This is a genomic window from Hymenobacter aquaticus (assembly GCF_004765605.1).
Taxonomy (GTDB): domain Bacteria; phylum Bacteroidota; class Bacteroidia; order Cytophagales; family Hymenobacteraceae; genus Hymenobacter; species Hymenobacter aquaticus.
Map to the genome: position 1 here is coordinate 1,087,542 of NZ_SRLC01000001.1, position 114,335 is coordinate 1,201,876.

At 63.8% G+C, this 114,335-nt stretch carries 101 protein-coding genes (2 of these 101 cut by a window edge); 62 read left to right on the top strand and 39 right to left on the bottom strand.

The features are described from left to right. Positions 1-1,498 carry the 5' portion of a hypothetical protein gene (locus E5K00_RS04380; protein WP_135462043.1) on the bottom strand. Its footprint begins 110 nt before the window's first position, so 1,498 of the gene's 1,608 nt are visible here — the first part of the coding sequence; the start codon lies at positions 1,496-1,498; the stop codon falls past the left edge of the window. Between the two features lie 151 nt (positions 1,499-1,649). Here E5K00_RS04380 and E5K00_RS04385 point away from each other — a divergent pair, with 151 nt between their 5' ends. Beyond that, entirely contained in the window at positions 1,650-3,236 is a 1,587-nt protein-coding gene (locus E5K00_RS04385) for a hypothetical protein (RefSeq protein WP_135462044.1), read from the top strand. Positions 3,237-3,451: 215 nt separating this feature from the next. Here the strand turns inward: E5K00_RS04385 and E5K00_RS04390 are convergent, their stop codons facing one another. Continuing rightward, positions 3,452-4,573, bottom strand: a complete 1,122-nt coding sequence (locus tag E5K00_RS04390) for a DNA topoisomerase IB (protein ID WP_135462045.1) — start codon at positions 4,571-4,573, stop codon at positions 3,452-3,454. 340 nt (positions 4,574-4,913) lie between these two features. Between E5K00_RS04390 and E5K00_RS04395 the strand changes: the two genes are divergently transcribed. Both E5K00_RS04395 and E5K00_RS04400 read left to right on the top strand, forming a co-directional pair. Next, positions 4,914-5,732, top strand: a complete 819-nt coding sequence (locus tag E5K00_RS04395; protein WP_135462046.1) for a M48 family metalloprotease — start codon at positions 4,914-4,916, stop codon at positions 5,730-5,732. A gap of 142 nt (positions 5,733-5,874) precedes the next feature. Continuing rightward, positions 5,875-7,011: an App1 family protein gene (locus tag E5K00_RS04400; RefSeq protein ID WP_135462047.1), complete on the top strand. Its 1,137-nt coding sequence runs from the start codon at positions 5,875-5,877 to the stop codon at positions 7,009-7,011. Positions 7,012-7,323: 312 nt separating this feature from the next. Here the strand turns inward: E5K00_RS04400 and E5K00_RS04405 are convergent, their stop codons facing one another. Both E5K00_RS04405 and mtgA read right to left on the bottom strand, forming a co-directional pair. Further along, entirely contained in the window at positions 7,324-7,758 is a 435-nt protein-coding gene (locus tag E5K00_RS04405) for a YybH family protein (protein WP_135462048.1), read from the bottom strand. A 13-nt stretch (positions 7,759-7,771) separates the two neighbouring features. Further along, positions 7,772-8,512, bottom strand: coding sequence for a monofunctional biosynthetic peptidoglycan transglycosylase (mtgA, locus tag E5K00_RS04410; protein WP_135462049.1), 741 nt, complete (start codon positions 8,510-8,512; stop codon positions 7,772-7,774). Between the two features lie 125 nt (positions 8,513-8,637). Here mtgA and E5K00_RS04415 point away from each other — a divergent pair, with 125 nt between their 5' ends. Both E5K00_RS04415 and E5K00_RS04420 read left to right on the top strand, forming a co-directional pair. Next, the gene (locus E5K00_RS04415) at positions 8,638-9,273 is read left to right on the top strand and encodes an LON peptidase substrate-binding domain-containing protein (RefSeq protein ID WP_135462050.1); all 636 of its coding nucleotides are present in this window, start codon (positions 8,638-8,640) and stop codon (positions 9,271-9,273) included. A 96-nt stretch (positions 9,274-9,369) separates the two neighbouring features. Further along, positions 9,370-10,635, top strand: coding sequence for a metallophosphoesterase (locus tag E5K00_RS04420; RefSeq protein WP_245328204.1), 1,266 nt, complete (start codon positions 9,370-9,372; stop codon positions 10,633-10,635). Here the strand turns inward: E5K00_RS04420 and E5K00_RS04425 are convergent. From E5K00_RS04425 to E5K00_RS22765, 3 genes are all read right to left on the bottom strand, one after another. Further along, positions 10,592-11,479: a diacylglycerol/lipid kinase family protein gene (locus tag E5K00_RS04425; protein ID WP_135462051.1), complete on the bottom strand. Its 888-nt coding sequence runs from the start codon at positions 11,477-11,479 to the stop codon at positions 10,592-10,594. The two genes, E5K00_RS04420 and E5K00_RS04425, sit on opposite strands and share 44 nt — an antisense overlap. A gap of 114 nt (positions 11,480-11,593) precedes the next feature. Continuing rightward, a complete protein-coding gene (locus tag E5K00_RS04430) occupies positions 11,594-12,403 on the bottom strand; it encodes a M48 family metallopeptidase (RefSeq protein ID WP_135462052.1) in 810 nt (269 codons plus the stop codon). 227 nt (positions 12,404-12,630) lie between these two features. Beyond that, positions 12,631-12,783 (bottom strand): hypothetical protein, encoded by a 153-nt coding sequence (locus E5K00_RS22765; RefSeq protein WP_167856748.1) that lies wholly within the window; start codon positions 12,781-12,783, stop codon positions 12,631-12,633. Between the two features lie 315 nt (positions 12,784-13,098). On the opposite strand from E5K00_RS22765, the gene E5K00_RS04435 reads away from it, so the two are divergent. Then, the gene (locus E5K00_RS04435; RefSeq protein ID WP_167856749.1) at positions 13,099-16,095 is read left to right on the top strand and encodes a sensor histidine kinase; all 2,997 of its coding nucleotides are present in this window, start codon (positions 13,099-13,101) and stop codon (positions 16,093-16,095) included. Positions 16,096-16,150: 55 nt separating this feature from the next. Here E5K00_RS04435 and E5K00_RS04440 read toward each other — a convergent pair whose 3' ends face one another. After that, positions 16,151-16,798, bottom strand: a complete 648-nt coding sequence (locus E5K00_RS04440; protein WP_135462054.1) for a response regulator transcription factor — start codon at positions 16,796-16,798, stop codon at positions 16,151-16,153. Between the two features lie 198 nt (positions 16,799-16,996). Here E5K00_RS04440 and E5K00_RS04445 point away from each other — a divergent pair, with 198 nt between their 5' ends. From E5K00_RS04445 to E5K00_RS04455, 3 genes are all read left to right on the top strand, one after another. Further along, the gene (locus E5K00_RS04445; RefSeq protein ID WP_135462055.1) at positions 16,997-19,102 is read left to right on the top strand and encodes a jacalin family lectin; all 2,106 of its coding nucleotides are present in this window, start codon (positions 16,997-16,999) and stop codon (positions 19,100-19,102) included. Positions 19,103-19,354: 252 nt separating this feature from the next. After that, positions 19,355-25,777 carry an IPT/TIG domain-containing protein gene (locus tag E5K00_RS04450; RefSeq protein WP_135462056.1) on the top strand — a complete coding sequence of 2,141 codons (6,423 nt, stop codon included), beginning with the start codon at positions 19,355-19,357 and terminating at the stop codon, positions 25,775-25,777. A gap of 408 nt (positions 25,778-26,185) precedes the next feature. After that, positions 26,186-26,332, top strand: a complete 147-nt coding sequence (locus E5K00_RS04455; RefSeq protein ID WP_245328205.1) for a hypothetical protein — start codon at positions 26,186-26,188, stop codon at positions 26,330-26,332. A 98-nt stretch (positions 26,333-26,430) separates the two neighbouring features. Here the strand turns inward: E5K00_RS04455 and E5K00_RS04460 are convergent, their stop codons facing one another. After that, positions 26,431-27,243, bottom strand: a complete 813-nt coding sequence (locus E5K00_RS04460) for a murein L,D-transpeptidase catalytic domain family protein (RefSeq protein WP_135462057.1) — start codon at positions 27,241-27,243, stop codon at positions 26,431-26,433. A 141-nt stretch (positions 27,244-27,384) separates the two neighbouring features. Between E5K00_RS04460 and E5K00_RS04465 the strand changes: the two genes are divergently transcribed. Then, complete coding sequence (locus E5K00_RS04465) at positions 27,385-27,780, top strand: hypothetical protein (RefSeq protein ID WP_135462058.1); 396 nt, start codon at positions 27,385-27,387, stop codon at positions 27,778-27,780. 78 nt (positions 27,781-27,858) lie between these two features. Here E5K00_RS04465 and E5K00_RS04470 read toward each other — a convergent pair whose 3' ends face one another. Next, entirely contained in the window at positions 27,859-28,263 is a 405-nt protein-coding gene (locus E5K00_RS04470) for a hypothetical protein (protein WP_135462059.1), read from the bottom strand. 242 nt (positions 28,264-28,505) lie between these two features. After that, complete coding sequence (locus E5K00_RS04475; RefSeq protein ID WP_262710055.1) at positions 28,506-28,976, bottom strand: DUF4199 domain-containing protein; 471 nt, start codon at positions 28,974-28,976, stop codon at positions 28,506-28,508. Between the two features lie 333 nt (positions 28,977-29,309). Here E5K00_RS04475 and E5K00_RS04480 point away from each other — a divergent pair, with 333 nt between their 5' ends. Beyond that, positions 29,310-30,932, top strand: coding sequence for an ABC-F family ATP-binding cassette domain-containing protein (locus tag E5K00_RS04480; RefSeq protein WP_135462061.1), 1,623 nt, complete (start codon positions 29,310-29,312; stop codon positions 30,930-30,932). Between the two features lie 17 nt (positions 30,933-30,949). Further along, positions 30,950-31,777 carry a hypothetical protein gene (locus tag E5K00_RS04485; protein WP_135462062.1) on the top strand — a complete coding sequence of 276 codons (828 nt, stop codon included), beginning with the start codon at positions 30,950-30,952 and terminating at the stop codon, positions 31,775-31,777. An 87-nt stretch (positions 31,778-31,864) separates the two neighbouring features. On the opposite strand, the gene E5K00_RS04490 is transcribed toward E5K00_RS04485, so the two are convergent. Continuing rightward, a complete protein-coding gene (locus E5K00_RS04490) occupies positions 31,865-32,035 on the bottom strand; it encodes a lmo0937 family membrane protein (RefSeq protein ID WP_135462063.1) in 171 nt (56 codons plus the stop codon). Between the two features lie 11 nt (positions 32,036-32,046). Between E5K00_RS04490 and E5K00_RS04495 the strand changes: the two genes are divergently transcribed. From E5K00_RS04495 to msrA, 3 genes are all read left to right on the top strand, one after another. After that, positions 32,047-32,325: a hypothetical protein gene (locus tag E5K00_RS04495; RefSeq protein WP_135462064.1), complete on the top strand. Its 279-nt coding sequence runs from the start codon at positions 32,047-32,049 to the stop codon at positions 32,323-32,325. Between the two features lie 79 nt (positions 32,326-32,404). Then, entirely contained in the window at positions 32,405-33,295 is an 891-nt protein-coding gene (locus E5K00_RS04500; protein ID WP_135462065.1) for a 3-hydroxyacyl-CoA dehydrogenase family protein, read from the top strand. 443 nt (positions 33,296-33,738) lie between these two features. Next, positions 33,739-34,278 (top strand): peptide-methionine (S)-S-oxide reductase MsrA, encoded by a 540-nt coding sequence (msrA, locus tag E5K00_RS04505; protein ID WP_135463662.1) that lies wholly within the window; start codon positions 33,739-33,741, stop codon positions 34,276-34,278. Positions 34,279-34,399: 121 nt separating this feature from the next. Here the strand turns inward: msrA and E5K00_RS04510 are convergent, their stop codons facing one another. Beyond that, entirely contained in the window at positions 34,400-35,218 is an 819-nt protein-coding gene (locus E5K00_RS04510; protein WP_135462066.1) for a 2,3,4,5-tetrahydropyridine-2,6-dicarboxylate N-succinyltransferase, read from the bottom strand. A gap of 84 nt (positions 35,219-35,302) precedes the next feature. Here E5K00_RS04510 and E5K00_RS04515 point away from each other — a divergent pair, with 84 nt between their 5' ends. Then, positions 35,303-36,421: a glycosyltransferase family protein gene (locus E5K00_RS04515; protein ID WP_135462067.1), complete on the top strand. Its 1,119-nt coding sequence runs from the start codon at positions 35,303-35,305 to the stop codon at positions 36,419-36,421. Between the two features lie 103 nt (positions 36,422-36,524). Then, complete coding sequence (locus E5K00_RS04520) at positions 36,525-37,535, top strand: 3-oxoacyl-ACP synthase III family protein (RefSeq protein ID WP_210114275.1); 1,011 nt, start codon at positions 36,525-36,527, stop codon at positions 37,533-37,535. Between the two features lie 86 nt (positions 37,536-37,621). Here E5K00_RS04520 and E5K00_RS04525 read toward each other — a convergent pair whose 3' ends face one another. Then, a complete protein-coding gene (locus E5K00_RS04525) occupies positions 37,622-38,662 on the bottom strand; it encodes an NAD(P)-dependent alcohol dehydrogenase (protein ID WP_135462068.1) in 1,041 nt (346 codons plus the stop codon). A gap of 382 nt (positions 38,663-39,044) precedes the next feature. Here E5K00_RS04525 and E5K00_RS04530 point away from each other — a divergent pair, with 382 nt between their 5' ends. Both E5K00_RS04530 and mnmE read left to right on the top strand, forming a co-directional pair. Next, on the top strand, positions 39,045-39,704 hold the full coding sequence (locus E5K00_RS04530; RefSeq protein WP_135462069.1) for a metal-dependent transcriptional regulator: 660 nt from the start codon (positions 39,045-39,047) through the stop codon (positions 39,702-39,704). 169 nt (positions 39,705-39,873) lie between these two features. Continuing rightward, positions 39,874-41,265: a tRNA uridine-5-carboxymethylaminomethyl(34) synthesis GTPase MnmE gene (gene mnmE / locus E5K00_RS04535; protein WP_135462070.1), complete on the top strand. Its 1,392-nt coding sequence runs from the start codon at positions 39,874-39,876 to the stop codon at positions 41,263-41,265. An 8-nt stretch (positions 41,266-41,273) separates the two neighbouring features. On the opposite strand, the gene E5K00_RS04540 is transcribed toward mnmE, so the two are convergent. Then, positions 41,274-42,170, bottom strand: a complete 897-nt coding sequence (locus E5K00_RS04540) for an aldo/keto reductase (protein ID WP_135462071.1) — start codon at positions 42,168-42,170, stop codon at positions 41,274-41,276. A gap of 302 nt (positions 42,171-42,472) precedes the next feature. Here E5K00_RS04540 and E5K00_RS04545 point away from each other — a divergent pair, with 302 nt between their 5' ends. Beyond that, the gene (locus tag E5K00_RS04545; RefSeq protein WP_135462072.1) at positions 42,473-43,762 is read left to right on the top strand and encodes a citrate synthase; all 1,290 of its coding nucleotides are present in this window, start codon (positions 42,473-42,475) and stop codon (positions 43,760-43,762) included. Between the two features lie 95 nt (positions 43,763-43,857). On the opposite strand, the gene E5K00_RS04550 is transcribed toward E5K00_RS04545, so the two are convergent. The 7 genes from E5K00_RS04550 to lepA all read right to left on the bottom strand — a co-directional run bounded on the left by E5K00_RS04550 (position 43,858) and on the right by lepA (position 50,951). Beyond that, positions 43,858-44,214 carry a hypothetical protein gene (locus tag E5K00_RS04550; protein ID WP_135462073.1) on the bottom strand — a complete coding sequence of 119 codons (357 nt, stop codon included), beginning with the start codon at positions 44,212-44,214 and terminating at the stop codon, positions 43,858-43,860. 290 nt (positions 44,215-44,504) lie between these two features. Next, entirely contained in the window at positions 44,505-44,867 is a 363-nt protein-coding gene (locus E5K00_RS04555) for a hypothetical protein (protein WP_135462074.1), read from the bottom strand. 310 nt (positions 44,868-45,177) lie between these two features. Then, a complete protein-coding gene (locus E5K00_RS04560; protein ID WP_245328206.1) occupies positions 45,178-47,100 on the bottom strand; it encodes an OmpA family protein in 1,923 nt (640 codons plus the stop codon). 38 nt (positions 47,101-47,138) lie between these two features. After that, positions 47,139-47,789, bottom strand: a complete 651-nt coding sequence (locus E5K00_RS04565) for a 7-carboxy-7-deazaguanine synthase QueE (protein ID WP_394346314.1) — start codon at positions 47,787-47,789, stop codon at positions 47,139-47,141. Positions 47,790-47,918: 129 nt separating this feature from the next. Further along, the gene (locus E5K00_RS04570) at positions 47,919-48,842 is read right to left on the bottom strand and encodes a bifunctional 5,10-methylenetetrahydrofolate dehydrogenase/5,10-methenyltetrahydrofolate cyclohydrolase (RefSeq protein WP_135462076.1); all 924 of its coding nucleotides are present in this window, start codon (positions 48,840-48,842) and stop codon (positions 47,919-47,921) included. 17 nt (positions 48,843-48,859) lie between these two features. Continuing rightward, positions 48,860-49,057 (bottom strand): hypothetical protein, encoded by a 198-nt coding sequence (locus E5K00_RS04575; protein WP_135462077.1) that lies wholly within the window; start codon positions 49,055-49,057, stop codon positions 48,860-48,862. Positions 49,058-49,163: 106 nt separating this feature from the next. After that, a complete protein-coding gene (gene lepA, locus E5K00_RS04580; protein WP_135462078.1) occupies positions 49,164-50,951 on the bottom strand; it encodes a translation elongation factor 4 in 1,788 nt (595 codons plus the stop codon). Between the two features lie 133 nt (positions 50,952-51,084). On the opposite strand from lepA, the gene E5K00_RS04585 reads away from it, so the two are divergent. The 13 genes from E5K00_RS04585 (at position 51,085) to E5K00_RS04645 (ending at position 66,898) form a co-directional block, all read left to right on the top strand. Continuing rightward, entirely contained in the window at positions 51,085-51,924 is an 840-nt protein-coding gene (locus E5K00_RS04585; protein WP_135462079.1) for a hypothetical protein, read from the top strand. Positions 51,925-51,985: 61 nt separating this feature from the next. Further along, positions 51,986-52,396: a GlcG/HbpS family heme-binding protein gene (locus E5K00_RS04590; RefSeq protein WP_135462080.1), complete on the top strand. Its 411-nt coding sequence runs from the start codon at positions 51,986-51,988 to the stop codon at positions 52,394-52,396. Between the two features lie 171 nt (positions 52,397-52,567). Further along, the gene (locus E5K00_RS04595; protein WP_135462081.1) at positions 52,568-52,921 is read left to right on the top strand and encodes a hypothetical protein; all 354 of its coding nucleotides are present in this window, start codon (positions 52,568-52,570) and stop codon (positions 52,919-52,921) included. Positions 52,922-53,050: 129 nt separating this feature from the next. Then, positions 53,051-55,234, top strand: coding sequence for a catalase (locus tag E5K00_RS04600; protein ID WP_135462082.1), 2,184 nt, complete (start codon positions 53,051-53,053; stop codon positions 55,232-55,234). Positions 55,235-55,353: 119 nt separating this feature from the next. After that, positions 55,354-55,956 carry a Uma2 family endonuclease gene (locus E5K00_RS04605; RefSeq protein ID WP_245328207.1) on the top strand — a complete coding sequence of 201 codons (603 nt, stop codon included), beginning with the start codon at positions 55,354-55,356 and terminating at the stop codon, positions 55,954-55,956. Positions 55,957-55,976: 20 nt separating this feature from the next. Continuing rightward, on the top strand, positions 55,977-56,582 hold the full coding sequence (locus E5K00_RS04610; protein ID WP_135462083.1) for a Uma2 family endonuclease: 606 nt from the start codon (positions 55,977-55,979) through the stop codon (positions 56,580-56,582). Between the two features lie 115 nt (positions 56,583-56,697). Further along, positions 56,698-57,567: a carboxypeptidase-like regulatory domain-containing protein gene (locus E5K00_RS04615; RefSeq protein WP_135462084.1), complete on the top strand. Its 870-nt coding sequence runs from the start codon at positions 56,698-56,700 to the stop codon at positions 57,565-57,567. 805 nt (positions 57,568-58,372) lie between these two features. Further along, positions 58,373-58,657: a hypothetical protein gene (locus E5K00_RS04620; protein ID WP_135462085.1), complete on the top strand. Its 285-nt coding sequence runs from the start codon at positions 58,373-58,375 to the stop codon at positions 58,655-58,657. 87 nt (positions 58,658-58,744) lie between these two features. Next, a complete protein-coding gene (locus tag E5K00_RS04625) occupies positions 58,745-62,227 on the top strand; it encodes a methylmalonyl-CoA mutase family protein (RefSeq protein ID WP_135462086.1) in 3,483 nt (1,160 codons plus the stop codon). A gap of 107 nt (positions 62,228-62,334) precedes the next feature. Next, a complete protein-coding gene (locus E5K00_RS04630; protein WP_135462087.1) occupies positions 62,335-63,372 on the top strand; it encodes a GTP pyrophosphokinase in 1,038 nt (345 codons plus the stop codon). Between the two features lie 198 nt (positions 63,373-63,570). Then, entirely contained in the window at positions 63,571-64,350 is a 780-nt protein-coding gene (locus E5K00_RS04635; protein ID WP_135462088.1) for an MBL fold metallo-hydrolase, read from the top strand. 245 nt (positions 64,351-64,595) lie between these two features. Beyond that, on the top strand, positions 64,596-64,937 hold the full coding sequence (locus tag E5K00_RS04640) for a cupin domain-containing protein (protein WP_135462089.1): 342 nt from the start codon (positions 64,596-64,598) through the stop codon (positions 64,935-64,937). 137 nt (positions 64,938-65,074) lie between these two features. Then, complete coding sequence (locus E5K00_RS04645; protein ID WP_135462090.1) at positions 65,075-66,898, top strand: peptidoglycan D,D-transpeptidase FtsI family protein; 1,824 nt, start codon at positions 65,075-65,077, stop codon at positions 66,896-66,898. Between the two features lie 44 nt (positions 66,899-66,942). Here E5K00_RS04645 and E5K00_RS04650 read toward each other — a convergent pair whose 3' ends face one another. Both E5K00_RS04650 and E5K00_RS04655 read right to left on the bottom strand, forming a co-directional pair. Continuing rightward, positions 66,943-67,311, bottom strand: a complete 369-nt coding sequence (locus tag E5K00_RS04650) for a hypothetical protein (RefSeq protein WP_135462091.1) — start codon at positions 67,309-67,311, stop codon at positions 66,943-66,945. Further along, on the bottom strand, positions 67,298-67,795 hold the full coding sequence (locus tag E5K00_RS04655) for a DoxX family protein (protein ID WP_135462092.1): 498 nt from the start codon (positions 67,793-67,795) through the stop codon (positions 67,298-67,300). The genes E5K00_RS04650 and E5K00_RS04655 overlap by 14 nt, the downstream gene beginning before the upstream one ends. Before the next feature lie 292 nt (positions 67,796-68,087). Here E5K00_RS04655 and E5K00_RS04660 point away from each other — a divergent pair, with 292 nt between their 5' ends. The 13 genes from E5K00_RS04660 to E5K00_RS04710 all read left to right on the top strand — a co-directional run bounded on the left by E5K00_RS04660 (position 68,088) and on the right by E5K00_RS04710 (position 80,683). Beyond that, positions 68,088-69,032: a hypothetical protein gene (locus E5K00_RS04660; protein ID WP_135462093.1), complete on the top strand. Its 945-nt coding sequence runs from the start codon at positions 68,088-68,090 to the stop codon at positions 69,030-69,032. A gap of 160 nt (positions 69,033-69,192) precedes the next feature. Next, on the top strand, positions 69,193-69,972 hold the full coding sequence (locus E5K00_RS04665; RefSeq protein WP_135462094.1) for an isocitrate lyase/PEP mutase family protein: 780 nt from the start codon (positions 69,193-69,195) through the stop codon (positions 69,970-69,972). Then, on the top strand, positions 69,972-71,045 hold the full coding sequence (locus tag E5K00_RS04670) for a bifunctional transcriptional activator/DNA repair enzyme AdaA (RefSeq protein WP_135462095.1): 1,074 nt from the start codon (positions 69,972-69,974) through the stop codon (positions 71,043-71,045). The genes E5K00_RS04665 and E5K00_RS04670 overlap by 1 nt, the downstream gene beginning before the upstream one ends. Before the next feature lie 88 nt (positions 71,046-71,133). Continuing rightward, on the top strand, positions 71,134-72,003 hold the full coding sequence (locus E5K00_RS04675; protein WP_135462096.1) for an aldo/keto reductase: 870 nt from the start codon (positions 71,134-71,136) through the stop codon (positions 72,001-72,003). A 130-nt stretch (positions 72,004-72,133) separates the two neighbouring features. Then, positions 72,134-72,580, top strand: coding sequence for a DUF1572 family protein (locus E5K00_RS04680; protein WP_135462097.1), 447 nt, complete (start codon positions 72,134-72,136; stop codon positions 72,578-72,580). 56 nt (positions 72,581-72,636) lie between these two features. Continuing rightward, entirely contained in the window at positions 72,637-73,728 is a 1,092-nt protein-coding gene (locus E5K00_RS04685; protein WP_135462098.1) for an OmpA family protein, read from the top strand. A gap of 179 nt (positions 73,729-73,907) precedes the next feature. Then, complete coding sequence (locus E5K00_RS04690) at positions 73,908-74,738, top strand: polysaccharide deacetylase family protein (protein WP_135462099.1); 831 nt, start codon at positions 73,908-73,910, stop codon at positions 74,736-74,738. 146 nt (positions 74,739-74,884) lie between these two features. Continuing rightward, complete coding sequence (locus tag E5K00_RS23180; protein WP_262710057.1) at positions 74,885-75,019, top strand: hypothetical protein; 135 nt, start codon at positions 74,885-74,887, stop codon at positions 75,017-75,019. Positions 75,020-75,183: 164 nt separating this feature from the next. Beyond that, complete coding sequence (locus E5K00_RS23185; RefSeq protein ID WP_262710058.1) at positions 75,184-75,318, top strand: hypothetical protein; 135 nt, start codon at positions 75,184-75,186, stop codon at positions 75,316-75,318. A gap of 258 nt (positions 75,319-75,576) precedes the next feature. Next, on the top strand, positions 75,577-76,206 hold the full coding sequence (locus tag E5K00_RS04695) for an FKBP-type peptidyl-prolyl cis-trans isomerase (protein WP_135462100.1): 630 nt from the start codon (positions 75,577-75,579) through the stop codon (positions 76,204-76,206). A 99-nt stretch (positions 76,207-76,305) separates the two neighbouring features. Continuing rightward, positions 76,306-76,857 (top strand): hypothetical protein, encoded by a 552-nt coding sequence (locus E5K00_RS04700; RefSeq protein ID WP_135462101.1) that lies wholly within the window; start codon positions 76,306-76,308, stop codon positions 76,855-76,857. A gap of 111 nt (positions 76,858-76,968) precedes the next feature. After that, the gene (locus E5K00_RS04705) at positions 76,969-78,912 is read left to right on the top strand and encodes a KUP/HAK/KT family potassium transporter (RefSeq protein ID WP_135462102.1); all 1,944 of its coding nucleotides are present in this window, start codon (positions 76,969-76,971) and stop codon (positions 78,910-78,912) included. A 202-nt stretch (positions 78,913-79,114) separates the two neighbouring features. Continuing rightward, a complete protein-coding gene (locus E5K00_RS04710) occupies positions 79,115-80,683 on the top strand; it encodes a S8 family peptidase (protein ID WP_135462103.1) in 1,569 nt (522 codons plus the stop codon). Positions 80,684-80,798: 115 nt separating this feature from the next. Here E5K00_RS04710 and E5K00_RS04715 read toward each other — a convergent pair whose 3' ends face one another. Then, the gene (locus tag E5K00_RS04715; protein WP_245328208.1) at positions 80,799-82,598 is read right to left on the bottom strand and encodes a M61 family metallopeptidase; all 1,800 of its coding nucleotides are present in this window, start codon (positions 82,596-82,598) and stop codon (positions 80,799-80,801) included. A gap of 201 nt (positions 82,599-82,799) precedes the next feature. Between E5K00_RS04715 and E5K00_RS04720 the strand changes: the two genes are divergently transcribed. The 3 genes from E5K00_RS04720 (at position 82,800) to E5K00_RS04730 (ending at position 85,223) form a co-directional block, all read left to right on the top strand. Next, complete coding sequence (locus tag E5K00_RS04720) at positions 82,800-83,522, top strand: C40 family peptidase (protein ID WP_135462104.1); 723 nt, start codon at positions 82,800-82,802, stop codon at positions 83,520-83,522. 690 nt (positions 83,523-84,212) lie between these two features. Then, on the top strand, positions 84,213-84,653 hold the full coding sequence (locus tag E5K00_RS04725; RefSeq protein ID WP_135462105.1) for a DUF2147 domain-containing protein: 441 nt from the start codon (positions 84,213-84,215) through the stop codon (positions 84,651-84,653). 129 nt (positions 84,654-84,782) lie between these two features. After that, the gene (locus E5K00_RS04730; protein WP_135462106.1) at positions 84,783-85,223 is read left to right on the top strand and encodes a DUF2147 domain-containing protein; all 441 of its coding nucleotides are present in this window, start codon (positions 84,783-84,785) and stop codon (positions 85,221-85,223) included. Between the two features lie 7 nt (positions 85,224-85,230). Here the strand turns inward: E5K00_RS04730 and E5K00_RS04735 are convergent, their stop codons facing one another. After that, a complete protein-coding gene (locus tag E5K00_RS04735) occupies positions 85,231-85,698 on the bottom strand; it encodes a hypothetical protein (protein WP_135462107.1) in 468 nt (155 codons plus the stop codon). 119 nt (positions 85,699-85,817) lie between these two features. Here E5K00_RS04735 and E5K00_RS04740 point away from each other — a divergent pair, with 119 nt between their 5' ends. Next, positions 85,818-86,450, top strand: a complete 633-nt coding sequence (locus tag E5K00_RS04740) for a hypothetical protein (protein ID WP_135462108.1) — start codon at positions 85,818-85,820, stop codon at positions 86,448-86,450. Positions 86,451-86,522: 72 nt separating this feature from the next. Here the strand turns inward: E5K00_RS04740 and E5K00_RS04745 are convergent, their stop codons facing one another. Next, positions 86,523-88,529, bottom strand: a complete 2,007-nt coding sequence (locus E5K00_RS04745; protein WP_135462109.1) for a M1 family aminopeptidase — start codon at positions 88,527-88,529, stop codon at positions 86,523-86,525. A gap of 152 nt (positions 88,530-88,681) precedes the next feature. Between E5K00_RS04745 and E5K00_RS04750 the strand changes: the two genes are divergently transcribed. Then, complete coding sequence (locus tag E5K00_RS04750) at positions 88,682-90,892, top strand: gliding motility-associated C-terminal domain-containing protein (protein ID WP_135462110.1); 2,211 nt, start codon at positions 88,682-88,684, stop codon at positions 90,890-90,892. A gap of 83 nt (positions 90,893-90,975) precedes the next feature. Here E5K00_RS04750 and E5K00_RS04755 read toward each other — a convergent pair whose 3' ends face one another. The 3 genes from E5K00_RS04755 to E5K00_RS04765 form a co-directional block, all read right to left on the bottom strand. Beyond that, entirely contained in the window at positions 90,976-91,623 is a 648-nt protein-coding gene (locus E5K00_RS04755) for a cytochrome c oxidase subunit 3 (protein WP_245328209.1), read from the bottom strand. Between the two features lie 141 nt (positions 91,624-91,764). Beyond that, complete coding sequence (locus tag E5K00_RS04760) at positions 91,765-92,094, bottom strand: hypothetical protein (RefSeq protein WP_135462111.1); 330 nt, start codon at positions 92,092-92,094, stop codon at positions 91,765-91,767. Next, the gene (locus E5K00_RS04765; protein ID WP_135462112.1) at positions 92,087-92,341 is read right to left on the bottom strand and encodes a hypothetical protein; all 255 of its coding nucleotides are present in this window, start codon (positions 92,339-92,341) and stop codon (positions 92,087-92,089) included. Before E5K00_RS04765 ends, E5K00_RS04760 begins: the two co-directional genes overlap by 8 nt. 182 nt (positions 92,342-92,523) lie before the next feature. Between E5K00_RS04765 and E5K00_RS04770 the strand changes: the two genes are divergently transcribed. The 4 genes from E5K00_RS04770 to E5K00_RS04785 all read left to right on the top strand — a co-directional run bounded on the left by E5K00_RS04770 (position 92,524) and on the right by E5K00_RS04785 (position 97,183). Continuing rightward, positions 92,524-93,330 carry a TapB family protein gene (locus E5K00_RS04770; RefSeq protein WP_135462113.1) on the top strand — a complete coding sequence of 269 codons (807 nt, stop codon included), beginning with the start codon at positions 92,524-92,526 and terminating at the stop codon, positions 93,328-93,330. Between the two features lie 69 nt (positions 93,331-93,399). Next, on the top strand, positions 93,400-93,918 hold the full coding sequence (locus tag E5K00_RS04775) for a DUF4920 domain-containing protein (RefSeq protein ID WP_135462114.1): 519 nt from the start codon (positions 93,400-93,402) through the stop codon (positions 93,916-93,918). 504 nt (positions 93,919-94,422) lie between these two features. Beyond that, a complete protein-coding gene (gene ligA / locus E5K00_RS04780; RefSeq protein WP_135462115.1) occupies positions 94,423-96,585 on the top strand; it encodes an NAD-dependent DNA ligase LigA in 2,163 nt (720 codons plus the stop codon). Positions 96,586-96,754: 169 nt separating this feature from the next. After that, on the top strand, positions 96,755-97,183 hold the full coding sequence (locus E5K00_RS04785; RefSeq protein ID WP_135462116.1) for a rhodanese-like domain-containing protein: 429 nt from the start codon (positions 96,755-96,757) through the stop codon (positions 97,181-97,183). Between the two features lie 284 nt (positions 97,184-97,467). Here the strand turns inward: E5K00_RS04785 and E5K00_RS04790 are convergent, their stop codons facing one another. After that, positions 97,468-98,409 carry a polysaccharide deacetylase family protein gene (locus E5K00_RS04790; RefSeq protein WP_135462117.1) on the bottom strand — a complete coding sequence of 314 codons (942 nt, stop codon included), beginning with the start codon at positions 98,407-98,409 and terminating at the stop codon, positions 97,468-97,470. Positions 98,410-98,541: 132 nt separating this feature from the next. Here E5K00_RS04790 and dapA point away from each other — a divergent pair, with 132 nt between their 5' ends. Further along, a complete protein-coding gene (gene dapA / locus E5K00_RS04795) occupies positions 98,542-99,411 on the top strand; it encodes a 4-hydroxy-tetrahydrodipicolinate synthase (protein WP_135462118.1) in 870 nt (289 codons plus the stop codon). 214 nt (positions 99,412-99,625) lie between these two features. Here dapA and E5K00_RS04800 read toward each other — a convergent pair whose 3' ends face one another. Both E5K00_RS04800 and E5K00_RS04805 read right to left on the bottom strand, forming a co-directional pair. Beyond that, entirely contained in the window at positions 99,626-100,360 is a 735-nt protein-coding gene (locus E5K00_RS04800; protein WP_135462119.1) for a (Fe-S)-binding protein, read from the bottom strand. A 362-nt stretch (positions 100,361-100,722) separates the two neighbouring features. Next, positions 100,723-101,571 carry a hydroxymethylglutaryl-CoA lyase gene (locus E5K00_RS04805; protein ID WP_135462120.1) on the bottom strand — a complete coding sequence of 283 codons (849 nt, stop codon included), beginning with the start codon at positions 101,569-101,571 and terminating at the stop codon, positions 100,723-100,725. Positions 101,572-102,218: 647 nt separating this feature from the next. Here E5K00_RS04805 and E5K00_RS04810 point away from each other — a divergent pair. The 5 genes from E5K00_RS04810 (at position 102,219) to E5K00_RS04830 (ending at position 106,845) form a co-directional block, all read left to right on the top strand. Beyond that, the gene (locus tag E5K00_RS04810) at positions 102,219-103,568 is read left to right on the top strand and encodes a M23 family metallopeptidase (protein WP_135462121.1); all 1,350 of its coding nucleotides are present in this window, start codon (positions 102,219-102,221) and stop codon (positions 103,566-103,568) included. Positions 103,569-103,752: 184 nt separating this feature from the next. Further along, complete coding sequence (locus E5K00_RS04815) at positions 103,753-104,238, top strand: thioredoxin family protein (RefSeq protein ID WP_135462122.1); 486 nt, start codon at positions 103,753-103,755, stop codon at positions 104,236-104,238. Between the two features lie 12 nt (positions 104,239-104,250). Then, a complete protein-coding gene (locus E5K00_RS04820) occupies positions 104,251-105,300 on the top strand; it encodes an FAD:protein FMN transferase (protein ID WP_135462123.1) in 1,050 nt (349 codons plus the stop codon). Continuing rightward, positions 105,297-105,542, top strand: a complete 246-nt coding sequence (locus E5K00_RS04825; protein WP_135462124.1) for a DUF4266 domain-containing protein — start codon at positions 105,297-105,299, stop codon at positions 105,540-105,542. The genes E5K00_RS04820 and E5K00_RS04825 overlap by 4 nt, the downstream gene beginning before the upstream one ends. 49 nt (positions 105,543-105,591) lie before the next feature. Beyond that, entirely contained in the window at positions 105,592-106,845 is a 1,254-nt protein-coding gene (locus tag E5K00_RS04830; protein ID WP_135462125.1) for a DUF3570 domain-containing protein, read from the top strand. A gap of 88 nt (positions 106,846-106,933) precedes the next feature. Here E5K00_RS04830 and E5K00_RS04835 read toward each other — a convergent pair whose 3' ends face one another. From E5K00_RS04835 to E5K00_RS04845, 3 genes are all read right to left on the bottom strand, one after another. After that, positions 106,934-107,530 (bottom strand): hypothetical protein, encoded by a 597-nt coding sequence (locus tag E5K00_RS04835; RefSeq protein ID WP_135462126.1) that lies wholly within the window; start codon positions 107,528-107,530, stop codon positions 106,934-106,936. Positions 107,531-107,702: 172 nt separating this feature from the next. Then, positions 107,703-108,416, bottom strand: coding sequence for a hypothetical protein (locus tag E5K00_RS04840; protein ID WP_135462127.1), 714 nt, complete (start codon positions 108,414-108,416; stop codon positions 107,703-107,705). Beyond that, on the bottom strand, positions 108,413-110,215 hold the full coding sequence (locus E5K00_RS04845; RefSeq protein WP_167856750.1) for a S8 family serine peptidase: 1,803 nt from the start codon (positions 110,213-110,215) through the stop codon (positions 108,413-108,415). The genes E5K00_RS04840 and E5K00_RS04845 overlap by 4 nt, the downstream gene beginning before the upstream one ends. 205 nt (positions 110,216-110,420) lie before the next feature. Here E5K00_RS04845 and E5K00_RS04850 point away from each other — a divergent pair, with 205 nt between their 5' ends. Beyond that, positions 110,421-111,254 carry an OmpA/MotB family protein gene (locus E5K00_RS04850; protein ID WP_135462129.1) on the top strand — a complete coding sequence of 278 codons (834 nt, stop codon included), beginning with the start codon at positions 110,421-110,423 and terminating at the stop codon, positions 111,252-111,254. 108 nt (positions 111,255-111,362) lie between these two features. Here the strand turns inward: E5K00_RS04850 and E5K00_RS04855 are convergent, their stop codons facing one another. The 3 genes from E5K00_RS04855 to E5K00_RS04865 form a co-directional block, all read right to left on the bottom strand. Continuing rightward, positions 111,363-111,893 carry a 2'-5' RNA ligase family protein gene (locus E5K00_RS04855; RefSeq protein WP_135462130.1) on the bottom strand — a complete coding sequence of 177 codons (531 nt, stop codon included), beginning with the start codon at positions 111,891-111,893 and terminating at the stop codon, positions 111,363-111,365. Between the two features lie 305 nt (positions 111,894-112,198). After that, positions 112,199-113,593, bottom strand: coding sequence for a M20/M25/M40 family metallo-hydrolase (locus E5K00_RS04860; RefSeq protein ID WP_135462131.1), 1,395 nt, complete (start codon positions 113,591-113,593; stop codon positions 112,199-112,201). A gap of 114 nt (positions 113,594-113,707) precedes the next feature. Continuing rightward, positions 113,708-114,335: the 3' portion of a hypothetical protein gene (locus E5K00_RS04865; protein WP_135462132.1), read on the bottom strand. 563 nt of this gene lie beyond the right edge of the window; 628 of the gene's 1,191 nt are visible here — the last part of the coding sequence; the start codon falls outside the window, past its right edge; it ends in the stop codon at positions 113,708-113,710.

The window sequence follows — 114,335 nt, forward strand, 5'->3', positions numbered from 1 at the left end:
CACTGTCGTACACCATCACGTTGGCGGGCTTGTCGGCGGCGGCGTTTTGCAGCACCACTTTATCCTGGCCGGCCCCGTCGTAGATGCCGATGGCGAAGCGGTGGTCGGGCAGGCCCCGCAGCTCGAACACGTCGTTACCGCCCAGACCGAAGATCTTGATGGAGCGGGTTTGCTGGTAAGAAAACGTGCGCTGGCCGACCAGGCTGTCGGGGCGGCCGGCGTGCAGGCTGTACTGGCTCACGCGTAGCTGCCCCGCGCCGGCCGGCTCCAGCACGAACCGCTCGGGCTGGTCGGTGCCCGGAATTTCAACTTCGCGGGCCAGCAGCTCATAAAAACGGGCGGCTACGGCCTTGAGCTGGTCGCGGCGGCCGCGCAGGTTTTCCGTGAATTCGCCGCCGGCCTGGGCATACACTTCCTTGGGCCAGAGGGCCAGGGCATCGGCAATAACCGGGTCGGACAGGCTACGCTGCATCGAGTCGGCGACCTGCTCGAAATCCTGGGCCGTGAGATACACCAGCAGCGACTTGTCCATGGGCCGGGCGGCGCGGTTGAGGCCTTCCACGTCGCTGAGGCGGATTTTCTGGTGGAAGCTCTGGTAGTTAGACTTCACCCAGCCGATAATGTGGGTAAAAAAACCGTCGTCGAACTTGAAAAAGGCGTGGTCCCGGTCGCGCGGGATGGCGCGGTAGACGGTAGCGCCGCCGGCCGCCGGAAAGCTGGCCCAGCGCCACTGGTCTTCGCGCCGGCTCCAGTCGCCGAGCCACATATCGAACAGGCGGGCCCGCAGGTACCAGCGGGCGTCGATGCGGTGCCGGGGGTTGTAGGCCAGGTTGGTAAACACCTTGCGGGAGCTTTCCACCTTGGCCGAGCGGCCGAAGCTGCTCACGCCGCGCTGGTCGCCCTCGGGCCGCTCCTCGAACAGGTAGAGGGCATTGGCAAAGCTCTTGCGGAACTCGCCCAGGGCCGGGTCGTCGGCCACGTACACCAGCCGCGGGTTGGTATGGTACACGCCCGCCGCCGCCGCCAGCGGGGCCACGATATAAGCGCCGTAGGGGTTGATAACGCTGGTTTGATCCTTCATCAGCCGCCCGATGGGGCCGTCGCGCAGGCCTTCGGGCAGGGCCTTGGTAGCATCCTTATCCACGGAGCGCAGCACGTACTCGGTGCCGTTGCGGTCGAGCAGGCGCAGGTTTTTGGTTTGGAAGCTGCCGCCCTCCCGCACCGGGGTCAGGCCGCCGGGCACGGCCGTGCGCAGGTTGAACACGGGCGCTTCTACGGGCGTGGCCCAGATCCGGCGGTAGTGCTTGCCCCAGAAAAAGCGGTGCACCGGTCCGCGCAGGTACTGGGCTCCGGCGGCCACGCGCACGGTGGAGTCGGGGCTGATAACGGGAGGGGCCGCCGCCGGCGCGGCTGGCGCGGAGCAGGAGGCAAACAGCAGCCCGCAGCCCAGGGCGGTACTCAGCACGGCGGGATTCCAGACACGGTAGGAAAAGGACACGAAGCAGGTGAACAAGGGCGGAAAAATGACGGGCCGCGGCCCATCCCGCCCTTATAGCGCAAACCAAAGCCCAGCGGTTGTGCTTGCTTTAGCGCCCACCTTTACCGCGCAGCTTCGTTGAAGGACTCAAGCCGCGCTTTTCCCCGCTTCAATGACGACTCGTTTATCCCCGGTTTTCTTCCTGCTTTTGTTTTCCAGCTGCGTCCGGCAGCACTATTTTCAGCCCGACGCCCGCCTGCCCGGCGGGCCCCAGCCGGCCAGCCCCGACAGTGCCCGCGTGACGGTGGGCCGCCACTACCTGCGCGGCCCGATTCACCACTTTTTTATGGGCAAGCACTACCGCCAGGTGTGGGCCACGCCCGTGGTAGTCCCGGTGTTCGACCTCAGCAAAACGGTGCCGGGCGGGCTGACGGCGGGCAAGATGGGCGGGGGCTTCCAGAGTACGAGCATCACGCTGGAAGGCCCCAAGGGCCGGGAATACGCCCTGCGCACCCTCGATAAGGACCCGTATAAAACCCTACCCAAGGTGATGCGCAAATCGTTTGTGCTGAACGTGGTGCGCGACGCCACTTCGGCCGCCAACCCCTTTGCCGCCTTCGTAGTGCCGCCCCTGGCCGAGGCGGCGGGCGTGCTGCACACCAACCCGCGGCCCTACTACGTGCCCCCGACCGAAACCCGGCTGGGCCCTTCCTCCAACCTGTTTCAGGGCAAAGTGGTGATGCTGGAAGAGAAATACGACGGGAAGGAAAACCTGACGCCCGCCTTCGGGGCCGCCCGCGACTTGCAGGACAGTGACGACGTGCTGGCCGCCCGCTACGCTGACCCCGCCCACCAGCTCGACCAGCTGGCTTTTGCCCGGGCGCGGCTGCTGGATATCTGGCTCGGCGACTGGGACCGGCACGAGGGCCAGTGGCAGTGGGCCGTGTACGAGCAGAACGGCCGCACCCTGTACCGGGCCGTGCCCAAAGACCGGGACCAGGTGTTCTACCGCTTCAGCGACGGGCTGATTCCGTGGCTGGCCAGCCGGCGCTGGGCCGTGCGCAAGTTCCGCACCTTCAAGCCCCAGTACGAAGACATCGAAGGGCTGGTAAAAAACGCCCGCTTCATCGATGAGCGGGCCTTGTCGGAAGTAACGCGGGAGCAGTTCCAGCAGCTGGCCCACGAGTTGCAGCAGCGGCTCACCGACGCCGTCATCGACCAGGCCCTGCACCAGTTTCCGGCGCCGGTTTACGCCCTGGAAGGCGCGCGTACGGCGGCGGCGCTGCGGGCCCGCCGGGCGGCCCTGCCCAAGGCCGCCGATACGTTTTACCGCCTGCTGGCCCGCCGCGTGACCGTGGCCGGCACCGACCAGGCCGAGCGGTTCGTCGTGACGCGGGCTTCCGACACGGCTACAGTAGTGAGCGTCTACCGGATTGCGGACAAGGGCGCGTCGGCCACCGATACGCCCCTGTACCAGCGCAGCTTCCGCCCCGGTGAAACCCGCCGCATCGTGCTGCACGGACTGGGCGGCGAAGACCGGTTCGAGGTGAGCGGCGAGGTGAAGCGCAGCATCCGGGTCGACATCTACGGCGGGCCCAACGCCGACGCGGTAGTCAATACCTCCCGCGTGCGCCGGGGCGGCAAGATGACCTACTACTACGACACCAAGCGGGGCAACACCATCGAGCCGGGCCACGACTTCAAGGACCAGACCCGCTCGGGCGTGCAAATGCACGCCTACGACCGGGAAGGGTATTAACTTCCGTTTTGAGCATACGAAAAGAGGCTGCCAGGTATCTGGCAGCCTCTTTCTCGTTTAGCAGTAGCTGAGGGTGTAGAAAACAATCCGCAGTTCATCAGAATATTCTACAAGAACTGTAGAAAACAATCCGCACTTCACCGGAATATTCTACAAAAGCTGTAGAAAACAACCCGCAGTTCGCCAGAATATTCTACACCCTGGGTACAGCCTGGCTACTTGGCCCGCTCGACTTCGGCCAGCATATCCAGCACCATGTGCTCAGTGGGCGTGAGCAGGTCGTGTTCCTGGGGGTCGGCGTTGTGGCGGCGCAGGTACTCGATGAGCTTATCCGAGTTGAAGAGCTCCACCACCTGCGGGTGAATGTAGTACTTGCTGCACACGGTGGGCGTGTTGCCCAGGCCCGAGGCCACGTCTTTCACGGCCCGCTTCAGCACTTTTTCCTTGGGCAGATCGGGCTCCTGCTCCAGCACGGCCTCCAGGCATTCCACCATTTTCACGGTGCCGCCCCAGGTGCGAAAGTCCTTGGCCGAGAGGTTCAGCCCCGTGACGGTGCGCAGGTACTCGTTCACGTCGCCCGACTCCAGCTCCTGGCGGTGCCCATCGGCCGCATAGTACTGAAACAGGTGCTGGCCGGGTATTTCCTTGCACTTCTGCACCAGGCGGGCCAGCTTGCGGTTGTGCAGGCTCACGTCGTGGGCCACGCCCTTCTTGCCCACGAAGGAGAAGTTCACTTCGTCGCCGGCGACCTGCACGTGCCGGTCGCGCAGGGTGGTCAGGCCGTAGCTCTTGTTTTTCTTGGCGTATTCCTTGTTGCCGACCCGGATAAAGGACTGGTCCATCAGGGTCAGCACCAGGGCCACGACTTTTTCCCGGTCCAGCTGGGGGCGTTTCAGATCCTGAGCCATGTGCTGACGCAGCTCGGCCAGCTTTTCGCCGAAGGCGCGCAGGCGACTGAACTTGGTCAGGCTGCGGGCCTGGTCCCAGGCGGGGTGGTAGATGTACTGCTTGCGGCCCTTGGCGTCGCGGCCCGTTACCTGCAAATGGGCATTGGCCGAGGGCGCAATCCAGACGTCGGTCCAGGCCGGCGGAATCACGAAGCCGTGGAGGCGGGCCAGCACTTTGGCATCGGTCACCTTTTCGCCCTTGGCGTCGAAGTAGCTGAAGGCGCCGGTGCGGCCGGCCTTGCGCGTGAGGCCCGGCTTGGTATCGGAGAGGTAGCGCAGGCCGGCCAGCTCGGCCTGCCGGGCGGGGTCTTTGTAGAGGATGTGGGCTTCATCCTGGGGTGCCAGGTGCTTTTTCTTGGTTTTGGGGCGGGGAGCGGCGGAGGTGGGCATAGAGAAGATACGAGTGGCCCGCAGACGTTGACGGGCCCGGGGTTCTCTACGCAGAAACGCCGGCCGGGGTCAGCCCCACCCGTGGGCAGCAGCCCGACCGGGGCCGGCACCGTATTTTTTGGGTGGCCCCCCGCCGGCCGCACCGGGCCCGCAGCGGCGGCTTTCGGGCTTTTTAAGCGCCCTCTGCGTCAGGGGAAAACGCCCGCCGAAGCGGGCTGCGGCCGCCGCGGCAGCAACACGGGGGGCCGTTGGGGCGTATCGAAGCCGGGCCTTTCTGGCATTGTTTTTTCTTTTGCCGGTTGCACTCCGCTTCTTTTTCCCTGTTTAACCTTTCCTTTCCATGCAGCGCGCATTCCTCAAATCTCTCTTCCTCTTCTCCCTGGTGGCCGGGCTGGGCTTTACCAGCTCCTGCTCCAAAGACGGCGACAATATCCTGCTCTTCTCGGTGGAGGACGACAAAGCCCTCGGCGACAAAGTAGCGGCCCAGACCGACTCGATGTTCCGGGCCGACCCGGCCAAAAACGGCCGCCTGCTGGAGCGCGCCAGCAACCCCCAGGCCTACGCCGCCCTACAGGTGGTCGTCGACCGGGTGCTGAACTCGGGCAAGCTGGCCCACCGCGACGACTTCACTTGGGACGTGAAAATCGTGCAGAAGGACGACATCCAGAACGCCTTTGCCACCCCCGGCGGCCACATCTACGTGTACACGGGCCTGATTAAGTACCTCGACCACGAAGCCGAGCTGGCCGGCGTGCTGGGCCACGAAATTGCCCACGCCGACCGGCGGCACACCTCCCAGCTGCTGCAGAAGCAGTACGGCATCGACATTCTGCTGAGCCTGCTGCTGGGCGACAACCCCAGCCAGCTGGCGCAGATAGCCACCGGCCTGGGCTCGTTGCAGTTCAGCCGCGACTATGAGCGCGACGCCGACGACTACTCGGTGGTCTACCTCAACGGCACCCAGTATTCCTGCGACGGCGCGGCCGGCTTCTTTATCAAGTCGCAGCAGGAAGGCGCGGGCGGCACGCCCGAGTTTTTGAGCACCCACCCCAACCCCGAAAACCGGGTAGCCGCCATTCAGAACAAAGCCAAGGAGCTGAACTGCCAGGGCAAAGCCACGAACGACGCCAACCTGAACGCACTGAAAAGCGTGCTGTAAGGCCCCAGGGCCCTGCCCCTCTCCTTTCGAAAGCCAGCTGCCCCGGTAGCTGGCTTTTTTGTTTTTGGGCCCGCCGGGTATAACTCTGGGGGTGGGGCCCTGCGTAAGCACTACCCCGGCATTTGCTTTCTTTACGCTTCCTATGGCTCCTTTTCTCAACAAACTCGGCGACTGGGCCGAAAAAGCCGACGACCTGATTCTGCGGGCCCGTACCCGGCTGGGTTTGCTCGACCCGCTCCAGATCGTTCCCTACCGCAGCTACGGCACGCCCACGCGCCTCTACGTGAAAGGCCGCCTGCTCACCGACAAAGGCATTGGCGAGCCCGACCCCAGCGACTCGCGCTGGCACAACCTGCTTGACATGTACCGTCGCTTCGAAAGCAACGAAATTGCCGGCGCCCAGCTGCTGGTGCGCCCAGCCGATGCGTCCGAGCACTTGGTCGTGACCGACGAGGAAGGGTATTTCAGCCTCAACCTGGAGCCCCGGCAGCTGCCCGAGCCCATCGACTTTATGTGGTACCCGGTCGAAGTGCTGCTCAAGGCCGTGCCCAGTCCGCTGGCCCTGCCCGCCGGCCTGGCCGCCCACGCCCCGGTGCTGATACCGCCGGCCGATGCCGAATATGGCATTATCAGCGACCTGGACGACACCGTTATCCAGACCTCGGCCACCGACATGCTGCGGATGGCCCGCACGGTGCTGCTGCGCAATGCCCGCTCCCGCCTGCCCTTCAAGGGCGTGGCCGAGTTTTACCGGGCCCTGCAGCTGGGCCGCAACGGCAAGCGCAACAACCCGTTTTTCTACGTCAGCAGCAGCCCCTGGAACCTCTACGACCTGCTCGAGGACTTCCTCAACCTCAACGACATTCCGCCCGGCCCGCTGCTGCTGCGCGACTTCGCCGTGGTGCGCAAGTCGGCCCAGGACACCTCGGAGCACCACGGGCACAAGCTCAAGGAAATCGACAACATCCTGCTGACCTACCCCAAGCTACAATTCGTGCTCATCGGCGACAGTGGGCAGGAAGACGCCAACATCTACCGCGAAGTGGTGCGCCGCCATCCGGGCCGCGTGCTGGCCATCTACATCCGCGACGTGCTGCGCCCCGACCGGGCCGCGCTGGTGGAGCGCGTCTCGGAAGAGCTGCGCGGCGACAAGGTGGAAATGCTGCTGGTGCAGGACACGGTGCAGGCCGCCGAGCACGCCGCCAAGGCCGGCCTGATTTACACCGAAGCCATTCCGGCCGTAGTCGAGGACAAGCACAAAGACGAAACCACTGAATAATGTGCTCAGGTGCTAATGTGAGGAATGTGCTACTGCTCAGGCAAGCCCTGATACTTGAGCACGTAGCGCGAAGTTCTACTTCGCGAGACGTCCGCGCCGTTACAACGATAGTCCTAGCACGCCGTGCGAAGTAGAACTTCGTGCTACACGCAAAAGCCCTTTCTCGTCGCAACGGGAAAGGGCTTTCTGGTAAAAATAAATTTGTCATCAGCAGCGGGCGGATTGACGCCGCTTGAGGAGCGGAATGTCGTGCCTCCTCGCCATGACACGAGGTTGGCCTTAGCACATTCCCCACATTAGCACCTGAGCACATTAACTGGAGTGGTCGGCGACGATGACCCACTGGCCCTGGAGGCGGCGGAAGACGAGCAGAAAATGGCCTTCCAGGTCGCCGGCGGCGGGGCGGGCCAGGTGCCAGCGGCCCACGACGTGCGCCGTTTCGGGGCCGTCGGGCGTAATGCGCAGGTTAGAAAACGTGAGCTGGCCCATGGCGGCGGCATCGGGGTAGCTGCGGCGGTAGTTGTCCAGGGTGGGCTGCCAGCCGTAGGTCAGGCCCCGCTTGCCGATGAACACCAGCGAGTCGGACTGCCAGTAGCCCTGCATGAAGCCGGCCACGTCGCCGCGGTTCCAGGCGGCCGTTTGGGTGGCCAGCACCTGCTGAATGGTAGCACGGGTAGCCGCGGGGCGCACGGTAGCGCAGGCACTGAGCAGCAGACTACAGCTGGTGGCAACAAGAACGTTTTTCATAAGAGCAGGCTGGTTAATCTTCAATCAATTCCCGCACGTAGGTGGTGCCACCCAGGCGGCGCATGTTGCGCATCACGCGTCGCTGCTTGGCGCGGGCCGCGGGGCCGGGGTTGCTGGCCCGAAACCGGAGCGGGTTGGGCAGCACGCCGGCCAGCAAAGCCGCTTCGGCCGGCGTTACCTGGCTGGCCGGCTTGTGAAAGTAGCGCTGGGAAGCCGCCTCCACCCCGAAAGTGCAGTCGCCCATTTCGGCCACGCTCAAGTACATTTCCATGATGCGGCGCTTGTTCCAGAGCAGTTCGATGAGCATGGTGAAGTAGGCTTCGGCGGCCTTGCGCACGTAGCTGCGGCCGTGCCAGAGAAACACGTTTTTGGCGACCTGCTGCGAAATCGTGCTGCCGCCCACCAGCTTCTTGCCGTCCCAGTTCACTTTCACGGCGCGCTGCATGGCGTTGAAGTCGAAGCCGTGGTGCTTGAGAAACAGCTGGTCTTCGGCCGCAATCAACGCCAGCGGCACGTGGGGCGACACCTCGTCGAGGCCCTTGAAGTCGTAGCTGACCTGGCGCTCCTGCTCCCGGATGCCGTAGTAGCCCTTGCCCACCGGGGCGTGGGCGCGGCGCTCCAGCATCAGCCAGGTAGCGGGCGGGGCCACCCAGCGGTACACCAGCACCCAGGCAATGGAGGCCAGAAATAAGGCGGCGGCCACCTGCAAGGCGACCCGCCAGGCCTGCTGCCAATACCGTTGATATGTTGTCACGCGCTGCGGAAAAGGTTCAGCGCCCAATAGGGGCACCCGCCGCAAAAATAGCGGAAATATGGCCGCCGCGCCGTACCCCGGCGGCTTTTGCCCGTACCTTTTGTACCTCCGCTTGTTGTACCTGTATGTCGCGCCTATTAGCCCTGTTTCCGCTGAACCTCGTGGTTTTTCCCGGTGAAAAACTCAACCTCCACATCTTTGAGCCCCGCTACCGCCAGTTGGTGCAGGACTGCGTGGCCTCGGATATCACCTTTGGTATTCCGCCCTACCTGAACGAGGGCGTCAGTGATTTGGGCACCGAAATGCGCCTGCTCGGCATCGACAAGCAGTACGACAACGGGGAACTGGACATTCGCACCAAAGCCGTGGGCGTGTTTCGGATCCGGGAATTTTACCGGCAGGCCCCCGGCAAGCTCTACGCCGCGGGCACCATCGACGACGTGGCCGACGACCCCGAGCAGGATCCGGAGCTGAAGGCGCGCATTACGGAATACGTGCAGCAGCTTTACACGGCCCTGGGGCTGCGCAAGCTGTTCGTGGATTTGCCCGCGGCCTACCGCGTCTACGACATTGCCCACAACCTGGGCCTCTCGACCGAGCAGGAATACCAGCTGCTGGAGGCTACCAGCGAGCTGGAGCGCCAGCAGCTGGTGCTGGAGCATCTGGAGCGGATTCTGCCCGTCATCATCGAGGCCGAGCGGCTCAAAGACCGCGCCCGGCTCAACGGGCACTTCAAGAACCTGACGCCGCCCAACTTTTAGCGGCTGCTTCCATTCTGAATCCAGTGGTGGCGGGCTGTTATCAGCCTGAACCTGCCGCCGTTCCGTATAACGCATGGTTACCTACTCCGCCGCCGCTTGCTGACTTTCACCACTCTTTTGTACCTACTGGCCGCGCTGGCGGCGGGCGTATCCGTCTGGCTGCTGTGGCGCTACCGGCAGGAGCGGCAGTACCGGCGGCAGCCCTACGTGGCAGCCTCGGAAACGGGCTGGGCCGCACAGCAGCCGGCCCCCGACAGCCCGCTGCGCCACCGCATGGCCCTGGTCGGCGACCTGGGCGCGGTGGCCACCGACGGCTCCGACCCGGTGCTGAGCCTGCTGCAAAGCTGGCTCCGGGCGGCCGGCGAGGCCAGCAGCGTCGTGGTGCTCGGCGACAACGTCTACCCCACCGGTATTCCGGCGCCCACCCACCCGGGCCGGGCCGCCGCCGAGCAGCGGCTCGACGTGCAGCTGGACGCTTTCCGGACCTACGCCGGCCGGGTGATTTTCCTCAGCGGCAACCACGACTGGAACAAGGGCCGCCCGGACGGCTACCAATATTTGCTGCGGCAGGAAGCCTACGTGCTCGACCACCTGCCCGGGGCCCTGTACCTGCCGGCCAAAGGCTGCCCCGGCCCCGTAACGCTGCAATTAGCCGAAGGCCTGCTGCTGGTGGTGCTCAATACGCAGTGGTGGGTGCAAAACGGCCCCCGACCGCTGGGCCCCGAGTTTGGCTGCACGGCCACGTCGGCCAAGGAGCCTTTTCAGCAGCTGCAGGAAATTCTGGAGCTCAACCGGCACCAGCAGGTGGTGGTGGCCGGGCACCACCCGCTGTATTCCAACGCCATGCACGGGGGCAAGTTCACGACCAAGCAGCACCTGTTTCCGCTGACGGCCGCCCACAAAAAGGCCTACCTGCCCCTGCCCCTGCTGGGCTCCCTGTTTCCGGTGTACCGCCAGCTGGTGGGTGCCGAAGAAGACATGGCCCACCCACCCTACCGCAAGATGCGCCGCCGCCTGCTGCGCGTGCTGCACCAGTTTCCGGGCGTCATCTACGCCGCCGGCCACGACCACAACCTGCAGTATTTTCACTACCGTCAGGGGCATTACCTGGTCAGCGGGTCGGGCAGCAAAACGGCTTTCGTGCAGCACGGCGGCAAAGCGACTTTCGTGCACGAGCACAAGGGCTTTTTCGGGCTGGAGTTTTACCAGAACGGCGACGTCTGGCTGCGCACCTTCGAGGCCGGGGCCACGGCCGAAGCCGGGCCGGGCGCGGAGGTGTTCCGCAAGCAGCTGGTCGGTAGCCCCGGCGGCCGTGCGGCTACGCCGACGGCAGCAGCACCCGCAAGCTCCGCGGCCGAATAGTGACTTCCACCGGCACATCCATTTCCTGGGGCTCCCCATCAACCTGCACCAGCACCCGCGCCTGACCGGGCACTTCTACCCGGGCCTGCCGGCAGCGCAGCCGCCGGGTATACACCGATTCGTCGAAATTCTCGGTGTAGAGCTGGTAGAGAATACCCAGGGCGGCCGTGCCGGGAAAGGGCTCAATCAGGCAGATTTCAAACTCCCCGTCGTCGAGCTGGCTGTCCGGGTTGATAACGACGTTGCTGCCGAAGGTCTTGGCGTTGGCCACCGTCACCATAAACGCGGGCCCCTCGAAGGTTTCCCGGTCGGTGACGATGCGGTAGGTGGCGGGCTCGTAGTTGAGGTATTCCTGCATGGCAATGCGCACGTAGGCCCCGGGCCCGCGCGTGTCGCCGTTGCAAAACCGCTCCACCACCAGGGCATTAAACCCCAAATCGGCCAAATGGGCGCAGAACGCCTCGCTCACCCGCAGCGTGTCGATGGCCTGCACCTGGTGGTCCCAGATCAGGCGCAAAGCCGCCGCCTGCTCCTGCGGAATGCCCAGGTCCTTGGAAAGGCCGTTGCCCGAGCCCAGCGGCACAATCCCCAGCGGCACTTCCGTACCGGCCAGGGCCGTGGCCACCAGGCTCACGGTGCCGTCGCCGCCGGCCGCGAATACGGCCTCGTACGGCTCCCCTGCCAGCCGCTGGCGGAGCTTTGCCAGGTCATCCTCGCCCGTGGTGTGGAAAAACGCGGCGTGGCGGCCCCGCTCCGAGCAGTACGCCGCAATATCCGCTTCCAAAGACGACTTGTCGATGTCGCCGGAAATCGGGTTTAGCACAAACAGCAAATGATGTAACATGGGGAGGTTGGGTGGATGCGGAGCAGATGCGGTAGAATTTGCTTTTCCTACGGCAATAAACGCACTGTGGCCGAGCTTGCGCCCGGCCACAGGATAAAAAGTAGGTTGGGTAGCTTATTGCTTCAGCCCGGAAGGCAAGCCCTGGGGAAAGTCGGCGGCAATGTCTTTTTCCAGCTCCCCGATGCGGTTGCCGGGGTTGGGGTGGGTGCTCATGAACTCCGGCGTGCGGCTCCCGCCCCCCGCCTGCTCCAGGATCTGCATCACCTGAATCATGGCGCGGGGGTCGTAACCGGCCTGGGGCGTGAAGTCCACAGCCAGGCGGTCGGCTTCGAGCTCATCCTGGCGGCCGAAGCGCATGGTAATCAGCTTGGAAACCATGGCCGTGGCGGCCGCGGCGGCGGCCGTGCTGGGCCGGTCGGGGTCGTACACGGCAATGGCGGCGGCGCCGGTCAGGCCCTGGGTCAGGCTCGATTTGGCCACCTGCTCGGCCGAGTGCCGCGCTACTACGTGCCCGATTTCGTGGGCCAGCACGCCGGCTACCTGGCCTTCGGAGCGCAGGTTTTTCAGCAGGCCCGCCGTAATGAAAATCTGGCCACCGGGCAGGGCAAAGGCGTTAATCGTGTTTTCGTCGGCCAGCAAGTGAAACTGAAACTTGTAGGGCGTCTGGCCGGCTTTGGTGCTGCGCACGATCTGCTGGCCGATTTCCTCGACCCGGGCCGCGGCCTGGCGGTCGGGGTGCAGGCCGCCGTACTGCTGGGCCATTTCGGGCGCGGCCTGCAGGCCCAGGGCAATTTCCTGTTCCGTCGTCATATCGACGTGCTGCACTTCGCCCGTCACTTCGTTGGTCGAGCGTTTGCAGTAGTAGGTTATCAGTGAAAACCCGGCAATCAGCAGGGCAATCAGGTAGCGGAGTCCTCCTCTCATGGTGGTGTGGTGGTAGAAAATGGGCGGATGAAAAGCAGCTTAGCTGTGCTGTTTCGCTTGTAACGCGTAGCCCGAAGTAGGGTTGTGCCCGCCACTACCCCCGAATGCCAGGTATCTGCGGATCAGGGGTAGCGCAAGAGCAAGAACAGAAATTCCCGTCGGCGTGGTCCTGACCGTACCGAGCAGCTTGCTCGTCACGGAGAAATCCGACGGGCATACGCGGGCGCTTACTGGTTGGCCGGGCTGCCGCCCGTCGGAACGCCCCGGTGCGCGAGGCAACGGTAGATAGTGGCCCAGCCCACGCTGAGCAACTGGCCGATTTCGGCCACCATCTTGTCTTGCTGCAGGTAAAGAGTCTTCGCGGCCTGTACTTTCGACAAGGCTTCTTTGGAAAGCCTTGAGGGAGCGGCCTAGCCGGTCGAGTTTTCAGACCACGAGCGTATTGCCGGGCCGCTGTCAAGCCCCGCTCAAACGTGCGAGGTCACCGGGCCGAAAAAACGCCCGTTTCCTAAGCCACCTTACCACCACCGAAATTTGACTAACTGGCCTTAGCGTTGTTTTCCGTTCTTACTCCAGTATCCCCCTTATTGTGCTATTTATTTCCGTTTTTCTGAAAGTCCCCTATAATGTAACCTATTTCGACAACTGTTCTGAATCCGCAACTAATTTCCGAGTCGTACTTTCCCCCGATGAGAGTGTGGTGCTTATTGCTGGTAATATTCGCGCTGCTGCCGGCCCAAGCCCCGGCCCAAACCATGCCCGCCGCCGGTTGGCAGGCCGAGCCCGCCCTGAGCCGCCTGATGTTGCGCCGCCTGGCCCAGGCACCTGACGGCCTGCTCTGGGCCGGCACCGACGACGGCGCGTACCGCTTCGACGGCACCCAGGCCGTGCCCCTCAACGCGCTACGGCGCGCCGGCCCGGCCCTGCCCCCCGTGCCCTGCAACGCCCTGCTGGCCACGCCCGACGGCAGCCTCTGGCTGGGCACCGACAACGGCCTCTACCATTTCTCGCCCGCCGGCACGCTGCGGCGGCTGCCGCTGCCCGCGCCCGCCAGCGGCAACCAGAAAGTGCCGGCCCTGGCCCTGGCCGCCGATGGCCGCCGGGTGTGGGTGAGCCAGGACAACACCACGCTGCAGGCCTATACTCTGGCCGGGCAGCCCACCGGGCCGGTGCTGCCCAGCCTGGCCGGCCTCAGCAGCGTGGTGCCCGCCCCCGATGGCAGCCTGTGGCTGAGCGGCGACGGTACCCGCCACCTGGCCGCCACCGGGCAGGTGCTGGGCGCCTGGGCGCACCCCGGCCGCGTGCTGCGCCCCGCCCTCGACCCCACCGGCCGGCCCTGGCTGCTCAGCGACCGGGCGGCTTACCGGCCCGGCCCCGGCGGCCAGCTCACGGAAGCGGTGCGCTGGGAGCAGCCCGGCACCGGGCAGCCCGTGGAGGTGCTGCCCACGGCCAGCGGCCCCACCTTGCTCAGCCGGGAGGCGGTGCGCCAGCTGAGCTGGACGCCCGGCCCCGACCCGCGTCCCCGCGTGCGCTTTGCCCTGGCCCTGCCGCCCTGGCCCACCGCCAACTGGAGCGGCCGCCTCTGGGCCGACCGCACCGGCCGCTGGTGGGTGTTCGACACGGGCACGCGCGGGTGCTGGCAGCGCGAGGCCGCGCCGGTGTTCATCCGGGCGCTGGCCGGGCCGGGCGGGCAGCCCTACAGCGTGCGGGCCAGCGTGCGCCTGCCCGACGGCCGCCTGCTGGTGAGCAGCTACGAAACCGGCCTGCTCACCCAGGCCCCCGACTCGCCCCTGGCCCCGCTGCGGCGCTGGGCGGCGGCCACCCTGCCCACCGGCAACGCGCCCGTGCTGCTGGCCGTGCTGCCCGGTGCCCGCGGCCCGGGCGGCGACTGGCTGGCGGCCGGGGCGTTTCCTTTTCTGCGCTTCAACCCCCGCACCGGCCGCTTTCTGAAGCTGCCCGTGGCCGGCCAGTTGGCCACCGATATTGGCCTGCGCACACTGGTGCTCGACAGCGCCAGCGGGCGCGTGTGGGCCGGCACCCAGCAGGGCCTTTATTATTACGACCCAGCCACCCAGGTCTACCGGCCCTACGAGGTGCCGGGCCACGCGCCCGGCGCGCCGCCGCCGCTAGCCGGCCGCGTCATCGAGGACGTGCGGCCCGATGCGCGCGGGCACCTGTGGCTGGCCACGCCCGAGGGCGTGGAGCGCCTCACGCTGGCTACCGGGGCGCGGGGCGTGTACGGGCCCGCCGCGCCCGCGCCGCGCCGCGCGGCCGTGGAGGGCGCCCGCTGCCTCTACCTGGCTCCCGATGGCCGGTTGTGGGTGGGTACGCGCACTCACGGCCTGGCGGTGGTGGCGGCTGATGGCCGCATCCGGGAAGTCCTCACGCCCAGCCAGGGGCTGCCCAGCCCATCCATTGCCAGCATCCTGCCGGGGCCGGGCGGCATGCTGTGGCTGGGTACTTATCAGGGGCTGGTGCGCTACCAGCCGGCCACGGGGCAGCTGTCGATATACACCACGGCCCAGGGTCTGGTATCGGACGAGTTCAACGCCGCCGCTGCCGCCGTAGACCCGCGCGACGGCTCGCTGCTGCTGGGCGGGGTGGCGGGGCTGCACCGCATCGTGCCCGGCGAGGTGCCCGTGCCGCCGGCCGTTCGGCCCCGCCTGTTGCTCACGGCCCTCACGGCCCTCAGCGCTTCGGCCGAAGCCAGCCGTACCCGCTACCTGCTGGCCCCCGATGCGCTGCCCGCCTTGCGCCTGGCTCCCGAGCAGCCCCTCATCGACCTGCACCTGGCCCTGACCAACAGCCTGGACGCTAGCCGCGCCCGCTACGCCTACCGGGTGCGCGGCTGGCTCGCCGACCGCTGGCTGGGTTTGGGCACTACGCCGCGCCTTCGTCTGCAAGGGCTGCCCCCGGGCAAGTACACCGTCGAAATTCGGGCGGCTACCAGCCAGGGCGTGGCCGCTGCCAACGTGCTGCGTATGCCTCTGACCGTGACGGCCGAGTGGTGGAACCGGCCGCTCACGTGGCTGCTGGCCGCCGTGGCCACGGCGCTGGTCGTGTACCTTTGGCAGCGCAACCGCCTGCGCCAGGTGCAGCGCGAAAACGCCCTACGCGCCCGCCTGGCCGCCGATTTGCACGACGAAGTAGGCTCTTTGCTGACCCGCGTGACGATGCAGGCCGAGCTGCTGCGCGAGTTTGAGGCTGGCCCCACCCGCCGCCTCGACACGCTGGTGGAAGACAGCCGGGCCGCGGCCAGTACCGTGCGCGACATCATTTGGAGCGTGGATGCCCACGCCGATACGCTGGCCGCCCTGGTCGACCGAATCCGGGACCACCTCGACGCTACAAGCCGCGCCACCGGCCGCGACCTGCTCCTCGACGACACCCACTTACCGGCTTTGCTCGACCAGGCGCTGCCGCCTACCGTGCGCCAGCACACCTACCTTATTTTCAAGGAGGCGCTTACCAACGCCCTCAAGTATTCGCAGCCGGGCAGCCCCATCCGCATTGGGCTGCGCTACGGCTCGCCGCTGGAGCTTACCATTAGCAGTGAGGGCCCGGTGGCGGCTATTTCGCGGGCCGGGCAAGGGCTGCGCAGCATGCGCCACCGCGCGGCCCTGCTGCGGGCCGACCTCACGGCCGGGCCGGTGCCGGGCGGCTGGCAAGTGCGCCTGAAAGTGCCGGAATAGGGCCCAAGTGCCGCAAAAAGGGCGAGCTACTCAGTGGCTCGCCCTTTTTGCGTGGTTACAAGTCACCCTTCAGGGCCCGGCTCAGCAGCTCACTGCGCGAGCGGACCCGCAGCTTGTCGTAGAGGCGCTTCACGTACGTATGCACCGTGTCGGGGGACAGGGCCAGGCGGGCGGCAATCTGCTTTTCGGCCAGGCCATCGACGAGCAGGTGCAGCACTTCCTGCTCGCGGGCCGACAGCAGGGCGGGCTGCTGACTAGGGGCCGGCTGAAAGTGCTGCAGGGCCTTGCGGGCCACGGAGGGGGAAAGGGCCGCCCCGCCGCCGAGCACATCCAGGATGGCCTGCTTGTACTGGGGCAGGCTGGTGGCGTTTTTGATGACGTAGCCCGTGGCCCCGGCCCGCAGCGCCTGATAAATCCGGTCGGGGTCGTCGTGCATGGTTTGCAGAATGATGTCGGCCTCGGGCAGGCGCTTTTTCAGGGCCGGCAGCGCCTCAATGCCCGACTGCCCGGGCAAGCTCACGTCGAGCAGCAGCACGCGCGGGGGGAGGCTCAGGTCCAGCTCGGTCCACAGCGCCTCCACCGAATCGACCACGATAGAGCAGGTAAACTCGGCCTGGTGGCCCAGGTACTCGTGCAGCAGGTCGCGCACGCGGGCATCGTCTTCCACGATGGCCAGGGCAATAGGAAAAGCGGTGGTCGTCATAAGCTGCTACAAAGATGGGCGGCGGGCCGGGAAAAGCGCACCCGAAGATTGTCACCTGAATAGGGTACAGCGCCAAAGCCCAGGCCTGGGGCCAATTGCTCAGCTTTGCTTTCGATACGCCGCCGGAGCGCGCCCGATAGTGCTATCAGTATTGCCCAGTTCTATCCTTTTCTCTCTTCTTACATTACCACAATCATCATGAGCACAACGAACGCCAACTGCTGGGTGCAGTTCTGGGAAAACAACGACTACGAATCCGGCGGTACCCGCAAGTTCGAGTACAATGAAGTGGACGGCCTGCCGATGTACGTGAACAACCTGTCCGAATACTACTGGGATGGCTACGACCAGAAGGCAAAAAACCAGATGGACGACAGCATCAACTCCCTCAAAACCGGCTCGTCGAGTTGGCTCTGCCTCTACACTGAGCCCTTTTTTCAGGGCAAGGTGATGATGGTGGGCTACAGCCAGGCCATTGAGGAGCTGCCGCACGATTTTCTCAACGAGGTGGCTTCCTTCATCCTGTACCCCAGCATCCCTATCTTCTGGAACGCCAGCAGCATCGGCGACACGTTTCAGGCCGGCACCTGCTGGCTCAAGCTCTACCTCTACGAAAACTACGACAGCACCCGCTGTGCGCTCTACGGGGCCGGCGAAATTGCAAATACCAACTGCCTGGGAAGCACCGCCGATTTCAGGTCGCTCATGACTGGCCCCGCCACCTGGGTGAGGCTCTACAAAGACGTCAAGTTCGACGGGGAGCCGGTGGCGCAGATCGGCCCCAACAGCCTGATCAGCGCCCTGAGCCAGCTCACCGATGAGGACATCGTCAGCATTCGGGTGTACGACTATCAGCCGTCCGGCTTCGTGCCTACGCCCATGATGCCGGGCTGGGTGCTGTCCATTCAGCGCTACCAGACCTCGAAGAAGCTGCGCAATGCCCTGGCCATCGGCCTGGGCAAAATCCCGTACGGCGGCTCTCTGCTCTCGGTACTGGTGAAGGCGCTGTGGCCCTCCGGACCCGGCACCCAGGAAATCTGGAACGACCTGAACCAGTACATCAACAGCCTGATTAAGGGTTATATCAACCAGGCTAAGATCGACAACCTGAATAGCATTCTGGCGAACCTGCACACGCTGCTGCTCGCGTACATGGACAAAAGTCCCGGCCCGGGCAAGGTTGCTGAGCTGTGGTATATTATCAACCAGCTGAAAAGCTGCCAGGCTGATTTCCTGAACAAAGGGGCCGCCAGGGAGGAGCACGGCAAGACGCTCACGTACCTGGTGGCCTTTGGGACCATCAGCGTGGTGATGGGCGCGGAGTGGACGTACAACTATGCCAGCGTTAGCGGCGGAGAATCCAACCCTGACCCCGAAGGCTCCATCCGGCAGCTCGACGCGGTTATTGAGGAGCTGATCCAGGCCGTCGACCTGGCCGTTGCTGATTCCGTGGCCTGGCGCCTGGCGCAGATCAAGACCACCGGCACCTATACCGTGACGGATGCCTACACGGGCTACACCCAGGACTACTCAACCCAGCAGGAGGCCCGCGAGGGCGAAGATGCGCTCCGCCTGTACATCAGCCAGAAGTACCACGCGCTGCTGGAAGCCTATACCAGCCCGGCCAACCTGTGGTCGTACCTGCTTTCGGCCAACGTCGTGCCGGGGGCCGGCAGCAACCCTAACTTCCCGGCAGTAACCTTCGTGCAGACGCCGGTGCGGAAGATGGTGGCCGTGCCAGCCACCACCGGGCTGGTCCCGAAGAGCGACTCCGTGCCTTTCCAGGAATCCACCAACGGTTCGCGGGTCACCCAGGTCATGCTGTCGAGCCTGAGCAGCAACGGTCCTAACAACAGCATCAACGCGCTGCAGTTTTTCTACGGCAACGCCGCGTCAGCTGTGCACGGCACCATTTCTTCTTACCGTACCACCGTTGCGCTCAACTCGGCCGAAGCGGTGACTGATGAAGCGGCGGCGCTGCCGGACCACGAGCCCGCCGTGGAGCCCGCCGAAAGCATCGTAGCCATGCACGGCAACCGCAGCAATACCACGTTGTACCAGCTGTTTTTCCGCACCGACCAGGGGCGCGACTTCGGCCTGGGCGGCGGCGGTGCCGACCCCTTCATAGCCATTGGGCCGCAGGGCGTGGGCGCCCGTCTGGCCACGGTGACCGGCTCGTGCTACAAAACCAACCAGGTCACGAGCCTGACCCTGACGTGGGAATACCTGAGCTACGAGCGGTGCACCACGCCGTCGGCCGTTTTGGCCGCTGACGCCAGAGTCGCCGGGCAAGTATCGGCGTAGGCTGATTGGCAGGGCCGGTGCTGTGGGCAGGCTCTGCCCGCTGGTACCGGCCTGACCGAGCCGCCCGGCTGCCCCGTCGTTCAGGCGGTGCTGGCCGGGCGGCTTTTGCGTTGGCGGCGGCCCGTTCGGTAGTTGCCCGCTACGGCGGAGAAGACGCGCGGTGTTCGGGTTGTACCCTGTTTAGGGTACAACCCGAACACCGTAATCGGAGTTGGGCAGTGGGAAATTTGCCCGCAAACCTTGTCCCTTGTTATGCATCTGATTGCTACGCTTTTTGCTGATTCATACCGGACCGCCGGCCGCCTTGCCGGCCGGCGTTACCTTGCCGGGCTCTTATTCCTGCTGCTAACCAGTTCGGCGGCGCTGGCGCAGCCCACCATCAGCGGCTTCTCGCCCAGCAGCGGCGCCGCGGGCAGCAGCGTCGTCATCACCGGCAGCGGCTTCACGGGCGCTACCAGCGTCCGCTTCGGGGAGCTGTCGGCGGTATTCACCGTCAACTCGGCTACCCAGCTGACGGCGACGGTGCCCCGGGCGGCCTCCACGCAGCGCCTCAACGTGACGACCAGCGCCGGCTACGTCTTCTCCGCCTCCGCCTTTACGGTGACGCGCAGCAACAGCGTCAGCTACGGGCAGGTGAGCAGCAGCTTTGCTGGAGTGAGCGGCGGCACCAACAGCGCCCCCGCCGTGGCCGACCTCGACGGCGACGGCCGCCTCGATCTGCTGGTGGGCCTGGCCGACGGCACCATCGCGCGCTACGAGCAAAATACCGTCAACGGCACGGCCTTCACGGCGCTGGGCAGCCTGCGCACCAGCGGCAACACCGTCATCGACATGGGCACCGAGGCCACGGTGGCCATCGTGGACCTGGAGGGCAACGGCCGCTACAACCTGGTGCTGGGGCGCGGCGACGGCACCGTGAGCGAATACGAGCAGACGAGCGGGGGCGCCGGCACCTTCGACCTGGTGCAGGACAACCTGTCGGGCATCTTTACCCCCAGCAACACGGCCCCCAACATGACCGACCTCGACGGCGACGGCCGGCTGGAGCTGCTGGTGGGCAAGGGCGACGGCATCACCAGCCACTCTGAGCAGTTCGACCCCAACACCGACGGCTTTATCCGCATCGACACCAACTTCAACGGCCTGCAACTGTCGGGCAACGCCGCGCCGTTCTGCGTGGACCTGGACGGCAACGGGCGCCTCGACATCCTGTTCGGCACCAACACGGGCGGGGTGCTGCGCTACGAGCAAAACTCGGCGGGCGGCTTTACCGTCAGCCAAGTATCGAGCAGCTTCAACGCGCTGGCGGTGGGCACCAATGCCAAGCCCTGCGTGACGGACATCGACGGCGACGGGCTGCTGGATTTGCTTATCGGCTGCGGCAACGGCACCATCTACCGCTACGAGCAGAGCGGCACCGTGCCCGCGCCCACCATCACGGGCTTCACGCCCAGCAGCGGGCCGGTGGGCACCACCGTCACGGTGACGGGCACCAACCTGGGCGGCGTGACGGCCGCCTCGGTAAACGGCACGGCGGGCACCATCACCGGCACGCCTACGACTACCAGCTTCACCTTTACGGTGGGCGCGGGCAGCAGCACCGGCGTTATCGGCGTGACCACGCCTGGCGGCTCGGCCAGCAGCAGCGGCAGCTTCACGGTGGGCACGGTAACGCTGGCTACCGTGACTACGGCCACGCCCGGCACCATCACCGGCAGCAGCGCGGTGCTGGGCGGCAATGTAACCAGCGCCGGCGGCGGCACCGTGACGGAGCGCGGCGTGGTGTACGTGCCGGGCAGCGGCACGCCCACTACCAGTGATACGAAGGTTGCCATCGGCAGCGGCACGGGTACGTTCAGCCAGGCGGTGAGCGGGCTGGCGGGCAACACGCTGTACTCGGTGCGGGCCTACGCCATCAACGGCGCGGGCCCCGGCTACGGCAGCACCCAGACCTTCACGACCGGCAACAACCCGCCCACGGCCGTTGACGACAGCTATACCGTGACCGAGGACAGCAGCCCTACCGGTTTCAGCGTGCTCGGCAACGACACCGACCCCGACGCGGGCACCAACCTCATTGTTACGGGCGTAACGCAGCCGGCGGGCGGCGTGGTGATATTTACCGGCGCCGGCGTCAGCTTCACGCCGAACCCGAACTTTGACGGTACGACTACCTTCACCTACACCATTTCGGACAGAAACGGCGGCACCGACGCCGGCACCGTGACCGTGACGGTAACGGCCGTGAACGACGCGCCGGTGGTGAGGATGCCGGCCCCCCAGGCCACGGCCGAGGACGTGCCCTTCGCCTTCAGCAGCGGCGCCGGCAATGCCATCAGCGTGGGCGACGTGGACGCCGGCAGCGGGCAGGTGGAGATGTATCTGCAGGCTACCCAGGGCACCATTTCGCTGAGCACCACCTCGGGCCTGACCTTCACGGCCGGCGACGGCACGGCCGATGCGAGCGTGACCTTCCGGGGCACCATCAGCAGCATCAACACGGCCCTCAACAACATGAGCTTCGCGCCCAATGCCAACTACACGGGGGCGGCGGCCTTGCAGGTACAGGCCAACGACCTGGGCAACACCGGCAGCGGCGGGGCCCTGTCGGACTCGGAAACCGTCACCATCACCGTGACGGCCGTGAACGACGCGCCGGTGCTCACGACCAGCGGCAGCAGCACCGGCTTCACGGCGGGCGGCGGCGCGGTGGCCGTGGATGTCTTCCTCACGATCAGCGACATCGACAACGCCACCCTGGCCTCGGGCACGGTGAGCATCACCACCGGCCTGGCCAGCGGGCAGGACGTGCTGGCCTTCAGCAACACCAGCAGCACCAGCTTCGGCAACATCGTGGGTAGCTACGCCGGCGGTTCGGGCGTCCTCTCGCTGAGCAGCGCCGGGGCCACGGCCACGGTGGCCCAGTGGCAGGCCGCCCTGCGGGCCGTGACCTACAACAACACCGCGGCCCCGCCCACCGGCAGCAGCCGCACGGTGAGCTTCCGGGTAAACGACGGCGCGGCCAACAGCAACGTCGCCACCAAAACCATTGGCCTGACCACGCCCACGCCCGCTATTACCGGCCTCACGCCCAGCAGCGGGCCGGTGGGCACGACCGTGGTCATTGCGGGCAGCAACTTCACAGGCGCCACCGCCGTGCGCTTCAACGGCACGGCGGCCGACAGCTACGTGGTCAACTCCAGTACCCAGATTACGGCCGTGGTGGCGGCGGGCACCACCAGCGGGGCAGCCACCGTGGTTACCCCCTACGGCACCAGCAACGGCGTGACGTTCAGCATTACCAGCGCCACCACCAGCACCACGCTTGTCAGCTCGGTTAATCCCTCAATCACCGGGCAGAGCGTGACCTTTACGGCTACGGTAGCCAACGTCAACGGCAGCGCCACGCCCAACGGCACCGTCAGCTTCCGCGACGGCGGGGCTATCCTGGGCTCGGGGACGCTCGACGGCAGCGGCGTGGCCACCTTCAGCACCAGCGCCCTGACGCAGGGCAGCCACAGCATTCTAGCCATCTACCTGGGCCGCACCGGCTTCGTTTCCAGCACCTCCGCCACGCTGACGCAGCAGGTCGGCGCGCCGCCCCTGCCCGCTCTCACCAGCCTCTCGCCCACCAGCGGACCGGTGGGCACCAGCGTCACCATCACGGGCACCGACCTGGGCGGGGCCAGCAGCGTGAGCTTCAACGGCGTGGTGCAGACCACCATCACCGGCAACACCGCCACCGGCCTGACGGTGAACGTGCCGGCCGGGGCCAGCACCGGCGACGTGGAAGTAACCACCGCCGCCGGCACCAGCAACGGGCTGCCCTTCACCGTGACGCCGCCCGCGCCGAGAGTCACCAGCGTGAGCGGCCCGGCCAACGGCACCTACCGCCTCGGCCAGTTCGTGACCTTCCTGGTCAGCTTCGACCAGCCCGTGACGGTAAGCACCGCCGGCGGCACGCCCGTCATCCTCATGACGGTGGGCAGCACGCCCCGGGGCGTGACCTACTTCAGCGGCAGCACCACCAGCACGCTCACCTTCCGCTACCTCGTGCAGGCCGGCGACCTGGACGCCAACGGCGTGACGCTGGGCGCCAGCATTGCCCCCAACAACGGCACCCTGCGTAACGCCACCGGTACCGACGCGGTGCTCACGCTCAACAACGTGGCCCCGCTGACCGGCGTGCTGGTCGACGGCGTGGTGCCCACCCCCACGGTCAGCACCACGGCCGCCAGCCCCACCAGCAGCAGCGCCATTCCCGTTACCATCACCTTCACGGAAGCGGTGACGGGGCTGACCGCCGCCGGCCTCACGGTGACCAACGGCACCCGGGGCGTGCTGAGCGGCAGCGGCACCACCTACACCATCACCGTCACGGCCACGGCCGCCGGGGCCGTCACGGTGCAGGTGCCCGCGGGCGCGGCCCAGGACCTGGCCGGCAACCCCAGCGCGGCCAGCAATACGCTGAGCGTGACCTACTCCCCGCCGCCCGTGGCCATCAGCAGCTTCACACCCACCAGCGGGGCAGCCGGCACGGTGGTCGTCATCACCGGCAACGGCTTTACCGGGGCCACGGCCGTGACCATCAACAACGGCGCCGTGGCCAGCTACACCGTCGACTCCAACACCCAGATTACGGCCACCGTGGCGGCCAGCAACAGCACCGGGCTGATCCGGGTGACCTCCCCGGCGGGCACGGGCGTGAGCAGCACCAACTTCGTGGTGGGGCCGTCCGTGAATAGCGTGAACATCATTACGGCCAACGGCACCTACCGCCCCGGCCAGCAGCTGCAGTTCAACGTCGTGTTCAGCCAGCCCGTTACCGTGAATACCACCAACGGCACGCCCTCCCTGGACGTGACGGTGGGCGGCACGGTGCGGCAGGCCACATACACCGGCACCGCCAGCAACACGGCCGCCTTCCGCTACACCATCGTGGCCGGCGACTTGGACATGGACGGTGTGACGCTGGGCGGCAGCATTGACCTGAACGGCGGCATCATCCGCAACAGCGGCGGGGCCGATGCCGACCTGGACCTCAACAACGTGGGCGCCACCACCGGCCTGCTCGTGGACGGCGTAGCCCCCACGGTGGTCGTCAGCTCCACGGCCGGCGCCTCGGGCGGCAGCACCGCCGTTTCGCCCATTCCCCTTACTATTACCTTCTGCGAGTCGGTGACCGGCTTCACCGCCGCCGATGTGGTGGTGACGGGCGGCACCAAGGGCACCTTTACCGGCAGCGGCAGCGCCTACACCCTGAGCGTGACGCCCACCGGCGGCACCGTAACGGTGAACATAGCCGCCGGCGTGGCGCGCGACGCGGCCCTTAACGACAACGAGGCCGCCCCGCAATTCACTATCACCTACGTTACGCCTCCCTCTATCAGTAGCCTCAGCGCCGGGGCCGAGCTGCCCGGGATGCCCGTCACTATTACGGGCACCAACTTCACCAGCGGCAGCACCGTCACGTTCGGGGGCGTGGCGGCTGGCAGCGTGGTGTTCAACTCCGCTACGTCGCTCACGGCCACGGTGCCGGCGGGGGCCAGCGTGGGCAGCAGCGCCGTGGTGGTCACCACCAACGGGGTGAGCAACACCAGCAGCCCGGCCTTTGCCGTGCTGAAAGTGTACGACGCCGTGGCCAGCTGCCTGAGTACCGTTTCCTACACCACGGTTGGCGACGGTAACTGGCACTACCTGCTGGCCGGCAACGGCCAGGTGGTAGCCGCTTTGCAGGATACCCGCTCAGGGCTGGGTACGGTAAGCGTGCAGTTCCTCATTACCGGCCCGGCCAGCGCGGTGCGCCAGGATGCGCGCGCCCGCAAGTACCTCGACCGTAACTTCCGCCTGACCGCTACCAACCCCACGTTCACCGGCAGCGCGGTCAACGTGCGTTTCTACGGCCTCGTGAGTGAATTCACCCGCCTGCAGGCCGCCGACCCGGCCGTGACCTACGCCAATCTGAAGGCCTCGCAGTACAGCGGCCCCAGCGAAGATTGCCAGCTGGACAACAACGGTCCCGGCGAAAGCCGCGTGCTGCCCCTGGCCGCCAGTACCCCCGGCAACGGCGTGGCTTGGTTTGTGGCCCAGGCCACCGTGGCCGACCACTTCTCCGAGTTCTACCTCACTAGCAGCAGTACCCCGCTGCCGGTGCAACTGGTGCGCTTCACGGCCGAGCCATTGGGCAAAGATGCTCTGCTGAAATGGGCCACGGCCTCGGAGAAAAACAACGACCATTTCGACGTGGAAACCTCGGCCGACGGCCGCACCTTCCGCCGCATCGAGCAAGTGGCCGGCCACGGCAGCAGTTCTCAGCCCCACGACTACCAATTCCTAGACCCGGGCATTGCCCGCTACGCGGCCAGCCTCGTGTACTACCGCTTACGCCAAGTCGATGCCGACGGCACGGCCAGTTACTCATCCGTGCGAACGGTGGCTGTGACGGGTGCGAATTCCAGCCTGGCCTTGTTTCCCAACCCGGCCACCACCGCCACCACGCTCATCGGTGCCCGGCCCGGCACGGCCATTGCCGTATTCGACGCCGTGGGCCGCCAGGTTGCGGCGGCCACGGCCGATGCCGATGGCACGGCCGCGCTGCGCCTCCCACCGGGGCTGGCGACGGGCATGTATGTGGTACGAACCGGCACCACCGCCCTGCGCTTGGTCGTGGAGTAGAAGCAAACCCGCCCCACGGCCAGGTTTGCCGGGAGGCCCGTTGCCGCGGGCAATTCCAGCCTTTCCAAGTGGTTCGGTGCATATGCCACGGCTTACCAGCCTAGCCAGGAGCAGCGGCTGGAGCTACCAGGAATCCCTTGGTAGCTCCAGCCGCTGCTCGTGTAAAATTTGTACCCACCTTTTAACCAGGCCCTTCGGTCACGTGCGGTCTTTACCGGATTGAAAAAAACGCCCGTTTCCCGAGATACCCCGACCCGCTCCCGATTCCGCCGCCCTATCGGGGATTTCTGTTCTTACTCTTGCGCTACCCCTAGCAGGCCAAGACGGCTCCGACCTGGGAAGCTTTTTCATCCTGAAGCCTTTTTACCTCTCCTCATACTAAATCAGAAACGCACATTCGGTTCCATTTTGGGCATTATCATTGGTGCCCTGGGATTTCTGCAGCTTGGCGGCATCAGCCTGAACAAGATGAACTCGCTGGTGCCCTTCACCGTGGGTCTGATTTTCTTCATGGCCGGCAGCAACCTGGTAAAAGCCGCCGTCGTCCGGGCCTAGCACCGGGTATCCATACTACCCCCATAAAAGCGAAAAACCCAGCCATCCAGCTGGGTTTTTTATTAAGTAAACAGTCCCTAAATAGCCCCAAACAACTCTTACAGGCTGGCCAGCCCCTGGGTGCGGGCAAAAGCCGTCAGGGCCGGGTCGAGCTGCAGAAACGACGAGGTGTAGTTAATCCGGGCCGGGGCGTGGGCGTAAATCACCGAGCCGCCCTTGATAGCGCGAATGATGGCGCTGGCTTGGTCGGTGGGCAGGGCCGGGCAGCCCTGGCTGCGGCCCAGGCGGCCGTGCTGGCGCACAAACTCCTCACACACGTACTCGGCCCCGTGCACTACCACGGCGCGGCTGGCGGCGTTGCTGTTGTAGCGCGTTTCCAGACCCTGCAGCTTCAGCGAAAGGCCGTGCTTGCCGGTGTAGGTGTTGCCGGTCAGGTAGAAGCCGATGCTGCTTTGCTCCGAGCCGTTCACGTTGGAAAACGCGGTGGCAAACTCCTCGCCGGTGTTCTTACCGTGGGCTACCAGGGTATGAAACAGCACTTTCTGCTTTTTCACGTCGAGCACCCACAGGCGCTTGAGGCGGCTGGAGCGGCTGAAGTCGATGACGGTGAGCAGGGACTTGCCGGCCGACGCCAGGCCGCGCTGCTGCAGGTTGTAGTAGCCCACCAGCGCTTCGCGGAAAACCGGAAACGACAGGCCGCTGGTCGTCAGGCCGCTTTGCGTGTAGGTTAGCAGAGCGTGCTGCTCGAAGGCAGCGGTATAAAAAGCTTTGCGGGCGGCGGCATTGGCAGCCAACGTAAGCTTGGCGGGGTTGCCGGGATTATCAGCGGCCGTACTCGGGCCGGTAAAAGAGAGCAGCAGCGTAAGAGTAGTCAGCAGTAAGCCCGTGAAGGCAGTCCGGGTTGTAAACATGGGCTGAAAGAGGCCTAGAATGACGAATATTGCGGGATGACACGAGCGTGGCTGTACAAATCTAGTACTTTAGCGCTGTAGTACCACCTTCTGTTGTCGCCCCTAACGCGCTTTTTTTGCCGGCAGTTCCCGGCACGGCCTATGTCAGCACTCCGCACCGCCTCCGTCATATTTTGCACTTTTCTATTATTTAGTTGTGGCCACTCCCTCCCGGAGCTCCCCGGCTTCGCGGCCGAAACCTGGCGTCGTGACCCGTACGCCTGCAAAAATGAGCGGGCCGGGCAGCTGAAAGCGCTGCTCCAGCACCGTGAACTGCTCTACGGCACCCGCGCCGACGACATCGACGCGCTGTTCGGCCGCCCCGATGAGGAAGAGCTCAGCGAGCAAACCGAAAAAATCTACCTGTACTACCTCGAGCCCGGCTTGCAGTGCGACCCAGGCCACCAACGCTCGGCGGCCAACAAGCTGATTTTGCGCTTTGGCCCCCTCGGCACCGTCACGGAGGTGCTCTACGAGCGTCCGCCGAAGGGCCTGTAAGCCGACCGGCCGGCTAGCCACGAAAAAGGCGCCCCAGTAAGGGCGCCTTTTTCGTGGGGGCACGGTGGCGGAGCTGGCTTAACCCAGGCCGCCTTCGTTGTTAGCCGGCTGCCGGGGCACGTCGTCGTGCTGCTGCTGGTTGCGGAACATACTCAGCTGGGAAGGCGTCAGAATGCGGCTGCATTCGGCTTCGTACTGGGCCTCCAGCTCCGCCAGCTTGGCGTGCTGCTGCGCGGCGTTGTCCTTGTACTGCCACTGAATCTCGTCGAGGCGGGCCAGCTTGATGCGGTTGGCGGCCCGCAGCCGGATGTACTGCGCCTCGTTCAGATGCAGCTGGTTGCACATCTGCCGGGTCAGGTCGGCTACCCGGGCTTCGGATACCTCCTCCGAACCGGGCATTTCAGCGTATTTGTCTTTCTTCTGGGCTAGCGCGGAAAACGCGACGCAAAAGAATAAGGTCAGGGTGAGCAATAGGTATTTCATGGGAGCGGTGGTAAAGTATTCACATGAAAGAATGACTGCATGAACGTAAATCAAGCCGGAATTCTCTGTGAGGCCCGAATCGACTTATATATTTTATCCAAATATATATTCATTTAGTCAAACTTCCAACTCTCCTACCAACATATTCTTCGGCTAGCTAAGTTCCTTGAGCCGCTGGTTTGCGGGCATAAAAAAAGCCGGCTCTGGGTACAGAACCGGCTTTTTAAGGCTAATACCCGAGCTTATTCAATGCCTTCGAGCGGCTTGTGGTCGGGGCTTTTGAAGTACTGCATGGCAACCAGGGAGATAATCACGCCCGACATCACGCTTTGCAGCAGAATAGCCAGAAAGGCAATGGTAACGGACAGATCGAACCCGAACAGGTCGCGGGCCCGCAGCTGGTCCATGATGGTGGGATTGAGCACGGTGTAAATCACGAAAAACAGCCCAAACGCTACCGACGCCACGATGGACGTGATAATGCCCGTGCCGAAGCCGTGCAGGTAGGGCATCCGGTCGTGGCGCACGTGCTTGTAGTGCGAAATGGCCATGCAGATGCCGATGGCCAGCACCACGCCGTTGAGGAAGCTGAACTCGACCCGGTCGGTGAGGTGCAGCAGCGAGGCCAGCAGGAAGTACAGAATCATTCCGCCAGCGGTGAAAAGACCATAGCGGAAACCGTTTCTTTCGGGGGTGAGCGTGACGCTATTCATATACAGGAAAGGGTAAAAGTGTATGATGAAGACCGCAAATGCTTCGGAACTGCAACCGCGCCGCCACTGTTCAACAAGCCCGGCAGCCGGCGCTCTGAAGCACCCGCATTGAATATACTTGTTTCTGTGTAAGGATGTTGTGCGTCGATTCGTTTTTTCCGGCTCCTGCCCGCTTTTTCCGGCCGCGGGGGACGGGCCCGGCGGCCGGGGAAGCTGCCTCTCTGCCCGCAGAATATTATGCCCCGCGCATTTTGTCTATTTTTGCTCTCCGATTGTCTTTTTCACCGGCCTTCCGGGCGGGTGTAGTTCTCGTTTCCTCGCTTTTTTCCGCATATGATCAGTACCTCCAACGTTAGCCTGCGCTACGGTAAGCGCATCCTGTTCGAAGACGTAACCATTAAATTCCTGCCCGGCAACGTGTACGGCCTGATCGGGGCCAACGGGGCCGGCAAGTCGACCTTCCTGAAGATTCTCTCGGGCGAGATTGAGCCCAACACCGGCTCGGTCGACATGCCCGCCGGGGCCCGCCTCTCGGTGCTGCGCCAGGATCAGTTTGCCTACGACCAGTACCCCGTGCTCCAGACCGTAATTATGGGCCACACCAAGCTCTGGAAGGTGATGGAGGAGAAAGATGCCCTCTACGCCAAGCCGGACTTCTCCGACGCCGACGGCGAGCGGGCCGCCCAGCTCGAGGGCGAGTTTGCCGACCTCGAAGGCTGGAACGCTGACTACGAGGCCGCCGAGCTGCTCTCCGGCCTGGGCATCGGCGAAGACAAGCACTTCACGCTGATGGGCGACCTGGGCGGCTCCGACAAAGTGCGGGTGCTGCTGGCCCAGGCCCTGTTCGGCAACCCCGACGTGCTGCTGCTCGACGAACCCACCAACGGTCTCGACGCCGAAACCGTGCTCTGGCTGGAAAACTTCCTCGACTCGTTCCAGAACACGGTCATCGTGGTCAGCCACGACCGGCACTTCCTCGACGCGGTGTGTAACTACATGGCCGACCTGGACTTCTCCAAGATTACCATGTACCCCGGCAACTACTCGTTCTGGTACGAGAGCAGCCAGCTGGCCCTCAAGCAGCGCCAGGAAGTAAACAAGAAGACCGAGGACAAGCGCAAGGAGTTGGAAGAGTTCGTGCGCCGCTTCTCGGCCAACGCCTCCAAATCGAAGCAGGCTACTTCGCGCCAGAAGCTGCTGCAAAAGCTGACCCTGGAGGAAATCAAGCCCAGCTCGCGCAAGTACCCCTACATTGCCTTCAAGCCCGAGCGCGAAGCCGGCAACCAGCTGCTCACGGTCGAGAACCTGAGCAAGGCGGTGGAAGGCCAGGTGGTGTTCCGCAACGTGTCTTTCTCGCTCGATAAGAAGGACAAGGTGGCTATCATCAGCCGCGACGACCGGGCCGCTTCCCTCCTGTTCGACATCCTGTTTGAGCAGATCAAGGCCGACTCCGGCGACTTCAAGTGGGGCACGACCATCACGCCCTCGTACTTCCCCCGCGAAAACGCCGAGTTCTTCGATACCGACCTGAACCTGGTGGACTGGCTGCGGCAGTACTCGACCGAAAAGGACGAAAGCTTCATCCGCGGCTTCCTGGGCCGCATGCTGTTCTCGGGCGAGGAGTCGCAGAAGAAAAGCAACGTGCTGAGCGGGGGCGAGAAAGTGCGCTGCATGCTCTCCAAGATGATGATGGAAAGCGGCAACGTGCTGGTGCTCGACGACCCGACGAATCACCTCGACCTGGAAAGCATTACGGCCCTGAACAACTCCCTGCGCGACTTCCAGGGCACGCTGCTCTTCTCGTCGCACGACTTGCAGTTCGTGGAAACCGTGGCCAACCGCATTATCGAGCTCACGCCCGACGGCATCATCGACCGGCGCATGACCTACGAGGAATACCTGGCCGACGACCAGATCAAAACCCTGCGCCAGCGCAAATACCAACTTGTGTCCTAACTGCGTTATCTTCTTCTATGAAAAGACTCCTGATTGTGGTGGCCCTGGGGGGCGCGGTGCTGGGACTAACGCCCGCCGCGCACGCCCAGACGGATACTACCCGTACCACCGCGAAGCCGCAGCTGAACACGGCCCCGCCCGGCGCCAAGCCCCAGCTGAACACGGCCCCGCCCGGCACCACCGCGCCCCGCCCGACGCAGCAGCCCACCGAGCGGCCGGCCGTGCCGGTGCCGGCTCCGCCGCCCGTGAACGAGCCCCTGCCCCCGGCCCGGCCCAGCACCAGCTCGCCCTCGGGCCTGGAGTTTCCGGCCGGTAGCCGGGCCTCGGAGCAGCCTAAGCCAATTCGCAAGTTTTTCCTGTACTCCAACTTCGGCCTGGGCTACAACTCCAACGGCGACGTGAGTCAGTTCAACCTGAGCCTGGCCCCGGCCATCGGCTACCGCGTCACCGACCGGTTTTCCATCGGGCCCGGCATTTCGTACTCCTACACCAACTACGGGTTTTCGCAGTACTTGCAGCAGCGGGGCTACCCCAAGAACATCACGTCCAATAACCTGGGTGGGAAGGTGTTTGCCCAGTACATGCTGCTCCAGGACATTGGCATTTTCCTGCACGCCGAGTACGAAGTAACCCGCGCCGAGTACCCCGACGTGGACGCCTCCGGCACCCAGCTCATTACGCGCAGCACCATCGTGCAGACGCCCTTGGCCGGGGCCGGCTACCGGCAGCAGCTCGGCGAGCGGGCCGCGGCCGACATCAGCCTGCTCTACAACTTCAACGACGGCATCAACGACATCTACGGGCAGCCCGTGATTCGCTTCAGCTTCCTGTTCGATTTGAAGTAAAAGGCACCGCTCAGCGCATAAAAAAGCGGCTCTCCCGTTGGGGAGAGCCGCTTTTTTGTTTTTCAGACTAAAGAAAGAGGCGGGGAGTTAGACTACCCGGCCGCCCCGGATAACACGCAGCAGGATGGCAATGATGGCAATTACCAGCAGAACGTGAATCAGGTTGTTGCCCGCCATGCCTGCGCCGAGTACGCCGAAAAAGCCCAGGGCCCAGATGATGATCAGAATGACGGCGATGATATACAGCAGATTTCCCATGGTGGTGGTGGTTGGAATGGAAGGAAGTGGAAAGAAGAAGGAAGAAAACAAATCAGCGGCGTGGCGGTTTTACAAAGTTGCAAATTGCCAGTAGGGTGATTTGCGGATTTGTACGCGGGGCCTTGCAAAAGGATATATTGGGTTTAAAAAATTTAATTATCCGTGGTTTAGCTCAACGATTAAAACCGCTTTTCCAGCCAACTGGCGCACTATTTATCTGGTGCAGTTTTTTTAGCAATTGCTCCCCGCGCGGCACTTCCGGGCTTGGGCTGGCCGGTATTTCAGGTTAGCTTTGCGGGCCGTACGCGGGGTTTGGCCGCCGCCACCGGCACGCGCTTTTTCTCTCCCACCCTCCTTTTCCGCTTTCGCATGATGAATGTCGCCGTTATTGGCTCGGGCACCATGGGCAATGGTATTGCCCACGTATTTGCCCAGCATGGTTTCCCGGTTTCGTTAATTGATATCAGCCAGCCGGCCCTGGACAAGGCGCTGGGCACGATTGGCAAAAACCTGGACCGGCAGGTGGCCAAGGGCAGCCTGAGCGAAGACGACAAAGCGGCCACCCTGGGCCGCATTACCACCTTCACCAGCATTGCCGAGGGCGTGCGCGGCGTGGAGCTGGTAGTGGAAGCCGCCACCGAAAACGTGGACCTCAAGCTGCAGATCTTCCGCGACCTGGACCAGCACGCGCCCGAGGGTGCCATTCTGGCCTCCAATACGTCCTCGATTTCCATTACTAAGATTGCGGCCGTCACCAAGCGGGCCGACAAGGTCATTGGCATGCACTTCATGAACCCGGTGCCGGTGATGAAGCTCGTGGAGGTGATTCGGGGCTACGCTACCTCCGATGAGGTGACGAGCCGCATCATGGAGATTTCGCGGCAGCTGGGCAAAACCCCGACCGAGGTAAACGACTACCCCGGCTTCGTGGCCAACCGCATCCTGATGCCGATGATCAACGAGGCCATCATCACCCTGTTTGAGGGCGTGGCCGGCGTGGAGGAAATCGACACGGTAATGAAGCTGGGCATGGCCCACCCGATGGGTCCGCTGCAACTGGCCGACTTTATCGGCCTGGACGTGTGCCTGGCCATCCTCCGGGTGCTGCACGAGGGCCTGGGCAACCCCAAATACGCCCCCTGCCCGCTGCTGGTGAACATGGTAATGGCCGGCCGCCTGGGCGTGAAGTCGGGCGAAGGATTCTATAGCTGGGGCCACGGCACCAAGGACCTGATTGTGGCCGACCGGTTCAAGAAGTAAGCCCGTAGCGCGAACGGTGTAGTCCGCGCTACGAGCAAACAAAGCCCTTCCCGCCAACTCGGGGAGGGCTTTTGCTTTGCAGGTTAGGCTCCGCTTCGAGAAGCGGTAGGCTGCACCACCGCCAAAACCCCTTCGCTTCGAGAAGCGGCAGGCTGCGTATAGTTAGGAATGCTCCCGCTTCGAGAAGCGGGCACCTGCGCATGTTCCAAAATGCCCCCGCTTCGAGAAGCGGGGCGCTGCACGTATTTCGAAAATCCTCCGCTTCTCGAAGCAGGGGGCTTTCACAGGTAGTGGAGCCCGCCGCTTCTCGAAGCGGGCCGTTTCCGGCCCTGTTTCCCCCCTGCGCTTCGAGCAGTGCGCAATAGTGCCGGGCGTGAAACCTTCGGGGCTGAAATTCGCTTATAGAGTATTGCGTATTTGATTTGGACTTTAGACATAGTATGATGGAACAAGCCACATTTGGCGGCGGCTGCTTTTGGTGCACCGAGGCCGTATTTCAGAACTTGAACGGGGTGCAGAAAGTGGTGTCGGGCTACACGGGCGGGCGCATTGCCAACCCGACGTATAAGGAAGTATGCAGCGGCCTGACCGGCCACAACGAGGTTATTCAGGTTACCTACGACCCGCAGGTTATCAGCTACGAGGAGCTGCTGGAGGTATTCTGGAAAACCCACGACCCGACCACCCTCAACCAGCAGGGCAACGACGTGGGCACCCAGTACCGCTCGGGCATTTATTTCCACAACGAGGAGCAGCAGCGCCTGGCCGAGCAGTACAAGCAGAAGCTGACCGAGGCCAACGCCTTCGACCGGCCCATCACGACGGAAATCGTGCCTCTGAAAGTGTTCTACCCCGCCGAGGATTACCACCAGAACTACTACAACCTGAACGGCTCGCAGCCCTACTGCCAGTTCGTGGTCAAGAGCAAGGTCGACAAGGTGAAAGCCGTGTTTGGCGACAAGCTGAAGAAGTCGGTAGCGTAGCGCTACCCGGCACTCAGAAACAGAAAAAGCACGGCCTGCGCCGTGCTTTTTCTGTTTCTGAGTAGCTCCCGGTTGCCGCGCGGGGCCCGATTGTGCCCGAGCGGCAGCCGGAACGTAGCCGCTACACGGCCACGTTATGCTCGCGCAGCGTGTCGTTGAGCGAGGTTTTGAGGTCGGTGCTGGCTTTGCGCTGGCCGATAATCAGGGCGCAGGGCACGTGGTACTCGCCGGCGGCAAACTGCTTGGCGTAGGAGCCGGGAATGACCACCGAGCGGGCCGGCACGTAGCCTTTGTACTCCTTGGGCTCGGGGCCCGTCACGTCGATGATCTTGGTGCTGCCGGTGATGGTTACGCCGGCCCCGATAACGGCTTCCTTGCCGATGTGGCAGCCTTCGACCAGAATGCTGCGCGAGCCAATGAAGGCCCCGTCCTCGACGATAACCGGCGCGGCCTGCACCGGCTCCAGCACGCCGCCGATGCCCACGCCCCCGCTCAGGTGCACACCGGCCCCGATCTGGGCGCAGGAGCCCACCGTGGCCCAGGTATCCACCATCGTGCCCTCGCCGACCCAGGCGCCGATGTTCACGTAGCTGGGCATCATGATAACGCCCGCGGCCAGATAGGCCCCGTAGCGGGCCACGGCCGGCGGCACCACCCGCACGCCCTGGCCGGCGTAGTCGGTTTTGAGGCGCATTTTGTCGCGGAACTCAAACGGGCCCACCTCGATGGTTTCCATCTGCTGGACGGGGAAATACAGAATAACGGCCTTTTTCACCCAGTCATTCACCTGCCACTGGCCGTCGGCGGTGGGCTCGGCCACGCGCAGGCGGCCTTTGTCCAGCTCTTCGATGATGTGGTGAATAGCGTCGGTGGTAGCGGTTTGCTGCAACAGGGAACGGTCGTCCCAGGCGGCTTCTATCAGGGTGCGGAGCTCAGTCATGCGAATTGGTTGTAAAAATTGATTGGTGCAAAACTAGCATCTTTGGCCGCAACGATGCAGCCGACTATTTTTCTCTTAGCGTCCGTGCTGAAGCCGCTGGACGACACGCGCATGTACGGCAAGTTTGGCCGCACGCTGGCGGGCCGCCCCGGCCACGTGGTGCACATTGCCGGCCGCCGGGCCGCCGCGCCCACCGATGCGCCGGCCAATCTGCGGTTTCACGCCCTGCTGCACGGCTCGCGCCTGAGCTGGCAGCGGCTGGCGGCCCAGTGGCGCTACTGGCGCCTGCTGCGGCGGCTGCGGCCCCACGTGGTGCTGGTACACGCCCCCGAGCTGCTGCCCCTCACCCTGCTCTGGAAGCTGCTGGGCGGCGGGCGGCAGCGGCAGTTTCTCTACGACGTGCGCGAAAACTACGCGCTGAACATCCGCACCCAGCACGTGTACCCGGCCTGGCTGCGGGGGCTGCTGGCCCGGCTGGTGCGCGGCCTCGAAAGCCGGGCCGCCGGGCAGGCGGCCGGTCTTATTCTGGCGGAGCGCAGCTACGCCGAGGAGCTACCCTTCGTGCTGCCGGCCCGCACGGTGGTGCTGGAGAACAAGTTTCAGCCCCCGGCCGGCGCAGCGGCCCCGCCCCGGCCCCGCGGGCTGCCGGCCCCGGATGAGCCCCTGCGGCTGCTGTATTCCGGCACGTTGTCGGAGCTTAATGGCGTGTTCGACGCGCTGGACTTTACGGCCCGGCTGCGGCAGCACTGGCCCCGGGTGCACCTCACCCTCATCGGGTTCTGCCAGCGCCCCGAGCAGCTGAGCCTACTGCGGGCGGCCGTGGCCGCGGCCCGGGGCAGCGTCACGCTCATCGGCGGCGACACGCTGGTGCCCCACGCCCGCATCGTGGCCGAAATCGAGCGGAGCCACCTGGGCCTGCTGCCCTACCGCTCCCACGAAAGCACCTGGCGCTGCGTGCCCACCAAGCTGTTTGAGTACCTGGCCAACGGCCTGCCCGTGCTGATTCCGGCCAATGCCTACTGGCAGCCCATCGTGGCCCGGCACGGGGCCGGGCTGGTGGTGGCCTTCGATGCAACGTTTGATCCGGCGGCGTTTGTTGGGCAGCTCCGGGCCAGCTGCTTTTACCCCGGGGGCATTCCGTCCGACGCCTTTTGGCAGTCGGAGGCCGTAAAATTGTGGCAGCTGCTGGATAGTATCCGGTAACTGCCGACCTTTGCCGGCCGTTAACGGCAATGAGCGCCTGATTTCCCTATCTTCGCCTCCCTTTTTCTGCCCCCTTTTCCTCTGCGTATTCCCACTTCTTGATATGAGCACACTGCGTCATTCTGAAATTGCCGGCGTCGGCCACTACGTCCCCGCCCGCGTCGTCACCAATGCCGACCTCACCGAACTGATGGAAACCACCGACGAGTGGATTCAGGAGCGCACCGGCATCCGGGAGCGGCGCTGGTTTGAGGAAGGCAAAGACACCACGGCCAACATGGGCGCCAACGCGGCCCGCAAGGCCCTGGAAATGGCCGGCCTCCAGCCCGACGACGTGCAGATGATTGTGTTTGCCACGCTCTCCCCCGACTACTTCTTCCCCGGCTCGGGCGTGCTGCTGCAGCGGGAGCTGGGCATCAAGGACCCAATTCCGGCCTTCGACGTGCGCAACCAGTGCTCGGGCTTCGTGTATGCCCTGAGCATGGCCGACCAGTTCGTGAAAACCGGCATGTATGATACCGTGCTGGTGGTGGGCTCCGAAATCCACTCGTCCGGCCTCGACATCAGCACCCGCGGCCGGGGCGTCTCGGTTATCTTCGGCGACGGCGCCGGCGCGGTGGTCCTGCGCCCCAGCACCCGCGAAGGCCACGGCATTCTGAGCACCCACCTGCACTCCCAGGGCGAGCATGCCGAGGAGCTGATTGTGAAGGAGCCCGGCTCGAACCGCAACAACCGCGTGCAGTACGTGGTGGACAACGAGCTGGACATGTACCCCTACATGAACGGGCAAAACGTGTTTAAGCACGCCGTGGTCCGCTTCCCGCAGGTTATCAAGGAGGCCCTCGACCAGAACGGCTACCAGCCCCAGGACATCGACATGCTGATTCCGCACCAGGCCAACCTGCGCATCACCCAGTTTGTGCAGCAGAAAATGGGGCTCACCGACGACAAGATCTACAGCAACATTCAGCGCTACGGCAACACCACCGCCGCCTCCGTGCCGATTGCCCTGAGCGAAGCCGTGGGCGAAGGCAAAATCAAGCGCGGCGACCTGGTGTGCTTGGCCGCCTTCGGCTCGGGCTTCACCTGGGCCTCCGCCCTGATTAAGTGGTAAAACTGCTTATAGCCGCAGCCTGAACAAACAAAAACCGCGGAGCCACTTGGTGGCTCCGCGGTTTTTTTGTGGGTCGACCCGAGAGTCTACAGCGTGGCAATATCAATGACGAACCGGTAGCGGACGTCGCCTTTCAGCATCCGCTCATACGCCCCGGTGATGTCCTTAATGTCGATCAGCTCGATGTCGGACACGATGCCGTGCTCGGCGCAGAAGTCGAGCATTTCCTGGGTTTCGGCAATGCCGCCGATGGTGGAGCCGGCCACGCTCTTACGGCCGGGAATCAGCGAGAAGGCCGGCACTTCCAGCGGCTTGGACGGGGCGCCTACCAGAATGTGGGTGCCGCTGGTTTTGAGCAGCGAGAGGTACATATTCACGTCGTGGTCGGCCGCGACGGTGTCCAGGATGAAGTCGAAGCTCCCCTGCACGGCCTTGAGCTGCTCGGCGTCGGAGGTTACCACGAAGTTGTGGGCGCCCAGGGCGCGGGCATCCTGCTCCTTGGAGGGCGAGGTGCTGAGCACGGTGACTTCGGCTCCGAAGGCCACGCCGAACTTCACGCCCATGTGGCCCAGGCCACCCAGGCCCACCACGGCCAGCTTGTGGCCCTTGCCTACTTTCCAGTAGCGCAGCGGCGAGTAGGTGGTGATGCCGGCGCACAACAGCGGGGCCACGGCGGCCAGGTCGAGCTTGGCCGAGATGCCCACCACGAACTCCTCGCGCACCACGATGGTGTTGGAGTAGCCGCCGTAGGTGGGCTGTCCGTCGCGGCCGAGGTTGTTGTAGGTCTGGGTGTTGCCTTCCACGCAGTACTGCTCCAGGCCGTCCTGGCAGTTGTAGCACACCTGGCAGGAGTCGACCATGCAGCCCACGCCGGCCAGGTCGTCTACTTTGAATTTCTTGACATGGTCGCCGACCTTGGTGATGCGGCCCACGATTTCGTGGCCGGGCACCATGGGAAAGATGCCGGGAAACCACTCGTTGCGGATCTGGTGCAGGTCGGAATGGCACACGCCGCAGTAGTGAATATCAATCTGCACGTCGTGGGAACCCACTTCCCGGCGCTCGAAGTTCCAGGGAGCAAGGTCGGTGGTGGGGCTTTGGGCGGCGTAGGCTTTGGTTTGGATCATGGGGTTGGGTTTGGCAAAGATGAATCAGAGGGGTACAAACTATAGGGCGGCGCTCAGGAGCGGCCAGTAGCTTGGTGGTATTAACTCCGAAGCCGAGCAGATGGTTGAAAATTCGTTGTTATACCTCGCCCCGAACCATGCCCCCGGCCGGCACTCCTGCCTGTTCAGCTTTTCCTGGCTGGTGGTGCCGCCCGGCAGTGGCACGGCAAAGGCCGGCAGCGCAGTGGCCTGGGGGCAAGACGAATAAGCTACCATCCCGGCGGTTCCGACCGGAGCGGCTGCCTTACCCGGCCTTAGTCGTCGGTGGGGAAACTTCCGGTTTGGCCGGCATGCGCCAACTTGCGCCCATAATTCCTAATTTTGGGCCCTAACCCCGCCCGTCTTGCCCAGCTACACCGAGGAAAACTACCTGAAGGCCATTTTCAAGCTGTCCGAAGCCGAACCCGGCCAGGAAGTGAGTACCAACCGCATTGCCGAGGTGCTGCAAACCCGGGCCGCCTCCGTGACGGATATGCTGCGCCGCCTGGGCGAGAAGGGCCTGCTCAACTACACCCGCTACCGGGGCGTGTCGCTCACGCCCGAGGGCCGGCGCCTGGCCCTGCTCACCATCCGCAAGCACCGGCTCTGGGAAGTATTTCTGGTGCAGAAGCTGGGCTTCAACTGGGATGAGGTGCACGAGGTGGCCGAGGAAATGGAGCACATTCAGTCCCCGCTGCTGGTGCGCCGCCTCGACGAGTTTCTGGGCTTCCCGCAAACCGACCCCCACGGCGACCCTATCCCGACGGAGGAAGGCGCCATCCTGCGGCCCCAGAACCGCCTCGTGGCCGACCTCACCCCCGGCGACTTCGGCACCGTGGTAGCCGTCAAAAATACCTCGGCCTCCTTTCTGCAGTACCTGGATAAAGTCGGGCTGTGCCTGGGTGCCCACCTTGAAGTTCTGGACAAAGTCAGCTTTGACAATTCTCTGGAAATCAAAGTCAACAAAAACAAAACCACCTTGATTTCGGCCGAAGTCAGCCGCAACCTGTTCGTTACGGGCTAGGCCGGAGCGCGAACGGTGTAGTTCGCCTGCCCCGCGCCGCAGCAACGGTGGTCGTTCTGGCCCGCGAACTACAACCGAAGGTCAGCGCAGCTAAAGTTCACCCTACTGACTTGCGCCTCGCAACCCTGCCGGGTTGCGTACCTTTGCAGCTTCACTTCTTTGCTTGCCCGTGGCTCTTCCGCTTCCTCCCGCGCTTTCCGATACCATCGTTGCCCTTTCCACGCCACCCGGCTCCGGGGCCATTGCCATGCTCCGCCTCTCCGGTCCCGAGGCCATTGCCCTAACCGACGCCGTGTTTGTCGGCAAAAAACTCCAAACCCAGCCCAGCCACACCCTGCACTTCGGCACCATTCGCGACGGGGCCCGCATTCTGGACGAAGTCGTCGTGTCGCTCTTCAAAGGGCCCAACTCCTACACGCGGGAAGACGTGGTCGAAATCAGCTGCCACGGCTCCGACTACATCGTCGAGCAGATTCTGACGTTGCTCACCCGCCGCGGCGCCCGCCTGGCCGAAGCCGGCGAGTTCACGAAGCGCGCCTTTTTGCACGGGGCCTTCGACCTGGCCCAGGCCGAAGCCGTAGCCGACCTGATTGCCGCCGACTCGGCCCTGTCGCACCAAGTGGCGTTGCAGCAGATGCGCGGGGGCTTCTCGCAGGAGCTGCGCGAGCTGCGCGGCCGGCTGGTGCAGTTTGCCGCGTTATTGGAGCTGGAGCTCGACTTTGGCGAAGAAGACGTGGAGTTTGCCGACCGCACCGGCCTGGTCAAGCTCCTGAATGAGGTGCAGACCCTGGTTCGTCGCCTGCTGCGCTCCTTCGAGCTGGGCAACGTTATCAAGAACGGCGTCACCACCGTTATTGCCGGCCGGCCCAACGCGGGCAAGTCGACCCTGCTCAACGCCCTGCTCAACGAGGAGCGCGCCATCGTCTCGGCCGTGGCCGGCACCACCCGCGACCTGATTGAGGACGAGGTCAGCATCGAGGGTATCCGCTTCCGCTTCGTGGATACGGCCGGCCTGCGCGACACCGCCGACGTGGTCGAATCCATCGGGGTGGAGCGCACCAGGAAGCGCGTTACCCAGGCGGCCTTGCTGATTTATCTGTTTGATATTACGAGTACAACGCCCCCGGAGCTTGAAGCCGAGATTGAAGCCCTGAACCCCGGCCGCCGCATTCCGGTGCTGGCCGTCGGCAACAAGCTCGACGTAGCTTCCGACCCCGAAATCGAAGCCTTCCAGAATCAGCCCGACGTGCTGCTCATCGCCGCCGCCCGCGGCGACGGCCTCGACGAGCTGCGCGAAGCCCTGCTGCTGAAAGTGCGCGGCGAAGGCCTCGACCGCACCGGCCAGATCACCATCGTGACCAACCTGCGCCACGCCCGCAGCCTGGAGCAAACCAACCAGGCCCTCGACGCGGTGCTCGTGGGCATTGAGGCCGGCACCGGCACCGAGCTGCTGGCCGCCGACCTGCGCCAGGCCCTGGCTTCCCTGGGCGAAATCACCGGCGAAATTTCCTCCGACGACCTTCTGACCAGCATCTTTACGCAGTTCTGCATCGGCAAGTAGGCGGTGCCTCAGCGGTGCTGCTCGTACCGGTTGGCCGGCAACGCCTGCCGTAGCGTTTGGAGCTGCTCGGTGGATAGCGGGGAGCGTTGGGCCGCCCTAATGGCATCAGCAAGCTGCTCGCCGGTGCGGATTCCCAACACGGCGGAAGCCACGACGGGCTGGGCCAGCACGAAACCCACGGCTACTTCGGCCGTTGAGCCAACTCTTTCCGCGACCTGCCGCACGACGGCGGCGGCGCGCGCCACTTCCTCAGCGGAGTAATTCAGGTAAGGCTTACCTGGCTTACCCGCCAATAAGCCCTGCCCGTAGCTGCCCCGCGCCAGCACGCTGATCTGGTGCTCACGCAGCAGTTCCAGGCAGCTTTCCTCCGGCCGCCGGTCCAGCACGCTGTACTGCATCATCACGCTGGCAATGTTGGACTTGCGCACGTACTCGCGAATCACGTTGGGCCGAATCGAGGAAATGCCGTACGCCCGGATTTTGCCCTGCGCCTGAAGCAGCTCAAAGGCTTCAATGGTCTCGTCTATCGGGTCCTCCAGGGTGCCACCATGGAGCTGGTAGAGGTCGATGTAGTCGGTTTGCAGCCGGCGCAGGCTCTGCTCCACGGCCTGCAGGATGTAGGCTTTCGTGGGGTTCCAGTCCCAGCCGCTGCCGTCGGGCCGCCACTGGTTGCCGACTTTGGTCGCCAGAATCACGTCCTGCCGCCGGCCCTGGAAGGCCTTGCCCACGGTTATTTCATTCTCGCCCCGGTCGTAGAGGTCGGCCGTGTCGAAGAGGGTGATGCCCGCGTCCAGGGCGCGGTGCAGCAGCGCGGCGTTGGCCGCGTGCTCGGGCCCCAAAGACATACAGCCGAAGCTGACGGCGCTGACCTGAATTGAGGATTTACCCAACTGATTGTAGTTCATACCGTATAGGTTGCAGCCCGGCTACCGGGATTGTGCTGATGGGCTATCCAACCGTTTTGGGGTACTTAGGGTTGGGCCACGCCGGCTTTTTCTCCGAAAACCCCGCCCCGCAGGCTGGTTCGTAAGTAACTTTTCCCGAATAGTAGAATCTAACCCTTCTAGGGCGTAATTTGCGCGGCGGCCCGCACTGAGCCGTTTTGTATCCAAACAACACCCTGGGGCAAGCTGTAGTACTAGTGTTTCTCTCCCGCACTTTCTTATTCTTTAGTTTCGCCCCGCAACCACCTCTCTAACCCAGTCCTATGGCAGAGTCTGCTGAACTGATCCTCGACGGGAAGTCCTACTCCTTCCCCGTCACCGAGGGCACCGAACACGAAAAGGCAATTGACATTGCCAAGCTGCGTGACCAGACCGGTTACATCACTATCGATTCGGGCTACAAAAACACGGGAGCTACCAAAAGCGCCATTACGTTCCTCGACGGCGAGGAAGGCATCCTGCGCTACCGCGGCTACCCGATTGAGCAGCTGGCCGAGCAGTCCAGCTTTATCGAAGTAGCATACCTGCTGATCTACGGCAAGCTGCCCACCCAGGCCGAGCTCGACGACTTCAGCCACCAGATTACCAAGCACACCCTCGTGCACGAAGACGTGCGCAAGATTTTCGACGGCTTCCCCTCGGCGGCCCACCCCATGGCCATCCTGAGCAGCCTGATCTGCTCGCTGACCGCCTTCTACCCCGAAAGCGTGTCGCCGGATCTGAGCAAGGAAGAAATTGACCTGAACGTAATCCGTCTCATGGCCAAGATTTCGACCATTGCCGCCTGGACCTACAAGAACAACATGGGCCATCCGCTGAACTATCCGCGGAACGACCTCGACTACTGCGCCAACTTCCTGTACATGATGTTCAGCTTCCCCACGGAGAAGTATGAAATCGACCCGCGCATCGTGTCGGCCCTCAACAAGCTGCTCATCCTGCACGCCGACCACGAGCAGAACTGCTCTACCTCGACCGTGCGCCTGGTGGGCTCGGCCAACGCCTCGCTCTACGGCTCGGTTTCGGCCGGTATCAACGCCCTGTGGGGCCCGCTGCACGGCGGTGCCAACCAGGAAGTGCTGGAAATGCTGCAGGCTATTCAGAAGGACGGCGGCGACACGAGCAAGTTCATTGCCAAGGCCAAAGACAAAAACGACTCGTTCCGTCTGATGGGCTTCGGGCACCGCGTCTACAAGAACTTCGACCCCCGCGCCAAGATCATCAAGAAGGCCGCCGACGAAGTGCTGTCCGCGCTGGGCATCAACGACCCGCTGCTGAAGATTGCCCAGGAGCTGGAGCAGGCGGCCCTCACCGACGAGTATTTCATTGAGCGTAAGCTGTATCCGAACGTTGACTTCTACTCCGGCATCATCTACCGCGCCATCGGCATCCCGACCGAGATGTTCACGGTGATGTTTGCCCTGGGCCGCCTGCCCGGCTGGATTGCCCAGTGGAAAGAGATGCGCGAAAACAAGGAGCCCATCGGCCGTCCCCGGCAGGTGTACACCGGCGAGCTGGAGCGCGACTACGTCGGCATCGAGCAACGCTCGTAAGCTGCGTAACGTGCCAATACAAGAAAGGACCCGCTGCAAGGCGGGTCCTTTTCTTTGTGCCCTACCCAGGCAGGGCCAGCAGCATGCACTGCTGGTTAGCGGCCGTTGAAGGCCGTCACGCTCAGCTTCGACTGGGTGTAAGCGGCCATTTGCCGGGGCCACAGAATGGAAGCCAAATCCCACTCGTAGCGCATCTGCACTTCGGCCATGCGCTCATCCAGGGCCGGGCTGCCGCTGAAACGGGCTTTCACCTCGGCGACTTCGCTGAGCATCCGCAGGTTGAGCTGCTTCACTTTTAAGTACTGGCCTTCATCCAGCTTGGCCGTTTCCGACATGCGCTTCGTAAGTGCTGCGGCGCGCCCTTTCAGGGCCGTTTCGTCGCCGCTGCCGGCCTGCGCCAACGTGGGCAGGGCAAGCCCCGCCAGCAGGGCAAAAAGGTAAATCTTTTTCATGATGGTGAACGTGGTTGAGATGGTGGGATGCGGAGAACAGGCAGGCGTTGGTGGTATCGTAGGCACTTGCTAGTCAGCACCTTCAATACTTACAATATCTATATGAATATAGACATTTCAATTGAATAAACCCAAAAAAATACCTGTTTTGCAATAAATATAAAAACACAAGTTATGGCCTGATTGCAATGGAATACCGGGCTGCACCCGCAGTATGGGCACTGCACCCGAGTGGTAAGCCACATAAAAAAGCCTGCTAGTCGCAGGCTTTTTTATGTGGTAGGCAGTTCCTAGCGGCCTCCCAGTGCCGTCATGCTGGTGCGTGACTGCTGGTACACGGCAAACTGAGCGGGGCGCAGCACGGATGCCAGCTCGGCTTCGTAGCGCGACTGAGCAGTGGCCAGCTGCTGGTCCAGAATGGCCGGATCGGCAGCGAAGCGGACTTTCAGGTCGTCTACTTCCGTCAGCATCCGTAGGTTGAGCTGCTTCACCTTCAGGTACTGGCCTTCGTCGAGGCGGGCCTTTTCCGCCATAGCGCGCGTCAGGGAAGTAGCGCGGGCCTGCAGGGCGGCGGGGCCATCCGTGTCGTTGGAAGCAACAGCTCCACTTTGCACGCCCAGGGCCAGCAAAGCGAAAAGATAGATTTTTTTCATAACGGTGAAAGAGTGTGATAAGAAGTGAAGTGAATGAGCGGCGAAAACGACCAGTAAGATTTGACCGATAAGAATGGGCCGATTTCTGATTTGCCCGTTCCGGTCTATCCCCTGGAAGTATAGCCAAACATAAATTATATTATTTAATAATACAAAGATTATTTATGATTATTTTATTCAAGTACTTTCATGATAATTCACTAATAGACTCATGATGAGGCAAGTAATAATCCTACGACAAAGACATACTCCAATAAAAAAACCTGGCAGCAGCGCTACCAGGTTCAGTCGGTTTCTTAGCCGTCGAGCCTTATAGGATCTTCAGCTCAATCCGCCGGTTTTGCTGGCGGTGGGCTTCCGAATCGTTGGGGGCCAGGGGTTTGGTTTCGCCGTACCCCTTGTAGCGCAGGCGGGTGGCTTTCACCCCGTGCTCAATCAGGTAGTTATAGACGGCACGGGCCCGGTTCTGCGACAGGGTGATGTTGTCCGCGTCGGCGCCCACGTCATCGGTGTGGCCCGATACCTCGACCTGCACGTCCTGGTATTGCCGCATAAACTGAATCAGGCGGTTTAGCTCGGTGCGCGAAGTAGGCTTAAGATCAAACTGATTGGTATCGAAAAACAGGTTGTTGAGCACGATGCTGCGCCCGGCCCGCAGCGGTTCCAGGTAGATGTCCAGGGTCAGCGGGTCGAAGGCGCGCTTGTCGGAATAGTCGAAGCTCAGGCTCTTCATCAGGTACTTGTCGGCCACGGCGTACATGGCGTACTGCCGGCCCTCGTTGAGGACCACGGTATAGTCGCCGTCTTCGGAGTCGGAAGTCACGTACTGGGTCAGCTCATCGGTCAGCAGGTCGAACAGCTGCACATCGGCCTTGATGGGCTTTTTGGTAATGGCATCGAAGACCCGGCCCTGGGTGTAGGTGCTGGTTTCGCGGGCTTTCACGGGCTGGGGCACCTCGAAGGCAAACAGCTCCACGGGCCGGTCCCGCTCGGCCTTCACGCCCACTTCCGGGGCCCGGGAGCGGGAACAGAAGCCGCGGCGGTTGTCGGAGGAAATAAACAGGGAGGCTTCGTTTTCGAACGTGTTGAGCGGGTAGCCCAGGTTCTGCGGGTCGCTCCACTTATTGCCGGCCTGCAGCTCGCACCGGAACACGTCCAGCCCACCCATGCCCACCAGCCCATCGGTGACGTAGTAGAGCGTGGTGCCGCTGGCGTGGATGAAGGGGGCCATGTCCTTGCCGGGCGTGTTGACCGGCTCGCCCAGGTTGCGGGCCAGACTCCAGGTGCCGTCGTCCTGCAGGGTCGTCACGTAGAGGTCTTCCTGGCCCTTGCCGCCCCGGCGGGTGGAGGTGAAATACAGGGTGCGGCCGTCGGCCGACAGCGTGGGCTGGGAGTCCCACTCCACCGAGTTGACGTTGCGGCCCAGGTTCTGGGGCTTGCTCCAAGCATTGCCGGTCCGACGCGAAATGTACAGGTCACAGTTGCCCACGGCGTTGGGCCGGTCGCAGGAAGCGAATACCAGCGTCTTGCCGTCCCCCGAAATCGAGCCCGCGCCTTCGTTGTAGCTGGTGTTGATGGCCGGCGAAATCGACACGGGGTTGCCCAGGGAGCCATCCTTGTTTTGCTTGGCAATGAACAGATCCTCGTTGCTTTGCACCGTGGGCCGGGCCGTGTACACCAGAAACCGGTTGTCGGCCGTCAGGGCCGGGAAGTACTGGTAGCGGAAGGTGTTCATCGGCTCCGTGAGGCGCGTGGGCTCAATACCGACGGGGCTGGCCATGGCCTTCACGGCAAACTCGCAGTTGAGCAGCTGCCGCTGGGCCCGGAATACGAAGCGCTGGCCTTTCGGAGCCGTTTTGATAAAGCGCTTGTAGTTGTCGCCGGCCGTGGGGTAGTCGCCGAAGCTCATGGCCAGGTCGGCCAGCGTGTAGTAGTCCAGGGACCGGGCCGGGTCGAGCGGCAGCTTGGTGAGTCCGTCGCGGTAGGCCTCAAACGCCCCCCGGTTTTCGCCCATGGCCTTCAGCAGGGAGCCTTTCATCACGTAGGGCTCACCCAGGGACGGGAACTTCTGGTTGAGGACGGTCAGCGTTTCAATAGCCTTCTCGAACTGCCGGTCACGGGCCTGGCTCTGGGCCTTATCGTACAGGCTTTTGGCTTTGGTGTTGGTGCTCGACAGCTTGTTCTGGGCAGTGGCTGCCGTGGGCGGTAGAATACCCAGACCAAATAGAAGCAAAAGGGGAAGTTGTAGCAAGGGGCGCATAGGGCCGGAAGCTACGGAATATCAAGGTATTTATGCGTCTGCAAGGACACCTGCCAGCGCGGATTTTCTTTCACGTAATCCACTATCAGCGGCATCATTTGCGGGGCTTTGCTCCACTCGGGCTGTAAGTACAGGCGGGTATGCTCGCCCACCAGGGCGGCGTGCTGCTCGGCCCAGGCAAAGTCGCTTTTGTTGAAGATGATGATTTTCAGCTCGTGGGCCTGCCGCACCACCTCGGGCAGCGGGGCCTTGAACTTCTTGGGCGACACGCAAATCCAGTCCCACTGGCCCGACAGCGGGTAGGCGCCGGAGGTTTCAATCCAGTTCTGGCAGCCGGCGGCGTGCAACGCGGCCGTCAGCTCGGTCAAATCGTGCATCAGCGGCTCGCCGCCGGTAATTACCACGTTGCGGCCGGGGTGCGCCGTAACGGCGGCCACCATGTCGGCAATGGCCACGCGCGGGTGGGCATCAGCATCCCACGACTCTTTCACGTCGCACCACACGCAGCCGACGTCGCAGCCGCCCAGGCGCAGGAAGTAGGCCGCGCGGCCCGTGTTGTAGCCCTCGCCCTGAATGGTGTAAAACTGCTCCATCAGGGGCAGGGTGGCCACCGCCGGCCCAGCGGCCGGGGGCGTCGACGTTATTGGAAGTACGTGCAGCAAAACGAAGGAAAAACGGGTAAGTCCGGCCGCGGCCCAAGGTACCCAGGCGCGTTGCCGCGCCGGCCCTGGGCCGCAACCGGACCTCAAAAGTACGATAACCGCCTGTATTTCGAAAGGTTGCGGCTTGAATTAGCCGGCCTTGCGCGGGTACACCTCCCCTTTGGCCGCCCGCAACGTGTTCAGCAGCAGCATGGCAATGGTCATGGGACCTACGCCGCCGGGCACGGGCGTGATGTAGCTGGCCTTGGGCGCCACCTCGTCGAAGTTCACGTCGCCGCGCAGGGCCCAGCCGGCTTTCTTGGTGGCATCCTCCACCCGGGTCGTGCCCACGTCGATAACCACCGCGCCGGGGCTGACCATGTCGGCCGTGACGAAGCCCGGCCGGCCCAGCGCCGCCACCAGAATGTCGGCGGTGCGGGTAATTTCGGCCAGGTTCTGGGTACGGGAGTGGCATAAAGTCACGGTGCAGTTGCCCGGCTCCAAGTTCTTGGCCAGCAAGATGCTAACCGGCGTACCCACAATGTTGCTCCGTCCGATTACCACGCAGTGCTTGCCATCCGTCACCAGCTCGTAACGGCGCAGCAGCTCCACGATGCCCGAGGGCGTAGCGGGCAGCAGCGCCGGCAAGCCAGCCACCATCCGCCCGATGTTCATGGGGTGAAAACCGTCCACGTCCTTTTCGGGGCGGATGGCTTCGATGACCTTGTTGGGGTCGATGTGCTTGGGCAGGGGCAGCTGCACGATGAAGCCGTCAATCTGCTCGTCCCGGTTCAGCTCCTGCACCTTGGCCAATAGCTCGGCCTCGGTGATGTCGTCTTCGTAGCGCAGCAGGGTGCTTTCGAAGCCGACCCGCTCGCAGGCCAGCACCTTGTTGCGGACGTAGGTTTCGGAGCCGCCGTCGTGGCCGACGAGGATGGCGGCCAGGTGGGGCACTTTCAGGCCGGCGGCCTTGCGCTGGGCAACTTCGGCGGCAATTTCCACTTTGATGTCTTCGGCGGTCTGCTTGCCGTCGATAAGGCGGTAGGTGGCGGGGGCTTCAGGAGCAGTGGTCATGCGGGGTCGGGGTTGGGTTATACTAATCCTTGGTCGGGGTTGGGGGTCGTGGGGTGGGTTAGCTGGTGGCGGGCAATGGCGGCCGCGCCTTCGGTCAGGATGGCTTGCTCCATCTGGGGCCAGTCGTCGCGCCAGCGGAACTTGCGCTCCTGGCCTTTAACGATTTTCTCCAGCTGCGCCTGGCTCGTGCAATTCTTGGTGAGGGAAGTAGACATAAGGTAAGGGGAAAGTCATACGACGCCTTTGCAAGAATGGTATGAGGTGAAAAATGAGGGAAGTCACGCGCAAAAAAAACGCGGCTCGGGGGCCGCGTTCTGGTACTCAATCCAATTTGAGGACGGCCAAAAAGGCCTCCTGGGGTATTTCGACGGAACCGACCGAGCGCATGCGCTTCTTGCCTTCCTTCTGCTTTTCGAGCAGCTTGCGCTTGCGGCTGATGTCGCCGCCGTAGCACTTGGCAATTACGTTTTTGCGCAGGGCTTTCACAGTCTCGCGGGCAATGATTTTCTGCCCGATCGAGGCCTGAATGGCAATGTCGAACATCTGGCGGGGCAGCAGCTCGCGCAGCTTTTCGCAGATGCGCTTGCCCCACTCGTAGCTCTTGGAGCGGTGCACGATGGCCGACAAGGCATCGACCTTCTCGCCGTTGAGCATGATGTCGAGCTTGACCATGTCCGACTCGCGGAAGCCGATCAGCTCGTAGTCGAGCGAGGCGTAGCCGCGCGAAATGGTCTTGAGCTTGTCGAAGAAGTCGAACACGATTTCGGACAGGGGCAGCTCGAAGTTCATTTCCACCCGCTCACTGGTCAGGTAGCTCTGGCCCTTAATCACGCCGCGCTTTTCCATGCACAGCGTAATGATGGCCCCGACGTACTCGGCCGCCGTGATGATCTGGGCCTTGATGAAGGGCTCCTCAATGTGCTTAATCAGGTTCGGCTCCGGCATTTCGGAGGGCGCGTTGATGGTCAGCAGCTGGTCTTTGGTGCCGGTGGCGTGAAACTGCACGCTGGGCACGGTGGTAATGACCGTCATGTTGAACTCGCGCTCCAGGCGCTCCTGCACGATTTCCATGTGCAGCATGCCCAAAAAGCCGCAGCGGAAGCCGAAGCCCAGGGCCGCCGAGGTTTCGGGCTCCCACACCAGGGAGGCGTCGTTGAGCTGAAGCTTTTCCATCGAGGAGCGCAGCTCCTCGTACTCGGTGGTGTCCACCGGGTAGATGCCGGCAAATACCATCGGCTTCACGTCCTCGAAGCCCACAATGGCTTCCTCGGTAGGGCGGGCCGTGTGCGTAATCGTGTCGCCGACCTTTACTTCCCGGGCTTCTTTGATGCCCGAAATCAGGTAGCCCACGTTGCCGGCGCTCATTTCCTGGCGGGGTTCCTGGTTGAGGCCCAGAATCCCGATTTCGTCGGCGCCGTATTCCTTGCCGGTGGCCATGAAGCGGAGCTTGTCGCCCTTGCGCATGGTGCCGTTCTTGATGCGGAACAGGACCTCGATACCGCGGTAGGAGTTGAAGACCGAGTCGAAAATCAGGGCTTGCAGCGGGGCTTCCGGGTCGCCTTTCGGCGCCGGGATACGGTCGCAGATGGCGTTCAGGATGTTCTCGATGCCGATACCAGTTTTGCCGGAGGCGTGGATGATATCCTCGATGTCGCAGCCGATCAGGTCCACGATTTCGTCGGATACTTCCTCGGGCATGGCGTGCGGCAGGTCAATCTTGTTGAGCACCGGAATGATTTCCAGGTCCGAGCCGATGGCCAGGTACAGGTTGGAAATCGTCTGGGCCTCAATGCCCTGCGAGGCGTCCACGATCAGCAAAGCGCCTTCGCAGGCGGCAATGGAGCGGCTTACTTCGTAGCTGAAGTCGACGTGCCCGGGCGTGTCAATCAGGTTGAGCGTGTACATTTCCCCCTTGTAGGGGTACTGCATCTGGATGGCGTGGCTCTTGATGGTAATGCCCCGCTCCCGCTCCAGATCCATGTTATCGAGCAGCTGGGCCTGCATGTCGCGCTTCGACACGGTGCTGGTAAATTCCAGGAGCCGGTCGGCCAGCGTGCTTTTGCCGTGGTCGATGTGGGCGATGATGCAGAAATTGCGAATGTTCTTCACTAGTGGCGTATTTTCAAAGACGAAGGTAGGCAAAACCGCCCGCAAATGCTATTCGGGGCCGCGACCCGTCGGCTTGTAGTCAACCCCAGACTCGCTATTTTTAGTCCGCCCAAGTCCTTTTTATTTCGAATCTATGTCCGCTCCGGCCCCCGCTGTCAGTTACAGCGCCTCCACCAAAACCACCATTACGGCCCTCAACAGCACCTTTATCTACCTGCTGGCCTACATGCTCACGCAGGGCCTCTACCAGGCTGCCACCGTGGCCATGGCCCGCCGCCTGAGCATTCCCGGCGTGTGGCGGCCCAGCAGCATCCGCTTCAGCATCAGCGACCCGGAGTGGTGGCGCACGGCGGTGCTGGCCGTGTACGGCGTGGGCCCGGCGGTGTGCGCCGCGCTGGGCGTAGTGGCGGGCCTGTGGTTCTGGCACCGGGCCCGCCACCGCAAGGGCTTGCTGAAGCTGTTTCTGCTCTGGCTTACCCTGCACTGCTGCAACCTGGTGCTGGGGGCCCTGGTAGCCGATACGTTCGTGGAAAACTGGGCCTGGTACATTCCCAGCTGGCTGTTTATGGCCGGCAATATTCCCAACGTCATCGTGGCGGTTCTCAGCGGGCTGGTTCAGCTGGGCTTTGGCTACCTGGCGGCCATCGGCTTTCTGCAAAGCCACGACTCGATTACCCTGATGCAGTACCCCAACCGCCGCCAGCTGATTGTAGCGGGCATTCTGGTGCCCTGGGTGGCGGGCAGCCTGGTGCTGGCCGCGCTGAAATGGCCCGACCTGAGCCGCAACGAAGTGCTGCATTTCGTGAGCATGGGCCTGCTGCTGCTGCCTATGGCCCTGAAAAGCACCCAGGATCTGTTTGAGTTTACCGTGCCCAAGTCCCGCAAAACCCAGCTGGCCTGGGGGCTCGTGCTGCTGACGAGCCTGGTATGCCTGAGCTGGCGGCTGGTGCTGCAGGCCGGCGTGGCTTTTTAGCCGGCCCGCCCAACCTTAGTGCCCGGGCCGGGGTTACTAGCGCACAACCAACCTCCCCTTCATGAGCATTCTTCTCGAACAAGCCCAGGCCGCCGTGCGCGCCGCCCAGCAAAAAGCCCTCGAAATGGGCGTAAAGATGAACATTGCCGTGGTCGATGCCGGGGCCAACCTCACGGCCTTCGCCCGCATGGACGGCGCCTGGCTCGGCTCCCTGGACATCTCCATCAAGAAGGCCAAAACCGCCCGCTTCTTCGACATGCCTACCGGCGAGCTGGGCAAGATTTCCCAGCCCGGCGGCCCGCTCTTCAACATTGAGCACTCCAACGGCGGCCTGATTACCTTCCCCGGCGGCATTCCCATCCTCGACAGCAACGGCCGCGTCATCGGGGCCATCGGCGTGTCGGGCAGCACCGTGGAAGACGACCACGCCGTGGCCCAGGCCGGGGTAGCGGCCGTGCGCGACGTGCGCTAAGCCCGGCCAACAGCCAGTCGTTCGACAGCCGGACTGCCGCCAGGTAGTCCGGCTGTTTGGCTTTCGGGGGTAAGCTCCTCGTTAACGAAAGCGGGGCCGGCGCGTACTGGTAGGCAGCAGCCGGGCGCGGCCCTCGCGCTTTTCCCCCTCCAACCCCACCACCCAAAAGCTATGAGCGTCAAACTTAACCCCGCGGCCGTAATCTACGCCAGGCAGCTGATTCAGGACGGCAAAATCAAGAACGACCAGGGCCACTGGGGCGCGCACAACCCCGACTCCGCGGCCGAAAACAAGTTCCTCGACCAGCACGAAATGGCCGAGTACGCCCAGTGGCACCTGGGCCAGGACGCCAGCCACGGTGAAGACACCAAGGGCCGCTACAAGTTTCCCTACGGCGACTTCAAGACCGTGCACCGCGACGGACTCATTGCCGCCAAGGAGCGGGCCGCCCAGCAGGGCTACCACGACATCGAGCAGGCCGCCGACGAGCTACTACAGGCCCTGGAAAAGAAAGCCAGCGCCTAACCCAAATCCCGTTGCGCCCTGTCACCGCACGCCTGACGACGGCCGGGGCGGGGCCGCGCCCATACGGCCAGCTCCGCCCCGGCTGGCTTTTTCACTATTCTCTTCCGCCTCTACCCCTTGCCTACCAACATGGCCAAGCCCTCCAAGTCCCAACCAACTACCCCAACGCCGCCCGCCGCGTCGGCCGCTGCTGCTTCCGACGCCAAATCGGCCGACCTGGAGCAAAACCGCGAGTACGGCCACGGCGAGCTGCTGACCTCCAACCAGGGCCTGCGCGTGAACGACGACCAGAACTCGCTGAAAGCCGGCGAGCGGGGCCCCACGCTGCTGGAAGACTTCCTGCTGCGCGAGAAAATCACCCACTTCGACCACGAGCGGATTCCGGAGCGGGTGGTGCACGCCCGCGGCGTGGCCGCCCACGGCTACTTCGAGGCCTACGACAACGCCAGCCAGTACTCCAAGGCCCATTTTCTGCAGCCCGGCACCCGCACGCCCATCTTCACCCGCTTCAGCACCGTGGCCGGCTTCCGCGGCTCCACCGATATGGCCCGCGACGTGCGCGGCTTCGCGGTGAAGTTCTACACCCAGGAAGGCATCTACGACTTCGTGGGCAACAACATTCCGGTGTTCTTCATCCAGGACGCCATCAAGTTTCCGGACCTGATCCACGCCGTGAAGCCCGAGCCCCACAACGAAATTCCGCAGGCGGCCTCGGCCCACAACACGTTCTGGGACTTTATTTCGGCCAATCCCGAGTCGATGCACATGATTTTGTGGGCCATGTCGGACCGGGCCATTCCGCGCAACCTGCGCATGATGGAGGGCTTCAACGTGCACACCTGGCGCCTGATTGACGCGCAGAATAAGTCGCGCTTCGTCAAGTTTCACTGGAAGCCCAAGCTGGGCATCAAGTCGGTGGTGTGGGACGAGGCCCTGCAGATTTCGGGCAAGGACCCCGACTTCCACCGCCGCGACCTGTGGGACAACATCGAGGCCGGCAACTTCCCCGAGTGGGAGCTGGGCGTGCAGATGGTGGAGGAAGAAGACGAGTTCAAGTTCGATTTCGACCTGCTCGATGCCACCAAGATTATTCCCGAGGAGCTGGTGCCCGTCACCATTATCGGGCGCATGGTGCTGGACCGCAACCCCGACAACTACTTCGCCGAAACCGAGCAGGTGGCCTTCCATCCCGGCCACGTCGTGCCCGGCATCGACTTCACCAACGACCCGCTGCTGCAAGGCCGGCTGTTCTCCTACACCGACACCCAGCTTACCCGCCTGGGCAGCCCAAACTTCCACGAAATCCCGATTAACCGCTCCGTCGCGCCCATCCACAACAACCAGCGCGACGGCCACATGCGCCAGCAGATCAACGTGGGCAAGAGCAGCTACGGCCCCAACCTGCTCAACGACAACTCGCCCCGGCAGGCCAAGCAGAGCGAGGGCGGCTTCGTGAGCCACCACGAGCGGATGGAAGCCCATAAGGTGCGGGCCCGCAGCAAGAGCTTCGTCGATCACTACTCCCAGGCCCGCCTGTTCTGGAACAGCCAGGCCGACATCGAGAAAGTCCACATCGTCAAGGCCCTGCGCTTCGAGCTGGGCAAGGTGGAGGCCGAATCGGTACGTAAGCGCATGCTGATGCAGCTCAGCCTGGTAGCCACTGAGCTGGCCACCCGCGTAGCCAAGGGCCTGGGCCTGGAAGTGCCTACCGCCGAGGGCGTGCAGCTCAACTACGGCTTGGGCGCCGATGCTGACGTGGCCGCCCACCAGTCGAAGCCCGCCTCCGGCAACGAGCCGAAGTCGGACGCGCTGAGCATCGAAAACTCGCCTTATAACGCCAAAAAGAGCATCGAAACCAAGCAGGTGGCCATCCTGGCCGCCGACGGGGCCGATGGCGCGGCCATTGCCTCCCTCACCAAGGCCCTGGAAGCCAAGGGCGCCGTCGCCAAGCTGGTAGCCCCCCACCTGGGCAAGCTGCGCGTGCAGGGCGGCGAGGCTCTGACCGTCGACTTCAGCCTGCAAACCACGGCCTCCGTGCTGTTCGACGGCGTGTACGTGGTCGGCGACGGCCAGGCCCTCAGCCAGCAGCACGACGCGGTGCACTTCGTGAACGAGGCTTTCCGCCACTGCAAGCCCGTGGGGGCTACGGCGGCCGGCAAAGCCCTGCTGAGCGAGGCGGCCTACGGCGGCGCCAAGGACCTGCTGAGCAGCGACGGAGTAACCATCGGCGACAACGGCACCGACCAGTTCCTGACCGACCTGGCCCAGGGCCGCTTCTGGAGCCGGGAGCTGAACGCCGAGCCCAAGGTGTAGGCGCGCTTATCTTAGGTAAAACGGCCCCCACGCTACCGGTAGCGTGGGGGCCGTGTGCGTTGGGGCCACCCGGCCCGGCCGTTTTTGCGTATCTTCAGGCTGCTATTATTCTCCTTCCTATGCGCCCTACTCTCACCGAAGACGTCATTACCCTGCGCGGCCCCCTGCTGGCCGGCATGTCCGACGACGAGTTCTTCGAATTCTGCCAGCAGCACCCCGAGCTGCGCATTGAGCGCACGGCCGACCACGAAATCATGATTATGTCGCCCACCGGCAGCCGCTCCGGCAAACGCAACGCCCGCCTGAATGGGCAACTCTACATCTGGTTTCAAGCCAATGCGCAGCTGGGGGAATTCTTCGACTCCAACACCGGCTTTACCCTGCCCGACGGCTCGGTTCTGTCGCCGGATGCCTCCTGGGTGTCGGCCGCCAAGTGGAACGCCCTGACTACCGCCCAGCAGGACAAGTTCGCGCCCGTCTGCCCCGAGTTTGTGGTCGAGCTCAAGTCGGCTACCGACACGCTGCGCACCCTCCAGGCCAAGATGCTCGACTACCTGCGCAACGGTACCCAGCTGGCCTGGCTGCTCGACCCCGACGCCGAAACCGCCTATATCTACCGCCCCGGCCGGCCCGAGCCCGAAGTCGTGCAGGGGTTCGATAACGAGCTGTCCGGCGAGACGGTGCTGCCCGGCTTTCAGCTGCGCCTCGCCGAGCTGCGCTAACCTACCTAACGCCTGTACCCATGCATATCACGCTCCTGCCCAACGAAGCGCCGCTGACGCTCAGCGGCCCCAGCCTGGCCCAGATGACGGACGACGAGTTTTTCGACTTCTGCCGCCAGCATCCCGATTTGCATATTGAGCGCACGCCTCAGCTAACTATCGTCATTATGTCGCCCACGGGTAGCCTTTCCAGTCAGCGCAACGCGGAAATCAACTTTCAGCTGAGCCTTTGGAACCGGCAGCAGCGGCTGGGGCGCGTATTCGACTCCAACGGCGGCTTTCGCCTGCCCGATGGCTCCATGCGGGCTCCGGATGCTGCCTGGCTCACCAACGCCCGCTGGGATGCCCTGACTCTGGAGCAGCAAAAGAAGTTCGCCCCCCTCTGCCCGGAGTTCGTGCTGGAGCTGGCTTCCGAAACCGACAGCATCGCCGACCTCCAGGCCAAGATGCGCGACTGGCTCCGCAACGGGGCCCAGCTGGCCTGGCTGGTGGTGCCCGACACCGAAACCGCCTATATCTACCGCCCCGGCCAGCCCGAGCCCGAAGTCGTGCAGGGGTTCGATAACGAGTTGTCCGGCGAAACGGTGCTACCCGGCTTTCAGCTCCGCCTCGCCGAGCTGCGCTAGCCCCATTCCCTCCTTCCTTATATCTATTAAAAGCGCCCGGCAAGTCCGGCCGGGCGCTGGCTGTCGTAGGTAGGCTACCGGTTGCTCTACTACCGCCCCCTCTAGTCACCCGCCTATGTTGCTTCGCCTGCTGGCCGGCCTGTTGCTGCTGCTGCTGCCTGCCACCCTCGCCCGGGCCCAAACCGTTACCGTCACGGGCCAGGTGCTCAACGCCCGCACCCAGGAGCCCGTCCCTTTCGCCATCCTGGGGGTGCGGGGCAAGGCCATCGGCACCGCCGCCGACGAGCAGGGCCGCTACCTGCTGCGCCTGCCCTCCACCGAGTTGCGCGACACGCTCATCATTTCCTGCGTGGGCTACGAAGCCCGCCTGGTGCCGCCCGCCCAGCTCGGGGCCGGGCAGCGGGTGTTTCAGCTCACGCCCCAGCCGCAGGTGCTCCGGGAAGTAACCATCCAAAGCCGCCGGGTGAAGCCTGGCAAGCTGGGCCGCGCCACCGACAAGGCCGACGTGCGCTGGATGGGCGGCAGCTCGGGCAAAACCACCGTCGACGACGAATGGGGCTGGGAAATCGGGGCCCTGCTCACGCCCGAGCGCCGCTCCTACCTCGAAGAGCTGCACGTCTATTTCACCGACAACAAGTACGAGCTGCTGCGCTTTCGCCTGAACCTCTACACCGTGAAAAATGGCCGGCCCGACCAGCTCCTGAGCACCCAGGACGTGCAGCTCATCTGCCCGCCCACCCGCCAGGGCTGGCTCAAGCTCGATTTGCGCCCCTATAATATTGAGCTGGAGGCCCAGCCCGTAGCCGCCACCCTGCAATGGCTGCAAAGCGAAAAGAAAGACCCCGAAGACAAGTACTTCTCCATCCCCGTCATCCGCCAGAAGCAGCCCGGCATGGTGGAGCGCGAAAACGGCCACGCCGCCTGGACCGTCCACAATCTGCTCCCCAGCCTCTACTTCACCGTGTTGACGGAAGAAAAGAAGTAGCGGGGTTGAGACTAGCGTCTGTCATCCTGAGCCTGCGAAGGACCTTCCCCCTACCGTATCAGCCAGAACCATGTAGAGACGCAACCTTGCGTCTCATCGTCCGCGCCACTCGAACGAGTATCGTTCAACGACGAGACGCAACTATGCGTCTCTACGCCCAACCCCATCAGCAGGTAGTGTGAACAGGCCCACCGCCCGCAGCGCCCCTCCCCCCCCGGCGGCAGAAGCCGGCTGCTACCCATAAGCTTCATGTCACCCTCACTGAAGCCCTTGTCAGGCTCGGTGAAGCGCATGCCACCTCCGTTGAGGTTCATGTCACGGTAGTTCAACCTCCTGTCACCCCCGTCAAGGCTCCTGTCACCCCTGTTGAGCCTCTTGCCACCTCCGTTGAAGTCCATGCCACCCTTGCTGAGCCTCCTGTCACCCCCATTCAGGCTCATGTCACGCCGGTTGAACCTCTTGCCAGCTCAAGTGAAGTTCCTGCCACCGGATGCAACCCTGCTGCCACCCCACCCCCAGCCCTTGCCGCCCCGGCCGCAGCTAATGACACTTGGGCAACGGCCATTGTCACCTCGTCATCGTGGCTTACCGCACCCGCCCGCCAGCCCCAGCGGGGCGGCATGTCGGTAGCAAGACCGGCTACCCTTGTATTGCCAAAGCCCCAGCGGGGCAGCACCAATCGTTGCAACGATTGGTGCCGCCCCGCTGGGGCTTCAACGATATTCGCCTGATCATTACTACCGACATGTCGCCCCGCTGGGGCTGGCCGGGTTATTTAAAACCTGTCATTTGCTGCCATTAAACTATGATTTTCACTATCGACAACCGACACTTCGAAATCCTGCACGCCACCGATATTCCAGCGCGCGACGGGTTAGCCTGGGAATTGTGGGAACATACAGACGAGGGCCGCACGATGCTCGTGGAAATATTCCGGCATGATGATCTAAAAAGAATTGACTTCCAGACTTTCGGAACTTCAAACATTCCGTACGCTGCCCTAGAAGTCATTCTTCATGATTTTGATACGACCGGCGGAAAGGAGTTTATGGATACCCCACTGAAGATGCGTAGCTCTTCTTCGCTCTGATAGGAATCCACAAAAAGCCCCCGCTCCCACCGCCGGGGCTTTTTTCGTACCTTCGCCTACCCAAATTCCACCCCATTCCCCCGCGCTATGCAAGCAGCTCCCGCCGCTCCCTATAAGCCGAAAAACCACATCCGCATCGTCACCGCCGCCGCCCTCTTCGACGGGCACGACGCGGCCATCAACATCATGCGCCGCATCATCCAGAGCAGCGGCGCCGAAGTCATCCACCTGGGCCACAACCGCTCGGTGCAGGAAATCGTGGACTGCGCCATTCAGGAAGACGCCCAGGCTATTGCCATTACCTCCTACCAGGGCGGCCACAACGAGTACTTCAAGTACATGTTCGATTTGCTCAAGGAGCGCAACTCGGGCCACATCCGCCTGTTTGGCGGCGGCGGCGGCGTGATTCTGCCCACCGAAATCGAGGACCTGCACGCCTACGGCATTGAGCAGATCTACTCCCCCGATGCCGGCCGCGCCATGGGCCTGCAGGGCATGATCAACGACCTGCTCCAGCGCTGCGACTTCCCCACCGGCCAGAACCTGAACGGCGAAGTAAAGCACCTCAAGGAAAAGGACGCCCGCAGCATCGGCCGCCTCATCTCCGCCGCCGAAAACTTCCCCGAAGAATTCGAGCGGGTAAAAGCTGAACTGGTTAGCAGCTTCCAGAAGTCCGAAGACGGAGTTGATACTAACAACTCCCAAACTCCTACCCTCACACCCTCACACCCTACCAAAACCCCCATCCTCGGCATCACCGGCACCGGCGGCGCGGGCAAGTCCAGCCTCGTGGATGAGCTGGTGCGGCGCTTTCTGATGGACTTTCCCGAGAAGACCATTGCCATCATCTCCGTCGACCCCAGCAAGCGCAAGACCGGCGGGGCCCTGCTCGGTGACCGAATCCGGATGAACTCCATCAACTCGCCGCGGGTGTACATGCGCAGCCTAGCTACCCGCCAGAGCAACCTGGCCCTGAGCAAGTACGTCCAGGACGCCGTGGACGTGGTGCGCGCCGCCGAGTTCGACCTGATCATCCTCGAAACCTCCGGCATCGGGCAGTCGGACACCGAAATCATCGAGCACTCCGACGCCAGCCTCTACGTGATGACGCCCGAGTACGGCGCCGCCACCCAGCTGGAGAAAATCGACATGCTCGACTTCGCCGACGTCATTGCCCTCAACAAGTTCGACAAGCGCGGCGCCCTCGACGCCCTGCGCGACGTGCGCAAGCAGTACCAGCGCAACCACGGCCACTGGGACAAGCCCCTCGACGATATGCCCGTGTTCGGCACCATCGCCAGCCAGTTCAACGACCCGGGCATGAACCGCCTGTACCGCGCCATCCTTTCTACCGTAGAAGACCGGACGGGCGTGCCTTTCGCCTCCCAGCTGGCTACCACCAAGGAAGACTCCGAGAAGATCTACATCATCCCGCCCCACCGCACCCGTTACCTTTCCGAAATCGCCGAAACCAACCGCCAATATGACCAGTGGGTTCTTAAACAAGCTGACGCCGCTCAGCAGCTCTACGGAATCCGACAAGCCGTCGGAGCCGTCCAAAGTATCGGAAACGCATCAGCTGGCGGACCTGGCGCCGGGCACGGCAGCAGTGGACCCGACGCCGGAAGTCTCGTGGCCGGCCTGGAGAGGACCTTCGAGGAGATTAAACTCCGCCTGGACGGGCAGAACTGGAAGCTCCTGGAAACCTGGCCGCAAAAGGTAGCCGCCTACAAAGCCCCCGAGTTCGTCTTCAAGGTGCGCGACAAGGAAATCCGCATCCAGACCCACACCACCAGCCTCAGCAACCAGCAGATTCCCAAGGTCAGCCTGCCGCGCTACACCGCCTGGGGTGACTTGCTGCGCTGGCAGCTGCAGGAAAACGTGCCCGGCGAGTTCCCGTACACGGCCGGCGTGTTTCCGTTTAAGCGCGAGGGCGAAGACCCCACCCGCATGTTTGCCGGCGAGGGCGGCCCCGAGCGCACCAACCGCCGCTTCCACTACGTGAGCATGGGCCTGCCCGCCAAGCGCCTGAGCACGGCCTTCGACTCGGTGACGCTCTACGGCGAAGACCCCGACGTGCGGCCCGACATCTACGGCAAAATCGGCAACGCCGGCGTGAGCATCGCCTGCCTCGACGACGCCAAGAAGCTCTACTCGGGCTTCAACCTGGCCAACCCCAGCACCTCGGTGTCGATGACCATCAACGGCCCGGCCGCCACGCTGGCCGCCTTCTTCATGAACGCCGCCATCGACCAGCAGTGCGAGCTGTACATCAGGGAGAACGGCCTGGAAGACGAGGTAAACCAGAAAATCGACGCCCTTTACCAGGGCCAGACCCGCCCCCGCTACCAGGGCGAGCTGCCCGCCGGCAACGACGGCCTGGGCCTCATGCTGCTCGGCGTGACGGGCGACCAGGTGCTGCCCGCCGACGTGTACGAGACCATCAAGAAGCGCACCCTCTCGCAGGTGCGCGGCACCGTGCAGGCCGACATCCTCAAAGAAGACCAGGCCCAGAACACCTGCATCTTCAGCACCGAATTCGCCCTGCGCCTGATGGGCGACGTGCAGGAGTACTTCATTAAGGAGAAGGTCCGCAACTTTTACTCGGTGTCGATTTCCGGCTACCACATTGCCGAGGCCGGGGCCAACCCGCTCACCCAGCTGGCCCTCACGTTGAGCAACGGCTTCACCTTCGTGGAGTACTACGTGAGCCGGGGCATGAGCGTGAACGACTTCGCGCCCAACCTCTCGTTCTTCTTCTCCAACGGCATCGACCCCGAGTACGCCGTCATCGGCCGCGTGGCGCGCCGCATCTGGGCCAAGGCTATGAAGCTCAAGTACGGCGCCGACGCCCGCAGCCAGATGCTCAAGTACCACATCCAGACCAGCGGCCGGAGCCTGCACGCCCAGGAAATCGACTTCAACGATATCCGCACCACCCTGCAGGCCCTCTACGCCATCTACGACAACTGCAACTCCCTGCACACCAACGCCTACGACGAGGCCATTACCACGCCCACCGAGGAATCGGTGCGCCGGGCCATGGCCATTCAGCTTATCATCAACCGCGAGCTGGGCTTAGCCAAAAACGAAAATCCTCTCCAAGGCTCCTTCATAATCGAGGAGCTCACCGACCTGGTGGAAGAGGCCGTATTGTTGGAGTTTGACCGCATCACCGAGCGCGGCGGCGTGCTGGGCGCCATGGAAACCATGTACCAGCGCGGCAAGATCCAGGAGGAAAGCATGCACTACGAGATGCTCAAGCACACCGGCGAGTACCCCATCATCGGCGTGAATACCTTCCTCTCCTCCAAAGGCTCGCCCACGGTGGTGCCCGCCGAGGTTATCCGCGCCACCGACGAGGAAAAGCAGTACCAGATTGAGATGCTCAACCTCCTGCACACCCGCAATGCCGACCAGACCGAAGCGCGCCTCAAGCAGCTCCAGCAAGTCGCCATTGCCAACGGCAACCTCTTCGCCGAGCTGATGGAAACGGTGAAGTTCTGCTCACTCGGGCAGATTACGAATGCGCTGTTCGAGGTTGGGGGGCAGTACCGTCGGAATATGTAATTCGGCTCTTTATATGTATGATGTAAAAAACGCGCTATCTTGCTGAAGTAGCGCGTTTTTTATGCCTACAAACCAACTCTTCTTCATTCAAAAAATTCCATCCTGTTATGAAAAAACCTACAGTAGAAGCCAAAATTGAGCCTGTTGAAATTGACATCAATCACAAAATAAATGAATTCAGAACTTATTATGATGACAACTATGACTATCTCTTGTCTGCATCTGAAGTATTCAAAACACTAATTTCGGCTTTAATAGTAGACAGCGCCCCATCCACAACAGTATCATTCAGAATAAAAGAAAGAGAGGAGTGTATTGACAAGTTCAAAAGGAAATATCAAAAGCCTTTAGAAGAAAAAGCAATTGACTTCCAAATAAAAGATCATATAACAGATATCATAGGACTACGTATAGTTTGCTTATACAATGACGAAATAAAATTAATCCAAACACATATCGAAGAAAATTTCAAAAGAATCGAAATTACAGACAAAATATCACAACTCGAAAGTACTGAAGATAAATTTGGATATAAAGGTTTGCATTTAGACCTGATGTTAAATGAACAAAGAAATTCACTTCCCGAATATTCAAAATTTAAGGACATACAGTTTGAATTACAAATCAGAACTGTAATTCAGGATGCCTGGAGCATTCTAGACCATAAAATAAAATACAAGAAGAATATACCCACTGAACTAAAACGGGGCATAAATAGATTGTCAGCTCTATTTGAAATAGCAGATGAAGAATTTTTGAGAATCAAAGGCGTTACACAGCAAGCACAACAAAAAGCTCAAACTGAGATAACATCAGGCAGCAAAGAGCTAGAAGAACAAATTAATGTGTTTAAATTTATAATCATTGCACAAGAGCATTTTCCTAGTTATCATTTTATAGAATATAAAGCAGATGGCTTTGTTGGAGATTTACTTAATCTCGAGCCTAAGTTTTCTACAAAAGATTTGATAGAGGCTTTGCAAAACAATAAGGAAGCAGTAGAAGAATACGCACTGGACACTCATAGCTACATGAATCCTTACACTGTAATAAGACATTGCATATACCTGCTGGACAAAAACAAGTACAAAAGCCTTTTATATGACTCGCAAATAGGCAAGTTTGAAAAGAACTTTAAGTTATAATCACAACCTCCACTGCCGCAATGCAGCAAACCCAAACCCACGCCGTCTGGAGCAATCCGGGCGGCGTTTTCTATGCTCCACCCATGGGAAACGCCGGCTACCCTCTCCAAACGCCTCCCCCAGAACTTTCGCCCCCACCCCGGGTTAGCAACCTGAACCGGCTTCTGCTGCTTCCCAACACCCCCACCAAGAAAACCCATGAAATCCACCCTTATCCTCGCGGCGGCCCTGGCGACGTTTACCACATCGGCCCAGGCCCAAACCGCCCCCGCACCACGCGCCGCCGCTGACCAGATTGCCACCAAGCAAGGCCCGCTCACGGTGCAGCCCATCACCCACGGCAGCGTGGTGTTTACCTGGAACGGCAAGACGATTTACGTAGACCCCTACGGCGGAGCCGCCGCCTACGCTGGCCTGGCTGCCCCCGATGTTATCCTTATCACCGACATTCACCCCGACCACCTCGACCCGCAGACGCTCGCGGGGCTTTCCGTGGGCAAGGCCCTGATGATCGTGCCCCAGGCCGTGGCCGAGAAGCTGCCCGCCGAGTACAAAAAGCAGGTCCGCGTGCTGCGCAACGGGCAGCGGCTCGATACGCTGGGCATGCAGGTGTCGGCCATTCCGATGTACAACCTGCCCGAAGCCCCCGACGCCATGCACACCAAAGGCCGGGGGAACGGCTACGTGCTGGGCCTGGGCGGCAAGAACGTGTACCTCTCCGGCGACACCGAAGACACGGCCGAGATGCGCGCCCTCAAGAACATCGACGTGGCCTTCGTGTGCATGAACCTGCCCTACACGATGGACGTGAACCAGGCCGCCCAGGGCGTGCTGGCCTTCAAGCCCGGCATCGTGTATCCCTACCACTACCGGGGCCAGAACGGCCTGAGCGACGTGGCCAGCTTCCAGAAAACCGTGACCACGGCCAACAAGAAAATCGACGTGCGGCTGCGCAACTGGTACCCGGCCGCCAAGTAACTATTAGCTATATGCTGGCGCGAGTTTAGGCGTAGCCGTAACTCGTGCCCAGCTATGACGTGGAGGTTGTACCTCCACTGCCGCAACGCGGCACATACGAACCGCGCCGCCTGAAGCAACTTGGGCGGCGCGGTCGTTCTAACGGGGGAGGCGCACCCTCCCGGCATGACTGGGCACGAGTTACGCTGCGCTATTCCGTATAGGTATTCCCGGCTTCCCTGCCACTCCCACTCCTTCCCGCCCCCATGACTCCCACGCCCCTCACCGTCATTGACCTTCAGCCCGAAACCCACGGCGTTAGTCAGTACAAGAACATTCCCCTGTCGTTGGTCAATGACCACGTCGTGCGCCTGAGCGTGATGACCGAGCCCTTCTACTGGCACTTTCACCCCAACTCCGACGAAACGTTCCTGGTGCTGGAAGGCACCCTCTGCCTCGACCTGCCGGCAGGCCGCACCGTGGAGCTCACGCCCGGCCAGCTCTTCTCGATTCCGGCTAACGTGCCCCATTGCACCCGCCCCAAGAAAGGCCGCACGGTAAACCTCACCTTCGAGCGGGCCGATATCCAAACGGTAAAAACCGCGTAGCCCCAAGCCGGCGCCGGCCGGCTCCCCACTCCCCCGGAGAAGACGCCGGGGGGTGAGGTGCCCCGGCAGAACCGCCAAACCGCCCCCTTCACCGAAAAGCGCCCGGTTGAAGCCCGACAATTGTCTAGCTTTACCCCATGCGCACTGCTACGCCCTGGTGGAAAAACGCTTTGCTAGCCCTGCTAGTAGTCGTGGCCGCCTGCTCTTCCCCCGCCGACCAGCCCGCCCGCGCCCCCCAGCAAGACCCCACCACCGGCGAAGTCTACACCCCGCGCCGCGTCATGGTCGATGACTCCCTCATCCGGGGCCGCCTGCTCGACCGCAACGACTCGGTGCTGGTCGCTACCCGCCTGCAGTACCTGCTCCGGCTGCCCCGCCGCGCCCTCGACACCCTGGCGCTCGGTGAGCTGCTGGGCTGGGACTCGACCACCGTGCGCCGCCGCATTCAGGAGGCCCTGCCTTATAAAGATGCCTACGGCGTGGCCGTGCAGCTGCGCCTGACCAGGAAAGAAGCCGAGCGGGTGCGCCGCGACAGTAGCGCCACCGTGCCCCAGCTCACGCTTACCGAGCGGTACCAGCGCACCTACACCACCCCGGCCGGCGCCCCCGTGCTGGGCTACCGCAGCGCCGAGGCCCAGCCCTTCTTCCGCCAGGCCCGGCGCACCGGCCGGGGTCGGTTCTACCGCCTGCGCAACGGCGGCGTGGAGGCCTACTACAACGGCCTGCTCACCGGCCACCGCGGCTACCTCCACCCCTTACTCGACAAGCAAGGCCAGCCGCACGGCACCTGGGCCCAGGACACCGCCTTCCAGCAGGGCCAGGACCTGCACCTGACCCTCGACGCCAAGCTCCAGGCCTACGCCGAAAAGCTGCTCGGGGGCCGCAAGGGCTACCTGGTGGCCCTGGACCCGCGCACCGGCGAAATCCTGGCCTACGTCTCGGCCCCGGTGTACCCGGCCGCCACCCTCACCGCTCCCGACCAGGCCGGCATCCGCGCCGAGCTGCTCGACAGTGAGGACCTGCCCCTGCTCAACCGGCCCGCCATGCTGGCCAACCCGCCCGGCTCGGTGTTCAAGCTGGTGAATGCCGCCATTGCCCTGCAAATGCAGGCCATCGTGCCCGGCTCGGCCTTCCGCTGCGACCAAAGCCTGGTCAGCTGCGTGCACCACCACCCCAAAGCAACCAGCTTGACCAAGGGCCTCAAGTACAGCTGCAACCCCTACTTCTACCAGGTGATGCAAAGCCTGATAAACTGCGTGCCCGACTCCCTGGCCCAGGACACCGTGGCGGCCCGGCACGCCAACCTCACCCAGTGGCGGCGCTACGCCCGCTCCTTCGGCCTCGACTCGGTGCTGGGCGTGGATCTGCCCCGCGAAGCCCCGGGCTTTCTGCCCACCGCCGCCTACTACGACAAGGCCCGCCGCACCCGCCGCTGGACCTACCGCTCCATCTACTCGCTCAGCATCGGGCAGGGCGAAATCAACCTGACGGGCCTGCAAATGGCCAACATGGCGGCCATCATTGCCAACCGGGGCTGGTACTACCCGCCCCACCTGGTGCGCGGCATCGGCGAGAATGGCCCCCTGGCCCGCTTCACCCGCAAGCGCCACACCCTGATCGACAGCGCCCACTTCGAGGCCCTGATTCCCGGCATGGTGGCCGTGATGCAGCGCGGCGGCACCGCCGACGCCTCCAGCCTGGCCGACGTGGGCATCACCGTGGCCGGCAAAACCGGCACCGTGCAAAACGACGAGGGCGACGACCACGCCGCCTTCGTGGGCTTCGCCCCGGCCGACCACCCCAAGATTGCCGTGGCCGTGTATCTGGAAAACGCCGGCTTTGGAGCCACGGCCGCCGCGCCCTGCGCCGTGATGGTAATGGAAAAGCACCTGCGCGGCTACGTGGCCCCCAAGCGCAAGCGCTGGGAACGGCGCATCATGAGCCGCGCCCGGCAGGAGTAGCACCACCCGTGGCGGTGTAACGTGTTACCCACCGGCAAGCCCGGTTAGGGCCGCACGTCGAACCGGGCGCGGTACACGGTCGTGTCGCCGGGCCCGAACTCGATGCGGCGGTTGTCGGCGTTCTTCAGCTCAAAGTCGCCGTTGACGGTGAACTTCACCTCCGTGATGCGGTAGCCGGTGCGGGTCGTGACGACGGCGCGGTAGAGGGTGCTGTCGGGGCCCACGGGCGTGAGCGGCAGGTCCTGGTCCCAGCTCAGGGGCTTGTCGCGGCCCCGCAGGCCCACCTGGCGCACGTTGGGCAAGCCGCGCACGTCGAGCAGGTACACGACGGTTTTGTCGTGGGCGGGCTGCACGCAGGCGGGCAGCAGCAGGCTGCTCAGGCACAAGGCAACCAGCAGGCTAGGCGTTTTCATGGCGGCGGGGTTTGGCAAGCAGATAATCGAGGCCGAAGCGGCCGGAGCCCAGCACCAGGGCGGGCAGCGCGGCCCACAGAAAGCCGGCGGCGGGCAGCATGTTCCACATACCCTGCTGCAACTGCTGCATGAAAATGGCCACCAGCATGGTGCAGATAATCAGGAAGGCCGACAAGCGGGTACCCAGGCCCAGGGCCAGCAGCAGGCCCCCCACGGCTTCGCTGAACGCGCCCATCCAGGCAAAGAAGCCCGGCAGCAGCGCGAAGAGGCCGCCGTACGCGGCTACGTCGTTGGGAAACCAGTAGGCGACTTCGAACAGGCCCAGGTTGTTATCGGGCGGCGACCAGGGCAGCCCGAATTTGGCAGCCCCAAACTCGGCGGTGAGCAGGTAGCCGCCCACCAGCCGGGGCAGCAGCAGCAGGGCATCCTGCCACCAGCGGGGCAGCGTGAGGGGTTCGAACAAAGGACGCAGTAAACGGAGCATGGCAGGAGAATAAGTGAAAATGGATGAACCAGTTGGCCTTGCCGGCAGCGGCAGCCGGATAGTGAGCCAAAGCACGATAACCCGCCGCCGCCCCGCGCCCCAACTTATATATTGACCCCTCAACCGGGCGGATTTGGGCCCTTTTGCGCGTATTTGCGCCCTGGGACGGGCCCGCCCCGGCCCCTTGCCGGCCGCCCGGCCCCGGCTACTTTGCTTTATCTATATAGCTTTACCCCGATTCTCCCACATCTTCCCCCGTTGGGGCATTTACTCCATCCTCTCCCTTTCCGCTATGCGCTTCTCCCGTCCGCTTGCCTGGTCCCTGCTTCCCTTCACGGCGCTGCTGCTGGCCGCCGGCTACTCCCCGGCGCCCCCGACCACCCCGGCCCCGTTCACCCAGGGCGTCATCACCACCCGGGTGTCGATGCCCGGCAACCCGTTTGACAAGCTGCTGAGCCAGGTGGACCCGGCCAAGGGCAACGTGCAGGCCCAGCTGCAACAGCTGGCCGCCCGCCTCAGCCCGGCCGAGCAGCAGCAGCTACAGGCCGAAGCCGCCCAGCTCAGTCCGGCCCTGACCATCGGGGCCCTGATGCTGCCGCGCAAAGGCACTATCTACTGCCGGGGCAAGGAAGCCCGCGCCACCACCGACGCGCTGACTTACCACCTGGAAAACTACTTCAACCTGGCCACCAACAAGGGGCTGCTGCGGATGGCCTCGCAGTCGACGCCCCAGACGGTGAACTACACCTACGACGCGGCCTCGGTCAAGAAAACCTGGCAGAGCATCGTGGTAACGGCCCAGGACTACACGTCGAAAACCAGTCCCGAAACCACCCCAATAGCCGGCTACCCCAGCCAGAAAACCACCTATACCCTCAAGCCGGGCGCAGCCGAAACCACGCCGGCCGCACCGGGCCAGATGCCCAGCAAGCCCACCGCCCTCGACGTGTGGACCTCGGCTCAGATTCCGCAGAGCCTCAACTTTGCCCACCCCGTGTACGTGGCCGAAGCCCACGGCATTACCCGCCTGGTGGTGTACTTCGATAAGGAGCGCAAGCAGCGCATGGTATACGAGTTTGCCAGCGTGCAGCCCAAAGCCATTACCGACCAGGACCTGAAAATCACCACCACGGCCCCCGTGCTGGACTACGCCAAGGATGAAATGCAGGTGGGCATGCAGATGCTGGGCCTGATGCTGGGCGGCAGCCCCACCCGCCCCGCCAGCACCGACGAATAGGCCGCCTCAGCCGCTCCCACCGCCAGCGCCGCCCGGATGGCTCCGGGCGGCGCTGGCGGTGGGAGTGGAAGCCAGTAAAAAGCCCGGGCGGCTAAAAAAATGACTGTCCATTTAGCGGTTGCAGCGCCCGGCCGGGGAGTCTTCCTTTGCCTCAAAAACGATGCAGACCACCGCCTACCACCACTTTCGCCAGCTTCACTACCAGCCCGCGCCCCTGCTGCTGCCCACCATCTGGGATGCCCGCAGCGCGGCGGCCAGCCAGGCCCTGGGCTTCGCCGCCGTGGGCACTTCCAGCGCGGCCGTGGCCAGTGTGCTGGGCTATGCCGACGGGGAGCAGCTGCCCTTTGCCGAGCTGCGCTACCTGGTAAGCCGCATCTGCGCCAGCACCACCCTGCCGGTTTCCGTGGACGTGGAGGGCGGCTACAGCCGCGACCCGGCCCGCATTGCCGACCATATTGCCGAGCTGGCGGCCCTGGGCGTAGTGGGCGTCAACCTGGAAGACTCGGTGGATGAGCGGGGCGCGCGCCGGCAGCTGCCGGCGGCCGAGTTTGCCGCAACGCTGCGCACGGTGCGGGCCCGGCTGCAAGCCCACGGGCTGCGGGTGTTTCTCAACGTGCGCACCGACACCTACCTGCTGGGAGCGGAAGCACCGCTGGCGGCCACCCTAACGCGCCTGGCCCAGTACGAAGCAGCCGGGGCCGACGGCCTTTTCGTGCCGGGTCTGACCGATCTGGCCCAAACCCGCGACCTTTGCCGGGCGACGGCCCTGCCGGTGAACGTTATGGCCCTGCCGGCGCTGCCCGATTTTGGCGCGCTGGCGGCGGCCGGGGTACGGCGCATCAGCATGGGCAACTTCCTGTTTGAGGCCTTGGCTACGCGTCAGCAGCAGCTTAGCCGCCAGATTCAGCACGACCACGCCTTTACCTCCTTATTCGCCTGATGCCCGCTATAGACCTAATTGCCCCTACCGCGGCGGAGTGCTACCGGGCGCTGGTGGCCAAGGACGCTACCTACGAGGGCCGCTTTATTGCGGCCGTGAAAACCACGGGCATCTTCTGCCGCCCCACCTGCCCGGCCCGCAAGCCCAAGCCGCAGAACGTCGAGTTTTTCGCTACCCCCAAGGAAGCTCTGCTGCGCGGCTACCGGCCCTGCAAAGTGTGTACGCCGCTGGCGGCGCGGGATGCCACCCCGCCGTTCATTCAGGAGCTGCTGGAGTTGCTGGCCCGGCAGCCCACCGTGAAAATAACCGACGCCGACCTGCGCCAGCGCGGCCTGGAGCCGGCCACGGTGCGGCGCTGGTTTCGGCGGCAGCACGGCATCACCTTCCAGGCCTACCAGCGCCTGAACCGCATCAACCTGGCCTTTAAGAAGCTGCAGAGCGGTGAAACGGTGACGGCCACGGCCTTCGACAGCGGCTACGAGTCGCTGAGCGGGTTCCAGGATTCGTTTAAGGCCGTGTTTGGCGTGGCTCCCACCCGGGGCCGGCAGCAGCAGGTCATCAACCTCACGCGCCTGGAAACGCCGCTGGGCACGATGCTGGCCTGCGCCACCGAACAGGGCATCTGTTTGCTCGAATTTACCGACCGGCGCATGCTGGAAACCGAGCTGCGGGACTTGGCCCGCCGCCTCGGGGCCACCATCGTGCAGAGCGACAACCCGCACTTTGCCCAGTTGCGCCAGGAGCTGGCCGAGTACTTCGCGGGCCGGCGGCAGGCGTTTTCGGTGCCCCTGCACATGCCCGGTACCGCGTTTCAGCAGGCCGTGTGGCAGGAGCTGGGCCGGATTGCCTACGGCACGACCCGCTCGTATGGGCAGCAGGCACTGGCCGTGGGCCGGCCGACCGCCGTGCGGGCCGTGGCCGCCGCCAACGGCCTGAACCGCCTGGCCATTCTGGTGCCCTGCCACCGCGTTATCGGGGCCGATGGGCAGCTGACGGGCTACGCGGGCGGACTGTGGCGCAAAAAGTGGCTGCTAGAGTTGGAGCAGGGTGGTCAAAATTCAGCTCCGGCATAACCCCGGCCCGGCTGGCGCGGTTTGGCAGGCAGTGCGCCCGCACGGCCTTCGGCCCGGCGCCTCCACCGCCACCACGACCCCAACCACCATGACCATTACCATTGCTGCCAACTCGGCCCAGCCCCTGACGGTACACCGCCTGGGCTACGGCACCATGCGCCTCACCGGCCCCGACATCTGGGGGGAGCCCGCCAACCGCGCCGAAGCCCTGCAGATTCTGCGCACGGCCGTTGAAGCCGGGGTGAACTTCCTGGACACGGCCGACTACTACGGCGAGGACGTAACCAACCGCCTCATTGCCGAGGCCCTGCACCCCTACCCGGCTGGCCTGGTACTCTGCACCAAAGTAGGTGCCACCCGCCGCCCCGATAAAAGCTGGGTACCCTACAACCGGCCCGAAAATTTGCGCGCCAGCATCGACCACAACCTGCGCACCCTGCGCCGGGAGCAGATCCAGCTGGTGCACCTGCGCCTAATGGGCCACGGCCCGGTGCCGCTCGACGAGCAGCTGGAAGCCATGTTCGAGTTGCAGCGCGAAGGCAAAATCCTGCACGTGGGCCTGAGCAACGTGACCCGCGCCGAGCTGGAAGCCGGCCTGCGGCTGGGCCCCATTGCCACCGTCGAGAATATGTACAGCTACGCCCAGCGCACCACCGTGCAGCTGCCCCACGGTGCCAACCCCGGCGGTGAGGAAGTGCTGGACCTGTGCGAGCAGCACGGCATTCCGCTGATTCCTTTCTTCTCCCTGCTGCACGCCCTGCCCAAGGCCGACAGCCGCATTGCCGAGCTAGCCCGCAAGTACCAAGCCACCGAGGCGCAGATCAACCTGGCTTGGCTGCTGCACAAGTCGCCCTGGATTTTGCCGATTCCGGGCACCTCCCAGCTGGCCCACCTGCGCGAAAACCTGCGGGCAGCCAGCCTCCGGCTCAGCCCCGAAGACATGGCCTACCTGGGGTAGGCACGGGCGGCTCTCCCGTTTCAGCGGCCTTCGGCCCCCGGCGTTGGGGCAGCTGAAGGCCGTGGCTTTTTGGCTAGCTTGCCCGGCTCTACCGCCCCGCTCCGGTTTACCCGTTTTCATCCTCTGCCTTATGCTGACTGAAACCCTAAGCCAACTCTTCAACCGGGACCTGCTGCGCCTGCACCAGGAAATCGGGCTTTATCAGGAGGAGCACACGCTCTGGCAGGTACTGCCCGGCACGGCCAATTCGGGCGGCAACCTCTGCCTGCACCTGGTCGGCAACCTGCGCACCTACATCGGGGCCGCGCTGGGCGGCGTGGCCTACACCCGCAACCGGGAGCAGGAGTTTGCCCGCAAGAACGTGCCCCGCCAGGAGCTGCTAACCCAGGTGCAGCAAACCATCGACGTCGTCGACCAAACCCTGGCCGGCCTACCCGACAGTGCCCTGGAGCAGGAATACCCGCTGCTGGTGCTGGCCGCGCCCACTTCGACCGAATATTTTCTGGTGCATCTGCTGGCCCACCTCTCCTACCACCTGGGCCAGATCAACTACCACCGACGCAGGCTGGAAGCCTGAAGCGGCCGCGGCCGGGGGCGCTGGATTTTGCTGGCATTTCCGATTTATTTAGCGGCATGAAACGCAGCTTTTGGTATGGCATTATCGGGGCCCTGCTACTGGCGGGCCTACCGGTTAGCAGCAGCACCGCCCAGGCGCTGACCGGCGTCTGGCAGGGCGTGGAAACCGACACCGGCGAGCCGGGCGCCACCTGGCCGGCCGTGCTCCGGCTGCAGAAAGGCAAGGGCGCGGGTCTGTTTGGCGTGCTCTACCAGGAAGTGGGCGGCCAGCCCGGCATGTCCGTCACGTTTCAGGTGCTGGGCACGCTCCAAGCTAAAGGCTTGCACCTAGAGCACGTGCGCAAGCTCAACGAAACCGGCCGCACGCCCTTCACTTACTGGTGCGAGGGCGCCATTTCCTTCACCTACGACCCCGCCCAGGAAAAGCTCACCGGCCGCGCCACCTACCAGCCCACCGGCGACTGTGACGTGGGCTCGTTCACCTTTTATCGTGTCAAGCTCAAGTCGGCGGCCACGGTGGCGGCCGGGGCCGAAACCACCATCCGCGTCACGGGCCGCAACGTGCTCTGGTACGCCGATGCCGACTTGAAGCAGCCCGTAGCCACCGGCAACACCTACCGCACCCGGCTCAGCAAAACCACCACGTTCTACCTGACCCAGGGCTACTACCCCACCCGCCAGAGCCCCGTAGTGCCCATCACCATTCAGGTTAGCGGCTCGCTGGGGGCCGACGCGCGCCCGGCCCCCATCGAGCCGCTGGCGCCGGCCGTGGCCCGGCTCGATACTGCTCGGCCCGCGGCGGCGGCCCCGCAGCTGGCAGCGGCGCCCGTGGTACTGCCCACGGTGTTGTTTCGCCTGGGCACGGCCGAGCTGCTGCCCGACGGATTCCCGGCCCTCAACCAAGTGGCGGTCCAGCTCCGGGCCCAGCCGGAGCTACGGCTGCGCATCAGTGGCCACACCGACCGGATTGGGGAGCCCCAGAAAAACCTGCTGCTTTCCGAGCAGCGCGCCGAGGCCGTGAAAAGCTTTCTGGTGAAGGCCGGCATTGCGGCCGCGCGCCTCAGCACCACCGGCTACGGCGACACCCGCCCCCTCTACCCTTCGCCCGATGCCCGCAACCGGCGGGTGGAAATCGAACCGGTGCCGTAACGCCGCCCGGGCAGGGGTTGCACGTCCGGGCTCCGCTTCGCGGCAAGCAAGGCCCGTCCAACTATAGCATCCGGAGTAAAACGGCCGCTTAAGCGGATTGCCGGGTAATCTTAGTAAGTTCCGAGCCGCGACCCGCCCGCCGGCAGGCCAGCGTCGTGCCCTATTGTAACCCCGCCTTCATGCTACCCCTGTCTACCCGCCTTATCAGCCTCACCGGCGCCCTGTTCCTGGCCGCCGGCACCGCCGGCTTCGCTCAGTCTGCCAGCGCCTGGAACAACCGGCAGTGCGCCGTGGTGCTGACCTACGACGACGCCATCGACGCGGACCTGGACCACGTGGTGCCGGCCCTCGACTCGGTCAGGCTGCGGGGCACGTTTTATTTGATCGGCTCCTCACCCGTCGTGGCCCGGCGCCTGCCGGAGTGGCGCCGCGCCGCCCAGCGCGGCCACGAGCTGGGCAACCACGCCCTGATGCACCCCTGCGACGGTAGCCTGCCCGGCCGCGGCTTCGTGACGCCCGACAACGACCTGAGCAAGTACACCGTGAGCCGGGCCGTGAGTGAGGTGCGGGCCAACAACGTGCTGCTCAACGCCATCGACGGCAAAACCGCCCGCACCTTCGCTTACCCCTGCGGCGACTTGACCATCGGCGGCGTGAAGTTCTACGACCAGCTGCGGACGGACTTCGTGGCGGCCCGCGGCGTACGGGCCGGCCTGCAGCCCGCCGCCCAGGTCGACCTGACCGACATCAACAGCTACATGATTAACGGGCAAAGCGGCGACTACCTCATCAACCTGGTAAAGCAGGCCCAACAGTCGCACACGCTGCTGGTGTTTCTGTTTCACGGCGTGGGCGGCGGCCACGCCCTGAATGTGGATCTGCAGGCCCACCGCCAGCTGCTGCGCTACCTGCGGGCCCACGAAAAGGAAATCTGGGTGGCCCCGATGGTGGAAGTAGCCGAGAAAATTCGGGCCGCCCAGGCGGCGGCCCCCGCGCAGCGCCAGCCCTAGCCGGCGGCTTCCGGCCGGCCTCCAGCCCCCACGACTAGCCCACTGGGAGCTGGCGTGGGTTTGCGGCACCTGCGTTCCGGATTACATCTATTTATTACTATATTGTATTCAACATTCGCTTATTCTTTTTCCTATTTCCTCGACTTATGTCCAACCGAAACTCCATCCTCCCGACCATGCTGCTGCTCAGCGGCATTGGCTCCGCCAGCTTTCTGCTCAGCCAGCTGCACCGCCTGGACCTGCGCTTCGACCTCTCCGACGACGCGGTCTACTACTGCTAGGCGGCCGGTTTTGGGGTTCGCGCGGCCGAGTGAAGCGGGCCGGCCGGAAGTTATGCGGGCCGGCCGGGGCAACAAATTAGTTATGCTTGCATAACATTTTCTTCACCTTTCCGTATTATCTTTGCAGCCAACAAGCTGAATTGCTTCTACATCCATACTTTGCCATGAAAAAGACCACTGCCCTATCTTCGCTGCTGCTGCTCAGTGGCCTCGGGTCCCTGGGCTACCTGACCGCTCAACTCAAAGACCTGAACCTGCACTTCGACCTGCGGGGTGAGGACCAGTGCTACTACTGCTAAGCCGGCCTACCAGCCGCTTTTTTACCCAAAGCTCCGCCCCGGCGGGGCTTTGTTGTTTTAGGCCGGAAATAAACCCGCCATCAGAATCAGGCGGTTATCGTTAGAGAAATAAAAAAACCACATCCATTCGGGCCGGTTTTCGGTACTTCACAGTTCGGCGGCCCGCGCGGGGCTTCCGTTATTCTTTCCACCACCTTTTATTCCAGTACCCGGCCCACGTTGGGCCCGGCCCCGGAAATCCGTAAAACGCACTGGTTTATGAACCTAAACAGCCTCCAGGAGCAAATCAGCTACATCATCGGGCGCGATTTGGCCCGCAACTTCGCCCAGCAGGGCCTGCAGCTCGACATCGACGTGCTGGCCGCCAGCCTCAAGGAAGGCCTGGCCGGCGAGCCCAGCCGCCTCTCGCAGGAGCAGATGCGCAGCGCCATGGAGCAGCTCCAGGCCCAGATGGGCGGCCCCGAAGAAGACGACCACCAAGATTCCTCTGATATGAGCAACAACAAGCAAGCCGGCGAAGACTTCCTGGCCGAAAACAAGAACAAGCCCGGCATCACGACCCTGCCCAGCGGCCTGCAGTACGAAGTCCTGACCGAAGGCTCGGGCAAAAAGCCCGGCCCCAGCAGCTCGGTAACCACCCACTACCACGGCACGCTCATCAACGGCACCGTATTCGACAGCAGCTACCAGCGCGGCCAGCCCGCTACGTTCGGCGTCAACCAGGTGATTGCCGGCTGGACAGAAGCCCTGCAGCTGATGCCCGAAGGCTCGAAGTGGCGCCTCTACATTCCCTCCGACATGGCCTACGGCAAGCGGGGTGCTGGCCGCGACATCGGCCCCGACTCGGCCCTGATTTTCGACGTGGAGCTGCTCAAAGTAAACAACTGAAGCACACCCTCGGCCTCTAGTCCGGCCCGTGCCACCCAGCCCCCGCGCTGGGTGCGCACGAGCACGGCCAGCCGCCCCGCTGCTTCCCTGTTGGCCCCCATGCCTACCCACGAACCTTCCCCGGCCGAACCACTACCGCCGCCGCCCGACCCGGAGCCAGTCTTGACCGCCCAGCCGGCCCCCCTGCCCACCCTGCGCAGCGAAAACGGCCGTTTGGAGCTCACCGCCGACAGCCTCACCGTGAACGGGCAGCGCTACGGCCTGCTCGAGCTGGAAGGCCTCGACGTGCAGCCTGTACGCTGGCTGCTGTGGTTTATGCTGGGCGGCTTGGTGCTGGCCGGCTTCACGCTGGCTTTTCTGCAAAACTGGATTCGTACCATGCCCGCCATGTTTGGCATGGCCGTGGGGGCCCTACTGCTGGCCTACGGCAACCGGGGCGCCAATCGGTTGCGCCTTTACCGCCTGGGCCGCGAAACCGTGTACTATTCCTTTGCGGGCGCCTCCGAGTCGTGGCTGAAGCTGGTGGCCGAAGCCAACCGCCGCATCCGGCAGCGGCACGATGAAGCCGCGGCCCTGGCGGCCGCTATCTACCAGGCCGAGCTGGACGCGGCCAATGCCGCCGCCGCTGAGGCGTCTGAAACGACGGACTAAGCCTTTCCCCCGGAGCTTCCGGACCCGGCACCGGCTTCATCACTGATTTAGTCGGTTTGCCCTACCTTTGCCCGCTTTTATTTTTGAGGCAAGCTTCCTTTTCCCCTTTCTATGGACGCCAAACATCGGCACACCGCCATTTCGACCGGTGGCTTACTGATTGCCCTCGGTATTATCTACGGCGACATCGGCACTTCGCCGCTCTACGTGATGAAGGCCATTGTGCCCGAGCTGATTGACCCGCGGCTGATTCTGGGCGGCATCTCCTGCGTGCTCTGGACGCTGACGCTGCAAACCACCATCAAGTACGTGCTGCTCACCCTGAACGCGGACAACAACGGGGAAGGCGGCATTTTCTCGCTCTACGCCCTGGTGCGGCGGCGGGCCGCCTGGCTGACGGTGCCGGCCATCATCGGCGGCGCGGCCCTGCTGGCCGACGGCGTAATTACGCCCCCGATTTCGGTATCGTCGGCCATTGAGGGGCTCAAGCAGGTATATCCGCACCTGAGCCAGGACATTATCGTCTACATCGTCATTGCCATCATTGCGGGGCTGTTTTTCCTGCAAAGCTTCGGCACCCAGATTGTCGGCAAGGCCTTCGGACCCATTATGTTCCTGTGGTTCAGCATGCTGGGCGTGCTGGGCGTCAGCTGGATTGTGCAGAACCCAGAAATTCTGAAGGCGGTAAACCCCTACTACGCCTACGAGCTGCTGGTGGAATATCCCGGCGGGTTCTGGCTGCTGGGGGCCGTGTTTCTGTGCACCACCGGGGCCGAGGCGCTTTATTCCGACCTGGGCCACTGCGGCAAAGGCAACATCCGCATCAGCTGGGTGTTCGTCAAAACCTGCCTGTTGCTCAACTACTTCGGGCAGGGTGCCTGGCTGCTCACCAACCAGGGCCAGCAGCTGGGCGGCCGCAACCCCTTCTATGAGCTCATGCCCGACTGGTTTCTGCTCATCGGTATTGGCATTGCCACCATTGCGGCCATCATTGCCTCCCAGGCCCTGATTACGGGCTCGTTTACGCTGGTAGCCGAGGCTATCCGCCTGAACATGTGGCCCAAGGTTAAGCTCAACTACCCCACCGACGTGAAGGGCCAACTCTACGTGCCCTCGATGAACCGCCTGTTGCTGCTGGGCTGCATCGGGGTGGTGCTGTACTTCCGCGAGTCCAGCAACATGGAAGCCGCCTACGGCCTGGCCATTACCCTGACCATGCTGATGACCACGCTGCTGCTCACTGTGTGGCTGCGCACCAAGCGCGTGCCGCTGGTGGTCGTGGTGCTGTTTGCGGCCCTGTACGGGCTTATCGAAGGCTCTTTCCTGGTGGCCAACCTGATTAAGTTTCCGCACGGCGGCTGGGTTTCCCTGGCCATTGGCGCCACGCTGATTGGGGTGATGTACGTGTGGCTGCGCGCCTACTACATCAAGCGCCGCCTGACGGAGTTCGTCAAGATTGACCCCTACATGGACGCGCTGAAAGAGCTCAGCAACGACGAATCAGTACCGAAATACGCTACCCACCTGGTGTTTATGACCTCGGCCGAGCGGGCTTCCGAAATTGAGAGCAAGATCATCTATTCCATCTTCCAGAAGCGTCCCAAACGGGCCGACATCTACTGGTTTGTGCACGTGGATACCACCGACGAGCCGTATACGATGGAGTACAAAGTGGTAGAGCTGGCTCCCGACGACGCCTTCCGCATCACCTTCCGCCTGGGTTTCCGCGTCGAGCAGCGCATCAACCTCTACTTCCGCAAGGTGGTGGAAGACCTGGTGCGCAACCGCGAAGTGGACATTACCTCCCGCTACGAATCCCTGAGCAAGCAGCACGTGACCGGCGACTTCCGCTTCGTGGTGCTGGAGAAGTTCCTGTCGGTCGAAAACGACTTCCCGGTGATGGAGAAGCTGGTGATGCAGGCCTACTTCTACATCAAGCAGTTCATTGCCTCCGAAGACAAATACTTCGGCCTGGATACCTCCTCGGTGAAGGTGGAAAAGGTGCCGCTGGTGATTACGCCCGTGCGCGACGTGGCCCTGAAACGGGTGATGTAACGAAATCTTCCGGTTGCCGAACTAGTCGGCATGCCGCCAAAAAAGCCCCGCCAGTGTCTGGTGGGGCTTTTTTGTTTTGAAGCCGGCGGACTACGACGCGAAAGCCAAAAAGTTATGCTAGCAGCATATTGTATTTCAGCTATGTTTTCACTCCATTCGCTTATTGCTCAGTTCTTTTCTACCCCAAACACCCACAACCATTATGCGCATTCCTACCCTTTCCGCCGCGCTGTGCGCGGTGCTGCTGGCCGGCTGCCAGCAGGAACAGGACGACCGGCAGCTGCCCCAGCCCGCCGACAACCCCACCGAGGCACTCAGCGCCCATCAGCTCGACGAGCAGATCCTCAGCACGCTCAACCGGCAGGGCCGCTTCGACTGGAACCAGGCCTCGCCTCACTTCGTGTGGAGCGCCCTGACCCGCTCCGACTACGTGCTGTCGGTGGGCTACCGGCCGGCCGGCTACGCCGGGGCCCTGCCCGACGACGCGGCCACCGACCCCGCCTGGCAGGCGGCCCGCCGGCAGGTGCTGGAGCTGATTCTGGCCGAGGAGCGCAAATCCCGGCCCGAGCTGACCCTCAACGACCTGATTGCCTACCAGGAAAACGTGCTGCCCGTGCTCGACGTGACGGTGCGGGAGCTGAGCACCATTCAGCAGCTGCGGGCCTCCGGGCTGGTGCGCTACGCCGAGCCCATTGGCTACGAGCCCAACCGCCCCACTACTACCGCCAGCAAAACCGCCGCCGGGCTGACCAGCAGCGGCTGCGGCAACAACTCGGCCACGGCCGGCCTGGTCGCCGGCTCCGACTACACCGTGCTCAACAACGGCAGCAAATCGAGCTGGAACCACGCCGACCAGTACCACGGCATCCGGAGCAGCTGGAGCCAGAGCACGGGCCAGGGCATGAAGATCGTCATTATCGACTCGGGCTGCTCGGATGCCCAGGAAAACCTGGGCGCGGCCTTCAACCAGGGCCTGAGCAGCGGCCGCACCATTGAGCGCCTCGTGACGCTGCCCCGCAACTCCATCTTCGGCATTCCCTACGGCGACGCCGAAACGCCCAACGACGGCTGCGGGCACGGTACCAGCATGGCCGGCGCGGCCGCCGCACCCCGCGGCACCGACGGCGCCTCGGTGGGCGTGGCCTACAACGCCAGCCTGATAACCGTGCGGGCGGCGGAAGACGTGTTCATCGACGGCAGCCGGGAAGTGAAGGGCGTGTCGGATGCCTACATTCTGGCCGCTAACCGCGCCGACGTGCGCATCATCAGCATGAGCATGGGCCGCCTGACCAGCGCCTCCCAGATGACCGACGCCATCCGCTACGCCTACGGCAAGGGCAAGCTGATTTTCTGCGCCGCCGGCACCTCCCTCGACTGGACGGCGGGCTGGGCCGGGGTTATCTACCCCGCCTCCCTGCCCGAAGCCGTGGCCGTGACGGGCATCAAGGACGACCTGACCACCCGCTGCGACGAGTGCCACGTGGGCTCCGACGTGGAGTTTACCGTGGTCATGCAGCGCACCAGCAACGACCGGCGGCCCCTGTCGCTGGCCATGAGCGGCGACGCACCCAGCACGGTCGGCGGCTCGTCGGTGGCCACCGCCAGCATGGCCGGCATGGCCGCCGTGGTGTGGGCCCGCTACCCCGCCGAAAGCCGGGCCCAGATCATGAGCCGCCTGGTAGCCAACAGCAGCAACCGCACCGCCCGCAACGGCAACTTCGGCTGGGGCCGGGTGAACGTGGGTGCCGCCGTGGGCGTGCTGCCCCTGTAGTACGATTATCGACTCCAGGAAATAAAAAGCCTCCGGAGAAGTTCTCCGGAGGCTTTTTACGTGCCTGCCACGTCGTGAGGCGCAGCAGGTTTACTTTATGCTGAACGAGCAGAACCTACTTCACCCGCAGCCACTTATTGAACACGGTCTGCTGCTGGGCCGTGGGGTTGGGCAGCTTCTCGATGCGGTAGCGCTGGCTGCCGCTGGCCAGCAGCGGCAGGGTCACCTCTTTCAGCTGCCCGTCGCGCGAGACGATGAAAGAAACGGGCGTGCCCACCGGCACACCGACCAGCAGCTTGTTGGGGTCGTCGGTGAGGCGGGCTCCATTCACGGCCAGAATTTCGTCGCCCACGCTCAGGCCGCCCTGCCAGGCGCTGCCGTTGCGCACCACGCTGCCGACGGTGAACTTGCCCCCGGCGGTGCTGACGGTGGCGCCCAGCGCGGCATCCGAGGTAACGGGCGTGCTGGTCAGCGTGAGGCCGGCGTAGCCCAGGGCCGTGTTGTAGGGCAGCGTTTCGGTGCCGTACACGTTCTGGCGGAAGAAGTCGTCGAAGCGGCGGCCGGCTACTTTGGCTACGGCCGCCTGGTACTCATCGTCGGTGAAGCCCCGGCCCAGTTTCTGGTAGTACTGGTCGTAGAGGTAGCGCATTACGTCGTCGAGGCTTTTCTGGCCTTTGGTTTCGTTGATAATCATCAAGTCGAGCACCGCCCCGATGACCTCGCCCTTGTCGTAGTAGCTGATGCCGGTGTTCTGCGAGTTTTCGTTGGGCCGGTAGTACTTAATCCAGGCATCAAAGCTCGACTCGGCCGCGGCCTGCTGTTTGTTGCCGGGCGTATTCTCCACCCGGCCGATGCCGTTGCTCAGATCAGCCAAATAGCCCTCGGGCGTCACGAAGCCGGCGCGCTGCACAATCAGGTTGCTGAAGTACTCGGTGCCGCCCTCACTGACCCAGAGCATGCGGGTGTAGTTTTCCGCGTCGTAGTTAAACGGGCCCAGGGCCACGGGCCGGATGCGCTTCACGTTCCAGAGGTGGAAATACTCGTGGGCCACCAGCCCCAGAAAGCCCTTCCAGCCCGCTTCTGAGCTATAGGCATTGCGCGACACCGACAGCGTGGTGGAGAACAGGTGCTCCAAACCGCCGGTGCCCCGGTCGATGTTGTGAATGATGAACACGTAGCGGTCCAGCGGATTCTGGCCCACCACGCGGTGCGCCTCCTCGCAGGTGCGCTTCATGTCCGCGAGCAGCCGGGCCTCGTCGTACTGGGGGTTGCCAAACATGGCAATGGTGTGGGGCGTACCGTTGGCCTCAAAGCTCAGCACCTTGTGGGTGCCGATTTCAATGGGCGAGTCGGCCAGCTCGTCGTAGCTGGCCGAGCGGAAGGTGAAGGGCGCGCCGGCCGGCTTCAGGCTGGTCGTCACCTGGGTCCAGCCCGGGGCCGGCTGCACCGTCAGGGTGCTGGGCAGCTGCTGGCCCTCGGCCGGGTACATAAACACGCTAGTGCCGTTCAGGTAGCCGTGGGCCGCGTCGATAAAGCTGGTGCGCACGCTCAGCTCGAAGGCATACACGCGGTAGTGCACCGTGAAGTCCTTGGCGCCGGGGTGGTACACGCGCCAGGTATTCTTGCTGATTTTCTCGGTGCGCAGCGGCTGGCTCCCGGCCTTAGCCTCGAAGCCTTCCACGTTTTTGGCAAACTCCCGCACCAGGTACGAGCCCGGGGCCCACACCGGCATTTTTACGTCGGTGAATTGCTTGCCGAAGCCACCCAGGGCCATGTCTACTTCAAAGTAGTGCGTCTGGGGAGCCGGCATCGACAGGGTGTAGCGCAGCGAGGAAGCTGCCTGGGCCGGGGCAAACTGGCTGAGCAGCAGCACGGCCGCCACGGCCAGCAGCCGGCGAAAACAGGGTGAAAACATGAAAAGGAACGGTTGAAATGAAAAAGACGGTGGGAACTTACCCCGACACGGGAAAGCAGGCGGGGTTGCAAGATACTGGTGAAAACCAGCCGCTGCCGCCGTTTGGCCCTTCTCCGCCCGAAATTTGCCAGGAACCCGGGCCCAAGCTCCGCCGTTAGGGCAGTACGCCCCCCATTTCGGCGGGCTTCCGTTCACACGCATATGCGCTACGTCTGGCTCACCTTTCTTACGCTGGCGGCAGGAATGCTGGCTTTCTTCGGCTGGCAACGCTTCCGCGCCCCGGCGGCCCCCAACCGGGTGGCACTCGTCACGGGCTTGCCGGCCCGCACCGTCTCCGATACCCAATCCGGCGCGCTGGCGGAAGCCGTCAGCCCCGCCGAACTATCCCGGGCCGACAGCCTCATCGAGTTTGCCATGCGGCAGCTGGGCTCGCCCTACACCTACGCCGGCACCACGCCCACCGGCGGGTTCGACTGCTCGGGCTTTCTGCTGTACGTCTACGGGCACTTTGGCGTCAGCGTGCCCCACTCCACGGCCCTGCTCATCGACACCGGCCGGCCCGTAGCCCGGGAGCAGGCCCGCCGCGGCGACATGGTCATCTTCACCGGCACGGCGGCTACTTCCACCACGCCCGGCCACGCCGGCATCATCATTTCGCTTCCCGGCCAGCCGTTGCGCTTTATTCATTCCTCCTCGGCCCGCCGCGAATCCGGGGTGAAAGTCAGCCAGGTGGAAGGTACCGACTACGAGCGGCGCTTCATGGGCATCCGGCGGGTGCTGGATGTGGCACCGACCGCCGCCGCAAGCGAGGACGAGGCAAAGTCAACCGTAAAAACCAAGGTAACGAGCAAGCCGGCCGGTGCTGGTGCTACGAAGGTGAAGACCAAGGTAAAAAGCGCCGCTCGCCCCGACGGTACCCGCTAACTGACTGCATCTGGGGCGCCAAAAGCATGCTCCCGAATAGAAATGGTGGAGTCCGGGCTTCGCTCAGATGGCTATAAAAAACGATACCCGGCCGCCTATGCAGAACTTCACAGAGAAGCTGCTGGGCGAACCGGGTATCTAATCCTTCAAATCTTACCAAGCGACGAGTCTGGGGTACAGCCCCGTCATCTGTTGAGTAAGACCTTGCCAGAATGCGGGAACCCGCCCTGAAGGGCTAACGAAGGTTCCGCGCGAAAGCTGTTGTTAAGCGCGTCCGGCGGTGAAGCGGACTACATTCGACAGGCTTGGCAGGATTTGTTTGGGACTACTAGACATTTTGTACCTCCTTTCTTTAGATCCGACATCCCCCATCGGCGCTACCCAGCACCTTAGGGCTGCTTAGATGGGGTCGTAGCACTCACTACTGGTTGGTAAAGTTAAAAGCCCCTGGGATGGTTCAAAATAAAAACAGCTTTTTTTAGGGCTCTGCCTCTCTTTTCACGCCAGTTGCTTGACCATCAGCGGCTTTTTTTCATTAAGAAATTTTTAATGAGGTACCCACGAAGGCCGCTTGTATCTTGGCCTTAAACTTGCAATTCACGATTCGATGCAAAAAAATGGCGCATGCAGCGCATTTCGCCGTTTTCTCCTATCTTTTTCCCGTCAAACCCCACTCACCCCCTTATTTCCATGAAAAAAACCCTGTTCCTCTGCTTGGCGCTCCTGCTGGGCTTCACCGGCATTGCTTCGGCCCAAAAACTCTCGCCCCTGGGCATCTGGACCAACGAAGAAAAGAAAGCAACCTTCGAAATCTACCAGCAAGGCGACAAGCTCTACGGCAAAATCGTGTCGCTGACCGTGCCCAACGACCCGGCCACGGGCAAGCCCAAGCTCGACTCGCAGAACCCCGACCCCAAGCTGCGCAACCGCCCCCGTCTGGGCCTAGTGTTCATGAAGGACTTCAAAAAGGACAGCGAGAATAAGTGGGACGATGGCACCATCTACAACCCCGAAGATGGCAAAACCTACTCCTGCTACATGAAGGTCCTCAACGCCAACACGATGGAGGTAAAAGGCTACATCGGCTTCTCGCTGATTGGCAAGTCGCAGACCTGGACCCGGGTGAAATAAGCCCGCCCCACCGCCCTTACACAACGAGCGACGCCCTGTTACGGGGCGTCGCTTTTTTGTGCTACCTTCCTTCCCGGCAGAAACCTTCAGCGCCCTGCCGCGGTTAGCCTAGCCACTGCCCCTGCCCCCTTGAAAACGCTCCTGCTCGGTCTGCTGCTCTTCCTGGCCTGCTCCTTCGGAGCCGTGGCCCAAACGGTAGTTCCCATTGGCATCTGGGCCGACGACACGGGCGAAACCCACATCGAAATCTACCGCTGCGGCGACAAGCTCTGCGGCCGGCTGGTGTGGCTGCGCGAGCCCCAGGAAACCAACACCGGCCGCCCCAAAACCGACCTGCGCAACCCCGACCCGGGCAAGCGCACCCAGCTGCTGCACCACCTGACCGTGCTGCACAGCCTGCGCTACAATGCCGGGGCCGACCGGTGGGAAGACGGCGAAATCTATGACCCGCAGAACGGCCGCACCTATTCCTGCTACTTGAGCCTGATCAATAAGGACAAGGTGGAAGTGAAAGGCTACATCGGGTTTGCCCTTATTGGCCGCTCCCACTACTGGTCGCGGGTGCGGTAGCGCCGGGCTAAAATACGTCCTCGATGCGGTAGGGCCGGCCCCGGAAGCTGAAGGTGTCGCCGACCCGGCAGCCGGCCATGGCCTGGTAGAGCGGTGAAAAGGCGGAAATGGCAAAGTACGGCTCTCCTTCAACGCTGATTTCGCCTAGGCTCAGGGCAATGTAAAACCGCTGGGCACTGGTGACGACGACGGTGCCCACGCCGGGCTGGTCTTTGGGCGAGCGGGCTTCGGGCACCCGCCGCAGAGCCTGCAGGCCGGTCAGGGCTTCGTCGAGCTGGCGGGCAAACAGGTCGCGCTGCAGCTGGCAGGTTTCCCGGAACGACTCGAAGGTATCTTCCGTGCTGCCCTGGGTTTCGAGGGCACTTTCCTCCAGGGCGAGCATGGCCTGCCGGGCCGTGTCGGCTTTCTGCTGCTGCACGCGGCGGCATTCGCCGAGGAGCTGCTGCTTGAGAACGGTACGTTGTTTGGTAGTCATAGAGTAGCGGACAAAGAAAAATATAGACCGGAAAAGACGCCCGCTGCTGATGCCGGCTGCGTCTGTCCCAAAAACTATTTTTAGTGCCGAGTGTTTGTTCTCAAAATCAGTTCTCTCCCTTGCTTTCCTTTCTGAAGAAGATATTCGCCGCTGACCGCTCCTCCGCCGACGCGACCAGCTGGCAGCCTTTGCGGCGCACGCCGGCTCAGGTGCGGGCGCACCAGCAGTGGGTAGAGCAGCAGGTGTATCTGAACTGGATGGGGCCCTTCTTCAAAGCGTATCACTTTCAGAAGACCGGCGTGTGTGCCCGCCAGCTGCGGGTGCAACTCATCAAGGACCAGGGCCGGCAGGGCGCTTTGTTTTTCTACGACCCCAGCATTGGGCCCGGCAACTTCCGCCACCTCTTCGACTTCATCCGGGACCAGGTGCTGCAGCAGGGCTACAATGCCTCGGTATCGGACCACCGCCTGCTGAAGCATGAGCGCTACGCCGAAAGCATCGAAAAGCACTTTCTGAAGCCCCACCCGAACGACTGCTCGGCCACGGGCCGCTGCAATCAGCGCTACGGCAACGTAACCGTGGACTTGGTCAGCATCAACGGGCAGCCGGGCTTCATCCGCTTTTTCGCCAACGCCTACCACGACAGCATCTTCACGCCGGCGGCGTCCTTTGACGAGCTCATGGAGCAGACCTTCAACCTGCCAGCCGCCCCGCCCGAAGTGCAGCAGCGCATTGCGCAGTACTACAAGTAGAGCCCCTCAGAAACATAAAAAAAGCCCCGCCGAAGTATCGGCGGGGCTTTTTTTGTGGGGTAACCCGGGCGGTTACTCGCGCACGAAGCGGGCGAAGGACACCTCGCCTTCGGGGGTAGTCAGGCGCAGGTGGTAGAGGCCCGGCGCAAGCGGACGGGTATCCAGGGTGGGCTGGGCGGCCCCGACGGTGCGGAGCAGCACCACGCGGCCCGTCACGTCGGTGATTTCGGCCTGGGCGGTGCGCATCGTCAGGTTAGCCAGCCGCAGGGTTTCGCGGCACGGGTTCGGATACACTGTAACGGCGGCCATGGAAGCGGCATTTTTCGTGGACAGCGTATTGTCTCGCACGGCCGTGCTGCTGCCGTTGAGAATCCACTGGTTGGGGTCGAGCTGAATGCTGCTGACGGTGGCGGCCACGGGCAGCGTGAAGGTGGAAACCAGCTGGCTCTGGCGCAGGCGCACAACCTGGTTGGTACCGTTGCTGTAGTTGATGCGGTAGTCCAGCTCGGTGTCGAAGAAAGGCGTGACAGTGGGCAGGGAAGGCGTTTCGGTCGAGCGGATATAGAGCGAGCTGCCCACCTGGTTCCAGCGCACGGCGAAGGAAGGGTAGCCTTCCCCCCGAATCCACTGCTGGAAGAAATAGTCGAGGGAGCGGCCGGCTTCGGCTTCGAAAATGCGCTGCATGTCCAGGGTGCGGGCCGTGCTGCCGCCGAAGCGGGTCTGGTACGTGCGCAGGGCCCGGAAAAACTTCACGTCGTCGTTGAGCAGGTAGCGCAGCATGTGAATCACGGTGGCGCCCTTCTTATAGCTCAGGCGGCTGCTGAAGATACGGCCCACGTTGGTGGTGTCGGCCGCGGGCACCAGCACGCTACCCCCGGTGCTTTGCAGACTGAAGGCGTGGGCGTTATCCATCCAGGAGCGGGCGCTGGCCGCCGTGGCAAAAGCATTGAGCGACAGGTACTCGCCGTAGGAGGCAAAGCTTTCGTTCAGCCAGATGTCGCGCCAGGAGGCGCAGGTCACGTTGTCGCCGAACCACTGGTGAAACAGCTCGTGGGCGGTCAGCGTGAAGGTGAAGCCGTCCTGGGTGGTCATGGTCTGGTGCTCCATGCCGCCGCCGATGGGGCCCATCGAGTGGCCGTACTTTTCCTTGGCGAAGGGGTACAGCCCTATCAGGTTCGAGAAGTTTTCGATAAAGCCCGGGGTACGGTCGATTTCCGTGCGGTAGTCGTTGAGCGCGGCCGTGTTGTAGAGGTAGTTGACGATGGGAATCTGGGGCCCGCCCGCGGGGTTGGCGTAGTTGACGTACTCCACGTAGGGAGCCACGGCCACCGAAATCAGGTAGTAGGCAATGGGGTAGCGCGACTTCCACTCGTAGCGGCTTTTGCCGTTGGGGCGGGGCGTCACCTGGGTCAGCACGCCGTTGGAGCCCACTTTGTTGAGACTGGCGGTCGTCACCCACACGTCGCTGGAGTCGGCCTTGTCGGTCAGCACCTGCTTGCAGGGCCACCACTCGTAGGCATTGAAGGGCTCACTCAGGCTCCAGGTCACGGGCACGCCGTAATCCGGGTCGATGGCGGTATCCAGGGCGTTGCCGATGGCGGCCGAGTTGCCGTTGGGCGCCGTGCCGCGGTAATAGATATAGGCGTTGAAGAGCGTGCCCGCCGGCACTGCCTGGGCCAGCTTCACGGTTACGTCGCCGGCGGCGCGGCGCGTGCCCACGACTTTTTTGCTGTTCACCACCACCGAGTCGATGGTGAGCGTCGGGTACAGCTCAAACGCCAGCGAGTCGAGGGCTTGGCCGCCGTTCAGGGCCAGCATGCGCACCGAGCCGCCCACGGCGCGGGAGTTATTTTCCAGCGTAATGTCGAGCTTGTAGTATTTCACGTCGTAGCGCTCCATCTTCTGACGGTGGCGCACGGTGGCGGCCGGCTGGCGCAGGGCCGCGCTCTGGTGCATCTGGGCGCAGTTGCGGGCGGCCGTGCCGTCGAGGTCGGCGGGCTGGGCGCGGTAGGTTGGAATCTGGGCCTGGGCCGCTCCGGCGAGCAGGCAGGCCACTAACGAGTATACGATTTTACGCATGCAATAAGGAGAATGAAAGGAGCCTGGGCGGAGCGCCCTACGACCCGTGGGAATTGAGTTGGCTAAGATACGCAGCCGGCCACAAACCTGGGGCCGGCGCTGGGGTTACGCAGGCAGGTTTCGTATCTTTAGACAGCCTTACCCCCCATATTATGCCTCGACTTCTATCTTCAGTTTTTTGGGTTCTGCTGCTGCTGCTCGTGGCGGCCGGGCCGGCGCGGGCCACGCACATCGTCGGCGGCGAGCTGGATCTGCAACACCAGTCCGGCAGCCGCTACCGCATCAACCTGAACCTGTACTTCGACGCGGTGTACGGCAACCCCGGCGCGCTGGATAACACGCTAACGGTCAGCATCTTTGAAAAGGACACCGACCGGCGGATGCTGAACCTGACGTTGCCCCTGGTGGCCAACACCAACGTGACCTACTCCAACATTGCCTGCACGCTGCCCATCCTGAGCACGCGCCGCATTCAGTATTCCAGCCTGATTGATTTGCCGGCCACTACCTACACCAACCCGGCGGGCTACTACGCGGCCGTGGAGCGGTGCTGCCGCAACAACAACATCCGCAACATCCGCAACCCCGGCAACGCGGGCCAAACCTACTACCTGGAGTTTCCGGCCGTGGTGCGCAACGGTAAGCCCTTTATCAACTCCACGCCCCGCATCTTCCCGCCCCTGAGCGACTATGCCTGCCGCGGCGACCTGTTCTACTACGACTTCGGCGGCCAAGACGTGGACGGCGACTCGCTGGTGTATGAGCTGTCGACGCCCCTGAACGGCCACTCTACCTCCACCGTGCCCAAGCCCGCCGCGGCCGACCCGCTGCCCTACAGCCCGATTCAGTGGCAGCCCGGCCTCAACGTGCTCAACCAGATTCCCGGCGACCCGGCCCTGACGGTGAACCGCGCCACGGGCCGGCTACAGGTGCGGCCCAACCAATTGGGCTTGTTCGTGTTCGGCATCAAATGCTCGGAATACCGCGACGGGGAGAAAATCAGCGAGGTGCGGCGCGACTTTCAGCTCCAGGTCATCGACTGCCCGCGCAACTCCGAGCCGACGATGAGCGTGTTTTCGGCCGGCGCGACCAAGGCTTACCAGCCGGGGGTAGACGTGCTGAAGCTGGAGCCCGGCAAGAGCCGCTGCCTTACCCTGCGCTTCACCGACCCCGACCCCGACTCCCGCCTGACCCTGTCGTTGTACCCGGTCAACTTCACGGCCCCGCTGCCCAGTGTCTCGCTTCTGCAGGGCACGGTCCACAAGCCGGGGGCCCCCGATACGCTGGTGTCGCAGCTCTGCTTTCCCAGCTGCACCGACACCAAAGGCAAGGTGTACCTGCTCGACGTAATCGTGGCCGACAACGGCTGCAGCCTGCCCAAACGCGACACGGTGCGCGTGGCCTTCACCGCCGTGCCCGACCCCAACAGTCCGCCCCAGGTGGCTACCACGGCCGGGCCGGGTTTGCCGCTGCGCGTGCGCATCGGCGACCTGGTCACGTTCCAGGTGACGGGCCAGGATGCCGACGCCGACCCCGTGACGCTGGAAATGAGCGGCCGGGGCTTCGCGCCGGCCAGCGTGGGGGCGGCGCTGATGCAGAACGGCGGGGTGGGCTCCCCGGTGAGCGGCACCTTTACCTGGCGCGTGCCCTGCCCGCCCACCGACAAGTTTCTCTACGAGTTTGAGTTTGCCGCCGCCGCCGCGCCCTGCAACCTGCGGCAGGCCTCGCCCCCGCTGGTTATTCCCATTCAGATTGACTATGCCAACACCCCGCCCACGCTGGCCCTGGCCCTGGCCGACACGGTTACGGTAATCAAACGGCAGCTGGGAGAGCCGTTCCGCATGACGATGGAGGGCCTGGACTCCGACGTGGACCCCTTGACGCTCACGGCCACGGCCAACGGCCTCGACCTGGCGGCGGCCGGCATGCGCTTCACCGCCCAGAACGGCGCGGGCAAAGCCACCGGCCTGCTCGAATGGACGCCCAACTGCGCCCTGGCCGCTGCCAGCCGGATGGACGTGACGTTCCGGTTGCAGGAAACCACCTGCCGGCCCGTGCCCAAAACCCGCACCCTGCGCTTCGAGGTGGTGCGGCCCGTGGCCCAGCCCTTCCTGCCGCCCAACGTCTTCACGCCCAACAACGACCAGAACCACGACTTCTTCGAGCTGCCCAGCCTGCCGCCCGACTTCTGCGACTCGCGCCTGGCCAACATCAAAATCTTCAGCCGCTGGGGCAACCTCGTCTACCAGACCACCGACCGGACTTTCAAGTGGGACGGGGGCGGCCTGCCCGCCGGCGTGTACTTCCTGCTCATTGAGTTTACCGACAAAAGCTACAAGGGCACGGTGACCATCGCGCCCTAGCCGGAGGCCTTGCCGCCCACGAAAAAGCCCCGCCTCAGAGTTGAGTCGGGGCTTTTTCGTGGGCGGCAAGGCCGTTGGGAAGGCTAATACAGGAACAGGAAGATGGCAAACAGCGCCACCCACAGGGCATCAATGAAGTGCCAGTAGATGTTCAGCATGCGCAGCTGCCGGTGGCGGTACGGGTCGCGGATAAACACCAACGAGCGGACCGCGTCGCGGGAGGCGTGCATGCTGCGCAGCATCAGGGCCAGCAGCAGCAGCATGCCGCCCAGCAGGTGCGCCACGTGCAGGGCCGAAATCAGGTAGATGTAGGTACCGCTGGCCTCGCCCACGAAAAAGATGCCCTGGTTCATCAGCTCCCGCCAGCCCAGCACCTGCAGGCCGGAAAAGATGCTTCCCAGCAGCAGCGTAGCTCCCAGGCAGCGCGACAGGTTCCGAATGTCGTCGGAGCGGTAGATGCGCTGGGCCTGGCTGAGCGTGTAGCTGCTGATGAGCAGCACGATGGTACTCAAAGAGAAGTAGCGCGGCAGCGGGTGCGCCCCGGTAGGCATGCCGCTGAGCGTGCGGGTCTGGATGTAGGCAGCCACCAGAATGACAAACAGCACCGTGATGCCCACCATAGCCAGGTACAGCAGCATGAGCAGCGGCGGCACCCGCTCGATGCGGGCGAAGGCGGAAGGCGGCCGGCCGGCCCCTACTTTGTCTTTGCGTTCTTTGTCGGAATTCATCATCGGGTGCGAGGAAGCTACGTACGTTCTGGAAACCAATCCAAGAGCCATAAGTTCCGTTCTCGACCTGACTGACGGCACCGGTGGCTACAGAGCAAGATACGTAAAATGCCCTTCCTCGGGCACCCTTATTTCCGGGGATTTCTACCGAAAAAAAGACCCGATTTTTCCCAGCACGGCGTTGATGGTAATCTTGGCCGAGCGGCCGGCCCCGAAGGTGACGTGCGTCTTGCCCGCCACCCGCAAATCCAGGATCAGCCCCAGCTCCCGGGCCAGGTCGTTGAGCTGCTGCAACGGGTCGGGGGCGTTGGCCGGCTTGGGCTTCTTGGGGCCGGGCGGACCGCTGGTGAGCTTGTCGAGCACGCGCTGGCTGGGCAGGTTCACAATCAGATAGGAGCCCGAGCCGGCAATCTGAATGTCGTCCCCATCCATGGTAATGACCAGCCGCGCCTCGATGTCGAGGCCACTAGCCAAGGGGCTCCGATTTGGGGGCGGGCAGCTGCACCGAAGCCGGAGCGGCGGTATTTTCGCCGCGGGTGCGGATGCGCAACGAGCCGTTCAGGCGCCAGGTCGCGGGGGCCGCGCCGGGGTTCTGGGCGTTGGGCACTTGCAGCTCCATCTGGTCGAAGGCAAAGCTGAGCTCGACGCCGCCGGAAAGTTTGGAAAGCAGCGAGGCCGCCGTGTCGGCCCAGGTGCCGGAAGATTGGGAAGAAGTAGCCATAATAGGGAGCGGGAACAGGGAAAGAAAAGGAAAAGGGATACTACCCGGCAAACGTGCCCGGGCCGCGCAAGTTACGGGCTGGCGCGCAGCTTGGCCGGGTAGTTGCCACGGGGTGCGCAAATCTAAATAAAGTGGGCTTCGTATGTTGCCCAGGCTTCGCCCCTACTGTCCACCTTCCCGCTATGTCTGCCCTGCCCTCCCTCCCGCTGTTTTCCGCCCTGCTGCTGACGTGCCTGCCCCTGGCTGCCCTCCGGGCCCAGACCACCGCCCCGCCAGCCCCCGACACCGTGCCGGCCACTGCCGCCGGCCCCGACTGCCGCCACCCCTTCGGCCTGAACGACAACAACGAGCGGGTCTACCGCCTCAGCGACGCGGGCGGCAAGCCCGCCGGCGAGCTGCGCATGCGCGTGGTGAGCCTGAGTTCGGAGATGAACAAGAAAAAAACGGTGGAAACGCACAAGGTGCTGCTCAAAAGCGGCCTCTACGACGCCAAAAGCCGCCTGCTCAACATGCAGGACCTCACCATCTCCTGCCGCCAGGACACGAGCTTCATCGACGGCATGAGCGAGTTGAAGCCCGAAAGCCTCCGCTCGTTCCGCGACCGGAAGTTTGTGTACGCCCCCGTGGCCCTGGCCTGGCCCCACCAGCCCCAGATCGGCTCCGTACTGCCCGAGGGCGGCAGCGAGGTGCAGGTCAGCAGCTCGGTGGTCGATATTGCCAAGGTGCGCAGCTTCGCCCGGCAGCGCAAGGTCGTCAGCGGCCCCACCCCCGTTACGACGCCGGCCGGCACGTTTTCCTGCTACAAAGTGGAGTCGGAGCACGAAGACGCCACCCAGGCCCGCAAGGATATGGTAATGCGCACCACCTACAAAGTTGTGGACTACTACTCGCCCGCCGTGGGCATCGTCAAAACCGAGGTCTACGACAAAAAGGGCAAGCTGGCCCAGACACGGGTGCTGGCCAGCATCAACGGGGGCCGCAAGCCGTAGGCGTACGGCTTAGCCGAAAACCACTAGTTTAGGGGCCGATTCTTCGGCCCCTTTTTTTGTCTTGCGCTTATGAACCTCAAACCTCTGACCCTGGTCGCCGCCCTGGTGGGCCTGGCCGCCTGCCAATCGTCGCCCGCCACCACCGAAGCTGCCGCTACGGCGGCCGTCACCCCGGCCGCGGCGGCCCCGGCCATTACCGGCAAAACCTACGGCGCGGCCATTACTGCCGCCGGGGCCCGCCCCATCAGTGAGCTGCGCCAGGTGCTGGGCCAGCAGGATTCGGCCCAGGTGAAGCTGGTGGGCACCGCCGCCGAGGTGTGCCAGGCCAAGGGCTGCTGGCTCACGATGACCACCGCCGAGGGTCAGCCCATGCGGGTGCGCTTCAAGGACTACGCCTTTTTCGTGCCCAAAGACATCAGCGGCAAAACCGTCGTCATCAACGGCTGGGCCCACCGCGAGGTAGTGCCCGTCGAGGATTTGCAGCACTACGCCAAGGACGCGGGCAAGTCGGCCAAGGAAGTAGCCGCCATTACCCAGCCCGAGGAGCAGCTCAACTTCGAAGCCGACGGCGTGCTGGTGCAGGACTAGCAGTAGCCTTCCAGTAGCTAGTAGCGCGAACTTTGTAGTTCGCGTCGCCCGCGCCGTTGCAACGAGTATCGTTCGGCCACGCGAACTACAAAGTTCGCGCTACATAAAGGCGGCCCCCTGCGGGCCGCCTTTTCTATTGTCACTTGGTCACATTGCCTTGTCACCTGGTCAGATGTAGTTGTCACAAGGGCAAATGCTCTTGTCACTTGGGAACAGCTCATTGCCACGAGGGCAGATGCCGTTGTCACCCGCTCACAGGTTATTGACACCTGGTCACAGGTCATTGTCACCCGCTCACAGGTCATTGTCACCCGCTCACAGGGCATTGTCACCCGCTCACAGGGCATTGCGGGGAAAGCCGGGCCCATCGTGCGCCGGTCAACTGCCGTTGCGAGGAGGACAAAGGCCATTGTGCGCCGGCCAAATCCCCATTCTGACAACCGACAACGAACAACTGACAACTAAAACTGCGTACACTGAGCGCAACCCGGTTATTTTTGCCCCATGCCTGACAACACCGCTGCCATCCAGGAGAAAATCACCGCCCTCACCGAGCGGCTGCACTACCTCAACCACCAATACTACCAGCACGACACCTCCGAAGTCAGTGACCAGGAGTTCGACCACCTGCTAGCGGAGCTTCAGCAGCTCGAAAAGGAATACCCTGAGCTGGCCCGGCCCAACTCGCCCACCCAGCGCGTGGGCGGCACCATCACCAAGCAGTTCCCGACGGCCCCGCACAAATACCCCATGCTGAGCCTGGGCAACACCTACTCCGAGGCCGACCTGCGCGACTTCGACGAGCGGGTGCGCAAGGGCCTGGAAGGGGCCGACTTCGCCTACGTCTGCGAAATGAAGTTCGACGGCGTGGCCATGAGCCTGACTTACGAAAACGGCCAGCTCACCCAGGGCGTCACCCGCGGCGACGGCACCCGCGGCGACGTGGTCACCAACAACGTGCGCACCATCAAGAACCTGCCCCTGCACCTGCGCGCCGCCGGCCCGGCCCAGCCCCCGGAGTTTGAGGTGCGCGGCGAGATTTTCCTGCCCCTGCCCGTTTTCGACGACCTGAACCGGGAGCGGGAGCAAAACGGCGAAGCCCTGCTGGCCAACCCCCGCAACGCGGCCAGCGGCACGCTCAAGCTCCAGGATTCGGCCCTGGTGGCCGCCCGCCGCCTGCGCTTTTTCGCCTACAGCTTCCTGAGCCCCGGGCGCGGCGTGTTCCCCACCCACAGCGCCTCCCTCGAAGCCCTCAAGGCCTGGGGCCTGCCCGTGTCCGACACCTGGCGCCGCTGCCACAGCCTCCAGGAGGTCCTCGACTTCATTCACCACTGGGAGAAAAAGCGCTTCGAGCTGCCCGTTGCCACCGACGGCATCGTCATCAAGGTCGACGACTTCCAGCAGCAGGAAGTCCTGGGCTTCACCGCCAAGAGTCCGCGCTGGGCCATTGCCTACAAGTACCCCGCCGAAGCGGCCCGCACCCGCCTCAACAGCATCCAGTACCAGGTGGGCCGCACCGGGGCCGTGACGCCGGTGGCCCTGCTTACGCCCGTGCCCCTGGCCGGCACCGTCGTCAAGCGTGCCTCGGTCCACAACGCCAACCAGATTGCCGCCCTCGACCTGCGCCTCGGCGACCTGGTGTTCGTGGAGAAAGGCGGGGAAATCATTCCCAAAATCACCGGCGTCGACCTCTCGGCCCGCCCCGAGGGCAGCCAGCCCATCCAGTACCCCACCGAGTGCCCCGCCTGCGGCACCCCACTGATCCGCCCCGAGGGCGAGGCCCACTTCCGCTGCCCCAACGACACGGGCTGCGCCCCCCAACTCAAAGCCAGGCTCGAACACTACGTCTCGCGTAAGGCCCTGAACATCGACGGGCTGGGCGCCGAAACCGTGGCCCGCTTCTTCGACTTGGGCCTGGTGCGCACCCCGGCCGACATCTACGACCTCTCTGCCGACAAGCTCACCGGCCTGGAGCGTTTGGGCGAAAAGTCCATCCAGAACCTGCTCAATGGCATCGAGGCCAGCAAGCAGGTGCCCTTCGACCGGGTCTTGTTCGGCCTGGGCATCCGCTACGTGGGCGAAACCGTGGCCGAGAAGCTGGCCGCCCACTACCGCTCGATAGACGCCATTCTGCAGGCCGCCGCCCCCGAGCTGGCCGCCGTGCCCGAAGTCGGCGGCGTCATTGCCGAGTCGTTGGCCGCCTGGAGCCAGAACGAGGCCAACCGCGCCCTGGTGGAGCGCCTGCGGGCGGCCGGCGTGCAGCTGGCCCTCACCGGCGAGGCGCCCAAGGCCGTCAGCGACCGGCTGGCGGGGCAGACGTTCGTGCTGTCGGGGGTATTTGAGCAGCACAGCCGGGAAGAGTTGCAGCAGCTGATCGTGCTCAACGGGGGCAAAATCACCGGCTCCATCAGCAAGAAGCTCAACTACCTGGTAGCCGGCGACAAAATGGGCCCCGCCAAGCGTGAAAAGGCCACCGAGCTCAAAGTGCCCATCATCTCGGAAACCGATTTGCTGGCCATGATTCCGACGGCGACCCAAACCGGCGACGAGGAGGAAATTTTGGCACCTCAAAACCTCGATTCCAGCGCGGAAACGGCCTCCGGCGAGACTTTTTCGGCCCCTACGGGCACTGCAAACGATTTAGGTCAGCAAGGTTCCTTATTTTAGCGCCTGAAACCACTGTTCCGGTGGTATTGGCCCCAACCGTGAGCCGGACCGCGCCTTGCTGCAAGCCGGTCAATTCCCACCCCGGCTCACGGTTGTAGCGCCCCCTGCGGCACGATTCGCGCCCGACGGCTGTTTACCAGCTGCCCCTACCCGCTTTCCCTGCCTGCTTATGCTCCGCTCCGCCTTTTCGGCCGCCGTATTCTGCGCCGTGCTTAGTGCTACCTCGGCCGTTGCCCAAACCACTCCCGCCGCGGGCCAGCCAGCCGCGCCGGCCGCCGTCGCGCCCAGCCGCCCCATCACGCCCCCGGCCGAAACCCAAAGGCTGCTCCGGAAGCGGAACGTGGTGGTGCTCGACGTGCGCACGCCCGAGGAATTTGCCACCGGCCACCTAGCCGGGGCCCAAAACCTGAACTTCCGCGACCCGAACTTCCCCACCCAGCTCGCCGCCCTCGACACGACCAAAACCTACGTGCTCTACTGCGCCTCCGGCAACCGCAGCGGCAAAGCCGCGGTGCTGATGCAGGAAAAAGGCTTCCGCAAGCTGGTAAATGCCGGCGCGTTTAAGGATCTGAAAGCGGCGGGGATGAAGACGGAGTAAATCCGTGTCATTGCGAGGCGGAGTCGAAGCAATCCGTCCTCTGCAATGTGCGGAGCGTGCTTAAGTAGAAAGCCCTGACGCACGAGCGGACGACTATGTAACGCGAAGTTCCACTTCGCGAGGCGGCCGCGCCGCTGCAACGATACTCGTGCAACGCCTCGCGAAGTGGAACTTCGCATTACAAGCAAAAGCCCTTTCCCGCACGAGCAGGAAAGGGCTTTCTGGTAAAAGAGCAATAGTTACTTCGCAGAGCACGGATTGCCGCGCTTCGCTCGTAATGACGACTAGAAGCTCTGCACGATGCTGTTGTGCAGGGTCCGGGGCTTCCAGTAGCCGCTGGCGATGATGCGGCGGATGGTGAACAAGGGGTCCTGCTGGTCGCGCTTCTCGGCCAGCACGAAGGCGGCTACCATGCCGCGCTGCTTGAGCTGCGGAATGGCTTCGGGGTTCCAGAGGCCGAAGGGGTAAGCGAAGTACTTGATGTCCTTGCCGGTGATTTCCTCCAGGGTTTTGGTCGGCTTCTCAATCTGCGTCACCCAATCCTGGCCCTGGTACTTCTTCACGTTGTGGTGGTCCCAGGTGTGGGAGCCGATGACGTTGCCCTCGTCGGAGAGCTGCTTTACCTGCGCCTTGCTCATGTAGTTGGGGCGGCCCAGGCTCACGGTCATCACGAAGTAGACGGCCTTGTAGCCGTACTTATCCAGCGTGGGGCGGGCCACGGTGAACTGGTCAAGGTCGGTGTCGTCGAAGGTGAGCATGATGGGCTTGCTCGGCAGCTTCGCGCCCGTGGTCAGGTAGGCGTAAAGCTGGTCGGGCAGGATGGTGTGGTAGCCCGAGTCGGCCAGCATCTTGATCTGGTCCTTGAACTGCTGCACCGGCACGATGTAGTCCTTGGCCCCTTTCGAGTCCTTGGCGCGCCAGTCCCGGATCTGGTGGTAGCACAGAATCGGCACCTGGGGGCGGGCCGTGATGGTGGCCGCGTCGGCAATCTTGCTGGCCGGAATGCTCGTGGGGTCGGGCGCGGGCGTAGCGTTGGCTTCGTCGGTGGCGGTGGCAGCGGTGCCCGACATAGCGGCGGCCGTGGCGGCCGAATCGGAGGCTACGGCTTCAGCGGTGGGGCTGCCGGCTTCCGAGGCCGTGGCGGGCTTGGTGTCGCAGGAAGAGAGCAAGGAGCTGGCGGCCAGGGCGGCGGCGGCCACGAAAAGCGGGGTACGAGACAAAATCATTGGGTGAATGGGGGCGGCACAAGGCCAGACCCGGTACTTTTGAGGAGAAAATGCCGGAAGCCAACCTTGACCAAGAGCATTGTATCTTCGCCGCGGACCTTCCAAGTCACAAAACAACAGCTAATTCCCCGCATGGACAAACTTCGCGGCACGGGCGTTGCGCTCATCACGCCCTTCACCCCCGCCCCCGACCACGCCGTCGACTACCCCGCCCTGCGTCGCCTGCTCGATTTCTGCATCGACGGCGGCGTGGAGTACCTCGTCATCAACGGTACCACGGCTGAGTCGCCGACCACGACGGCCGAGGAAAAAGCCGAAATCTTACGCGTCGTGAAAGAGCACGTGGCCGGCCGCGTGCCGCTCGTCTACGGCATCGGCGGCAACGACACGGCCGGCCTCGAAACCCTGCTGCGCACCACCGCCCTCGATGGTATCGACGCCATTCTGTCGGCCTCGCCGGCCTACAACAAGCCCAGCCAGCAGGGCATCATCCAGCACTACCTGCGCCTGGCCGACCTCAGCCCGTTGCCCATCCTGCTGTATAACGTGCCCGGCCGCACCAGCTCCAACCTCACGGCCGACACCACGCTGCGCCTGGCCCAGCACCCCAACATCATCGGCATCAAGGAAGCCAGCGGCAACCTGGAGCAGTGCATGACCATTGCCGCCCGCCGCCCCCAGGGCTTCCTGCTCATCAGCGGCGACGATATGCTGACCACGCCCATGATTTCCTTCGGGGCCGAGGGCGTTATCAGCGTGCTGGGCAACGCCTTCCCGCGGCGCATGAGCGACATGACCCGCCTGGCCCTGGCCGGCAACTACGCCGAGGCCACCAAGCTGCTCTTCGAGTTCCTGCCCCTGAACCCCTTGATGTACGAGGAAAGCAACCCCGTGGGCGTGAAAGCCGTGCTCGAAGCCCAGGGCCTGTGCTCGGCCGCCGCCCGCCTGCCCCTGCTCGAAGCCAGTGAAGGCCTGAAGCAGCGGATTCAGAAGCTGCTGTAGGGCCTCACAGGCCTCACCCCGGCCCTCTCCCGAGGAGAGGGAGCCTACCGGCGCAAACGAACGAAAGCCGCAGCTTCTCAGCTGCGGCTTTCGTGTTTCTACGGAGTTCAATAGTAGCGGTAGCAGTTGCGGAGGCGGGAGCCGGAGCGGCTGTGTGGAACGATGTCGTCAGGCTCCCTCTCCTCGGGAGAGGGCCGGGGTGAGGCCTGTGAGGTTACCACCCGCTAGCCAGCACGTCGGCCACGTGCATGGTTTTGATGGGCTTTTTCTCCCTCCGGATGTAGGCGTCCAGGTGCATCAGGCAGCTCGTGTCGGTGCTGATGAGGTAGTCGGCGCCGGTGGCCAGGGCGTGCTCTACTTTCTGCTCGGCCATAGCCACCGAAATGGCCTCGAACTTCACGGCGAAGGTGCCGCCGAAGCCGCAGCAGGTTTCGGTTTCGGCCATTTCCAGGCGCTCCAGGCCCCGCACGGCGTCGAGCAGCTGGCGCGGGGCTTCCCGGATGCCGCACTCCCGCAGGGCCGAGCAGGAGTCGTGGTAGGTGTACTTGCCCGGCAGCTGCGCCCCCTCAATGGCTCCCACGCCCAGCACGTCGACGATAAACTCGGTCAGCTCGAAGATGCGGCGCTGCACGCTGTGGTACTGCTGCTGCTCGGGCGTATTCTCGAACAACTCGGCGTAGGTGTTGCGCACCATGCCCACGCAGGAGGCCGACGGACTCACGATGTAGCGGCCCGTGTCGGAGGGGAAGTCGCGCAGAAACTTGGTGGCCACCGAGCAGCTTTCGGCCTTGTAGCCGGCATTGTAGGCCGGTTGGCCGCAGCAGGTTTGGTTGCCGTTGTAGTGCACCTCGCAGCCCAGCTTTTCCAGCACCTTCACCATGTTCATGGCGGTGTCGGGAAAAAGCTGATCCACGAAGCAGGGAATGAACAGGTCGACGGCGGTTGGCATGGCGTGGGGTTGGAGGATACTGGAGTGAAGAGCTAGGCAAGCCAGGAGAAGCTCGCAATTATATATCGGAATAGTCTACGAGTAATTCCCAGGCCGGCAAATTCTGGAAATCCTTGGAATAAGGCCGTGTGAAGACCTTCGGCCCAAGACAGTACGCTAGGTAAAGAACTACCAAGTCCTTCTCCCTGAATTCTATTCGATATTCAGTTTCATCGGATTCTACCCGATACTCTGTATCCGGCTCCAAAACAAATTCAATACAGGCCGTCTCTATACACAATATCAGCTTTGTGGCCTGCTCGTTGTAGAATTCAATACCAATTATGGGCTTTGGGTTGGCAGTATCCGACATAGTCATCTAATCAGAAATGAAACACCGACCCCGCCGCCTGCCAGGCTTCGGTAAAGGCTTTGGAATCCAGGCCGGTTTTCTCCCCGATTTCGGAGAAGTAGGCCACCAGGTTTTCCGTGGGCATGTTGCCGGTGAGTTGGTCGGCGGCCATGGGGCAGCCCCCGATGCCGCCCAGGGCCCCGTCGAAGCGGCGGCAGCCGGCCGCGTAGGCCGCCTGCACCTTCTCGCGCCAGGTGCCGGGCGTGGTGTGCAGGTGGGCCCCAAACTCGATGCCGGGGAAGGCCGGAATCAGCTGGCGAAACAGGGGCTCGATGGTGGCCGCGGTGGAGGCTCCGATGGTGTCGGAGAGGGCCACCACGCGCACGTCCAGGTCGGCCAGGCGCTGGGTGAACTCGGCCACGGTGTCGGGGCTCCACGGGTCGCCGTAGGGGTTACCGAAGCCCATCGACAGGTAGGTTACCAGCGTTTTACCAGTCTTCTGGCACAGCTCCTGCATGGCGGCCAGCTCGGCCAAGGCCTCGGGAATGGTCTTGTTGGTGTTGCGCAGCTGGAAGGTTTCGGACACCGACAGTGGGAAGCCGATGTACTGAATTTCGGGGTGGGCCGCCGCCGTTTCGGCCCCGCGCAGGTTGGCCACGATGGCCAGCAGCTTCGTTTTGGTCTGGCTCAGATCGAGGCCGGCCAGCACCTCGGCCGTGTCGCGCAGCTGCGGAATGGCCTTGGGCGACACGAACGAGCCGAAATCCAGGGTGTCGAAGCCCACGCGCAGCAGGGCGTTGAGGTAGCTAATTTTGGCGGCCGTCGGGATAAACTCGGTCAGGCCCTGCATGGCGTCGCGGGGGCATTCGATGAGCTTCATAAGGAATCGGGAGTTGGGTGGAACGGCAAATGTAAACCGTTTTTGGGCGCTTGCGGGTTTCCGGGTGGGCCGCCCGGTTCCTGTTTTGCCCGCTTGGGAAATCCGCAACGGCCGCCCCAGCACCGGGAAGCCCGCTGCGGATTTCCTAAACGACCTGCCCAGCACCGGGAAGCCCGTTGCGGATTCCCCAAGCAGCCTCCCAAACGCCGGGAAGCCCGCTGCGGATTTCCTAAACGGCCGCCCCAGCACCGGGAAGCCCGTTGCGGATTCCCTAAGCAGCCTCCCCAGCACCGGGAAGCCTCCTGCGGATTCCCCAAGCGGCCACCGGCTGCCGGGCAGGCCGCGACACGCGCGTACCAAGCCCGCCCCGGCTTCGCGCCGGCCCCGGGACGTGCGTGCAACGCCCTCCCCGGCGCTGCGGAGGCCTCGGGACGCGCGTGTTACGGGCTTCCGGGCGCTGGGGAGGGCTCGGGACGTACGTCCCGAGCCCTCCCCGGCACGTTTTACCTCTCGGCACGCACGTACTGCCCCCTTCCCGGCGCTGCGGAGCCCTTAGCACGCGCGTACCACGGGCGTTTTTGGGCCGGGCGGCCGGGCGAACTACTCCCCCCGGTTCGGGGTTTAGCCTGGTATACTAACCCCGTTCAATGTCCGCTATCCGCCTGTCGCTCCGTTTTCTCTTTTTATTTTTTCTTACCGCCGCCTGTAGCCAGCAGCAAACCCTCCAGGGCCTCTTCCAGAAAAGCACGCCCCACGAGGCCTACGCCCGCCGCCTGCGCCAGGCCCACCTCGACGAAACGGCCCTGGGCCGCGACTGGCTGGCCGCCGCCGACCGCGCCCTGCGCGACTCGCTGGTCGTCACGCTGCCCTTCCAGGAAACCGGCCTGTTTCGGGCCGACCGGGCCACGGCGGCCGCCTACCGCTACGCCGTGCGGGCCGGGGAGCGAATCAACATCAGCCTGAGCCTGGCCCCCGGCACCGACGCCCACGTGTTTCTGGATGCCTACGAGCTGAGCCCCCACCAGCTGCCCAGCCCCGTGGCCTCCGCCGACACCACGGCCCTCTCCTTCAGCTACGACGCCACCGACAGCCAGCAGCACCTGCTGCGGGTGCAGCCCGAGCTGCTGCGCGCCGGCCGCTACACCCTGCGCATTCAGCGGGCCCCCTCCCTGGGGTTCCCGGTGAAGGGCAAGAGCGACGTAGCCGTGGGCAGCTTCTGGGGCGCCGACCGCGACCAGGGCGCCCGCCGCCACGAGGGCATCGACATCTTTGCCCGGCGCGGCACGCCCGCCGTGGCCGCCGTGCCCGGCCTGATAACCCGGGTGGGTGAAACCAAGCTGGGGGGCAAGGTGGTATGGCTGGCCGACGCCCGCCACGGCCAACACCTCTACTATGCTCATCTGGATAAACAACTGGTGCAACCCGGCCAAATGGTAAAAGCCGGCGACACGCTGGGCCTGGTGGGCAACACCGGCAACGCCCGCACCACCAACCCCCACCTGCACTTCGGCGTGTACCGCGCCGGCCGCGGGGCCGTCGACCCGTTTCCCTTCGTGCGCCAGGCCGATGCCCTGCCGCCCGCCCCGCGCACCCGGCCCGAGCGCCTGGGCCAGTGGGTGCGCGTCAGTGCCAAGGCCGCGACCCTGCGGCGCAGCCCGGCCGCCAAAGCGGCTGCCGTGGCCGCGCTGGGCCGCAACACGCCCCTGCTGGTGGTGGGCAGCCAGGCCAGCTGGTACCGCGTCGAGCAGCCCGATGGCCGCCTCGGCTACGTGGCCGCCGAGGCCGTGGTGCCGGCGGCCGCGCCGGTGCTGCGCCGCGAGGCCCTGGCCGCTTCCGCCGACCTGTATGCCCACCCCACCGCCGTGGCCGTGCCGCTCGATACGCTGCCGGCCCGGGCGCAGGTGGCCGTGCTGGGTGAGTTTCGCGGGTTCCGGCTGGTGCGCAGCGCCGCAGGCACCATCGGCTGGCTGCCGGCCGCCCCGGCCCCACGGGGCTGATTTTTTGGCGCCTTCACCTAAACCTCATCCAGCCCGCCCCATCTTTCGCCCAGGTGATTGGATTTAGACATGGCGCGGCTCCTGGTTGGAAGTCGCGCCATTCTTTTTGCAACGGACCCCGCAGTACTGCGTATTGCCGGGTAAGCTGGTCTTTAATCTTTTTTTAATGTTTCCTATCCCGCCCATGCGCCTCGCCTCCCTTCTGTTTTGCGCCTCGCTTGCCCTGTCGGCTCCGGCGGCCCTCGCCCAGACTACTCCCGCGCCAGCCACCAGCGCCGCCGCCCCGGCCTGGACGGCCAGCCTGGCCACCGCCTTGCAACAGGCCAAAGCCACCAACAAGCCCGTGCTGGCCGTTTTCTCCGGCTCCGACTGGTGCAAGCCCTGCATCATGCTCAAGCAGGAGGTGTTCGACAAGCCCGAGTTTGCGCAGTTTGCCAAAGACCGGCTGGTGCTGGCCCGCTTCGACTTTCCGCGCAGCAAGAAAAACAAGCTTTCCCCGGAAGCGGTTAAACAAAACGAGGAAGCTGCGGCCAAACTCAACAAGGAAGGCTCGTTTCCGCTGGTCGTCCTGTTGTCGCCGGAGGGCAAGGTGCTGGCCAAAACCGGCTACCGCCCCGGCGGCGTCGCGGCCTACGACGCCTACCTGGAGTCGTTGCTGGCCAAGAAATAAGTCGACCACGTGATGCGCTTCCCGACCCTTTTCCTGCTGCTGCTGTTGCCCGGTCTGCTGGCAGCAGGCCCCGGGCGCCCGCGCAACTTCACCAAGAGCGCCCACCTGATGGGCTCCCACTTCGAGTTTACCGTAGTGTCGGACCGCGACACGCTGGCCTGGCAGGCCCTGGAAGCCGCCGTGACCGAAGTGCGCCGCATCGACCACCTCATGTCGTTCTGGGACTCAACCTCCCAGATTACCCAGATCAACCGCCAGGCCGGCCGCCAGCCGGTGGTTGTCGACCAGGAGGTGTACGACCTGATTCAGCGCACCCTGCGCGTTTCGGAGCTCAGCGGCGGGGCCTTCGACATCACCTTCGCCAGCGCCGACAAGATCTACAAGTTTGACCGCCAGGACCACACCGCCCTGCCCGACCCGGCCGTGGTGAAAGCCTCGGTGGCCCGCATCAACTACAAGGACGTGGTGCTCGACCCGGCCAAGCGCACCGTGCTGCTGCGCCGTGCGGGCATGCGCCTGAACCTGGCCGGCGTGCTGCAGGGCTACGGGGTGCGGCGGGCTAAAGCGTTGCTCGACGCCTGGGGCCTCAAAGGCGGGCTGCTCAACGGCTCGGGCGACGTGCTGTGCTGGGGCCGGCAAGCCGACGGCTCGCTGTGGCGCGTGGCCATCGGCGACCCGAAGCACCCCGGCAGCGTGGCCTCCTGGGTGTCGCTGACCGACATGGCCGTGGTGACGGCCGGCAACTACGAGCAGTTTTTCACGGTGCAGGGCAAAACCTACGGTCACATCATCAACCCCCACACCGGCTACCCGGCCACGGGGCTGCGCTCCGTCACCATTCTCTGCCCCGACGTGGAGCTGGCCGACTGCCTCGACGAGGTGGTGTTCGTGCTGGGTCCCGAGGCCGGGCTGGCGTTTATCAACCGCCTGCAAGGCGTCTCGTGCGTGCTGATTACGGACGATAACCGCACGCTGGCTTCCAAGGGCATGCAACTCAATTACTACCGCAACAACGACCCCAGCCAGCCGGTAGCGGCTCCGGCTTCAACTCCCAAACCATGACGCGCGTCTTCCCTTTTTCTACTTTTTCCCGCCTGCTGCGGGGGCTGGTGCTGGTCGTTGCGGCGGCGGCGCTGCCCGGCTGCGTATCGGTGGCGGCCTACCAGAAAGTGTACCTCAACGACGAGGACATGAAGCTGGCCAACAAGCGCGTGGAAGTCTACGAAACCAACTTTGAGTCGTACCGCGAAGGGGCCGGCGGCGCCAACGGCGGCAAGGTCGGGGGAGGCTGCGGCTGCAACTAGCCCGCCGTTTTTCTTGCACGTAATACTTTACCTGAACAACCTTTCAGCTTTGAAAAACAAGTACTTGTTTCTCCTGCCCGGCCTCGGCCTGCTGCTGCCGCTAAATTCGTTAGCACAGGGCGGCAACACCCAAAACCGGGTGGACGGCTACGGCGCGCCCACCACGACGGAGGCCGCCCGCGGCGCGGCCGGGGAAGCCGAGCTCAACATCCTGATGAGCTACTACCAGCAGGATGGCACACACGGCGCGGTGGAGGGCGGCCGGGGTACCGAACACCTCACCGACCTGACGCCGACCATCATCTTGAACGTGCCCCTCGACACGGTCAGCCGGCTCTCGGCCAACCTGGGCATGGACGTGTACGCCTCGGCCTCCACCGACCGGATCGACCAGGTGCTTTCGTCGCCGTCGTCGCAGGATACGCGCTTCCACGCCGACTTCGGCTACACCCGGCAGCTGGCGGACCGGCGCACCATCGTGGGCCTGGGCGCGGGCTTCTCTACCGAGTACGACTACCGCTCGTTCAACGTGGCGGCCTCCTGGGCCAAGGCCTCGCGCGACGGTAACCGGGAGCTGAGTTTGGCCGGGCAGGTCTTTTTCGACCAGGCCACCATCATTCGGCCCGCGGAGCTGCGCGTGAACGGCAGCCGGGAAGACGGCACCTCGCCCCGGCAGAGCTACAACCTCTCGGCGGTATTGTCGCAGGTGCTCACCCAGCGGCTGCAAATCAGCGTCAGCACCGAGCTGGTGTACCAGAAGGGGCTGCTTTCCACGCCGTTTCACCGGGTGTACTTCCAGGGCAGCACCGGGGCGCTGGGCGAGGCCAAGGTGGAAGCCCTGCCCGGCTCCCGCTTCAAGTACCCCGTGGGCCTGCGCCTGAGCTACTACGCCTCCGACCTGCTGCTGGTGCGCGGCTTCTACCGCTTCTACAACGACGATTTTGGCATTCAGGCCCACACCCTGGAGGTCGAAACCCCGGTGAAGCTCACGCCGTTTTTCGTGCTCTACCCCTTCTACCGCTACCACACCCAGACCGCCGCCAACTACTTTGCCCCCTACCTGCAGCACCGCCCCAGCGAGCAGTACTACACCTCCGACTACGACCTGTCGGGCTTCTCGGCCAACAAGGTGGGCCTGGGGCTGCGCTACTCGCCGGTATACGGCATTGGCCGCTTCAAAACGCCGTTCAAGGGCCGCATTGCCCAGTTCAAAGCCCTGGACCTGCGCTACGCCTACTACCGCCGCAGCACCGATCTGACGGCCAACATCTTCAGCGCCGACTTCTCCTTTATCTTGCCCTAGCGCCAGGGTATAAATCGGAAGCAGGCTACAACAAAAAGCCCCGCTACGGATGCAGCGGGGCTTTTTTAGTAAACAAGTAAGCCGGAGTTTACTCGGCAATAACCACCGCTTTCTGGAGCTTTTTGGCGTAGGCAATGCGGCGTTCCTTGCCGCCCACGGTGATGTAGTCGAAACCGACGGCGCGGGCGTCTTCCTTCACGGCCGACCAGCTCTGGGCATCCACCTCGGCGGGCTGCGCGGCGGTTTTGGCCACGGCCGGCTGCGTAAACCGGTCTTCGCGGAAGAAGTTGTTCATGCCCTTGAGAATGGCAATTTCCTTGTCGCGCACGGTGGCGGCCTGCGGATCTTCCAACTCCCGCTCATCGAGCAGGGCCGTGGCGGGCATCACTTCCTTGCGCAGCGTGTCGCCGGTGCTGCTCACGATGATGAAGCGGGCCTGGGCATTCAGGATTTTGGGGCCCTGCAACTGCAGAATGAAGTTATCCTTGGTCTTGGGGTTGGAGAAGTAGTGCGAGGCCCGCACCGTGTTCAGCACCGTGCGGCTATTGAGGCGGTTGGTGGCCGTGGGCGGCGTGTACACTTTGTCCGCGTTCTGCGACGTTCCGACTTCCCGCTCCGTATTAATACACGAGGTTGTTTGCAGCAAAAGGGCCGCGAAAGCAGCGGGGAGAACTAGTTTTTTCATTGTGGGGTAATCAACCATCTTCTATTCAGTTCGGCAAAATACAAAAGTCCCGAACAGCCTTGCTAACTGGACAGGTATTCGGTGCCAATTTTATACCAAAGCAGGGTTGTTGGAAGCATGTACCCCAAATCCGGACTGAAGGTTGCCTTTTATCAGCCGGGTATTTTACAAATTACAGCCAGCCCAATTCCAGCCCCAGCACCCAGCGCGGCAGCTCCGGAAACGCGGCTCCGGCCGAAGCCCGGAACACGTCGGAGAGCCGGTAGCGGGCATTCAGGGCGTAGCGGCTGGAGCCCAGGCGCAAACCCGCCCCGTAGCTCCAGCGGCGCAGGTAGCCCAGGCCGTGCTCGGTCACGCTTACGCGCTTGGCCCCGTTGGCCGGCTCGTCTTCGTAGAAATGCGTGGTCCCGATAACCCAGCCGCCCCAGCCGCCCACGTCCACGTAGCGCCCGATGACGTTGCCCCGGCGGCCGTAGTTGAGCCGCACGAACCCTTCGAGCTGGGCTTGAGGCAGGGCCAGGTATTCGCGCTGGTGCTGAGTGGTATTGGGCACCGTTTTTTGCGCTTCCTGGGCCAAATGATACACCACGCGGGCGTAGCGCACATCTAGCCCCAGGGCCAGGTGCTGCGACACCCGAAGCTTGTTGCGCAGCCCCAGCACCAATTCCCCGGAGCTGCCGTAGCGCAGCGCGGCCCCGCTGCCCGCCGCCGGCCCGGCTACCAGGCCGTAGCCCAGGTAAAAGTGGTTGTAGTACGTCCGGTTGGGGCCGAATACGCTCCGCACCGTGTCGGTAGCCAGCCGCTCCTGTAGCAGAATCCGCTGGGCCCGCGCGGCCGGCCCGATGCCCAGCGCGGCCCCCAGCAGCAGTATGCCTAGTCGATTCATGGCTGGGGGTAGCTTTGCGTGATGCCCCGGTAGCACACCCGCACCGTGTCGCCGGGCTGAAGAGTGCGGAGCGGAATCTGCAGCACGGCCCGCTGCGTGACTTCGCGCACCTCGTAGGAGCGCAGCACGCCGCGCCGGTCGGCCACGTGCCAGTAGAGGTAACCGGGGCGCACCAGCGGTACCAGCGGCGCGGGCTCCGGCCCGGCCGGGGCCGTTTGGCGTTCGGGCTGCCGGCCCGGCGGCGGGGCCAGCTCCTCCCGGCCCACGGCCGGCACTTTCTGCGGCGCGGTGTTTACCAGCCGCACCGAGTCGGAGTAGAGCGGCAGCACCTGGGCCGGAATAACGGCGGCTTCGGGCCGGATGACGACGGCCAGCACGGTATCCTGGCGGATGAAATCCACGGTTTGCTGCCCGGCGGGGGTGGTGCTGCCGGGGCGCAGAAACGCGCTGGCGTGGGGCAGGCCGTAGCCGTGGGCGTAGTCGAAATACGGGTAGAGGTCGGCGCTGGCCTGCAGCTGGGTAAAGAGCTGCATGGCCGTCAGCTGGCGGTTGCGTTGCCACACGCAGGCCGCGAAGCCCGCCATCAGGGGGCTGGAAAAGGACGTGCCCTGGGTGCGCACGTAGCCGCCCGGCGCGGCGGCCAGCACCGTGCCGAAGGCAACGACGTTGGGCTTGAGCCGCCGGTCGGCGCTGGGGCCGTAGCTGCTGAAGTCGATGTGCAGGTAGGTATCAGGGTCGAGGCCGCCCACGGCCAGCACCGAATCGGCGTCGGCGGGCGTCCCGATGGTGTGCCAGTCGGGGTCCTCGCCGTCGTTACCGGCCGCGTTGACCACCAGGATTCCCTTGCGCACGGCCAGCGCGGCGGCCCGGGCCACGAGGCTGGTGCGGCCGTTCATCTGCTCGGGAAAGTAGCGCCGGTCGGTGTAGCCCAGCGAGGAGTTGATGATGTCGGCCCCGTTGCGGTCGGCCCACTCGGCGGCGGCCAGCCAGGCTTCTTCCTCGGCGTAGATTTCCCGGGTGAGCCGCTCGGTGCGGGCCAGCAGAAACTCGGCCTGGGGCGCCAAGCCCAGCGGCGTACCGTCGGGCAGCAAGCCGGCAAGGCAGGAAAACACCTCCGTGCCGTGGGTGCCACCCACGAATACGTTGGGGCCGCGGCGCACGAAATCGTAGGTGGCCACCACGCGCTTGTCCTGGTGCACCTGCTGAAAGGCCGGGTGGCGCACCGCGCCCACGAAGCCCACGTCGAAAATGGCGATGCACAGGCCCTGCCCATTCAGGCCCGCCTGCCGCAGCAGGGGCCCGCCGAGGCTGGCCGTCTGGCGGCGGGCCAGCTGCCGGTCGTCGGCGGAGATGCGCGGGGTGCCCCGCTCGGTGGCGCTCCGCTGCCCGGCTACCAGGGCCGCGCTTCCCTCCCACGGCTCCACGCTGGCTACGCCCGGCAGCTGGCGCAGGCGGGCGGCCTGGGCGGGCGTGGCCCGGCAGCTCACGGCGTTGAACCAGCGGCTGACCAGCGTCACGGAATCGGCCACGGCCCGGATCTGGCGCAGAAAGTCGGCCCGCACGGGAAAGTCGGTGCTGTCGGCGGCGGGCAGGTGCTGGCGCTGGCGGCGGGCCTGGGCCGGGGGCGAAAAGTAGGTGGCCGGGTCGAACCGGACGCCGCCTTTGTGGCGCAGCCGCACCCAGTAGCGGGCCACGGGCTCGGGCGGCGGCGCGGCACCCTGGGCCGGGCCGGCCAGCAGCAGGCAGCAGGCAGCAAGGGGCGCCCAGCGGGCAGCAGACCAACGGATTGCCGTCAACAAAGCAGTGCGGAGTGGAATGGTAGAAGCGGAAGGTACGAGGCGGACGCGAAAATGGGGCTTCCGGAGCGAAAAATCGGTGTTTTGGGCGCGCCTTTTTCCCCTGGCTTTGCAGCCGGGGACGCCGTAGCGGGGCGCAAGCTCGGCAACTCGCGGCCAAAACCGGCCGTTTGAGGGCCCAAACCACCTAGTCATCTTCCTCCGCGCTATGATCCGCCACTTCCTTCGCCCCGCCCTTGCCCTCGCCCTCAGCACCAGCCTCCTGACTTTGGGTACGAGCTGCGTCTCCCAGAAAAAATTCACCGCCCTGCAAAGCCAGTACGACGAGCTGAGCAAGTCGCGGGAGCAGCTGCAGGCCCAGAAAACCGCCCTGGAACAGGAAAAAGCCCGCAGCGAAGACGCGCTGCGCACCAACCTGCTCAACAAGAACCAGCAGGTCAATCAGCTCAACGACAACCTCAGCGGCGCCCAGCAGGCCAACTCCCGCCTCTCGGCCGATTTGCGCTCCAAGGAAGAGCGGATTGCCGAAATGCAGCGCATCCTCGACCAGAAAGATGCGGCCGTGAAGGCCCTGCGCCAGAAAGTAGGCGACGCCCTGCTCGGCTTCAACGCCAACGACCTGACCGTAAACGTGAAAAACGGCAAGGTGTACGTGTCGTTGTCGGAGCAGCTGCTGTTCAAGTCGGGCTCAACGAAGGTCGACCCCAAAGGCCAGGAAGCCCTGAAAAAGCTGGCCACGGCCCTGCAAGGCAACCAGGACGTGAACGTGCTGGTGGAAGGCCACACCGACAACGTACCGCTGAAAGGCGTGGTCAGTGGGGCCAAGGATAACTGGGATTTGAGCGTGCTGCGCGCCACCGAAATTACCCGCCTCCTGACCGAAGCGGGGCTGAACCCGGCCCAGGTGACGCCCTCGGGCCGCTCGCAGTACGTGCCGGTGGCGGCCAACACCACGCCCGCCGAAAAAGCCCTGAACCGCCGCACCGAAATCATCCTGACGCCCAAGCTCGACGAACTGTTCCAGATTCTGGAAGCCAACTAGCACCACGGATTCCGGCGAATTTCCCGGATGGGCCGGAGGTTGTAGCCGCCCCGGCCGACGTTCGACGTAACACGCCGCTGTTTCACCTGGAAGCAGCGGCGTGTTGCGTTAGGTGCCCAGCTCAAACTCGGCCACGTTTTGCCACTGCTGTCCGTCGTGGCGAAACAGCACCAGGCGGCGCACCTCGAACGTGGCCTGGTAGTGGCGGCGGGCAAAATCGGCCTTCAAGCCCGGTACGGCGCTGGCGGGCAGGTCGCGGGTGGCCAGGGTCATGTGGGGCGTGAAGGGGCGGTTTTCGCGGGGCACTTCGGGTAGGTGCTCAGCGCACCACGCCGTCAGGGCTGCGTGGAAGGCCCGCACGGCCTCGGCCGGGGCCACGTGCACGAACAAGGTGCGGCTGTCGAACCAGCGGAAGTCCCGGAGGCCAATGGTAAAGGGCGCCTGAGTTCGGGCAAACTCGCCCAGGGCGGTCCGCAGCTCGGCCTCGAAAGCCTCGGGGCGGCGCAGGGGCGGAATCAGGGTGATGTGCGGGGGCAGCTTCACGGCATTGCGGCTGCCGGTGAGCCGGTGCACCTCCTGCTTCAGGGCCCACACCTCCGAGAAAACCGGCTCGGGCGGTAACAGCGCGACGAGAAACATATCCTTATTTAATGTGGGGAATGCGGTTGAATGTGGGGAATGAGGGGAATGCGGTTGAATGTGAGAAATGTGAAGAATGAAAAGAGTGTCATTGCGAGGACGAAGGACAAAGCAATCCGTCCTCGGCGAAGGCAGTTACGTCCTTTTACCGGAAAGCCCTTTCCCACATGCAGTAGGAAAGGGCTTTTCACAGAAGAAAACTCAGCACATTTCAGAGGGCGGATTGCCTCACAAGCTCGCGCCTCGCAACAACACCCTTTTCATTCTTCACATTTCTCACATTTTTCACATTCAACCACATTAACCTAGAGCCCGTACTTGCTGAGCAGGTAAATCAGAGAGGCCATGCTGGCGCCGCCCAGCTCCAGCTCGCGGCGGTTGACTTTGTCGAAGGTGTCGGCGGCGGTGTGGTGAAGGTCGAAGTAGCGCTGCGAGTCGCAGTCGTAGCCGATCAGGGCCTTCACCTGGTCTTTCAGCGGCTCGATGTCGGTGCCGGAGTGGCCGGCCACGAACTCGGTGCTGCCGTAGGGTCGGAACAGCGGCTGCCACTGCTGGATCTTCCGGACCGTGGCGGCCGGGGCTTCGATGTTGAAGCCGCGGGGCGTAAACCCGCCCCCGTCCGACTCCATAGCGGCCAGGTGCTTTTCGCCGGCGGCCTTGGCCAGCTCGGCGTACTTGTTGCCCCCGCGCACCCCGTTTTCCTCGTTCATAAACAGCACCGCCCGCACCGTGCGCTCGGGCTTCAGGCCCGAGGCCTTGAGCAGGCGCAGGGCCTCGATGCTTTGCACGCAGCCCGTGCCATCGTCGTGCGCGCCCTGGGCCAGGTCCCAGGAGTCGAGGTGGCCACCGACGACGATAACCTCATTGGGGTATTTCGAGCCCTTGATTTCGCCCACCACGTTGTAGCTTTTCACTTCGGGCAGGGTTTCGCAGGCCATTTCCAGCTCCACGGTGAGGCCGGGGTCGGCCTTGAGCAGCTGGCTGAGCTGGTCGGCCCCGTTGGTGCTCAGGGCGGCGGCCGGAATCTTGCTCACCTTCTCGTCGTAGCGCATGGTGCCGGTGTGCGGAAAGTCGTCGTGGGCCAGCGTGAGGGAGCGGACCAAAGCCCCGACGGCCCCGCGCTTGGCGGCTTCCACGGCCCCGCTGCGGCGCTGGTCGCCGGCCTCGCCGTAGGCCCGGCCGGTTTCGATGTAGGCCGGGTTCATGGGCCGGTTGAAGAACACGAGCTTGCCGCGCACCTGGTCGTCGGGCAGGGCGGCCAGCTCGGCCCAGGTTTTCACCTCCACTACCTGCGCCTTCAGCTTGCCGTTGGTGCCCACCGAGCCGCCCAGGGCGCAGACGTTCAACTCCAGGCCCTTGCCTTTGGCACCTTTGATTTCGGCCTTTTCCCGGGCCCCGCGCACCCAGTGGGGCACCATCACCTCCTGTAGATACACCCGGTCGAAGCCCAGCTTTTCCATGGCCGTTTTGCCCCACTGCACGGCCTGCTCGGCCTGGGGCGAGCCGCTGAGGCGGCCCCCGATGGTGCCGGTGAGGTAGCGCAGATTGTCGTAGCTCTGCCCGCGCAGCAGGGCCTCGTCATAGATTTTGCGCAGGTTCAAGGAGTCGGCTTTCAGGCTGGCAGCCGTTTGGGCCTGAGCCGATACCGTGAAAAAACCCAGGCCGGCAAGCAACAGCGCACGGCGAAAAGAAAAGCGCATAAGCAACGGGATTCAGCGAAGAGAAAAACGGTAAAATCAGCCCCAGTGGGCCCGCAAAGGCCCCGGGCGACGGACTAAGGTAACAGGAAAGCCGGGCGGGCTGCGCAAAGGAGCCTACTTTTTTGGCAGCAGGCCCCGCTCCCGCAGCACCGGCACCAGCGGCCCGGTGCGCCGGATCAGCGGCAGCAGCTCCTCGTAGGTCAGCACGATTTCCAGGGCCCGGTCGGGGTGGCCGGGGCCGGGCTGGGCCAGCGCGGCATCGTCCCGGTCGTCGTAGGTCAGCACCAAGCCCCTGGGCGTCAGGGCAAAGCCCCCGGTCGGCAGCTTGGGCGCGGCCCCACCTATGGGGCCGTAGGCGGGCTGGTCGGCCAGGTAGCGGCGCAGGGCCTGCTGAAACAGGAGCGGCAGCCGCTTCTGGTAGCCGGGCAGCAGCAGATCCGGCAGGCGCAGGCGCCGGCCGGTGCGCAAATCGTAGGCGCGGCCTTCATACCACTCGTGGGGCTGGTAGTCGGGGCCCTGCTGCACGGTGGTTACCTGCACCACCGACAGCACGTTGTTGGCATTGTAGACCACGTCGCTAAAGGCGTGAAACTGGTAGCCGTTGTGCTCTTCCTGCCGGGCGCGCAGCACCGAGTCGAGGTAGGCGGGCATGCGGGCCGGGGCTACGGGAGCGGCCAAAGCCCGGCGCAGGCGCTGCTCGGCCACGGGGCGCTGCGGCAGCTGCACCACGAGGTATTGCTGG

Bases quoted from the DNA above. Each gene is read 5' to 3' on its own strand.
- E5K00_RS04385 (WP_135462044.1), top strand. From the start codon at position 1,650: ATGACGACTCGTTTATCCCCGGTTTTCTTCCTGCTTTTGTTTTCCAGC.
- E5K00_RS04390 (WP_135462045.1), bottom strand. From the start codon at position 4,573: ATGCCCACCTCCGCCGCTCCCCGCCCCAAAACCAAGAAAAAGCACCTG.
- E5K00_RS04395 (WP_135462046.1), top strand. From the start codon at position 4,914: ATGCAGCGCGCATTCCTCAAATCTCTCTTCCTCTTCTCCCTGGTGGCC.
- E5K00_RS04400 (WP_135462047.1), top strand. From the start codon at position 5,875: ATGGCTCCTTTTCTCAACAAACTCGGCGACTGGGCCGAAAAAGCCGAC.
- E5K00_RS04405 (WP_135462048.1), bottom strand. From the start codon at position 7,758: ATGAAAAACGTTCTTGTTGCCACCAGCTGTAGTCTGCTGCTCAGTGCC.
- E5K00_RS04415 (WP_135462050.1), top strand. From the start codon at position 8,638: ATGTCGCGCCTATTAGCCCTGTTTCCGCTGAACCTCGTGGTTTTTCCC.
- E5K00_RS04425 (WP_135462051.1), bottom strand. From the start codon at position 11,479: ATGTTACATCATTTGCTGTTTGTGCTAAACCCGATTTCCGGCGACATC.
- E5K00_RS04430 (WP_135462052.1), bottom strand. From the start codon at position 12,403: ATGAGAGGAGGACTCCGCTACCTGATTGCCCTGCTGATTGCCGGGTTT.
- E5K00_RS04440 (WP_135462054.1), bottom strand. From the start codon at position 16,798: ATGACGACCACCGCTTTTCCTATTGCCCTGGCCATCGTGGAAGACGAT.
- E5K00_RS04445 (WP_135462055.1), top strand. From the start codon at position 16,997: ATGAGCACAACGAACGCCAACTGCTGGGTGCAGTTCTGGGAAAACAAC.
- E5K00_RS04450 (WP_135462056.1), top strand. From the start codon at position 19,355: ATGCATCTGATTGCTACGCTTTTTGCTGATTCATACCGGACCGCCGGC.
- E5K00_RS04460 (WP_135462057.1), bottom strand. From the start codon at position 27,243: ATGTTTACAACCCGGACTGCCTTCACGGGCTTACTGCTGACTACTCTT.
- E5K00_RS04465 (WP_135462058.1), top strand. From the start codon at position 27,385: ATGTCAGCACTCCGCACCGCCTCCGTCATATTTTGCACTTTTCTATTA.
- E5K00_RS04470 (WP_135462059.1), bottom strand. From the start codon at position 28,263: ATGAAATACCTATTGCTCACCCTGACCTTATTCTTTTGCGTCGCGTTT.
- E5K00_RS04475 (WP_262710055.1), bottom strand. From the start codon at position 28,976: ATGAATAGCGTCACGCTCACCCCCGAAAGAAACGGTTTCCGCTATGGT.
- E5K00_RS04480 (WP_135462061.1), top strand. From the start codon at position 29,310: ATGATCAGTACCTCCAACGTTAGCCTGCGCTACGGTAAGCGCATCCTG.
- E5K00_RS04485 (WP_135462062.1), top strand. From the start codon at position 30,950: ATGAAAAGACTCCTGATTGTGGTGGCCCTGGGGGGCGCGGTGCTGGGA.
- E5K00_RS04490 (WP_135462063.1), bottom strand. From the start codon at position 32,035: ATGGGAAATCTGCTGTATATCATCGCCGTCATTCTGATCATCATCTGG.
- E5K00_RS04500 (WP_135462065.1), top strand. From the start codon at position 32,405: ATGATGAATGTCGCCGTTATTGGCTCGGGCACCATGGGCAATGGTATT.
- msrA (WP_135463662.1), top strand. From the start codon at position 33,739: ATGGAACAAGCCACATTTGGCGGCGGCTGCTTTTGGTGCACCGAGGCC.
- E5K00_RS04510 (WP_135462066.1), bottom strand. From the start codon at position 35,218: ATGACTGAGCTCCGCACCCTGATAGAAGCCGCCTGGGACGACCGTTCC.
- E5K00_RS04520 (WP_210114275.1), top strand. From the start codon at position 36,525: ATGAGCACACTGCGTCATTCTGAAATTGCCGGCGTCGGCCACTACGTC.
- E5K00_RS04525 (WP_135462068.1), bottom strand. From the start codon at position 38,662: ATGATCCAAACCAAAGCCTACGCCGCCCAAAGCCCCACCACCGACCTT.
- E5K00_RS04540 (WP_135462071.1), bottom strand. From the start codon at position 42,170: ATGAACTACAATCAGTTGGGTAAATCCTCAATTCAGGTCAGCGCCGTC.
- E5K00_RS04545 (WP_135462072.1), top strand. From the start codon at position 42,473: ATGGCAGAGTCTGCTGAACTGATCCTCGACGGGAAGTCCTACTCCTTC.
- E5K00_RS04550 (WP_135462073.1), bottom strand. From the start codon at position 44,214: ATGAAAAAGATTTACCTTTTTGCCCTGCTGGCGGGGCTTGCCCTGCCC.
- E5K00_RS04555 (WP_135462074.1), bottom strand. From the start codon at position 44,867: ATGAAAAAAATCTATCTTTTCGCTTTGCTGGCCCTGGGCGTGCAAAGT.
- E5K00_RS04570 (WP_135462076.1), bottom strand. From the start codon at position 48,842: ATGACCACTGCTCCTGAAGCCCCCGCCACCTACCGCCTTATCGACGGC.
- E5K00_RS04575 (WP_135462077.1), bottom strand. From the start codon at position 49,057: ATGTCTACTTCCCTCACCAAGAATTGCACGAGCCAGGCGCAGCTGGAG.
- E5K00_RS04585 (WP_135462079.1), top strand. From the start codon at position 51,085: ATGTCCGCTCCGGCCCCCGCTGTCAGTTACAGCGCCTCCACCAAAACC.
- E5K00_RS04590 (WP_135462080.1), top strand. From the start codon at position 51,986: ATGAGCATTCTTCTCGAACAAGCCCAGGCCGCCGTGCGCGCCGCCCAG.
- E5K00_RS04595 (WP_135462081.1), top strand. From the start codon at position 52,568: ATGAGCGTCAAACTTAACCCCGCGGCCGTAATCTACGCCAGGCAGCTG.
- E5K00_RS04600 (WP_135462082.1), top strand. From the start codon at position 53,051: ATGGCCAAGCCCTCCAAGTCCCAACCAACTACCCCAACGCCGCCCGCC.
- E5K00_RS04605 (WP_245328207.1), top strand. From the start codon at position 55,354: ATGCGCCCTACTCTCACCGAAGACGTCATTACCCTGCGCGGCCCCCTG.
- E5K00_RS04610 (WP_135462083.1), top strand. From the start codon at position 55,977: ATGCATATCACGCTCCTGCCCAACGAAGCGCCGCTGACGCTCAGCGGC.
- E5K00_RS04615 (WP_135462084.1), top strand. From the start codon at position 56,698: ATGTTGCTTCGCCTGCTGGCCGGCCTGTTGCTGCTGCTGCTGCCTGCC.
- E5K00_RS04620 (WP_135462085.1), top strand. From the start codon at position 58,373: ATGATTTTCACTATCGACAACCGACACTTCGAAATCCTGCACGCCACC.
- E5K00_RS04625 (WP_135462086.1), top strand. From the start codon at position 58,745: ATGCAAGCAGCTCCCGCCGCTCCCTATAAGCCGAAAAACCACATCCGC.
- E5K00_RS04630 (WP_135462087.1), top strand. From the start codon at position 62,335: ATGAAAAAACCTACAGTAGAAGCCAAAATTGAGCCTGTTGAAATTGAC.
- E5K00_RS04635 (WP_135462088.1), top strand. From the start codon at position 63,571: ATGAAATCCACCCTTATCCTCGCGGCGGCCCTGGCGACGTTTACCACA.
- E5K00_RS04640 (WP_135462089.1), top strand. From the start codon at position 64,596: ATGACTCCCACGCCCCTCACCGTCATTGACCTTCAGCCCGAAACCCAC.
- E5K00_RS04645 (WP_135462090.1), top strand. From the start codon at position 65,075: ATGCGCACTGCTACGCCCTGGTGGAAAAACGCTTTGCTAGCCCTGCTA.
- E5K00_RS04650 (WP_135462091.1), bottom strand. From the start codon at position 67,311: ATGAAAACGCCTAGCCTGCTGGTTGCCTTGTGCCTGAGCAGCCTGCTG.
- E5K00_RS04655 (WP_135462092.1), bottom strand. From the start codon at position 67,795: ATGCTCCGTTTACTGCGTCCTTTGTTCGAACCCCTCACGCTGCCCCGC.
- E5K00_RS04660 (WP_135462093.1), top strand. From the start codon at position 68,088: ATGCGCTTCTCCCGTCCGCTTGCCTGGTCCCTGCTTCCCTTCACGGCG.
- E5K00_RS04665 (WP_135462094.1), top strand. From the start codon at position 69,193: ATGCAGACCACCGCCTACCACCACTTTCGCCAGCTTCACTACCAGCCC.
- E5K00_RS04670 (WP_135462095.1), top strand. From the start codon at position 69,972: ATGCCCGCTATAGACCTAATTGCCCCTACCGCGGCGGAGTGCTACCGG.
- E5K00_RS04675 (WP_135462096.1), top strand. From the start codon at position 71,134: ATGACCATTACCATTGCTGCCAACTCGGCCCAGCCCCTGACGGTACAC.
- E5K00_RS04680 (WP_135462097.1), top strand. From the start codon at position 72,134: ATGCTGACTGAAACCCTAAGCCAACTCTTCAACCGGGACCTGCTGCGC.
- E5K00_RS04685 (WP_135462098.1), top strand. From the start codon at position 72,637: ATGAAACGCAGCTTTTGGTATGGCATTATCGGGGCCCTGCTACTGGCG.
- E5K00_RS04690 (WP_135462099.1), top strand. From the start codon at position 73,908: ATGCTACCCCTGTCTACCCGCCTTATCAGCCTCACCGGCGCCCTGTTC.
- E5K00_RS23180 (WP_262710057.1), top strand. From the start codon at position 74,885: ATGTCCAACCGAAACTCCATCCTCCCGACCATGCTGCTGCTCAGCGGC.
- E5K00_RS23185 (WP_262710058.1), top strand. From the start codon at position 75,184: ATGAAAAAGACCACTGCCCTATCTTCGCTGCTGCTGCTCAGTGGCCTC.
- E5K00_RS04695 (WP_135462100.1), top strand. From the start codon at position 75,577: ATGAACCTAAACAGCCTCCAGGAGCAAATCAGCTACATCATCGGGCGC.
- E5K00_RS04700 (WP_135462101.1), top strand. From the start codon at position 76,306: ATGCCTACCCACGAACCTTCCCCGGCCGAACCACTACCGCCGCCGCCC.
- E5K00_RS04705 (WP_135462102.1), top strand. From the start codon at position 76,969: ATGGACGCCAAACATCGGCACACCGCCATTTCGACCGGTGGCTTACTG.
- E5K00_RS04710 (WP_135462103.1), top strand. From the start codon at position 79,115: ATGCGCATTCCTACCCTTTCCGCCGCGCTGTGCGCGGTGCTGCTGGCC.
- E5K00_RS04715 (WP_245328208.1), bottom strand. From the start codon at position 82,598: ATGTTTTCACCCTGTTTTCGCCGGCTGCTGGCCGTGGCGGCCGTGCTG.
- E5K00_RS04720 (WP_135462104.1), top strand. From the start codon at position 82,800: ATGCGCTACGTCTGGCTCACCTTTCTTACGCTGGCGGCAGGAATGCTG.
- E5K00_RS04725 (WP_135462105.1), top strand. From the start codon at position 84,213: ATGAAAAAAACCCTGTTCCTCTGCTTGGCGCTCCTGCTGGGCTTCACC.
- E5K00_RS04735 (WP_135462107.1), bottom strand. From the start codon at position 85,698: ATGACTACCAAACAACGTACCGTTCTCAAGCAGCAGCTCCTCGGCGAA.
- E5K00_RS04745 (WP_135462109.1), bottom strand. From the start codon at position 88,529: ATGCGTAAAATCGTATACTCGTTAGTGGCCTGCCTGCTCGCCGGAGCG.
- E5K00_RS04750 (WP_135462110.1), top strand. From the start codon at position 88,682: ATGCCTCGACTTCTATCTTCAGTTTTTTGGGTTCTGCTGCTGCTGCTC.
- E5K00_RS04755 (WP_245328209.1), bottom strand. From the start codon at position 91,623: ATGATGAATTCCGACAAAGAACGCAAAGACAAAGTAGGGGCCGGCCGG.
- E5K00_RS04765 (WP_135462112.1), bottom strand. From the start codon at position 92,341: ATGGCTACTTCTTCCCAATCTTCCGGCACCTGGGCCGACACGGCGGCC.
- E5K00_RS04770 (WP_135462113.1), top strand. From the start codon at position 92,524: ATGTCTGCCCTGCCCTCCCTCCCGCTGTTTTCCGCCCTGCTGCTGACG.
- E5K00_RS04775 (WP_135462114.1), top strand. From the start codon at position 93,400: ATGAACCTCAAACCTCTGACCCTGGTCGCCGCCCTGGTGGGCCTGGCC.
- ligA (WP_135462115.1), top strand. From the start codon at position 94,423: ATGCCTGACAACACCGCTGCCATCCAGGAGAAAATCACCGCCCTCACC.
- E5K00_RS04785 (WP_135462116.1), top strand. From the start codon at position 96,755: ATGCTCCGCTCCGCCTTTTCGGCCGCCGTATTCTGCGCCGTGCTTAGT.
- E5K00_RS04790 (WP_135462117.1), bottom strand. From the start codon at position 98,409: ATGATTTTGTCTCGTACCCCGCTTTTCGTGGCCGCCGCCGCCCTGGCC.
- dapA (WP_135462118.1), top strand. From the start codon at position 98,542: ATGGACAAACTTCGCGGCACGGGCGTTGCGCTCATCACGCCCTTCACC.
- E5K00_RS04800 (WP_135462119.1), bottom strand. From the start codon at position 100,360: ATGCCAACCGCCGTCGACCTGTTCATTCCCTGCTTCGTGGATCAGCTT.
- E5K00_RS04805 (WP_135462120.1), bottom strand. From the start codon at position 101,571: ATGAAGCTCATCGAATGCCCCCGCGACGCCATGCAGGGCCTGACCGAG.
- E5K00_RS04810 (WP_135462121.1), top strand. From the start codon at position 102,219: ATGTCCGCTATCCGCCTGTCGCTCCGTTTTCTCTTTTTATTTTTTCTT.
- E5K00_RS04815 (WP_135462122.1), top strand. From the start codon at position 103,753: ATGCGCCTCGCCTCCCTTCTGTTTTGCGCCTCGCTTGCCCTGTCGGCT.
- E5K00_RS04820 (WP_135462123.1), top strand. From the start codon at position 104,251: ATGCGCTTCCCGACCCTTTTCCTGCTGCTGCTGTTGCCCGGTCTGCTG.
- E5K00_RS04825 (WP_135462124.1), top strand. From the start codon at position 105,297: ATGACGCGCGTCTTCCCTTTTTCTACTTTTTCCCGCCTGCTGCGGGGG.
- E5K00_RS04835 (WP_135462126.1), bottom strand. From the start codon at position 107,530: ATGAAAAAACTAGTTCTCCCCGCTGCTTTCGCGGCCCTTTTGCTGCAA.
- E5K00_RS04840 (WP_135462127.1), bottom strand. From the start codon at position 108,416: ATGAATCGACTAGGCATACTGCTGCTGGGGGCCGCGCTGGGCATCGGG.
- E5K00_RS04850 (WP_135462129.1), top strand. From the start codon at position 110,421: ATGATCCGCCACTTCCTTCGCCCCGCCCTTGCCCTCGCCCTCAGCACC.
- E5K00_RS04855 (WP_135462130.1), bottom strand. From the start codon at position 111,893: ATGTTTCTCGTCGCGCTGTTACCGCCCGAGCCGGTTTTCTCGGAGGTG.
- E5K00_RS04860 (WP_135462131.1), bottom strand. From the start codon at position 113,593: ATGCGCTTTTCTTTTCGCCGTGCGCTGTTGCTTGCCGGCCTGGGTTTT.